A 113,283-nucleotide genomic window follows, 5' to 3' on the forward strand; every position below is an offset into this window, starting at 1 on the left:
CAACTCCTCGATGGCTGCCTTGCGGAGGCTCTGCTGACGTGATCCCGCAGATTGCCGGCGCAGGTACTCCTGTGCGCCTTCCTGGTTGAGCTGCCACGCGAGGAAGGCGGGCATGATCCGTTCGTGGTCGCTCACACGGATGACATACAGGTGGGGGCTGCAGACCGTGTCGGCGGGTGGGTTGCACAGCAGAACCGCGAGTGGATGGGCCCCGCGTGCGGCGAGCAGGACGTCGCCTTCCTGGACCCAGTCCGGCGCCTTGCGCGGGTGCAGCCGCGTACGCAGCAGATCGCACGGATCGTGCACGCCCGATGCGCTGAGGTTCTTCAACTGGATCACGCGGACCGGCCCATCGGGGAAGGCGGTGATTGCACCCCGGAACGGATGTCCCTGGCGGATGTTGGCGATGTCCGAGAGCTTCGCACTGCGTCGAGAGTTGTTCATGCAACGGACCATGCGCGGACGGAATTCGAACGTCAAATGAGCGTTTCTCACCATTCGGAATGGTGCAGCGGGAGCCCCGGAAAGTGATACCTGCACCGCAAACTTCGAGAGGCACAGCGTTTGATTCCACGCATATGGGTAGGCCGGATCAATCGCGAAAAACAGGTTGCGCAAATCATCGCGTCTTGGGTCGTCGCAACGGCCCACATTCATCGTGCTGACTACGCTTTCCTCCACGTCGGGAATATCAGGATTCCGTCTTCGCATAAGCAACGTGGTGGCGGCAGAAAGCGTTGAAATACAAGCGGATTCCCGCAGTCCACGCGCGTGGATTGACAATTCTGTCTGCAAATTGCCACATGGTCTTAACGAGCCCCTGCACACGATTGCCTCGACCGCGGCATACCGCTCGCGGCATCCGGAGACCCGTCATGGCCCAGCAGCGCAATCAGAGTTCCCAGAACCAGCGTGGTGAGCAGCAGGAGCGCGGACGCGACCAGCAGCAGCAACAGCAGCAGGAGCAGCAGCAGCGCAACCAGAATCAGCAGCAGGGCTGGAAGGACGAGGAAGAGTGACGGCTGGCTGTACTGCCGAACCATGAGGGCCCCGCTTCGGCGGGGCCTTTCTATTGCGCGTCAGCGAGTGCAGCGCCGGCCATCAGTTCATCCTCCACCGCGGAGAACCGCTGCAGGTCGAACGTATCCAGCCGCATCGCCTGCGCGGCCGTGGAGAACGCCAGCGTCGCCAGCACCCGCTCGGGATGCTGTGCCCACGGGGGTACATAACGTGGCGCTGCAATCAGCCCACTCTCCCGGTAGGGCGCCAAGGTCACCAGGTCACCCAGGTCCACCCGCCCACAGAACAGCAGCCGCAGCGTATCGCCCCGGTTCTCATGCAGGGCGCGCTTGATGAAGGCGGTCACCAGCAGCAGCCCTTCCAGGTAGGCGCCATCCTTGGTGAAGCACACCCGCCCGCGTACATCGCCGCCCCGGAAGATGCGGGCCGCACTGCGGTAGCTGTCCACCTCTGATTGCCCGGCAGCGAGGAACGCGCGGAACACCTCGATGAAGTCCGCGCCCTCCAGGGCTTCCTGCAACCGCACCACCCGCAATGCCAGCCGGCGCAGGCGGTTGATGTCCATCGCCCCGGTGATGATCTCCGAGAACGTGGCCAGCCCCTCCTGCGTGCGCGTGGTGCGGGGCGCACCCGCGCCCAGGCAGCGCAGCCACGGCTGGTGCTTGCCGTTGAGCAGGGTGGCCGAGTGGATGAAGGCCTCGTGCTCGACCAGCTGGTCCAGATCCAGCTGCGAGAACAACGCATCGGCGCGCAGGCGGATCACCTTGCTGCCGGCGGCGGCCTTGGAGGCCAGCTCGGTATCCAGCACTACTTTCACTTCGTCGTCGGTGAAGAACGGCTCGATGCGCTGGCGCAGCAGCAGGGAAAAGTCCGGCGCTGGAATGTCGTACTGGATGCGCGGCACGTACTGCGAGCCGATCAGCTGGTCGGTGATGGCCAGCATCTGCGCGGCCGACTGCGCGGTGGTGGTGGTCTGCGAGCGGTACTGGGTGCTGGGCTGGCCGTACAGCAGCGTGGAGCACGCGGTGAAGCGCGGGTTGCCGATGTTGGCCAGCATGCTGGCGGCCACGCGGTAGCTCCACGCGGTGCGGTACAGCCAGTCGCCCACGGGATGGCCCCGGTCCAGGTGCTGCAGGATGTCGTCCAGCGCCGCAATGGTGTCGGTGTGGTCAACCGGCTGGGTCGGCGGGGCCGGCATCTCCGGCGCTCCGGCGCGCCAGGAGGCGAGGAAGCGGGTTTCCATCTCGATCGGCCACGCCAGCCCGGACAGCACGCGGATCCTGTTGCCGAGCTTGGCCAGCCGCGCATCCGCTTCCAGTAAAGGCGCAAGCGCAGGGTCCGCCTGGGTTGGGTCGGGGCAGGAGGGGGACGTGACCTTTTCCACGGCGGTACCCTGGCTTGAGCACCCTCCCACTGTGTTGGGAGCGGGCTGCCCCGGCAACCGCGCTTCTACCTGCCGGAAGGCAGCAAATGTACTGGGCGCAGGTGAATGGGGCGATCAGGGGCTGGCGCGTGCGCGCGCAGGTGCCAGCCCTGCGCCGGGTCGTTCAGCGCGCCCATCGCCACGTCGCCCATCGTCACCACGATGCCCCGTGCGTTGGGTAGCACCTTTTCCTCCGGAAACCAGCGGCGGGTGGCATCCACCACGATCAGCAGGCCCTCGTCATCGCCCAGCGCAGCGAAGTGCGGCACGGGGGGGCTGAGGTAGCCCAGCCCGAATGCCGCTTCGGCGCGGGCACACAGCGCGGCCACGTCGGCCGTGGGCAGCCCGACCTCGCTCACGCAGGTCAGCTCGCTGCCGTGGAACGCCCCGACCCGCCCGGATGCAGGCAGCCGGCGCCGCCCGATCAGTTCCAGGATCAGCCCATCGGGGCCATCGAAGTAGATGGATTCCGACTCCCAGCGACCGCCGAAGGTGAAGTGCGCCTCGCCCTTGGCATTGCGCTGCAGCGGTGTGCGCGCCAGCAGCCAGGCGGTGGCGGCCTCGAAACGATCGGCCGGCACGTTGAAGGCCAGATGCACGCCGCCGATCGGGTCGCTGCCTGCCGGGCGCAGTTGCACGCCGGTCCAGCCGATCCGCACCACGTCGTCCTGCACCGGTAGCTGCAGCACTTCTGCGAAGTAGGCGCCCACCTGTGCAACGTCGGAAACGGGAAGCTGGAGCGTATGGATGCGCATGGAACCAGGCACCGAAAGGAGGAGGTGATGTCAAAAGGCTGACATCGCCGGCTGGGAGAATGGATCCTTGGCCCTTACAATGTGATGAGCTTCACGTTAACTACGTGCGTTTCATCACGCATGTCGTCACCGCCCGGGTCCGTGGGCGGGATGTGAACGCCATGGCATTGGCGCGCCGCTATGCTACGCCCCCCGGCGTAGTGTGATGCGCGCCACGACACGAATCAGGAGGATCCGTTGTCCCATCATCGTCCCATGACGCTGCTCGCCCTGTCGCTGAGCATCCTGCTGGCCGCGTGCAAGCCCGACGCCGCCCCGACCGCTCCGGCGGATGCCGCCGCACCCGTCGCCGCAGCACCTGCTGCCGCCCCGGCCGCCGCACCCGCCACTGCCGAGCCCACCGCAGCGGCCACTGCCGCCGATGCCTCCGCTACCTGCGAACTGGCCGACTTCGATGCGTTCCTGCCGGAGTTCGGCAGGAAGATCGCCCTGCAGGAGAAGTCGGTAGCCGACCCGCTGTTGAGCGAACGCTACGACACCGAAGGGCAGGGCGAGCCCACCCTGGTCAGCGAGAAGGTCCCGCTCAGCGAGGTCACCTGGCCGGTCATGCCCAATCCCTCGGGCCTGAAGGCCGTGGGCCGCGAGATGCAGGTAACCAAAGAGGCCGATGGCAGCATGAAGGTGCTGATCCGCACGCCCGATACCAGCAACCAGCAGTCGTACTACTTCGCCCAGCGCCCGTGCTGGCAGCTGGTGCGCATGGCCGATGAGTCGATCTGATCCAGGGAGCGGGTGATGTCCACACTGCGTTTCGTTCCGACTGCCGCACTGGTGCTGTTGATGGCCGCGTGCAATGCACCCACCGGGGAGGGCGGCACCGCCGCCACTCCGGAAACCGCCTCCGCGCCTGCGGTCGCAGCGGCGACTACCCCTTCACCCACACCGCAGGAAGAGAAAGGCATGCACAAGGAATGCCCAGGTGCCACGCTGCACCTGACCGCGTTGCCGACCAAGGACGGCGACACCACCCGCACCCGCCTGGAGATCGAGAAGGACGGCCAGCGCCGTACCATCGAGACCCCGGCAGAGCTGGGTGATTACACCGCTGTTGGCCTGGCCTGCGCTGAAGACAAGCAGGGCGCTTCGTATTTCGTGGTGCAGTACGGCGAACTGCCGTTCGGCTGCGCGTTCTGCGAATGGTTCACGCTGTACGACGCCGATGGCAGGCAGCTGACCCACAACACCCCGCCCCTGCGCGGCGAAGCCGATGCGCAGTCGCCCAACAACGACGAGTATTCGCAGCTGATCGCCAAGCTCGGCATCACTCACCCGGAGGTGGACTACATCGAAGACTGAGCAGTACATCGACAAGACGTCGATGCGCATTGCCCGGACACGATGTCCGGTAGGTACCGACCGCTGGTCGATACACCCCTTTAAGGAAAGCCCCTTTCTCATAGAATGGATAGCACAGACATGCCTGATGACATCTACACCAACATGGTGCAGCCGCCTGGCGCGGCATACCGCAGCAACCAGATTGAATCGTGGAGCCACTACCGCGAACCGATCGACGAAAGCCGCGCGCTGCACGGCCAATCGCGCCGCTGGGGCGATGCTTCCCCCGAAGTACAGTCGCGCGTAATCGACTCGCTGATCGAGTCCTCGCGCGAAGCCGGCCTGACCCCGCGCGAAACCGCGTATGTGCTGGCCATCGCCCGCGTCGAATCCGGCTTCAACCCGGATGCCGCCGCCGGCACCACCTCGGCCTCCGGCCTGGGCCAGTTCATCGACCGCACCGGCAAGCACTACGGCCTGAACAACGCCAACCGCTTCGACGTTGACGCGCAGTCCGACGCGCTGGTGGCGCACTTCGTCGACAACCGCAACCTGGCACGCGACCGTGGCCAGGGCGAAGACTACATCTACAAGTACCACCACGATGGCCCGACCAAGGACTACGGCGGCCTCGGCCTGTCGCAGCGCAAGGTCGCGCCGCACCTGGATGAGTACGAACAGTTCGTCAACCAGCGCCTGAGCCAGACCCAGGCGCAGGCACCGGCCCAGCAGCATGCCGTTGCGGGCGCCGCCGCTGCCGTGGCCGGCGCTGCTGCGGTGGGCGCCGCCGCCACCCAGGTGCGCTCCTACGAGCACACCATGCAGGTGATGCTGCCGCCGCAGAACGGGGTCAAGCCGCACATCACCGGCCACTTCGGTGAGCACCGTGGCGAGAAGAGCCATGGCGGCAGCGACTTCAACTACGTCGGTGGCCAGACCGGCCGCAACCTGCAGCACCCGACCATCCACGCGCCGATCGCCGGCACCGTGACCTCGGTAGGCGGCAAGTACGGCACGGTGATGATCCAGGACGCGCAGGGCAACTCGCACCAGATCCTGCACATGCAGGACACCAAGGTGAAGGTCGGGCAGCACGTGGAGCCGGGCGATCCGATCGGCACCATGGGCGGCCGCGGCCCGCAGGGCGCCAACCAGTACGCCCAGCACGTGCACTACCAGATGAAGGATCCGGCCGGGAAGCTGATCAACCCGGAGACCTACTGGAACAAGGGCATCCAGCAGGAAGCAGGCAAGCACGGGCATGCGCACGACCATGACCACGCGCCGGCCGGCACCCTGCGCAAGGGCGACCGCAGCGATGAAGTGACCAAGCTGCAGGAAGAGCTGAACCGCCTGGGCGTGCGCGATGCCAACGGCAACCGCCTGTCCGAAGACGGCAAGTTCGGCGACAACACCCGCGAAGCGGTGCAGGCCTTCCAGAAGCAGCAGGGCCTGAAGGACGACGGCATCGTGGGCCGGGAGACCTTCGGCAAGCTGGCCGCCAGCCAGGCGCAGGGCGCGGAAACCCGCACCGCCACCGGCCCGCAGCTGGGCGAGAAGGGCCACGCGGACACGCCGCTGCACAACGCGATCCGTGGCCAGCTGCCGGCCGCCATCTCCAACGAAGCCGCGGCCAACGTCACCCTGCAGGCCAAGCAGGCCGGCATTGATTCGCCGGAGAAGCTGCAGAGCGTGACCGTGCAGGATGGCAAGGCGTTCGTGATGGGCACCACTCCGGGCTACCGCACCGCGGTGGACCTGAGCGAGGCGCCGTCGCTGGAGCACACCAACGCCCAGCTGCAGAGCAACAACGCCAGCCAGCAGCAACAGGTGCAGGAAGAGCAGCAGAAGGTGGCGATGGGCCGCTGAGCCCGCCGTCGATCTGCGCAACAGCGTGTGTGGTATGGAGGCCAGCCGGGGCAACCCGGCTGGCCTTTTCTTTGCCGGGGCGCCCCTGGCTTAAACTACCCTGCGGCTGCATCGCAGCGTTTCTGGCAGTGAACGAGGTTGATCAAGATGGAGATGGGACGCCGCCAGCCGGCTATTGAACTGGTGGCCATCGATATGGATGGCACGCTGCTGGACCCGGCGCACAAGCTCACCCCGCGCGTGAAGCAGGCCATTGCCCGCGCACGGGCGCAGGGCGTGCGGATCGTGTTGACCAGCGGACGCCCGGTGTCCGGCCTTGCCCCGTTCCTGGAGGAACTGGCCATCAATGGCGCGGACGACTACTGCATCGCCTGCAATGGCGGGCTGGTCACCCGCGTTGCCACCGGCGAGGTGGTGGTGGAATACCCGCTCAGCTTCGCTGATTTCCTGTTCTGCGAGCAGGTGGCGCGCGAGCTGGGCGTGCACTTCCAAGCGCTGGATGGCGAACGGCTGTACACGCCCAACCGCGACATCAGCATCTACACCGTGGCCGATTCGCACCTGTCACGCGTGCCGTTGTCCTATCGCAGCGTGGAAGAAATGGACCCGGCGATGTCCTTCATCAAACTGATGATGGTCGACGAACCGCAGATCCTGGACGCTGTCATCCCGCGCCTGCCAGCGGCGCTGACCGAACGCTTCGCCGTGCTCAAGAGCGCGGCGTTCTTCCTCGAAGTGTTCGACCACCGCGCTGGCAAGGGCCCAAGCCTGCAGAAGCTGGCCGAACACCTGGGCATCGACCGCATGCAGGTGATGGCCATCGGCGACCAGGAAAACGACCTGACCATGCTTCAGTACGCCGGCACCAGCGTGGCGATGGGCAACGCGGTGGACATCGTCAAGGCCACCGCCCTGCATCAGACCGCCACCAATTCCGAAGACGGTGTGGCCCTGGCCATCGAGCGTTTCGTGCTAGGGGATCAAGCGCCGCGCGCACCATTACCCTGCTGCGCAACATAAGCCTCCCACAGCGCGGCCAGGTCTTCGCCGGTGTGCGCCTTCCACAACGCCGGCGTATAGGTGCCCTTGCGCAGCGCCGCATCCAGCGCCTTCACCAACCCCGGGTGCCCGGCTTCGCTCCACTTCAGGAACGCACCGGTAACGCGGTAGCCGGTGTCCACCTTGTGCTCCGGCTTGACCTGCGAAGGCAGCGCCCAGCCGCCGGCGGCGTTGTCCACGCCGTAATGGTCGCGGGCATAGTCGGCGATGCCCTCTACCAACCAGGAAGGCGCCTGTTCGCTGGCATAGCCCGGGTAGCCCTGCACGATGTGCATGGCCTCATGGGTTACCAAGTCGGTGTCGTTGGGATGTTTCTCCAACCAGCGCGGGTTGATGGTGATGGTGGCCGACTTCTCCTTCTCCCCTACATACGCAACCCCGTCGTACGACGGGTCCATGACGATACGCACGCTGGACGGCGCAGCGGGATGGTAATCGCGGCGTTCGCGCGGATACGTGGCGAAGAAGGTGGCGATGATGCGGTCGCGCACGGCAGCAACCGTTGATCCGCTCTGGTCCTGGTAGGTCAGGGTGACGCCATCGCGCGTCTGCTGGATATCCGCAGCGTGTGCGGCGGGAAACGCGAGGGTTGCAGCAACGACAGGGACGATCAGGCAACGGCGCAGACGCATACGCGGCACTCCAGGACGTGATGGGCAACCGCGCTGATCCTGCAACACGGCCACGGCCGCACGCAAGTGCCATTTCGTTCGATCTAAGCGCTTGGAAATGGTTTCATTTCAAATTGTTGACAATTCATTTAGATCGATCTAGAAAAGCTGCACCCCACGCCCCACGGAAGCCCCTGCACCCCCAACTCTCCTGCGCCGATGCGGTGCCGGGAGACCTTGTACTGGAGATCTGCAAGATGAAGCGCACGTTGCTGTCGTTGCTGGTGTCATCCGTACTGCTCCACCCCCTGGCCGCACAGGCCCAGGCGTCCCCCTCCGACGAAGAAGGCGCCACGCCGGCCACCCGTCAGCTGGATACGGTGAACGTGACCGGCTCGCTGATTCCCCGCGCGCAGATCGAAGGGCCTTCGCCGGTGACCACCATCACGGCCGAGGAAATCGAGGCACAGGGCTTCACCACGGTGTTCGATGCGCTGCGCTCGCTGCCGATGGCCAACGGCTCGGTGCAGGACTCGCAGGGCACCGGCTTCTACACCCCGGGCGCAAAGACCGTCAGCCTGTTCGGACTGGACCCGAGCTACACGCTTACCCTGCTCAACGGGCGGCCGCTCAACAGCTATCCGCTTGCCTACAACGGCAACACCAGCATCGTGGACATCGCCAACATTCCGCTGGGCATGGTGGAACGCATCGATGTGCTCACCGGTGGGCAGTCATCGGTTTACGGCTCGTCGGCCGTGGCGGGCGTGATCAACATCGTGCTGAAGGACAAGGTGGAAGGCACCCACTTCCGCTACCGTGCTGGCGGCTACAGCGATGGCGGCGGCTCCAGCCAGCGCTTCATCTTCAGCAGCGGCCATTCCTTCGGCAACCTGGACCTCAGCTACGGGCTGGAATACACCAAGCAGAAGCCCATCTTCGCCTCCGACCGCAGCTACATCGACAGCGTCAACGACAGCCCGACCGGGCCGCAGGACCCCTCGCGCACCTTCCTGCGCATGCAGATGTCCCCCAACGGCTACATCGACCCCGGCCAGGCCACCTGCGCTCCGCTGTCCTACCTGTTCGGTGGCAGCACCACCTACGCGCATCGCAACGCGGCCGGCACCGGCTACTACTGCGGCAGCCCCGACAACGTCGGCACCGCAACGCTCTACAACAAGAGCGAGGACGTCAACGCCACCACCTTCCTGCGCTACCACCTCAGCGAAACCACCGAGCTGTACTCGGACATCCTCTTCAGCTTCGGCCGGCCCACCTATTCCGGCGGCAGCCCGTTCTGGAACAAGACCTTCTACAACCAGACCACCGGCAACTACGAGCAGTGGCAGCGCATCTACGCGCCCGAAGAAGTCGGCATGGACGCGAAAGACCAGCGCGTCTATACCCGCTCGTGGAACATCACCGCCGGTGCACGCGGCGGGCTGGGCGACACCGGCTTCGACTACGACGTGTATGTGAACCGCTCCAGCACCGACGTCACCCGCAAGTCCACCGATTTCCTGGCCAGGGGCGGTATTGACGATTACTACCTTGGCCCGCAGCTGGGCACGGTCAACGGCTACGAAGCCTATGCGCCGAACCTGGACGTGCTGTACCAGCCCCTCACGCGCGCACAGTACGACCAGTTCAGCGGCACCAACCGCGCCGCGTCTTCGGCGTCGCGTACCGGTGTGACCGCGCTGGTGACCAATACGTCGTTGTTCGGCCTGCCGGCCGGCGACGTCGGCTTTGCGATGATCCTGCAGGGCACCCGCGAGAAGTTCTTCAACCAGTCGGCCGATCCCAATGCCGCCGTGCTGTTCCGTGGCCAGACCGCAGGGACCTCGGCCGAAGGCCAGCGTGACCTGTATGCGGTGGGCGCAGAACTGCAGGTGCCGATCTTCGACACGCTCAGCGCCAACCTGTCGGGACGCTACGACAAGTACTCCCTGCAGGGCGGCGGTGGCAACGGCAAGGCGACCTGGAAGCTCGGCCTGGAATATCGCCCGATCGATTCCCTGCTGCTGCGCGGCAGCTATGCCACCGCCTTCCGCTCGCCGGACATGTTCTACCTGTATTCGCGCGAGAGCAGCGGCTACACCACCAACGTGGACACCTTCCTGTGCCGCAGCGCAGGCTACACCTCCGAAAACTTCGACGAGTGCCCGCAGGCATCGCTGTCGGTGCTGTCCTCCAGCACCGGCAACCGCGACCTCAAGGACATCACGGCGGAAACCTTCACCTACGGCGTGGTCTGGTCGGCGCTGGACAATGCCCTGAACCTGTCGCTGGACTACAACTCGGTGAAGATCGAGAACGAAGTGTCCATCCTGGGCACCGACAGCATCCTCGCCACCGAGGCCAACTGCCGCCTGGGGACGTCCGAGAATGGCGATGTGGCATTCGACATCAACTCGCCAACCTGTCGCCAGGTCCTGGCCCAGGTACAGCGCCTGCCGGCCACCGACCCGCTCAATCCCAACGGCGTATCCAAGGTCTTCTCCTATCCGATCAACCTGGCCAAGCAGCGCCAGACCGGCATCCAGGCATCGGGCGACTACCGCTGGAGCGCCGGGCGCGCAGGTGATTTCGGGGTGACCGCAGGCTACTACCGGCCGCTGAAGCACGAACTGCAGCAGCAGGAAGGCGACCCGGTCTACGACATGCTCTGCTGTGGTTATTCCAATGAGCTGCAGTACCGCGCAACGCTGGGCGTGAACTGGAACATCGGCGCCTTCAGCACCAACGTGTACGGCGTGCGCAACGCGCGGACCTGGAATGCCACCGGCGAGGAACGCAACATCGGCCCGTGGACGACCTGGAACGCCACGCTCAACTACCGCATCAACAAGCTGGCCAGCGTGCTGCTGACCGCCAACAACCTCACCAACGAGCGGCCGCCGGTGGACGGCACCAACGGCAACTGGCCGTACTACGACCAGGGCGTCTACAACGCCTTCGGCCGTTCGATGTTCGTCGAGCTGTCGCTGGACTTCCAGTAAGCAGGACCGGATCCAACCCTGCCGCCAGGGCATCGCGACGGCACACGCCCCGCGCGCCTCGGCGGTAGGGTTGGTTCCCAAACAACCGCCGACAACGGCGCAACCCCCGGTAACGCATGGCCAGCAACGGAGCAGAAGCCTCCACCACCTGAACGCCACCACCATTCCAAAGGCTGCTTTGAAAGTACTTGCATGGCCCGGGCGGGACGCGCCCTACACCCTGCTCTGATGCGGCAGTAGCAGCGTTGATCGGGTGGAGCAGTACGTGTCGGCAATTGCAGGAAGTTGGACAGCCCACAGGGAGGTGTGCGGCAACGAGTTGAGTACCACGGCACGGCGCCTGGCCCATTCCCTGGCGCACCGTGGCCGGCATTCGGAGGTAGTGGAGCGACCCGGCGCTGGCCTTGCACTGGCCACCGTATCGGCGCTCGATGAAGCACGCTGCCTGGCCTCCAGCCCGGATGGCCGATACCTCGTGGCCACCGGCGGATCCGGCGTGGCAGCAGGTCCCACCTCTCTGTCGCAGTGCATTGCCAACCTGCTTGCGTCGGTGGGCGTCGTTGATGCCCTGCGCCGCGTGCAGGAGCCGGTGAGCGTGGCCATCTGGGACGAGCGCGCTCGAACGCTGACCCTGGCCCGGGATCGCATGGGCCAATCCGATCTTTACTTCATGCGCACCCGCTTCGGGCTGGCCTTCTCCTCCGAGCTGAAGACGCTCCGGCAGGAAAGCGACGGGTGCCTGGAGGTTGCTCCGCGCGCGGTCGCCCAGCTGTTCCGCCATGGATACATCCCGGCACCGCTGACGGCCTATCGTGGCATCTACAAACTGCCCGCCGGCGCCCTCCGGGTGTTCCACCTCCCCGACGTGCCCGAACACGATGCAGCCTGCGATGCGGCAGGCTCATTCGAACCTTACTGGGCCCTCCGTCAGGAAGCAGAAGCGCAGATCGCCTCGCGCGGGCGGCCAACGCTGAGCGGTTCGGTGGACAGGGTGGTCGCCAGCCTGGCACGTGCCGTCTGCGCGTCACGCGCCGGCGCTACGGCAACCTTGCTGTCCGGTGGCGTCGATTCGAGTCTGATTGCAGCGTTGCTGCAGCGGCGCAGTGCACACGCCGTGGAGACGATTTCCGTCGGCTTCGATGTGTCGGGCCATGACGAATCGGAGTGGGCCGCCGACGTGGCCAGGTTGCTCGGCACCCGACACACACGCCTGCTCATGGACGACGCGAATGCGATCCGCCTGGTCGAGATGATGCCCCGCGTCTTCTGCGAGCCCTATGCCGACTCGTCCGCCATTCCAACACTGCTTGCGGCGGAGGCGGCCGGCGCATCGTGCAGCACGATCCTCACTGGCGATGGCGGCGATGAGCTCTTCTTTGGCCACGGGTCGTACGTGAAGGCGCTGCGGAACCATGGGCTGGTCCGGCATCTGCCCCGGCCACTACGCAGCGCGTGCAGGGCCTATGCCTCGCGTGCGCCGGAACGAGCACGGCTGGGCGGCATTGCGGCGCTGGTCGCGGAAGCCACGTCGGGATCGCTTGCCGAAACCTATCTGGCGCGTGTCTCGCGCTGGCGCGATCCGTCGCGTGCGCTGAAGACGGCAACTGAACCGGCGCATCCGTTCCTGGACACTACCCTGCATCCCGCCGGCCACCCGGGTGAGCTGCTGCTCTACCTGGATCAGACCAACGAGCTGAGCGAGGGGCTGATGACCAAGTCGGACCGTGCGTTCGGCGCATTCGGTATACAGGCGAGAAGCCCCTTCCTCGACCATGAGGTGCTGTGCGCGGCATGGGGCACTCCGTTCGAGCACAAGCTGCACCGTGGCGAGACCAAGGCCGTGCTGAAGCGCGCGCTTGAGCGCTTCCTTCCCGAGCACCACACCCGGCGCCCGAAGAAGGGCTTTGGTGCCCCGGTGGCACGGTGGCTCAACGGGCCACTGCGGGACTGGGCCGAGGAACTGCTGGACCCGGTTGCCATGCGCAACCGCGGCATCCTCGATGAGCGGGTTGTGTCGGCACTATGGAAATCGTTCCTCGGCGGCAACCGGAAGTACCACACCCACCTCTGGCCGGTGCTGATGTTCCAGGCATGGGACCGGGAGTGGAACGGGAAAGACGGGCGATGACCGTGCAGGCACGCACCGCGAAGGCCGTGAAGCGACCATGGCGGCCAAGGTGGTGCGTGGCAGCACTGTACCGTCGGCTCCGCAGGCGCTTCCGAAAGGTGCCGGGCCTCAACGAAGGGTTCGTCATCAAGGATTGAGGTCGATGGCGAATCAGCCCGCTCCGCCCCGGTCGACCTGCCGGTATCCGATGGCCTCGGCCAGATGGGCGGTGGTGATCTTTTCGCAACTGGCCAGGTCCGCCACCGTGCGGGCCACGCGCAGGATGCGGTGCATCGAGCGGGCCGAGAGCTGCAGCTGTTCCACGGCCGCTTCCAGCAGGTGCTGGTCGTTGTCGTCCAGGCGGCAGTGCGCATCCAGCTCGGAAGGCAGGAGTTGTGCGTTGGCCTTGCCGCTGCGCTCGAGCTGGACGTTGCGCGCCATGACCACGCGGCTGCGTACCGTGGCGCTGTCTTCGCCGCACGGTGCATCGCTGCGCAGCTCACCCGGCTCCAGCCGTGGCACCACCACATGCAGGTCGATGCGGTCCAGCAGCGGCCCGGAAATGCGCCCGCGATAGCGCTGGATGGCATCGCCGCTGCAGCGGCAGCGACCGCTGCGGTCGCCGGCCCAGCCGCACGGGCAGGGGTTCATCGCCGCCACCAGCTGGAAGCGTGAGGGGAAGGCGTGGGTGCGTGCGGCGCGGGCCACCATGACCGTTCCCGATTCCAGCGGTTCGCGTAGTACTTCGAGGGTGTGCCGGCTCCACTCGGGAAGCTCATCCAGAAACAGCACGCCGTTGTGCGCCAGCGAGATCTCACCGGGCCGGGGATACGAGCCGCCGCCGACCAGCGACACGGCGCTGGCGGTGTGGTGGGGCGCGCGGTACGGGCGGTGACGCCAGCGGGCGGTGTCGATGCCAGCCCCACTGCACGAGGCGATGGTGGCCGTTTCCAGCGCTTCGGCTTCGCTGGCATCGGGCAGGATGCCCGGCAGGCGCGAAGCCAGCAGGGTCTTTCCGCAGCCTGGTGTGCCGAGCAACAGCAGGTGGTGCCCCCCAGCAGCGGCCACTTCCAGTGCGCGGCGCGCCTGCTGCTGGCCACGCACGTCGCGCAGGTCGGGCACCGCCAGCGGCACCACCGGCGCCGGCACGGCACGGGGCAGCGAGCGGCTTTCGAGCGAGGCGCACACCTCCAACAAGGTACGGGCTACGCGGACATCCGCATGCTGGGCGAGCGCGGCCTCGGCGCCGTTGGCGCTGGCGACAATCAGTGTCCGGCCCAGCTCCGCTGCCGCGATGGCCGCGGGCAATGCACCGTCAACGCCACGCAGCTCGCCGGTCAGGGCGAGCTCGCCCAGGAATTCGTAGTTGGCCAGCAGCTGTCGGTCGATCTGGTCGCTGGCCGCAAGAATGCCCAGCGCGATGGCGAGGTCGAAGCGGCCGCCTTCCTTGGGCAGGTCGGCCGGGGCCAGGTTGATCAGGATGCGCCGCTGCGGGTATTCGAACTGGGCACAGACCAGCGCGGCGCGCACCCGGTCGCGCGACTCGCGCACCGCCGCTTCGGGCAGGCCGACGATCTGGGTATGCGGCAAACCGCCGGAGAGGAGGACTTCGATCCGGACCGCGGGCGCGTGGACGCCGGCGCGGGCACGGCTGTGCACCAGCGCCAGGCTCATCGGGTTTCCTTCTTACGGCGCCGGGCGCTCGGCCGGCGGTTGGGCGGCGGCTTCCAGCGCGGCCACGGTCTTCTCCAGCGCTTCCAGCTTCTCGCGGGTGCGCAGCAGCACGGCACGCTGTACGTCGAATTCTTCGCGGGTCACCAGGTCCAGCTTGCCCAGGCCGGCCTGGAGCGCGCTCTTGAAGGTGGCCTGCAGTTCTTCGCGCGACTGGCGCAGCCCCGGTGGGACCATGTCGCTTAGGCGGCGCGCCAGATCATCGAGTTGGTTGAGGTCAATCATGGGGTCTCCGCGTGTGGGGAAATTCTCGGCGTGGCAGGCCGCAACCACCATCAGGCGGGCCAGGCTTCACGGGTAAGGATAATCCGCACCGCAGGGAGCGGTGCGAAGCGGGTGCATCGCGTTCACCGGGGGACAGGCGTTATCCTCTGCCGCGAAGACAGGAGCCAACAGATGAAGATGGTCATGGCGGTGCTCAAGCCGTTCAAACTGGATGACGTGCGCGAGGCGCTGGCCGAACGGGGTGTCACCGGGATCACGGTGACCGAGGTCAAGGGTTTCGGGCGCCAGAAGGGGCACACCGAGCTGTACCGGGGCGCCGAGTACGTGGTGGATTTCCTGCCGAAGGTGAAGATCGAGGTGGCAGTCACCGACGGCCAGGTAGACGAGGTGGTGGAAGCCATCGTCAAGGCCGCCGGCACCGGCAAGATCGGCGACGGCAAGGTGTTCGTCTACGACCTGGGCAGCGTGGTACGGATCCGCACCGGCGAACTGGACGCCGACGCGCTTTAACCCTTGAACCACCGGTAGAAACGCTTCCAGGCCACCCGCACGCTGGCCACCCAGCGCGGGTCGGCCACCTGGGCCGCTTCGGCGGCGCTGGGGCGGGTGCCGGTCAGGCGCTGGCGCATCTTCAGCAGGTTCTTGCGGTCGCTGCGGCGCAGCTGGCGCGATACCGGGTGCACCGGCAGCCAGCGCGGGCTGCGCCAGGCCGAGGTGAAATCCACCAGCACCGGCACGTTGCCGTTGACCATCACGTTGGTGCCGTGCAGGTCGTTATGGGTGATGCCGGCCGCGTGCAGGCGCTCGAGCGCGAACTGCAGCTGCTCGAATACTTCGATGCCCACCGACTGGGCCGCGCTCAGGGTCTGCCCGGGAATGAACTCCATGCCCAGTGCGAGGCCACCGATGGTGCCGAGCAGGGCCGGGGCGTGTTTCCAGCCGGCCAGGCGCTGCAGGATGCGGGCCTCGCGACGGACCAGCAGGCGCGCAATGGGCGACAGCGGGGTGCCGCGGTAGCGGGTGTAGTCCTTGACCACGGCCGGCTGCCCATTGAGGCAGGTGCGGTAGACATCGGGTTCAAGCAGGCGTTCGCCGCGCTTGAGCAGCTCGGCGGGGGCGGTGTCGTCGACACACGAAGCAACGATTGTATTCATGACGTTCTGGGGCGACCCGGCGGTCGGCGCAAAGCGTCAGGCGTACCGGTGCTGCTGAATGGGGGAGGGTGATGATTTCGTTAATTTTAGTACTCGCGAGTACACCAAACCACCCTTTGTCGGAAAAATGTCATAACCGGGGGTGGAACAGTTTGTCGCGTTCACGCGGCGCGCAGCGCCTGGTTCCATGGATAAACATTCAAAATCAATGCCTTGCATGTGTTTGCTCGCTGCCTGAGCCGATGCCTCGTTCCCACGGCCGTCCTGAGGCGCTTCGACAGGTGGGCATGAACGTCCCGTCCGACCGGCTTGACCGGGACAGGAAGGGTGCGGACCATAGCGGTGTTGAACACGGCCTGCGCGGCAGCACCGCACCTGACGGCACGTCTCCGTCGCGCCCGGCTCTCCCCCTCTTTTGGCCCGTATGGGCGTCCGGCAGCGGCCGGTGGATGCTTGATGATCAAGATTATTGTGGTGGCCCTGTTCGTGGCATGCGTGCTGTACGTGCACTACCGCGGCAAGGTACGCGCGCGCTGGTCGCGCCAGCTGCTCGACCATTCCAGCTTCATGGCCCCGATCAACGTGGTCATGTACTTTTTCTCGAAGGTGCCGACCACGCCGTTCCTGGATCCGGGCCAGTCGTTCCCGCAGCTGCAGCCGCTGCGCGACAACTGGCAGATGATCCGCGACGAGGCGCTGGCGCTGCGCGATGCGGAAAAGATCGCCGCGTCGAGCAGTTACAACGATGCGGGGTTCAATTCGTTCTTCCGCCGCGGCTGGAAGCGCTTCTACCTGAAGTGGTACGGCCCGTCGCACCCGTCGGCGAAGCAGCTGTGCCCGAAGACCACGGCGTTGCTGGAGTCAATCCCGGACGTGCGCGCGGCGATGTTCGCCCAACTGCCGCCGGGCAGCGAGCTGCGCCCGCACCGCGACCCGTTCGCCGGTTCGCTGCGCCTGCACCTGGGCCTGGCCACGCCGAACGATGACCGCTGCTACATCGAGGTGGACGGCATCCGCAAGAGCTGGCGCGATGGCGAGTGGATGATGTTCGACGAAACCTACATCCACCACGCGCACAACGAGACCGATGCGGACCGGGTGATCCTGTTCTGCGACATCGCCCGTCCGCTGCGCTTCGGCCTGCCGGGCCTGTTCAACCGCGCGGTGGCGTCGACGCTGCTGGCCGGCGGCGCCTCGCCGAACTTCCCCGGCGACCCGACCGGCGGAGTCAACAAGGCCTTCGGTGGCCTGTACAAGGTGCGGCTGAAGGCCAAGGCGCTGCGCGCGCAGAGCGCGTTCGCCTACCACGCGATCAAGTGGGGGTTGGTGCTGCTGGTGATCGCGGGGATCTGGGCCCTTTGAGGCCTGTATCGACCAACGGTCGATACCTACCGGAATGAAAAACCCGCGCTGGCGACAGCGCGGGTTTTTTCTTTTCCTGCGGTCCGATCAGCCCTTCAGTGCAGCCTGCACGAATGGCGGGGTGACCAGCACGCCGGTGTGCAGCGCGGCGGTGTAGTACAGGGTGTCGAAGCTCTTCGAGGCCGAATCGGACTGGCGGAAGTCGAAGCTGCTCTGGCCCTTGCGCGCCAGGGTCACGCTCCACCAGCCGGTGGGGTAGCACGGCTGCGGGAACGGCAGGGTCTTGAACGACTGGAAGCCGGCCTTGCCCATCTCGGTGCGCATTTCGTTGATCAGGTCCAGCTGCATCAGCGGCGATTCGGACTGCTGAACCAGGATGCCGTCTTCCTTCAGCGCCTTGAAGCAGCTCTCGTAGAAGGCCTTGTTGAACAGGCCCTCACCCGGGCCGACCGGGTCGGTGGAATCGACGATCACCACGTCCACGCTGCCAGCCGGGCAGTTGGCCATGTAGGCCACGCCGTCGTCGAACATCAGTTCGGCGCGCGGGTCGTCGTTGGAATCGCACAGTTCCGGGAAGTGCTTCTCGGCCATGCGGGTGACCTGCTCGTCGATGTCGCACTGGGTCACGCTCTCCACGCCCGGGTGCTTGAGCACCTCGCGCAGGGTGCCGCAGTCGCCGCCGCCGATGATCACCACGCGCTTGGGGGCGGCGTGGGTGAACAGCACCGGGTGGCTGATCATCTCGTGATAGAAGAAGTTGTCCTTGCTGGTCAACATGATGGCGCCATCGATGGTCATCAGGTTGCCCCAGTCGGTGGTGGCGAAGATCTCGATCTTCTGGAACGGCGACTGCACTTCATCCAGCTTGCCCTTCAGGCGGTAGCCGATGGCCGAGCCGGTGCGCTCGAAATGCTCGATGTACCAGTTGTTGTTGTCAGTCATGGGATAACGGTCCTGTTCGGAGGGGGGTGGAGCCGGGCAGGCCCGTTCAGGTTTCAACCTGGGCACGGGCGCGGGCGCGCATGATAACGGAGCTGTCGCCATATAGGCGTTATCATGCACCCCCTTTTTTACCAACCAGGCCGACTGCAATGACCGATTGGTCCCTCGACCAAGCCCGCAAGACCTACTCGATTCCGCATTGGGCGGATGGCTACTTCGACGTGGATCAGGCAGGACACATGGTGGTGAGACCGACTGGCCAGGACGGCCCGGTGGTGTCCCTGCCCAAGGTGGTGGACGCCGCGCGCGCGGCCGGGGCCAAGCTGCCGCTGCTGGTGCGCTTCCCGGACATCCTGGGCCAGCGCCTGGGCAAGCTGCAGGCGGCCTTCGGCCAGGCCCAGGCCGACTGGGACTACGCCGGCGGCTATACGGCGGTGTACCCGATCAAGGTCAACCAGCACCGTGGCGTGGCAGGCACCCTGGCCAGCCACCACGGTGAAGGCTTTGGCCTGGAAGCGGGCAGCAAGCCGGAGCTGATGGCGGTGCTGGCGCTGTCGCGTCCGGGCGGGTTGATCGTCTGCAACGGCTACAAGGACCGCGAGTACATCCGCCTGGCCCTGATCGGCCGCAAGCTGGGCCTGCAGACCTTCATCGTCATCGAAAAGCCCTCCGAGCTGAAGCTGGTTCTGGAGGAGGCCAAGGCCCTGGACGTGAAGCCGGGCCTGGGCGTGCGCATGCGCCTGGCCTCGCTGGGCGCGGGCAAGTGGCAGAACAGCGGCGGCGACAAGGCCAAGTTCGGCCTGTCCCCGCGCCAGCTGCTGGACCTGTGGAAGTCGCTGCGCGACACCGAGTACGCCGACTGCCTGAGCCTGCTGCACTTCCACATGGGCTCGCAGATTTCCAACGTGCGCGACATCGCCAACGGCATGCGCGAAGCCACCCGCTACTTCGTGGAGCTGTCGCGCCTGGGCGCGAAGATCACCCACGTGGACGTGGGCGGCGGGCTGGGCGTGGATTACGAAGGCACCCGTTCGCGCAGCTTCTGCTCGATCAACTACGGGCTGGATTCGTATGCCGGCAACATCGTGCAGCCGCTGGCCAATGCCTGCGAAGAGCACGGCCTGACTCCGCCGCGGATCGTCACCGAGTGCGGCCGCGCGATGACCGCGCACCACGCGGTGCTGATCGCCAACGTGTCTGAAGTCGAAGAAGCGCAGGAAGGCCGCGTGCCCGACCAGCACGACGACGAGCCGGCCGCGATCCGCCACCTGCGCGAAATCCATGACGACCTGGACCAGCGCCCGGCGGTGGAGCTGTTCCAGGAAGCGCAGCACTTCCATGCCGAAGGCCTGTCCAGCTATGCGCTGGGCCAGATCGACCTGCCGCAGCGGGCGCGCATCGATGACCTGTTCTACGCCATCGCCCATGCCGTGCGTGCACGCCTGAGCTATGACGAGAAGAGCCACCGCCCGGCACTGGATGAGTTGAACGAGCGGCTGGTGGACAAGTACTTCGTCAACTTCAGCGTGTTCGAGTCGATTCCCGATGCCTGGGCGATCGACCAGGTGTTCCCGATCGTACCGATCGAGCGCCTGGACGAGCAGCCGCAGCGCCGCGGCATCATTGCCGACATGACCTGCGATTCGGACGGCATGGTCAAGACCTATGTCGAGAACGAGAGCCTGGATACCTCGCTGCCGCTGCATGCGGTACGGCCGGGCGAAAGCTACCGTATCGGCTTCTTCATGGTCGGTGCCTACCAGGAAATCCTGGGCGACATCCACAACCTGTTCGGCGATACCGACGCGGTGGAAGTGCGGGCCGACGCCGATGGCTACGCGATCACCCAGCAGCGGCGCGGCGACACCACCGATGTGATGCTGGACTACGTGGGCTACAGCCTGGCCGACCTGCGCGCCAGCTATGCCGAGCGGGTGGCGGCGGCCAGACTGACGCCGGAACGCGCGCAGGAGCTGTCCGAGGCGCTGGAAGCGGGCCTGACCGGCTACACCTACCTGTCCGACGAGCCGCTGCTCTGATCGGCGCGCGCCGCGTGAAGGCGCATGGCGCGGCTGTTCGATGAGCAGCCGCGCTCTTTTCCATCTGTTCCTGCACGCGGCCGTGCCGGCCCTGCTGGCGTGGATGTTCTGGCGCAAGCGGTTCCTGTCGGCCTGGGCGCTGCTGCTGCTGGGCTGGATCATCGACCTGGACCACCTGCTGGCAGACCCGATCTATGCGCCGAACCGCTGCAGCATCGGTTTCCATCCGTTGCATACCGCCCCGGCCATCGCGGTGTATGCGGGACTGTGTGTACCGAAGAAGACGCGGCTGTTTGGAATCGGGTTGATCATCCACATCGTGCTGGATGCCATCGACTGCTGGTGGATGCACTCAGCCCGGTAGCGCTCAACCCGGTAGCGCCGACTGTTAGTCGGCTGCCGCGCGAAGCGCGGGATCCGGGCGTTGGTTGTCTGTCGCCAAAGGCAGCCGACTAACAGTCGGCGCTACCCGTCGGGCCGCCAACACGCTTGCAACGTCAACATCGCCCGTCGGGTCGTCAACCCGCTGGCAACGTCAACATCGCCTGCAACCCCGGCGCGCCATTGCGCAGCACCAGGCTGCCGCCGTAACTCTCGGCAATGTCCGCCACGATCGCCAGGCCCAGGCCGCTGCCGGGCGAGCGCTGGTCCAGTCGTACGCCACGGCCGAGCACGCGCTCCAGATCGGCGTCCGGCAGGCCACTGCCATCGTCGTTGACCTCGATGCGCAGGCGGTTTCCAGCGTGGGCCACCGTAACCTCCACCCGCTGCGCGGCCCACTTGCCTGCGTTGTCGAGCAGGTTGCCCAGCATCTCTTCCAGATCCTCGCGTGCACCGGCGAACACGCCGACCGCTTCCGCGTCGCAGGCGAACACCACTTCGCGCTCGGCATGCACACGCTGCATCAGCGAACAAAGCGCCGAGATGACCGGCGCCACCGGGGTGCGCTGCTGGTGATCGGCGGCGACACCCACGGCAAGATAGCGGTCGATGCTGGTCTGCATCCGTGCGGTCTCGCTGCGCAGCGTACTGCGCCAGTCTGCGCCGTCGCCCGCCGCCTCGGTGGTCAGCACCGTGAGGGGGGTCTTCAACGCATGCGCCAGGTCTTCAGCACTGCGCCGTGCACGCAGCACCATGCGGCCATGGTGGTCCAGCAGCGCGTTGAGCTCGCCCGCCAACGGCGCGACTTCCTTCACCAGTCCCTGCTGCGGAAACCGCACGTTCTCGCCATTACGCACCTGCTCGGCGATGCGCCCCAGTTCCGCGAGAGGGCGCAGCCCGTAATGCACCTGGGTGACCAGTACCGCGAACCACAGCGCGATCAGCACGATCAGCGCCAGCGCGGTGCGTTGGCGGAACGCCGTCACCTGCGCGTCGAGCTGGCTGCGGTCGGTGGCCACCACCACCTGCAACGGGGTGCCTGCGCGGGGCAGGGTGACCTGCTGGGCCAGCGCACGCAGCGGCTGCTGCAGCGGGCCGGTGATGTCGAACGCCTGGGCCGGCCCGGTGCGCAGCGTGGCCGGCACCGCGAGGGTCTCATCCCACAGCGAGCGCGATTGCCCAAGCGCGTGGCCCTGCGCGTCCTGCAACTGCCAGTACGCGCCGGAGAACACCCGCCGATAGTGTTCGTCGCCCAGCTCGCCGCGCACCTGCATGCCTCCCTGGGCATCGGTTTCCACCAGCGCAAGCACCGCGATCAGGTCCTTGCCCAGCTGCTGGTCCATCGCGGTACGCGCTGAACGCTCGTACATGGCACCCAGCCACCACGTGGCCAATGCCGAAACCAGCACCATGCCCAGGCCACCGGCCAGCAGCAGGCGGCTGCGCAGCGAGCGGGTGTTCATGGCTGCGCCGACAGCCGGAAGCCCTGGCCGCGATGGGTGTGGATGAGCGCGCTTCCGAGCTTGCGGCGGATCCGCCCGATCAGCACATCGAGCGTATTGGAATCGGGGTCGAAGCCGGCGTCGTACACGTGCTCACCCAGGCGCGAGCGGCTGATCACCACGTCCGGGTGGTGCATGAAGTAGCTCAGGATGCGGTGCTCCTGCGGGCTCAGTGGCAGCAGCACGCCGTCCAGTTCGAAACGACCGGCGTTGACGTCCAGGCGCAGCGGTCCGCATTGCAGGCGTGGGCTGGCATGGCCGGCACTGCGGCGGATCAACGCGCGCAGCCGCAGCAGCAGCTCTTCGGGCTGGAACGGTTTGGTCAGGAAGTCATCGGCGCCCGCGTCGAAGCCGGCCAGCTTGTCGTGCCAGCGCGTGCGCGCGGTCAGCACCAGCACCGGGAAATCACGGCCGGCCTCGCGCCAGCGCTCGATCACGCTCAGGCCGTCCAGGCCGGGCAGGCCAAGGTCGACGATCGCCGCGGCGATGTCCTCCACCTGGCCCTGGTACTCCGCATCGATGCCCTCGCTGCTGTGGACCACTACGTAGCCGGCATCCTCGAGCAGCAGCTGCAGCTGGCTGGCGAGCAGGGCATCGTCCTCGGCAAGCAGGAGTCGCATCAGTCCTCTTCCATCTTGAGCAGGCGGCCGCTGGTCGCATCATAGTCCAGCTCCATCACCACGCCATTGGCACCGAGGATCTCGATCTCGTACTTGCCGTCATCCAGCTCCACCTCCAGCAGCTGGCCGGGATAGCGGCGCAGGGCGTCCTGGACCACGGACTTCAGGGGCACGTAGCGACCCTGCTCGACCGCCTGGCGCACGGCCTGCTGCTGGCGCGCGCCGCCATCGAGGACCCGCATGGGGTCCTGCGCGGTGGCGGTCAACAGCAGGGGAAGCAGCAACGACAGGGCGGTCATGGCAAGCCGGTCAGGAAAAGGGCTGCGTACGGTATACGCGGGGCGCTTAAACGTTTCCTGACAGGCGGGCTCATGCTTCGCTTAAGTGCGCTTGCCAGACTGGCGGCGCCGGGATGGTCCGGTGCCTCTTTCAGGAACTCCCCCCATGAACAAGCTGATCCTTGCCGCCGCCCTGGCGACGGCCTTCACCACCGCCCCGGCCTTCGCTGCCGATCTGTCCGCTGCCGACGTGCAGGCCAAGCTGCGCGCTGCCGGTTACACCCAGGTGCACGAACTGGAGCGCGACGACGGCGTGTGGGAAGCCGATGTCACCCGTGCCGACGGCAGTGTCGACGATGTGATCATCGACCCGGCCACGGGCGAGATCTTCGACCCACGCGATGGCCGCGCCGTGCTCGATGCCGGGAAGATCCTCACCCTGGCCGGCAAGGCCGGGCTGACCCAGATCGAATCGGTGGAGCGTGACGGCGCCACGTGGACGCTGGAAGCACGCAACGCCCGCAACCAGCGCGTGGACGTGCGCATGAGCGGTCACGATGGCCGGGTGCTGAGCAGCCGCCGCGACGGCTGGTTCGACTGAGCCTCGCCTGCAAGACACAGAATGCAGACGGCCGGGTTTCCCCGGCCGTGGTGGCGCTGCATGGGCAGCCGGTTACCAGCCCACCGGACCGGGACCGGCGGCGTCCCAGTAGCCGCGGCCATACCCGTAACCGCCCCCATACGGCCCATAGAAGCCAGGGCCCTTGCCCTCGCTGATCTGGATGTTGAGGTTCATGTTGCGGGTCTTGCCGTCGTCGTTGGTGTAATTCTTGTTGAGGTTCAACTCGGCCGCGTTGTAGTGCGTGTTGCCAAAGCCCTTGGCGTAACCGATGCCGGTGGTGATGCTGCCGTTGACCCGCAGCTTGTCGTCGGCGACCTCGGCGATGCCGTTGCCCGCGCCATCGCGCGGAAGCGCGCGGCGGCCGCTCTTGTCGCCATAGAAGGTGCCGGGCGGGTCACCGCGCAGGGTGGGATCGTTGAGGTACTGCATGGGCTTCTGCGGCACCGACAGGTCCAGATCGGTCGCCGACTGCGGGCCGGTGGCACCGGCAGCGGACTGCGCCAGCGCGACACCGGGGGCCAACAGACACAGCAGCAGGGAAAGCGGGCGGATCATGGGAAGCTCCGGGGCAGGCAAGGCGGCCGACAGCGCTGACGCTAGCAGCCGTTGCTTGAATGATGCCTGTCGTGGCCCTGCATGCAAGGGGAACCATCGTGGAAACGGTGGGTCGCCGCATTCAATCCAGCCGTTCAAACCCGAACAGGGCCGCCAGCGGGTGCTTTCGGCGCTCGATCCGCGCCCGCAGCAGTCCCGCGCCGATCATCGAGTAGGTGATGCCGTTGCCGCCGTAGGCCATCGCGAACAGCACCCGGGGCCCCCATTGCGGGTGCGGGCCGAAGAACGGAAGCCCGTCTTCGGTTTCGGCAAACGTGCCGCCCCAGGAGAACGCCGGCTGCAGCGGCAGGTGCGGGAACAGCCTGGCCACCTGCTTGAGCAGGGTGCCGGTCTTGCCGGCCACCCGGCTGTCGCGCCGCGCCGGGATATCCACTGCGTCGTCCTCACCGCCGACCAGCAGCCGGTGGTCGCCGGTGCTGCGCATGTACAGGTAGGGACGCGCGGACTCCCACACCATGGTGTCCACCAGTGGCCCCAGTGCCGCCGCATCGATCGGGTCGGTGATGAAGGCGTAGCTGCTGCGGTTGCGGGCCACTTTCTGCTTCAGCCAGCGCTGGCCGGCATAGCCGGTGGCCAGCACCACGTGGCGCGCACGGATGCGCAGGCCCTCGGGTGTGGTAGCGGTCACCCCGCGCGCGGTGGGCTGCAGCGTGTGCAATACGGTGCGGTCGTGCACCGCGCAGCCGGCCTTGGCCAGCCGCATGAGCAGCCGGTAGGTGAGCTGGTAGGGGTCCACGCGCGCCGCCAGCGCGCTGAGGATCGCCCCCGGCGCGGCGATGCCATATTCGGCACGGACGGCGTCGGCATCCAGCCAGCGCACGTCGAAACCATGTTTGTGGCGCAGCGCGTACTCGTCCTGCAGGGGCGAACGGTGGCGGCGCTTGCTGGCGTAGTACAGGCTCTGCATGGGCTGGCAATCCACGCCGCGGAAACCGGCGGCCACCTCGCGCAGCGCCGGGATCGCCTCGGCGCAGGCGCGGTAGGCCAGCACCGCATCGCGCTCTCCGTACTGCCTGGCCAGGTCGACCAGGTGCGTATCGATTTCGTACTGCAGCAGTGCGGTACTGGCGGCGGTACTGCCCCAGCCGATGTCGCGCTGCTCGACCAGCACCACGTCATGGCCGTGCGCGCACAGCTCGTTGGCGATCAGCGCGCCGCTGATGCCGCCGCCCACCACCAGCACGTCGCAGCTCCGGTCCTCGCGCAGCGGTGGGAAGGCGTGCATCAGCCCGTTGCTGACCGCCCAGAAGGGATACCCGCTTTTGAGGTCCATTGGGGATCAGGCAGTCGGGTGGCCGGTCTGCGGGGTGTGGATCAGCGGGGTCAGGTCGAAGCCCTGCTGGCGCGCCTGCGCCAGGTAATGCTCCTGGGTGGTGGCATCCAGGTGCGGCTCGCGCGCCAGCAGCCACAGGTACTTGCGGTCCGGGCTGCCGACCAGCGCCACGCTGTAGTCCGGGGCGACCTGGATGATCCAGTAGTCGCCCTTGGTGAACGGAAGCCAGCGCAGCCCCTTTGGCAGGAAGGTGACCTGCAGCCGGGCAGGATCCTTGTCTACCGGGCAGGCCTCGCCGTGGGCTTCTTCGATCTCACCGTCCACGCGGCATTTGTTGACCACGGCGACGTGGCCATCGTCGATGAGGGTGTAGTTTGCCGTTACATCGGTACAGTCGACCGGCTCGTGGCTCATGGGCAGGCGGGCGATTTCGTACCAGGTGCCCAGGTAGCGCGGCAGCTTGAGGTCGGCAACGGTCTTCAGGTCGGGGTGGCTGGTCATGTGGGCATCGTCGAAGAGGTGGTGGCCAACATGCCCGGGCCGCCGCCATGGCGGAGTGAAGCCGCGACGCGCGCTGGAACGGTACGTTGTGGCGGCGTCATGCCGGGCGCGACGACGCGGCGCTATGCTGGCCCGGACCCGTTCAAAGGAGGTGCGGATGTACCAGGTGATCCTGCTCAAGAGCGACAGCGGCTTCGCCCGCGCACAGTGGGAAACGGTGGACGATGTGGTGGACCACGAGGGCGTGATGTACTCGCTGCGGGCCGGCCCGCGCCAACCGCTGCCGACCGATCATGCGTGGGACGAGATCGCGGTGTATGCGCCGGAGGAGATCAGCGAGGAGGAATTCCAGGACTGGTACGCGGCCCTGCAGCCGCAGGTCGAGGAGCTGCGCCTGAAGTACTGAGTTGCATACCCGGTGTGAACGAGGCCCGGTTTATAGTCCCCGGCATGTCCGCGTGAACCCTGGGTGCTGGTTTTGTCCTTCCGTCATCGTTTCCCCCTGCTGCGGCCGCTGGCCGGTCTGTTGTTGTTCACCTGGCTGTGCATGGCCCCCGGGGCCTGGGCGCAGGCGCCTGACGATCCGGCAGCCGAGGCCAAGACCCAGCTCAACCAGGCTGACAAAGAACTCAAGGCGATCCGTACCGCATTGCCGGATGCGGAGACCCGCGAGACGCTCACGCCGTTGTTCGAACGGGCCATGGCCGTGCAGCGCGATGCCGACGATGCGCAGGCCGCCCTGCAGCCGGAGCTGGACCAGCTCGATACCCGCCTGACCCAGTTGGGCACGGTGCCGGAAGGCACCGTGGAAGCGCGCGAAGTGGCCCAGCAGCGCAGGTCGCTGACCCAGCAGCGCGCCGATATTGCCGCTGCCGTTGCGCGGGCCAAGCTGCTCGCGGTGGATGCCAAGCAGCTGGGCGCGGATATCGAGAAAATGCGCGTCACCCAGCTCAGCGAGGACCTGGCCCGCAAGGTCAACTCACCGCTGTCGCCCTCGCTATGGCGCAAATTCGCCCGTGACGTGCCGGCCGACCTGCAGGAGCTGGGGCAGATTTACCGGCAGGCCGAAACCACGGCGCGCAAGGCGATCGCGCAGCATGGCTGGACCGCGCCGCTGACCGGCCTGGCAGTGGCGCTGCTGCTGTTCTTCCCGCTGCGCCTGTGGCTGCGTGCGGCCGGGCGCCGCTATGCGCAGTCCGAGCGGGCCCCGGACGGTCGCCTGCGCCGCTCCGGCCTGGCGGTGTGGCTGCTGGTGGTGGGCACGATGCTGCCGGGCCTGGCCTGCGTGGTGTTCTTCGGCGCGCTGGATGCCATCGGAGCGATTCCACCGCGGCTGGAAAAAGTGGTGTTCAGCATCCAGGTGGCCACCTATATCGCGGCTTTCATCACCGCGCTGAGTGCGGCGCTGCTGGTGCCCAAGCGCCCGTCGTGGCGCCTGCTCAACCTGGATGACGCCGCCGCGTGGCGCCTGCGCAAGTACGCGTGGGGCGCCGCCGCGCTGACCTGGATCAGCATCGTGCTGATGGCGCTCAACCGCGCCGCGCGCACCAGTGCAATCACCACGGTGGCGGTGGACGGGCTGATCGCCATCACCTACATGGCGCTCATCATCGCCATCCTGGTCTCGCTGGCGCGCCTGCACCGGCGCCAGACCGACGAGGCGGAGGCAAAACTCGAAGCACAGGCGCAATCGGACGGCAAGGCCAAGGGCCCGCCGCGTCGCAGCGGCTGGATCGTGGTCGCACGGCTGGCCGGGCACATCGTGGTGGCCGCTGCGGTGGTCGCCACGCTGCTGGGCTACCTCAACCTGGCGCTGTTCGTGGCCCAGCAGCTGGTCTGGGGCGCGGTGGTGCTGCTGGCGGCGTCGCTGCTGATGAAGTTCGCCGACGATCTGGCCACGTGGCTGCTGTGCCCGACCAGCAGCGTCGGCCGCACCGTGCTGCTGACCACCGGGCTGAACGAATCGCGGGTGGTGCAGGCCGGTGTGCTGCTCTCGGCCGGGCTGCGCATCTGCGTGATCCTGCTTGCGGTGATGGCACTGACGGCGCCGTTGGGCAATCTCAGCGCGCTGTATGGCGGACTGGATACCTTGTCCAAGGGCATCAGCCTGGGCGACAACCTGGTGCTCAAGCCCAGCAGCGTGCTGTACGCGGTGCTGGCCTTCCTGCTGGTGTGGGCGGTGATGCAGGCGTTCCAGCGCTGGCTCACCGACACCTACCTGCCCAAGACCGAGCTGGATGCGGGCGCGCGCAATTCGATCAGCACCGTGACCCGCTACCTGGGCATCATCGCAGCGGTGCTGTGGAGCCTGACCGCGCTCGGCATCGGCTTCGAAAAACTGGCGCTGGTCGTGAGCGCCCTGTCGGTGGGTATTGGTTTCGGCCTGCAGGCGATCACCCAGAACTTCGTCTCCGGGCTGATCCTGCTGGCCGAGCGACCGGTGAAGATTGGTGACTGGGTAAAGCTCGGTGACCAGGAAGGCGACATCAAGCGCATCAACGTGCGTTCCACCGAGATCCAGGTAGGCGACAAATCCACGCTGATCGTGCCCAACTCCGAACTGATCACCAAGACCATCCGCAACATGACGATGGGCAATGCGCAGGGGCGCATCCAGATCCAGTTCACCGTGCCGCTCAGTACCGATGTGGCGATGGTGCGGCAGACCCTGCTGGATGCATACACCGACCATGTGGGCGTACTGGCCGACCCGGCGCCGTCGGTGTTCATCGATTCCATCGCCAACGGCCAGGTGGCGATCAACAGCTTCGCCTATACCTCCGGCCCGCGCGCGGTGTATGGCGTACGCAGCGATCTGTACTTCACGATGCTGCAGAAGTTTGCCGCCGCCGGTATCGCGCTGTCGTCGCCGACCGACATCCACCTGGTGCGCGATCCGGCCCCGCCCCAGGCACCGTGATGCCACGCCGCGGCCCGCCTCATGGACGGGCCGCGGGCACGCCCAGGGGGCCCTGATCGGGCAGCAGGACGACAGGAGGCTGCAGCGGTGCCAGCTCGTCCCCGCTGTCTTCGTCGGACGCTTTGGGTCCCTGTTTGATCGGTTTGAGCGCCTTGCCGGGTGAGACATGCGGCGTACGCGGACTGCCGCCGACCTTGATCAGCATGCCGGCGGCACCGCCGCCCTCGCCCAGCCGCTCCTGCAGCGCCGGGCCGTACAGGGTGAGCGTGGCCGGGTCGACCAGATGCAGGGTGCGGCTGCCGCTGGCCACCGGCGGCGGGGACACCATGGCGCCGGGAATGCCGTCCACCGTGCGTACCTTGATCTCGTACAGCGGCGATGCCAGTGAGCTGCCTTCCTTGGCAATGGCCATGCCTTCGCGCATGGCCCAGCGCACGCCCACGGCGCGTGCCGGGGGGCGGTTGGGGTCCAGGAACGACCACAGGAAGCGCAGGTTGCCGCGCGCAGTGCGTTGCACGACGCTGACGCCTACCCGCACCAGTGCCACGCTGCCCGCGGCAGGATTGAGTGCATCCAGCGTGCCCCGGCCCAGCACCCGCGACAGCTCGGCGAAGCGCGGCATCGTCATCTTCAGGCCGGGCCGCATCAGTACCTTGGCCACGCCGCCGATCACCGGTCCGACCACGATGATCGATTCCAGGTACAGCCCGAAGGCGGCCATCGCGAACTCGTTGCGGTCCTTCGAGGAGATACGGCGCACGTTTTCGACGAACGGCACGACGAAGTCCACTGTCTTCAGCCACAGCGGCGCGTCTTCCAGGTGGTCCTCGAAACTGGTGGGTGCCCAGCCTTCGCGACGGAAGGCAGCAGCGTCCAGCCAGAAAAACCCCTCCTGCACCGGGTGGACCAGGGCATGGAACGGCGAGCGCGGCGCGGTGCCGCCGCCCGGCGGCGGCGCCAGCAGCGGCTCGACGATCACGTCCGAGGAGCGCCCCGCTTCCGGTGCCCTGTCCGAGGCGTAGGCCTCCCAGTCCACCGGCAACGGGGTGCCACGGCGCACCTGCACCGTGGCGACGTTGCCGCTGCGCAGCCGCACCTTGCGGTTCTGCAGCGCACCGCCGAGCGGCAGCGCGCCTTCCAGCTGCAGGGGAAGGATCCGGTTCTGCAGCGGGAACAGCTGGAAGTGGCGCGGCTGCCCCGCCAGCGTCAGCGTGTACACCACGCCGAAACGGCCCCGGTAGGGATCGGTGTCGTTGCGGGTTTCCTGCCCCGCCTCCAGCTCCGGTTCGTGGGTGCGCAGGGTGAACACCTGCACATCTCCGCGCAGGAGGGCCGCGCGTTCTTCCTCGGGGCGCTGGTACAACGCCTCCTCGATCAGCACCCCGTAGCCGCGTCGGGCCTTGCGGAAGTAAGCATCGAAGCGCTTCTGGTAACGCGCGTTGATATCAGCCAGCCGGGCCAGGCCCGGTTTCATCCGCGCGTAAGCGGTCTGCAGCGCCGCTTCGTAGCGGGGGTTGCCCTGGGCCTGGTTGAGCGGGGAGTCGGGAACGAAGGTGCGGCACGGCCGCCACGCCGCGGCCCCGCCGCGCAGCACACCGGCCGCGACGATTTCATGGAACGGGAAGCTGCGTCCGAAATGGTTGTCGTCATTGCACAAGCGGAATTCCGTGGAGTTCCACGGCTGGTCGGCGAGCACCCCAGGGAAGCGTGGGAATACCCGGCGGATTTCGGCTTCCACCAGCGGCATGCGGTAGGGCAGCGGCGCCAGTACATCGCCTATGGCCTGTTCGATGTCGCTCACACGCTTATCGAACGCACGCAGCGCGGCCTCAATGCGTGCGCTCGGCGACAGCGGCGAGGAAAGCGCGGCGTGCTGTTCCAGTTGCCGGTAAACATACCAGTCCAGCGTCGGCAGGCGGCGTGCGTCGAGGGTCAGCTGCCTGACCAGGTCGGGTGTCGCCCCGTCCCCGGCAAGCTCGGCCGAGAGGGTGATCAGCTCACTGAACCGCATCTGCTGCGAGAGGCCGCGCCGCAGGCGCTCGGCCAGGTGCACGCCACTGACGAAGTTGATCGAGGCGATGGTGTTTCCATACACCAGGTTGGCGGGCACGTCGTCGGCCAGCAGCTCCGGCGCGTGGTCCTGCAGGGCCAGCGTGCATGCCATGTCCAGAAGCGAGGCAGGAATGCGGCCCATGCTCCGCAGGTAGTCGTGGAAATCGAGCCGTATCTGGGCAAAGGTGCGCCCCCAGTTGGGATACTTGTGCAGGCGGTAGCCCAGCAGCACGCGCGCATCGCGATCCGACGGCGGGCCCAGGTCGAGCACGATCGCCACCCGCGTCAGGCTGGCCAGCAGCGTCGGCGAGGTCGGTGCCCCATCGCTTCCCGTGTACCAGCCCAGGTCCCGCAGCAACGCCGCCTGCAGCGCGAGCGCACGCGGGGTGCGGGCCATGGCGGCCACGTAGTGGCTGGCGCGGTGCACCTGGTCCAGGGCCATCTCGCCCTGCTGCAGCAGGGGCCGGGCCAGGTACTCCAGCAGCGTCTGTTCGCCAGGCGCGCGCTGGGCGAGGAACCCGGTGGTGGTTTGCCTTACCTGGTCCAGGTCGGCTGCGTCCAACGTGTCCGCCGCGTGCAGCAGGTCGGCGCGCATGCCCAGCCTCAGTTCGCCGAGCAGGCGTTCCACGCATCGCGCAGGGCCATCTAGGTGGCCGGCCTCGCGCGGCCCACAGCCACCATGTACGGCAAGTACGTCAGAGGCGTTGGCCCGGCCGTCGGAACGGACCACGCCGCCCAGCTGGCCGGCCACCTCGCGCAGTGCGCCCCAGGGTGCGAGGGGCAGCGCGTCCAGTAACCGGGTCTGGTTGAACAGGTGCAGCGTACCTGCCGCGTCCTGCACCCGCAGCGATCCGTCCGCATCCACCGACATCCACCGTGGCGGGAGGTGCTCGCGCGGGAGCAGTTCGAGCATCACCGGGTCCGCGATGAGGCGCGCGAATGCCGGCAGGGCCGCCTGCAGCGTGGTTGCCGTGGCGGTGCCCAGCGCGGGGCGATGGACGACCGTGGCCGCATCGGCGCGCCGCGCAAGCAAGCGGCCCAGGTCCTGGAGTTCGTTGCTGGCCTGTCGCCACGGCGGCAGCGGGCCGGCGCGGCGCTGCCAGCTCGCGTGGACACGGGCGATGGCCTCCAGCAGCTGCGCCTGGGTGCACGCTACCGGGGCTGGGCACGGCATATGGGCAGGGGCGGGAAGCGCGCCATGGAACTGCAGCGCGTTGATCAGGGGCACGGCAGTGCCGGGAGAGAAGCGCCCCAGGCGATCTGTGATCCGGTACAAGGCGTCGAGCTGGTCCAGCAGCAGCCCGGGTAGCGGGTCGGTCAGGCCGTCGGCGATCACCACGCTGCGACCCGAGCCGCGCACGCGTGCGGTGATGCCGTCGGCGCCCACGCGCAGGGAATGGAAGGTCGCATTGGCCTGTCGCATCGCCAGCCACACCCCGGGTTGCTCGAACACCTGCTGCAGCCGCCGCTGCCCGGCCTGCCATGCGGCATGCAGTGGCGACCCGTCGGCGGGTACGAGGCCCTGGTGCGCGAGCGCGTCGTCCCATGTCGCCGGTGCGCTGTCGAAGCGCTCCCACAACCGATCCAGCAGGCGCTGGTGATCCTGCTGTGGCGGGGAGTCGCTGCGGTCGTCCCACTCGACCTCCAGCCGCGCGCCTGCGGGGATGCCTGGACGCGCGGGTGCGAGCTGCCGGTCGAGCGCAGCCAGGCAGTCGTCGAACTGCGCATCGTCCATCGGCACCGCAGGCAGCGGCGCGGCGTAGTAGGCCAGCATTTCCGGCACCCGAAGCCGACCGTCCGAGCGCACCGGCGCGTGCAGCAGCGTAGCGATGCCGCGCAGCATCGTGTCGAGCGGGGCCAGCACTGCCGGTGGCTGGCCGGCCTCGAACAACGTCGCCATGCGCGTGCCCGGGAGGGCACGGGCGCGCACCGGACCGTGCGCGGGATACTCCAGCTGGGTGGGATCCACATGGTGATGCCAGCACAACGCGACCACCTCCGGGTGCTGCGACAGCTGCAGAAGCAGGCTGCGTGCCAGCGCGGCGTTGTGGCCCAGGTGTGAGCGGGGATCCGGTCGCCAGCTGGACCATGTGGGTTCCATGCCGCGGATCGGGATCGCCTTCAGCGCGTGGACCTGCTGCTTCAACCGCAACAGCGTGCTGGTTTCGTTGGTCACGCGGATGTGTCCGTCCGGCTGTTGCTGCAGGCGGTGCTCAAGGCGCTGGATGAGCGGATCGAGCAGGGCGGGCGCGTACTCGGCTTCGTGCATGTCCTGGTCGAGATAGAAGCCCAGTGCACAGGCCAGGCGCGCGCTGACGGCGTTGTCGAAGCAGCCGCCCGCCTCGCGCACGGTGCGCTGCAGGTCGTTCAACATCGTATTGGTGGGAGGGGACCAGAGGATGCGCTCTGGCGCATCCGGCTGCGCATGCAGCACGACCCGCATGCCGGAGGTGGCACGCGTTCCGCTCAGGCTGCCATTGGCGACCACGAGCGAAGAGGGGGGCGTGCGTTCGTCGTACAGGATCTGCAGGAAATCGTCCTGCCGGTAAAGCCACATCAACTGCTGGCGGACCGCGCGCACGGCCAACGCAAACGGCGAGCCCTCGACGGGTGCGAACGCGTGCTCCGGGAGGCTCGCGGTCCCTGCCGCCGAAGCGGTATCGCGCAGCGTCCATAGCGCCTCCAGCAGCATTGCCTGATCCTGCAGGCCTGCATCGTCGCGTGGCCCGGTGTTGGACCCCCTCGACGCGGGGCGGGAGTGCGCAACCGCGCTTGGCGTCGTGTCCGCCGTCGCGACGGCAGGCGACGGATTCCGCGACCATGCCACCAGGCCGCCCCCCAGCGCCGCCGCCGCCAGCGTACCGAGGACGGCCACCGTGCGTCGCTGCGGGTGCGCAGCGGCGAGGGCAGGAAGCACCGCCGCCGCAGCGACCGCAACCGGCAGTGGGGGTGCCAGCAGGCGCGTGGTGTCCGCCCCCGACGCGGCAGTGCGCACGGGCTGTATCGCCCGCGCCGGTGGCGCCAGCGCCGTGGCGTCAGCCGCGGGCGTACAGAGACGACGTGCGCCGGTGCCGAGCAGGTCGAGCTGTTCAAGCACGGCTGGCAGCGCGGCAATCCGTTGCCCGATGCGCGTGGCGGGCCGGTCGCAGAGGCGCTGCTGGAACCACAGTGCCCATGCGGTAGCGAGCAGCGCCAGGCGCAGGGGCGAGGCGGGCAACTGCAGCTGAGCGTGGAGGGACGCGTGCGCGGTACCGGCCTGCTGCAGCAGTGCCTCCAGCCAGGTGGGAAACGCCGCGATCAACGGCTCCACCCAGGCACCGCCGCGCAACGTCGGCAGCGGAAGCTGGCTGAGCCAGCACAGCCAGGGCAGCGCGGTGCCCTCCTGGAGGAGGCGGGGCAGCGCACTGGCCTGCTGGGTCCAGGCCAGCAGCTGGGCGCCCTGCGGCCCGAGTGCCAGGTTGGCGATGCCGTGCAGGGCGATGCCCGCAGCACGCCGGCACTGCAGGCGGCCCAGGCCGCTGAGGATGGCAGCGACCACCTGCGTGCACTCCCGGTGCCACGCATCGGGCGCAGGCGCGGGTGCCGCTTGCCAACCGGCCATGGCCTGCAACAGCGCAGGTTGGCGCGCTGCCACGGGTGTATCCCGTACGGCCTGCGCAAGGTGCGCAGCAAGCTCATCCGGTGTTGCGTCGACCAGCAGGGCCAGCAGGCGGGCTTCCAGCAGGGCGAGCTCCGACGGCAGCAGTGGGCATCGGCGCAGGAGCCGCGTCAACGTGTGCGGCAGCGCGGCATCCGGTCGGCAGCGATCCGTCGCAGGGTGCGATGTCGTGTTGTACAGCTGGACGGGAACGCAGCGGTGCTGCGTTGCGTCCGGTGCGCCGGCGGCAGCGAAGGACGCGGTCGCCAGGCGACCTGCGGCCTGCAATGGCAGCAGAATGAGGGCCTCCCCGGATCGACATCGGCCGGCGCACGATTGTGCCGACCTGACTGGACCCGGGGTGTGCGTGGCATCGCAGAATCAGGCAGCCGCGAGGTCCGCGCTGCCGCGATCAGCCGCGGTTGCCGCGACGTGACGGGATCAGCGCGAAGTTGTCCACGGCCAGCTTCTCCGCATGGTTCAACCACGCGCGGATTTCCAGATCATCCACTTCATGGTCCAGGCCGAACGGAACGCTGATACGCCCTTCCGCATCGGGCTGCACCCACTGCTGGGCCACCACCACCTTGCGCTTGGACGACACCGCTTCGATCCAGAAGCCACGATCAGGCGACTGTTTGGCGACGAACTGCAGCATGTACTGGCCGGCACGGGTACGACGGCCCTTCTGCGTGATCATGTGTGCCTGGCGGATGCTCGGGCGTGGACCGTTGAACGGGTCCAGCGGCGCATCGACGGCGAAGCCCTCGCGCAGCTGGTCGTCGCGGTAGAGCTTGATGCCCTTGTCGCGATTGACCAGCATCGCGCACCAGTCACCATCGGCCGAGCCGTCTTCGAACGCAGTACAGCGGTCCACGTAGGCCAGCGTATTGTCCGGATCGGCCAGGTCGAACTGCTTGGACGTATTTTCCAGATAGACCGATTTCAGGTCCCATTGCTTGTCGTATTCGAGCAGCACCGGCGGCTGCACATGCTGCAGGCCGATCACCACCTGGTTCTCTTCGTCGATACGCAGCTGGCGGGTCTTGTCGCCCAGCCACAGCGAGCGCGAGAAGGCCAGGTAGCGCGGGAAGTCCCTGCCGTCATCGCGGAACACCGCCGCGCTGGCGCTGGCGGGGCGCTCGGGCTGCAGCAGCGAGCGGCCAAACCCGATTTCGCCAATCTCCGGCTCGATCAGGCTGAGCAGCGTGGCGCCCGAATCCAGCGTGGAGCCGTGCTGCGCGTCCAGCTGGCGCGGGGCGATATCCTTGCCCAGGAACAGCAGCATGTTTTCGCGTTTCTGCTTGGCCAGGATGTGGCTCAGGTCGTTGGGCATGGCCAGGTGGTCGGACGCGATCACGATCAAGGTGTCGTCGCCATACGGGCTGGCCTGGATGCGGTCGACCAGCTTGGAAATCAGCCCATCGGTGCACTTGAGCGCATTGAGCAGGCCGATATCACCGTAGTCGCTGGTGTAGCGGGTTCGCTTGCACGCCACCGGCAGATGCCCGGCAGGGTGGTGGGTATCCATCGTCAGCGTGGTCAGCATGAACGGCTGGCCAGCCTTGGACAGCTGCATGAAGCGGTCATATGCCTTGTCCAGCAGCACATCGTCATGCACGCCCCAGGTGGAAAAGTGCGACCGGGCGATCTTCTGCTGCTTGAACCAGGCGAGGTCGTCCACCGCGTCGAAACCGTGCGTGGCCAGGAACTGGCCCTTGCCGGCGAACAGGCCATTGGCACCGCCCAGGTAGTGGTTGGTGTAGCCCTGCTGCTTGAGGTAATCACCCAGGCACACCGCTTCGGGGAGGAAGCTGCCCATGCGGTCCATGCTGTTCTCATCGCCCTGCGCGGTGGTCAGCGGTACGCCGCACATCGACGACACCAGCCCGGCGATGGTCCAGCCGCCACCTTCGGCCGAGACCAGTCCGCGCACATCCAGCGCCTGCCCGGCAAGGCGGTTGAGGTTGGGCATCAGGCCGGGGAAGGTGGCTTCATCCAGATAGGTGCGTTCCAGGCTTTCGCCGTAGATCCACACGATGTTGCGTGGCTTGCGCAGCGGCTGCTGCGGCACGCGGTATTCGGGCGCCACCATGCTGTAGTCCACCGGCCGCATCTGCTGGTACAGCCGCTGGCCATCGCGGTACAGCGGGCTAACGCCGATCGCCAGCACCCACACCGCGAGGAAACCGGCGAACACGCCCCGACCGTGCGCGGTGTGGTGCCATCGCTTGATGCGTGGAGTGAGAAGGGGCAGCAGTGACAGCAGCGCCAGCGCGATGAAGCCAGCGATGTAGCCCTTGAAGTCCGAAACGCCGGCGCCTTCCATGTCCGCGCCGAGGTGGTACAGGGTGGCCGCATTCAGGCCATCGCCGGAGAGTTTGTTGATCAACCACCACGCACTGAGCGTCAACAGCAGCAGCGACATCAGGCTTGCCTTCCACCATGCCCAGCGACCTGAAGCGAGCAGCAACCAGGTGAGCAGCAACAGCGACAGCAGCAGGATCCAGAGCATGGGCATCATCGGCAGCGGAGACAGGTGCGATCGGCTGCCCAAACACACCCACATGACAGGCCGATGACCCGATCATGCCTGCACGAACCTGACTGAAATGTTTGTTGGAAACACGCTGTTCGCGCTTACACCGCATTGCATTGGAAAGGGTAAAACGCATGTGAAGACGGCACGCTTTCGCGTGCCGTCTTCATCACCTGGCATGGGCGCGCTGGCGTCTACCGATGCCCGCGTTCTTCCCTTGAACGTGCGCGCCGATCAAACAGCAATGCACTGAGGATGATGCCCAGGCCAAGGAATACACCGATCAGCATCAACGTGAATGCGATGGCCGGATACCCGAACAGGTGCCACCCGGTATCGACCTTCATCATCATCGCTGCAGCAAGAATCAAGGCAGCAGTGACAATGCCTGCCGACACCCGGTTGGCGATCTTCTGCAGGTTTTCCATCAGCCGGGATTCTTCCAGCCCGGTGACTTTCATCTGCAGGCGGTTCTCGGCCAGCAACGCCAGGATGTCCGACATCTTGCGCGGACCCTCGCGCAGCAGCTGCTGCACTTCCATCGCTTCACTGGCCAGGTTGGCCGCCGACAGCGACTTCTTCAGGCGCGCGCGCATGACGTGTTGCAGCTGGCGCTCGACGATGCGACGCGTATCCAGGTCCGGCGACAGCAGCCGGCACACCGTCTCCAGGTTCAGCAGCGCCTTGCCCAGCAGGCTCAGCTCCGGCGGCGTGCGCAGCCCGCTGGCGGTGGCGATGCGTACCAGATCCAGCACCACGCGCCCTTCCGAGAACGTGCCGCTGGCGGCATAGCGCGCGATGACCTGGCCGGTTTCGCGCAGGTAGCGCTCTTCGTCGAAGGCTTCCAGTCGCGTGCTGATGCCGATGATCTCGTCGGCCACTTCTTCGCCGCGCCCGTCCACGGCGGCGAACAGCAGTTTCAACAGCCGCTCGCGCAGGCGCGGCGGCATGTGCGCCACCATGCCCAGGTCGAAGATTGCCAACCGGCCTTCGGGTGTGACCCGCAGGTTGCCCGGATGTGGATCGGCATGGATCTCACCATGCACGAAGATCTGGTCGATATAGCCACGGATCAGCGCCGCCGCCAGCGGTTCCATCGGCTCTTCGGTGCGGCGCACGTCGGGAATCATGTCCACGCGCACGCCCTGCGCCAGCTCCATGGTCAGCACGCGGTGGCTGCAGTAGTCCCAGATCGGCTGCGGCACCCACAGCGGCTTGAACGGACGCAGGTGCTGGCCGAAGCGCTGCAGGTTCTCGGCTTCGGCCTGGTAGTCCAGTTCCTGCATGAGCGTCTTGGCGAACTCGTTCAGCCAGTCGCGCAGGCGTACCCGGCGTCCCACCTGGGTGAGGTGGTCGGCGGCCAATGCGAAGCTGCGCAGTACCTCCAGGTCCGAGCGCAGCTGCGCTGCCACTTCCGGCTTCTGTACCTTTACCGCCACTTCGCGGCCGTCATGCAGCTGCGCACGGTGTACCTGCGCGATGGACGCGCAGCCCAGCGGCACCGGGTCGAAGCTGGAAAACAGCTTGGACACCGGCGCGCCCAGTTCCTGTTCGATGATGGTGTAGATGCGCTCGACCGGGATCGGCGCGACCTTCTCCTGCATCCGCTCCAGCGCGGTGGCGAATTCCACCGGCACCATGTCCGGGCGGGTGGAGAGCATCTGGCCGAGCTTGACGAAGGTTGGGCCGAGCGATTCCAGGTCGGTGACGAACTGCTCGGGGTTGCCCTCCGGCGGCAGGTCGTGGACCGCACGCGAATCCAGGTTCATCCCGGAAAACACCCCGGAATGGCGGTAGCGCAGCAGCAGGCGCAGGATCTGGCTGCGGCGGTTCATGCCTTTGACCAGCGACGGCGAGCCGGGAACAACGGGCGTGGTATTCAAGCAGGGCTCCGGGGCAGGACAGATCGGCAGTGTCGCCGCAGGGCGGTGGTGGGGCGGTGAATCCGGCTGATCTTCCACGAACGTGCCCGGATCGGTCAGAATCGGCGCCACCCTCTGATTTCTGGATTGCCATGGCCGGTGCCAGCCTGTTTGCGTTGCTCGACGATATTGCCGCCCTGCTGGACGACGTTTCGATATTGACCAAGGTGGCGGCCAAGAAGACCGCCGGCGTGCTGGGCGACGACCTGGCGCTGAACGCGCAGCAGGTGACCGGGGTCAATGCGAACCGGGAGCTGCCGGTGGTGTGGGCGGTGGCCAAGGGCTCGCTGGTGAACAAGGCGATCCTGGTGCCGGCGGCGCTGGCGATCAGCGCACTGGAAGCCTGGCTCAAGGGCAAGGGCTATCCGATTCCGATCGTGGTGCCGCTGATGATGATCGGCGGCGCGTTCCTCTGCTACGAAGGCGTGGAGAAGCTGGCGCACCGTTTCCTGCATTCGCAGGAGGAAGACGAGCAGCAGAAGGCGGCGCGGCTCAAGGCGCTGGCCGACGAGAAGGTCGACATGGTCGCGTGGGAGAAGGACAAGGTGAAGGGGGCGATCCGCACCGACTTCATCCTGTCGGCCGAGATCATCGTGTTGTCGCTGGGCGTGGTATCGGCCGCGCCGTTCCTCAACCAGGTCACCGCGCTGGTGGTGATTGCCTTGGGCATGACGGTGTTCGTCTACGGGCTGGTGGCCGGCATCGTGAAGCTGGACGACGTAGGCCTGTACCTGTCGAAGAAGGGCGGGGCGCTGGCCGCGTTCGGACGGGGGCTGGTGGCGTCCGCGCCGTGGCTGATGAAGTTCCTGTCGGTGGCCGGCACCCTGGCCATGTTCCTGGTCGGCGGTGGCATCCTGGTGCACAACGTGCCGGCGGTGCATCACTTCGTGCTGGGCATCGCCGGCAAGGTCGCGCCGTGGGGCTGGCTGGTGGAGGCGGGCGCGAACCTGGTAGTGGGTGTGGTGGCCGGTGCGATCGTGCTGGCGGCGGTGACCGGGTTCCAGAAGATGCGTGGGAAGACGCCGGCGCATTGACCACGCAACACAATGACGACCCAACGGTACCATCGGTCCACGGTCCACGGTCACCGGTCACCATCGAGTTGCGTGGTGGTATTCACCCAGCCTGGACGCGGTTCTTGCCTACGCGTTTGGCCGCATACAGCGCCGCATCCGCGCGCTTCAACAGGGCCTCGCCGGTTTCGCCGGGCTGCCACTGGCTCAGGCCCGCGCTGAAGTGCACCAGCACCCGGTGCCCGTCGAGCTCCACCGGCCGCTGCGCCAGCGAGCGCTGCAGGCGCAGCACGGTGGACATGCTGTCCGCGCCCGGGGTTTCCGGCATCAGCAGCACGAACTCGTCACCACCGATACGCGCAATGGTGTCGGTACTGCGCAGCAGCAGCTGGCAGACCGTGACCAGGTGGCGCAGGATCGCGTCGCCACCGGGATGCCCGTAGCTGCTGTTGGTCTGGTGGAAATCGTCCAGGTCCAGCAGCGCCAGCGCCAGCGGATGTGAGTGCCGCTCCGCCCTGGCCAGCTCACGTTCCAGCAGCTCGTCAAAGCCGCGCCGGTTGAGCGCGCCGGTCAGCGGATCGGTGCGCACCAGCCCGGACACATCGCGCAGTTCCTGTTCGAGTTCGGCAATGCGTGCCTCGGCCTGCTCGACCTCGCGGCGCGCGTTGCCCAGATGGTCGCGCGCCTGCAAGGCCTGCTCCTGCACACGCCCGGTGTCCTGCAGCACGTCCTGCAGGAGCTGGTTGAGATCGGCGATGCTGCGCGCCTCCTTCAGCGCGAGCGCATAGCTGCTGATCCGGTCGTGGTACTCGCCGGTGCTGACCGCCATGCCGTCCAGGCGTTCGATGAAGCCGCCCATCAGGCTCTTCATGGCCGCCTTGGATTCGACGATGCCCTGCTTGAGCAGGCCCTGCTTGTAGATCACCTCGCGCAGGTTGGCGCGCGCCTGCTCGACCGAGTCGCGGTCCAGTGGCCCGCTGATCAGCGCGCGCACCGCATGCACCTGGCCGTGCAGCCAGCTGCTGTCGTCGAGCAGCTCGCCGATGTTGTCCAGCAGCAGGTCGAACAGGCTCAGCAGCAGTTCCTGCTGCTCCTGCCAGCCATCACTGCGCACCCCGATCTGGTGGGTCAGTTCGCGCAGCCGCAGCTCCAGCGGCTGCAGTGGCTGGCCGGGATGCCATTGGCGCAGGTCGGCGGCCAGCTGCACCGGCTCGTCCTTCAGTTCGGGCATGTTCTGCAGCAGGCTGGCCACGGTCACGCCCAGGGTCAGGCGCAGCAGCTCGCGCAGGCGCAGGCTGTCGGGCTGGCCGTCGGGGCTGTCCTGTTCGATGGTGCGGATGTACTTGTCGATCAGCTGGCGCATGGCGCGGCCATAGCTGACCCAGTCGGCACTGCGCTGCGCCGACTGCAGGCGCAGGCCCATGTCACCCAGCTCGCCGGGCAGGGTGGACATGCCGTGGGCGAACGCGGCCAGCAGTGGTTCGGGCTGGTCGGCCCCGGCGAACAGGCGCTGCAGCATCGCGCTGCTGCCGCCCTTGAGCGCGGGGGCGTCCGCTGCCGCGCCGGCCGCGCTGTCTTTCGCCTGCCGGCGCAACAGCAGCCGACCCACGGCGGTGCCGGGGCTGGGGCTGGGAAGAGCGTCCTGCGGGTCCTTCATGCGGCGGGTCCTGGTGGGTCACCGGCTGCGGGCGCCGGACGGGGGGAGACGTTGGAACAGTATCGGCGGCGGTGTCGCGGGCTTGAACCCGGCGCTGTGCCACGATGGTAGGGAATCGGACGGCAGGAGTATGCGATGAAGGTGATGCTGGTGGGCGCGACCGGGCTGGTCGGCGGGCAGGTGCTGCAACACCTCCTGGACGACGCGCGTTGCGACGCGGTGGTGGCGCCGACACGGCGTGCGCTGGGAACGTCCAACCCCGCGCTGCTCAATCCGGTGGTGGACTTCGAGCAGCTGCCGCTGGAGGCGGACTGGTGGGCGGTGGACGCGGTGATCTGCGCCCTGGGCAGCACGATCCGGCAGGCCGGCAGCCGCGAGGTGTTTGCGCGGATCGACCATGACTACCCGCTCCAGGTGGCGACGCAGGCGCGGGCACGTGGCGCGCACGCGTTCGTGCTGAACTCGGCGAAAGGTGCCGACGCTGGGTCGCGGATCTTCTACAACCAGGTGAAGGGAAGGCTGGAGCAGGACCTGCGCGGTCTCGGCTACCCGTCGCTGACCCTGGTGCGACCGGGGCTGATCGGCGGTGAGCGCAGCGAACGCCGCACCGGCGAGCACCTGGCCAGCCTGGTACTGGGCGCGCTGGGGCCGGTGCTGCCCCGCGCGTGGCGGATCAATCCCGCCGAGCGCATCGCCGCTGCGATGGTCGAAGCGGCACTGCAACCACAGCCTGGCGTCCATGTGATCGGATCCGCCCAACTGGCGTGATCCGCCATGCTTGAAAACGATGACGGCCACCCTGGGGTGGCCGTCATCGCATCAGACACATCCGGGCGGATGGATCAGTTCGCCAGGGCCAGGTCGTCCAGCATCGCGCGCAGGAAGCGCGCCGCTTCGCCGCCGGTGGCAGCGCGGTGGTCGAACGTGACCGACAGCGGGATCACCTTGTGCGCTTCCACGCCGCCCATCACCGGGGTCATCTGGTGGCGGGCGCGCCCGGCACCGACGATGGCCACGCACGGCGGCACCACGACCGGGGTCGCGTAGCGGCCGGCGAACATGCCGAAGTTGGACAGCGAGATGGTGTAACCGCTCAGCTCGGAGGCCGCGATCGAACGTGCTTCCACCTGCTCGCGCAGGCGGTTCACGCCTTCGCGGATGCCACGCGCATCCAGCACGTCGGCATTGCGCAGGGCGGGCACGAACAGGCCATCGTCGGTGTCCACCGCGATGCCCACGTCCACGTGCGCGTGCAGGGTGCGGGTCAGCGCATCGCCATCGAACCAGGCATTGAGCGCCGGCACCTTCTGGCAGCCCACCACGATGGCGCGCACCAGGCGGACGGTGACGTCGTTGCCCGGTACCCAGGCGTGGATGTCGGCATCGTCGTTCAGCGTGGTCGGCACGACCTTGCTGTGCGCGTCGGCCATCACCCGCGCCATGTTGCGGCGCACGCCCTTCAGCGGTTCCGGCTGGCCCTTGGCCACCACGCCCGGCGGCTGGGTACGCATCGGCTTGCCCGCAGCCGACAACGGGGCGCGGGCATCGGCAGCGCGGGAGACCGGTGCGGCAGCGGCCACCGGGGCAGCGGCTGCAACAGGTGCAGCGGCCGCTGCCGCCGGCGCGGCGCCGACCTTGGCGCTGCCATCGGCGGCGGCCTGCTTGACGTCGGCCATGGTCACCGCGCCATCGGCACCGGTGGCGCGCACGCGGCCCAGGTCCACGCCCAGCTTGCGCGCGGTGGCACGCACGGCCGGCACGGCCTTGACCCCGCCGACCGCCACCGCCTGTTCGGCGTGCACGGCATTGGAGCTCTGCATCGCGCCGACCACGGTGCCGGCGTCATCGCGCTCGGCGCCGGGCTTGGCGATCTCGCCACCGTCATCGGAGGCCACCACCTTGTCCGGCTGGGCCGGGGCGGGCTGGCCGGTGCTCGGCGTGGCCGCCGGGGCAGCGTGGCCATGGCTGTGGCCGGTGTCCTGGCCATCGGCGCGCTGCGGCAGGTTCGGGTCCAGTTCGAACTGGGCCAGCACGCTGCCGGTGGGAATGATGTCGCCGGCGCCGCCGGCCAGCTTCAGTACCTTGCCGGAGAACGGCGAGGGCACTTCCACCACCGCCTTCGCGGTCTCCATCGAGACCAGCGGCTCGTCCAGCGTGATCACGTCGCCTTCCTTGACGAACCACTCGACGATCGTCGCGTCGGGCAGGCCTTCGCCGAGGTCGGGCAGGTGGAAATTCTTGTTCTCACTCATGTGCAGTTCTCTTCCAGCAGTTCGAGATCGCGGGCCGGCAGCCAGCCCGTCGCGCCGTTCGCGCGTTCGGACCACCACCAGCCGCCGTGTTCATGATGCAGCTTGACCATTTCACCGCTGTCCACGTCCAGTTCGCGGGCGTCGTAGTCGCGCAGGGCCTCTGCGCGGCCATCGTCCAGCAGCTGCAACCACGCCACCGGTGCCCAGCCTGCACGCCCGTCATCGGTGCGTACCCAGGCAAACGCCGGCCATTCCTCGTCACGAACACCCAGTTCGACGATCTGGCCGGTGCGGAACCGGAGCGGGTTGGGGTACTGGCTGCGGTACGGGCCCAGAAGTCTGGCCCGCATGTCAGCCCGCCGCCACCGCGCGTTTGGCCGCGCTCACGATCCGGTCCACGCTGGGCAGGTACTTCATTTCCAGGCGGAACAGCGGAATGTGGGTGTCGTAGCCGGTGACACGTTCGACCGGTGCCAGCAGGTCGTACAGCGATTCCTCGGCCAGGCGCGCGGCGATCTCGGCGCCGAAGCCCGCGGTCTTGGGGGCCTCCTGCACGATCACGCAGCGGCCGGTCTTGGCCACCGATTCGGCGATGGTGGCGAAGTCGAGCGGGCGCAGCGTGGCCACGTCGATCACTTCGGCACTGATGCCTTCGCCGGCCAGCTTGTCGGCCGCTTCCAGCGCTTCCTTCACCTGCGCGCCCCAGGTCACCAGGGTCACGTCGGTGCCGTCGCGCAGCACGAAGCAGACGTCCAGCGGCAGCGCTTCACCATCGTTGACCACCACTTCCTTGTACTGGCGGTAGATGCGCTTGGGTTCCATGTAGATCACCGGATCCGGTTCGCGGATCGCGGCCAGCAGCAGGCCATAGGCGCGCTGCGGCGAGGACGGCAGCACCACGCGCAGGCCCGGCACGTTGGTGAAGATCGCCTCGTTGGCTTCGCTGTGGTGTTCCGGCGCGCGGATGCCGCCGCCCCACGGCACGCGCAGCACCATCGGGCAGTGCAGGCGGCCACGGGTGCGGTAACGCAGGCGCGCGGCGTGGCAGATGATGTGGTCCACCATCGGGTACATGAAGCCATCGAACTGGGCTTCGGCCACCGGCTTCATGCCCTGCGCGGCCAGGCCGATGGTCAGGCCGGCGATGGTGGTTTCATCCAGCGGGGTGTCCAGGATGCGGTCGGCGCCGAAGCGCTGCTGCAGGCCGGCGGTGGCGCGGAACACGCCGCCGTTGACGCCGACGTCCTCACCCAGCACCAGCACCGATTTGTCGTGTTCCAGCTCCCACGCCAGCGCCTGGGTGATGGCTTCGATGAGGGTGATGGGCGTGGTGGTCATGCTCTCTTCTCCGCGCGCGATGGCAGCGCTGTCGGCGGCGTTGGTCTGCGCGCCGGGCGCGCCGTTCTTGATCTCATCCATGGCGCTGCTCCAAAGCAATCGCCTGTGCGCGCTGGGCCAGCAGGTCCTGCGGCGGATCGGCATACAGGAAGTCGAACATCGCCTCGACCGGCTGCACCGGGGTGTTGAGGTACAGGTTCACCTCTTCATCCACGCGCTTGCCGCATTCCACGGTCCAGGCCTGTTCCTCTTCCTCGCTCCACACGCCGGCACCGATCAGGTACTTGCGCAGGCGCAGCATCGGCTCGCGCTGCCAGGCATCCTTGACCTCGGCATCGTCGCGGTAGCGGCGCGCGTCATCGGCGGTGGTGTGGTCGGACAGGCGGTAGGTCATCAGTTCCAGCACGGTGCCGCCGTCGCCGGCCAGCGCGCGCTCGCGCGCCTGCAGCATGGCGGCCATCACCGCGATCAGGTCGTTGCCGTCCACCTGCAGGCAGTGCAGGCCACCGGCCAGGCCCTTCTGCGCCAGCGTTTCGGCACCGGTCTGGGCCGAACGCGGAACCGAGATGGCCCAGCCGTTGTTGACGATGCACAGGATCAACGGGAGCTTGTAGGCACCGGCCGAGTTCAGTGCGGCATAGAAGTCGGTCTTGGAGCTGCCACCGTCACCGCAGACCGCCACGGCGATCTGCTTTTCCTGGTTGAGCTTGAACTTCAGCGCTGCGCCGGCGGCGTGCAGGCACTGGGTGGAAATCGGCACGCAGAACGGGAAGTCCTTGGCCGCGTTGCCGCCGTAGTCGTTGCCACGCTCGTCGCCGCCCCAGTACATCAGGACGTCGCGCGGGCGCACGCCGCGCATGAACATCGCGCCGTACTCACGGTAGGACGGGGCAAACACGTCGTCCTTCTGCATGGAAGCGCCGATGCCGACATGTGCGGCTTCGTGGCCCAGGCAGGCGGCGTAGGTACCCAGCTTGCCGGTGCGCTGCAACGCGATCGACTTGCCGTCGAACACGCGCACGAACAGCATCTGCTTGAACATCGGCAGCAGCGCGCGCGGGTCGCGCAGGGCTTCGGGCAGGTCATCGCGGACGAGCGTGCCGTCCGTGTCCAGGTACTGCAGGTATTCGATCTTGAACTCAGCGGCAACCGTCATTGCGTACTGCACCTTCGACAGGAAGTTACAAATGATATGAATTGCCATGTTAAGGAAGGCGTACGAAAAAGCCGTCCTGCGGCGCAGCAACTGTCCCGGGGGACATCCGCCCGGTATACCCCATCAGGGGCCCGGAAGGCCAATGGCTTCAACGTATTCAGTTGTATCAACGGGGCATGAGCGGACCGTGCCGGAGGGGGGTCGGGGGCAGGGGCCCACCGGCCTGCCGCGCAGAATCGGGTCCCCGCCCGCCCACCACACGCCTGCGCATGGCGGACACCCCCCGCAGGTGCAGGCGGTGCGCTACCCTTTTGGCCCCCTCCAGCGGCCCCCGCCATGTCTGTCGACAAGAACCAACGCGACCTTGAAGCCGGTATCCACACCGACCTGGAGGGGCGCCTGACCTACGGCGGCTACCTGCGGCTGGACCAGCTGCTCTCGGCGCAGCAGCCGCTGTCCAATCCGCCCCACCACGACGAGATGCTCTTCATCATCCAGCACCAGACCTCGGAGCTGTGGCTGAAGCTGCTGGGGCATGAGCTGCGTGCGGCGATCGGTTTCCTGCAGCGCGACCAGGTCTGGCAGTGCCAGAAGGTGCTGGCGCGCAGCAAGCTGGTGCTGCGCCAGCTGACCGAACAGTGGTCGGTGCTGGAAACGCTGACCCCGTCGGAATACATGGGGTTCCGCGACGTGCTCGGCCCGTCGTCGGGCTTCCAGTCGCTGCAGTACCGCTACATCGAGTTCCTGCTGGGCAACAAGAACGCGCAGATGCTGCAGGTGTTCTCGCACGACCCGGAAGGCCAGGCGCAGCTGCAGCAGGTGCTGGACGCGCCCAGCCTGTACGAGGAATTCCTGCGCTACCTGGCCCGCTTCGGCCACGCCATTCCGGCCGGCTACCTGGATCGCGACTGGCGGCAGCCGCACGTGGCCGACGATGCGCTGCATCCGGTGTTCGAGCGGATCTACCAGAACACCGACCGCTACTGGCGCGAGTACGCGCTGTGCGAGGACCTGGTGGACCTGGAAACCGCCTTCCAGCTCTGGCGCTTCCGCCACATGCGGACCGTGATGCGGGTGATCGGCTTCAAGCGCGGCACCGGCGGTTCCAGCGGGGTGGGGTTCCTGCGCCAGGCGTTGGAGCTGACGTTCTTCCCGGAACTGTTCCAGGTGCGCACCACGATCCGCAACGACGATCCGATGCCGCCGGACGCCTGAGCCGGCGGGCCGGTTCCCGGGCCTATTCATGTATTCCCGTGGCATCCACCGTACGGTGCGGGAAGCCCCGCCGTTGCTGCGCTGGCGGCTGCGCGGCGGTAGTTGCAGATGCAAGTTCAGCGACCATGCGGCCAGCTGCACACATCGGTGTGTATTTGACGTGAACGCCGTTGTTCTGGGATTCTCCCGCGTTGTTTCGCACATCGGACGTGCATGTCTTCCACCGAACCCAGGAATCCCGCATGAGCGTAGACGCCGCCGCGAAATCCGTTCCCGAACCGGCGTTGCCGGAGTTCAAGACCACGTTGGGCCACCCGCGCCCGCTGTGGATGCTGTTCATGACCGAGTTCTGGGAGCGCTTCGCGTTCTACGGGATCCGCTGGGCGCTGGTGCTGTACATCGTGGCCCAGTTCTTCGACGGCGACGCGGCCGGCCAGGCTGCGGCCAGCCGCACCTACGGTGCCTACCTGGCCCTGGTGTATGCCGCGGCCATCTTCGGGGGCTACGTCGCCGACCGCGTGCTGGGGTACCAGCGCTCGATCCTGACCGGCGCGGTGATCATGGCCGCCGGCCTGTTCATGGTGGCCATGCCCAACAAGGAAGTGTTCGAGTTCGGCCTGGCCACGATCATCATCGGCAACGGCCTGTTCAAGCCGAACATCTCCACCATGGTCGGCAAGCTGTACGGCCTGAAGGATGAGCGCCGCGATTCGGGCTTCACCATCTTCTACATGGGCATCAACGTCGGCGCGATGATCGCCCCGGTGCTTACCCAGTTCCTTGCCGAGAAGGTCTTCGGTACCGAAGCGATGCCGTCCTACAAGATGGTGTTCATCGCCTCGGGCATCGGCATGCTGCTCAGCCTGGTGTGGTTCTACGTCGGCCGCGCCGGCCTGAAGGGGATCGGTGCGCCGCCGGCCGGTGCCGAAGGCATGGGCCGCGTGGTGATGGTGTTCATCGGTTCGCTGGTCGCCATTCCGGTCGCCTACTTCCTGCTGTCCACCGGCGCCACCGCGCTGGCCTGGATCCTCGGGGTGCTGTTCGTGGCGCTGGCGGTGCTGCTGCTGGTGGAAGGCATCCGCGAGGGCAAGGTGCAGCGCGACCGCGTGATCGCGATGCTGATCATCTTCGCCTTCAACGTCATGTTCTGGATGTTCTTCGAACAGGCCGGCAGCTCCTTCACCTTCCTGGCCGACAACATCGTCAACCGCAACCTGGGTGGCTGGACCTTCCCGACGGCGTGGTTCCAGTCGGTCAACTCGGTGGCGATCATCACCCTGGCCCCGATCGTGGCCTGGACCTGGATCAAGCTGGGCCGTGCCAATCCGTCCATTCCGCGCAAGTTCGGCCTGGGCCTGCTGTTCAACGGCGCGGCCTTCGCGCTGCTGATGCTGGCACTGTCGTCGATGGTCGTGGACGGCAAGATCCCGTTCTGGACGTTGTTCATGGTCTACGTCATCCAGTCGGTCGGTGAGCTGTGCCTGTCGCCGATCGGCCTGTCGATGGTGACCAAGCTGGCACCGGTGCGCCTGGTCGGCTTCGGCATGGGCGGCTGGTTCCTGTCCACCGGCATCGGCAACAACCTGTCGGGCATCTTTGCCGGCGCGGTGAGCGGCGAAGGCGGCATGACCGTCGATTCCGCGCTGAAGGGCTACACCTTCGGCTTCTGGGCGTTGATTGGTTCGGGCGCGGTGCTGTTCCTGATCGCCCCGCTGATCAACAAGCTGATGCACGGCGTCAAGTGAGGCCCGCCATGCGCATGAACACGTGGTGGTCCCCGGTGATCGTGGCCGGCCTGCTGGCCGCCTGCTCGCCGTCGGCACCCACCGCCGCGCCTGCGCAGCCGGTGGACACCACCGAACAGAAAGCACCGGTGGCCGATCCCAGCCAGCCGGTGGCCTCGGGCAACACCCCGGCCGCGGCGGATGTCGCCGCGGTTGCCGGGCTCAACGCGCAGTTCGATCCGGCCCGCGACCCGGTCGCCGACCTGGCCACGGCCAAGGTCGAGGCCCAGCGTGGCGGCAAGCGGATCGTGCTGGACGTGGGTGGGGAGTGGTGCTCGTGGTGCCACCTGCTGGATGCGTTCATCGAGGGTGATGCGGAGATCCGCAGCTTCCGCGATGCCAACTACGTCTGGATGAAGGTCAACTACAGCGAAGACAACGAGAACGCCGCGTTCCTGTCGCAGTTCCCGCAGATCAAGGGCTACCCGCACCTGTTCGTGCTGGATGCGCAGGGCACGCTGCTGCATTCGCAGTTCACCGGCGAGCTGGAAGCCGACAAGGGCCAGCCGAAGGGCTACAACCGCGAACGCTTCTTCGCCTTCATGAAGGAATGGGCGCCGCCGAAGGCGCCCTGAAAAAACGCACCCTGCAGACCACGCCGGTAGAGCGGACTGTCAGTCCGCTGCGCTTGGCGCAACGGATGAATCAACGCCAGCGGACCACGGGTCCGCTCTACAGTTGCCCGGTCTCCTGCCGCTATTTCCAAGGACCTCATGGATCGAAGCGCATGCAGCCTGGAACTTCCGATAGCACCTTGGACGCACCGACCGGCGTAAGCCTGCCGCCAGCGGAGGTGCTGCTGGACGACGCGTCGGCCCATGCTGGCGAAACCGACATCCCGGACGTTGCCGCCACCCTGTACCGCCTGCCGCAGGTGTCGGTTCCCGACAACGTGCTTCTCAAGGCGGCAGTGCAGAAGCTGGTCGAACAGAAGACCCAACTCGACCAACTGGCCCGCAACCCGGCGCTGCTGGGCCTGCTGCCCAGCGAATGGCAGGGCACCGGCACGCGCGGGGTGGACCTGCAGGGCTTCGTGCTCTCGGTGCTGCCCTACCTGCACAACGCCACCAAGGCCGAAACCGCGCCCGCGCGGCTGCCGCTCAAGCACGTGCTGGGCGACAGCGGGCGCTGGAGCCAGGCCGATGTGGCCGAACCGAAATCGCTGGCATTCTTCCTGGCCAGCGACGACCGCGCCACGGCAGGCGTGAAGGACCCGGCGGAGGCCTATCTGGTCGCGCCGCTGGGCCTGGCCTGGGCGCACGAGGGCCGCGCCCGGCCCGGCTTCCTGCGGGATATGGGCTACACCAGCATGGCGGCGCGGGTACACGTGCTGCCGTACCCGGAGCCGGGCCAGTTGGCCCTGTACAGCGTGGTGGCCAATGGCATCGCCCAGGTCTGGTGCGTGCTGGACCGGCGCAAGCTGCGGCCGCTGCTGGCGCCGTGGTTGAGCGTGCCGCTGCTGACCGCCTATGGGGTCGCTGCGCCGGTGGCGTGGCCGACGTCGTATCCGTCGGTCGACGAGGTGGCGCGCGCGTTGGCCACCGCCCGCACCGGCAAGGGTCCGGTCGAAGTGGACCTGCCCAAGGTGGTCGCCAAGATCGCCGAAGATGCCTCGGGCGAAACCTGGATGCCGGTCAGCCTGCTCCAGGTCGGGACCTGGGCGCCGCGCTGGCGCTATTTCCTGGCCACCTTCATCGCGCTGCCAGCCGCGCTGCTGGTGATCGCCGCGCTGGCCCTTCCGGGCGCGCTGGAAGCCGCTGCGGTGGCGGCATCGCTGGGCCTGGCCGCCGGCGCCATCGGCGCGTTGGCCGCCCCCTGGGTACACGCCAGGCGCAAGCACCTCAGCTGACGGCGTGACGACCAACGGTCGTCACCTACCGAACGGCATGACCGCCGTCGGCAAGCCCTCGGCAGGTACCGACCGTTGGTCGGTACGCGCATCCGTCAGCCCTCATCCATCCGCTGCAGGCCTTCGCCGGCCAAGCGCAGGATCAGCTTCTCCAGCATCTGCTCCTCGTCCTCGCTCAGCACCGACATCAGCTTGCGGGTGATCTCGATCACCAGTGGGGCGATGGTCTCGTAGACCTCGAACCCGGCCGCCGACAGCGCCAGCACCGAACGACGGCGGTCATCACCGTGGGTTTCACGCTTGATGAAGCCGCGTTCAAGCAGTCTGGCCACGGCCCGGCTGACCGCCACCTTGTCCATCGCGGTGCGGTCGGAGACCTCGCTCGCCGATGAGCCCGGGTACAGCGCCAGGATGGTGATCACCCGCCATTCGGGAATCGCCAGGCCGTAACGGTCCCCATACAGCTTGGCGATGTTGCCGCTGACCCGATTGGACAAAACGCTCAACCGGTACGGCAGGAACTGCTCCAGGTCGAGCAGGGCGTGCGTGGCACGGATGGTCTGGCTGCTGGGATCGGGTGGGCTCATGCTGCGGTGCACCTTGATGGTGGTTTCATGTGAAACTATAACCTTCTTTCCGGACTCCGCATTCTCGCGGGTCTGCCTTCCGCCCGCACCTGGTTTTTTTCCGGGGGTGGGCCGCTTTGGAGCCACGTCATGAGCAGCCAGCCCGCAACCGCGTCGCACGCCCCCAACCCGGGCATGCAGGTCACCACCTTCGAGAACCCGATGGGCATCGACGGGTTCGAATTCGTTGAATTCGCCGCGCCGGCCGGTCGTGGCGCCGAGCTCCACGAATACTTCCGCAAGATGGGCTTCACTGCCGTGCTGCGCCACAAGCAGCGCGCCATCACCGTGTACCGCCAGGGCGGGGTGAACTTCCTGGTCAACGAAGAGCCCGATTCGTTCGCCTCGGACTTCGCCGAGAAGCACGGCCCGTGCGCCTGTGGCTTCGCCATCCGCTTCCAGAAGCCGGGCGATGAGGTGTTCCAGATGGCGCTCGGCAACGGTGCCGAAGCGATCGACTTCAAGCCGGACACCAAGGCGGTGCCGGCCCCGGTCATCAAGGGCATCGGCGACTGCATGCTGTACCTGGTGGACCGTTATGGCGCCGCCGGCAGCATGTTCGATACCGACTACGCACCGATCGACGGCGTGGACCAGAATCCGGTCGGTTTCGGCCTGACCTTCATCGACCACCTGACCCACAACCTGTACTTCGGCAACATGCAGCAGTGGTCGGACTACTACGAGCGCCTGTTCAACTTCCGCGAGATCCGCTACTTCGACATCAAGGGCCTCAAGACCGGCCTGGTGTCCAAGGCGATGACCGCACCGGATGGCATCGTGCGCATTCCGCTCAATGAATCGTCCGACCCGAAGAGCCAGATCAACGAATACCTGGACGCCTACAAGGGCGAGGGCATCCAGCACATCGCCTGCTTCACCGAAAACATCTACGACACCGTCGAGGCGATGCGTGCGCAGGGCGTGGCGTTCCTGGATACGCCGGAAACGTATTTCGAGGTCATCGACATGCGCGTGCCCGGCCATGGTGAAGACGTGGCGCGGCTGGCGAAGAACAAGATCCTGATCGATGCGGATCCGGAGACCAAGCAGCGCAAACTGCTGCAGATCTTCACCACCAACTGCATCGGCCCGATCTTCTTCGAGATCATCCAGCGCAAGGGCAATGAAGGGTTTGGCGAAGGCAACTTCACCGCGCTGTTCGAAAGCATCGAGCGCGACCAGATCAAGCGCGGCGTGCTGTAATCCACGAAAACGGACCTCCGACCATGCCCACCTCCCTCGAATCGCGCGGCTACCAGACCGGTTTCGGCAACGAGTTCGCCAGTGAAGCGGTTCCCGGCGCGCTGCCGGTGGGCCGCAACTCGCCGCAGCGGGTGGCGCATGGCCTGTACGCCGAACAGCTGTCGGGCACGGCGTTCACCGCGCCGCGCGGCAGCAACCGGCGCAGCTGGGTGTACCGGATCCGCCCGGCGGTCACGCATGGGGAATTCCAGCCCTATGCGCAGCCGCGCCTGCACGGCGATTTCGCGCAGGGGGCGGTGTCGCCCAACCAGCTGCGCTGGGATCCGCTGCCGCTGCCCACCGCGCCGACCGACTTCGTCGACGGCCTGTACACCATGGGCGGCAATGGTTCGCCCGACGCGCATGGCGGCGTCGGCATCCACCTGTATGCCGCCACTGCGGACATGCAGGGGCGCTACTTCTACGACGCCGATGGTGAACTGCTGATCGTGCCGGAACTGGGACGCCTGCGATTGCTGACCGAGCTGGGCGTGATCGAGATCGAACCGCAGCAGATCGCGGTGATCCCGCGCGGGGTGCGCTTCCGCGTGGAACTGCCGGATGGGCAGGCGCGCGGTTACGTCTGCGAAAACTTCGGTGCGCTGCTGAAGCTGCCGGACCTCGGCCCGATCGGGTCGAACGGACTGGCCAACCCGCGCGATTTCGAAACGCCGCACGCGGCGTACGAAGACGTCGAGGGCGCCTTCGAGTTGATCGCCAAGTTCCAGGGCCAGCTGTGGCGTGCGGACATCGATCACTCACCGCTGGACGTGGTGGCCTGGCACGGCAACTACGCGCCTTACCGCTACGACCTGCGCCGCTTCAACACCATCGGCTCGATCAGCCACGACCACCCGGACCCGTCGATCTTCCTGGTGCTGCATTCGCCCAGCGACACCCCGGGCACCAGCAACATGGATTTCGCGATCTTCCCGCCGCGCTGGCTGGTGGCCCAGGACACCTTCCGGCCGCCGTGGTTCCATCGCAACATCGCCAGCGAGTTCATGGGGCTGATCCACGGCGCCTACGACGCGAAGGCCGAAGGTTTCGTGCCCGGTGGCGCCTCCCTGCATAACAGCATGAGCGGCCACGGCCCGGATGCTGCCACGTTCGAGAAAGCGTCCGCTGCCGATCTGAGCCGGCCCGACGTGATCAAGGACACCATGGCCTTCATGTTCGAAACGCGTGGCGTGATTCGCCCCACCGCGCAGGCGATGGACGCGGCGCACCGCCAGCGTGGCTATCAGCACTGCTGGCAGGACCTGAAGAAGAACTTCCAGGCGTAATCACGGCCGCGACGGCGGCGATCAGCCGGCGACCGCGCCGGCCTGCTCCAGCTGTGCCAGATGTGTCTCCGGCAGCACCTCGAACAGGCGCTGGCGTACGCGCTCGCAATAGCCTGCGGAGGTCAGCCCGGGCAGCGCGTCGAGGGCACTGCCCAGCGCGGCCACCACCTGCTCGTCGCTGCGCGCCTGCTGCAGGGTGTGCAACAACGCGGCGGCCTGTGGGTGCCGTTGCAGCTCGAGAATCCCCAGCAGGTAGATGCGCGCGGCCACCAGCGAGCGGCGGCGCTCGGTGGCGGGCGCAGCACTGGCCGGGGCCGGGCCCGCAGCGGTCGGTGCAACCGGCACCGGCACCGGCGCCGGCATGGGCTCGGGCGGCGCGGAGGACATCAGGTAGCCTGCCTGGATCAGCTGGATCACCATGGCCGATGCTTCCGGGCCGATCATCGCGGTGAGCTGGGACAGGTCGCGCTGGCCATCGCACAGGATCAGCAGGCGCCGCTGGCGCATGTCCAGGGGCGCGCGGTGGGCCTGCAGGGCGTCACGGGCGAGGTCGGTCTTGCGCGGTTGCATGGGCGTGGGTCGAAGCGGTGCAGGCCAAGCCTGAACGCCGCAGGTGTAACTGTGATGACAAGCACGATATGCATGCACCGGCTGCACGCGCTCCACGCTAGCCTGCGAGCCACTGACAGGAGGGCGTGCATATGAAGCAGCTGGCAAGCGTGTTGGCACTCGGTATCGCAATCGCATTGGCGGGCTGCGACCGCCATCCAGAGCCCCCGTCGGCCGACGCCGACGCAGCGGTGGTGGAGCCGGCCGCAGACGCGACGGCACCAGCGGCACCCGCCACCACGGCCAGTAAACCCGCCGCAGATGCTGCGGCGCAGGGTCCTGCGCGCCTGGATGGGTATGGCCCGTTGACCCTGGGGGCAAGCCTGGACGAGGTTCGCACCGCCTGGAAGGAGCCCCTGCAGGGCGACGTTCCCGATGACTATTGCCACGCGCTGCGCCCGCAGGGCAGCCAGGCCGATGACGTGATCCTGATGATCGAGGGCAAGCGGCTGGTGCGTTACGACGTGCGCAACGACCGCATCGTGGCGCCGGGCGGTGGCAAGGTCGGCATGTCGCTGGGCCAGCTGCAGACGCTGTACCCCGATCGCGGCGACCTGACCCCGCACAAGTACGATGAGAAGGGCCACAACCTGCGCGTTCGCCCGGCCGCCGAGGGCGGAGCGATCGTCAACTTCGAGATCAACGGCGATGGCAACGTCACCGCCTGGCGGGTCGGCAAGACCCCGCAGGTGGATTACGTGGAAGGCTGCTCCTGAGCCACGGCACGGGGCCGGGTTGTACGCCGCGCCATGACTGGCCCTAGAATCGGGCCACGCCACCTGGGGATCCACTGATGATCGCTGCCACTGCCTGGTTCCTGTTGGGCCTGCTGCTGCTTGCACTCGGGGGCGACTCCATCGTCAAGGCCGCCTCCGGGCTGGCCCAGCGCTTTGGTGCTTCTCCTTTCGTGGCGGGGTTGCTGCTGGTGACCTTCGGTACCTCCCTGCCCGAGCTGGTGGTCAACGCCCGGGCGTTCGTGGTCGGCGCCGAGGAGCTGGCGCTGGGCAACGCGGTCGGCAGCAACATCGTCAATGTGGGCCTGACCCTGGCGCTGGCGGCACTCGCCGCGCCGCTGCTGGCGCGGGCACGCCTGCTCTCGCCGTTGCTGGTGCTGCTGGCGGTAGCCAGCCTGGCGCTGATCGTATTCGGGTTGGACGGGGTGATCGCGCGCTGGGAAGGCGGCTTGCTGCTGCTGGGCTTCGTTGGGCTGCTGGCCTTCGTGCTGCGGTACGGTCGGCGCGAATCCGAGCCGGTACGCGAAGCGATTGCCGGCTATGCGATGACCCGCACCGGCCTGTTCCTCAATGTGCTGCGGGTGGTGTTCGCCGCCGTGTGCCTCTACTACGGCGCGCGCTGGGTCGTGGGTGCCGCGCCGGTGATGGGCGCCAGCCTGGGCTGGTCGCCGCTGCTGGTGGGCCTGTTGCCGGTGGCCATCGGTACCGCGCTGCCGGAAGTCGCTGCCGCGATCATCGCCGCGCGCCGTGGCCAGGGTGACATGGTGCTGGGCCACGTGATCGGCTCCAGCCTGTTCAACCTGCTGGTCGTGGTCGGCGGCATGGCCGCGCTGCGCCCGCTGGCGCTGCCCGAATCGTTCGTGAAGCTGGAGTTGCCGGCCGCGATCGCCTTCGTGCTGGTGCTGTACCCGATGCTCAAGGGCGACCTGACCATCAGCCGGCGCGAGGGCGGGATCCTGCTGGTGGCGTTCGTGGCGTGGATCGCGCTGGAGCTTGCGCTGATCGGGTAAGGACACGCATGGCGTGCCCCTACGACTCCGGGGGCGCGCTAGGATCCGTGCGCGTGGCGACGCGTTCGTCGTCATCGCGCCCCTCTGTCACGTTGCGCGGCAACGGCGGCGGCAACTGCTCTTCCTTCGCGGTCTCGTGCCCGGGCAGGCTCGGCCGCTTTTCCATCATCAGCGACAGCGCCGCCTTGGCCATCATGTGCGCGCTGATCGGTGCGGTGATGAACAGGAACACGGTGATCAGCAGCTCGCGCGGCTGCGGGTCCTCACCCAGGAAGATGTGGTACAGCACCGAACCGGCCAGCACGCAGCCAACGCCCAAGGTGCTTGCCTTGGTCGGTGCATGCAGGCGCTTGAAGAACGTGGAAAGCTTCACCAGTCCCAGCGCGCCGACCAGGATGAAGAAGCAGCCAAACAGCAGCAGCAGCGACAGCGCGACCTGGATGAAGGTGATCATTCGACGATGTCCCGGCGCAGCACGAACTTGCTGAGCACCACGGTGCTGCCAAAGCCCAGCATCGCGATCACCAGCGCGGCTTCGAAATACACCGCCGAATTGAGGTACATGCCGAACAGCATCAGCTCGGCGATGGCCGTGACGGACAGCGTGTCCAATGCCAGGATGCGGTCGGGCACGGTCGGCCCGCGCAGCAGGCGCCAGGTGGCCAGCAGCATGGCCAGCCCGACCACGTGCATGCACACGGCCATGGTGGTCTGGATGAAGGTGAAACCGGTCATGGGAAAATCTCCATCAGCGGGGCTTCGTAACGGTGCTTGATCTGCCGGATCAGTTCGTCGGGATCGTCCAGGTGCAGCACATGCACCAGCAGGTAGCGGCGATCATCGGACAACGCGGCCGACACCGTACCCGGGGTCAGGGTGATCATGCTGGTGAGCGCGGCGATGCCGTGGATGTTGGCGATATCCAGCGGCAGCCAGATGAAGCCCGGGTGGATGCGGCGCTCCGGGCCCAGTACCTGCAGCGCCACGCGGATGTTGGAGACCAGGATGTCCCACAGCGTCACGCAGATCAGCTTGGGCAGTGGTCGCAGCGAGCCGATGCGCGCGAACTCGCGGTCCAGCCGCGCGGCGAACAGCGGCACCACCACGCCCAGCAGCATGCCGAGCAGGATCTGGCCCAGGGTGAAGCTGTCGGACATCAGCACCCAGAAGCCGGTGACCATCACGCTCAGCGAGGTCGAGGGGAACAGGCGGCGAAGGAACGGGCGGCGGCTCATGGCTGGCGGATCTCCGGCGTGGTCGCACGCAGTCCGCCCACGTAATCCTGCGGCGTGAGCAGCTGGGCGGCCATGGCGTCGGTGTACTGCATCAACGGGTTGGCGAACACGCTCATGCCGATGCCGTAGCAGAGCAGCAGCGCGGCGGCGAACAGCTCCACGGTGCGGGTGGGCGCCTTGCGCGGCGGGGGTACGCCCTCCTCCAGCACCGGCACCCGCCAGAACAGGCGGATGCCGCCGCGGGTGATGCCCACGATCACCATCAGGCTGCTGCCCAGCACCGCCGCCCACACCACGCCGGTGTACGCCGGCGGCATGCCGGCCAGCAGCGCCGCCTTGGCCAGGAAGCCGGACAGCGGCGGCAGGCCGGCCACCGACACCGCGGCGATCAGGAACAGCACCGCCGGGGTTTCCTTGCCGGGCATCGGCGCGATGATTTCCTTGCGGTCACTGGCGCCACCGCGGCGGCGGCGGATCAGGTCGGCGATGAGGAACAACGCGGCGGCCACGAAGGTACTGTGCGGCAGGTAATACAGGCCCGCCGACAGTACCTGCGGGGTGCGGATCGAGAAGGCGATGAACAGCGTGGCCGCCGATACCACCACCAGATAGGAGATCAGCACGCGCAGGCGCGCGGCGGCAAGCACGCCCAGTCCACCCAGGATCAGCGTGGCCACGCCGGCCCAGAACAGCCACTGGGAGCCATAGCCGGCCATGGCACCTGCGTCTTCGCCGAACCACAGCGAGCTCACCCGCAGCATCGCGTACAGGCCGACCTTGGTCATGATGGCAAACAGCGCCGCCACCGCTGCCGGTGCGCGTGCGTAGGCTTCAGGCAGCCACAGGTACAGTGGCATCAGTGCGGCCTTGCTGCAGAACACCAGCAGCAGCAGGCCGAGGGTGGCCTTCACCAGGGTCAGGTGGGTGGGCGGCACCTCGGCGATGCGCTGGGATAGTTCGGCCATGTTGAGCGAGCCCAGGGAGGCGTACAGCAGCCCCAGTGCGATCAGGAACAGGGTGGACGCGGTGACGTTGAACACCACGTAGTGCAGGCCGATGCGCATGCGCAGCCCGCGTCCGCCACTGAGCAGCAGGCCGTAGGAGGCGATCAGCATCACCTCGAAGAACACGAACAGGTTGAAGATGTCGCCGGTGAGGAAGGCACCGTTGAGGCCCACCAGCTGGAACTGGAACAGCGCATGGAAGTGCGGTGCGCGCCGGTCCCAGCTCGAGCAGGCGTGCAGCAGGCACGGGATGGCCAGCAGCAGCGTGGTCAGCAGCATCCAGCTGGACAGACGGTCGGCCACCAGCGCGATGCCCAGCCGCGAGGGCCAGTCGCCCAGCAGGTACACCGCGATGGTCCCATCGGCGGTCTGCGCGAACAGCAGGGCCACCGACGCCGCCAGCGCAGCCAGCGTGGTCCAGGCTACCGTGCGCTGCACCTTGGGGCCGTAGCGGCGGTGTTCGACGAACAGCGAACAGGCCGCACCGAACAGTGGAATCAGGATGGGCAGGATCACCGCATGGTTCACGGGCCACCCTCCCGGCCGGGCGCGGTATCGGCCAGCTCTGCAGCCTCATCCTCGTGCGCGTCGACGTGATCGCTGTGGTTGTCGCTGCGGCTGCGCATGGCCAGCACGATGCTCACGGCAGTCATCGCAAAGGCGATGACGATCGCGGTCAGCACCAGTGCCTGCGGCAGCGGATCGGTGTAGTTGCCCAGCGTGCTGTCCACGCCTTCCTTCAGCACCGGCGCCTTCCCGGTCACCAGGCGGCCGCCGGAGAAAATCAGCAGGTTGGTGGCATAGGACAGGAAGGTCATGCCGAGGATGACATCGAAGCTGCGCGCGCGCAGCAGCAGGTAGATGCCGATCGCAGCCAGTACGCCGATCGCGCTTGCCAGGGCCAGTTCCATCAGTGGGTCTCCCCGGTACGTGCCGAACGGTTGTTGGGATCGATCTCGCCCTTGCGCGAGTTGCGGGTGCGCGACGGTTTCACCGTGCCCATCATCGACAGGATCAGCATCGCCCCGCCGAACACCACCAGGTACACGCCGGTATCGAAGCCGACCGCGCTGGCCAACGGCACCGTGCCGATCAGCGGCAGCTCCAGGTCCAGGTGCCCGCTGGTCAGGAACGGCACCCCGAACAGCATCGAGGCACAGCCGCTGACGATGGCGATGAGCAGGCCCGCGCCGATGCAACGGATGTAATCGAAGCCGAAGCGCGATTCCACCGAGGTGGTGCCCTGGATGACGTACTGGATCAGCAGCGGCACCGCCAGCACCAAGCCGGCGATGAAACCGCCGCCGGGCGCGTTGTGGCCGCGCAGGAACAGGAAGATCGATACCGTCAGCGTCAGCGGGAACATCACCTGGGCCAGGTCGGCCGGTACCGGCAGCTTGATCGGCGGGCCCGGCATGATCTGCTCCGGCGCCATCCGCGAACGCCGCAGCATGGCGTGCACCACCAGTGCGGCGATGCCGAACACGGTGATCTCACCGAAAGTATCGAAGCCACGGAAGTCCACCAGGATCACGTTGACCACGTTCTCGCCGTACGCTTCGGGCAGCGCACGCGCCAGCAGTTCGCCGGCCATGGTGTTGGGCGGCAGGGTCATCGCGCTGTAGGCCATGGCGGCCAGGCCGCCGCCACCGATCACCGCTATCAGTGCATCGCGGCGCTTGCGCCAGCGCGACTTCTCCGGCGGCGACTGCGCCGGCAGGTAGTTCATGCCCAGCAGCATCAGCACCAGCGTCACCATCTCCACCAGCAGCTGGGTCAACGCCAGGTCCGGCGCGGACAGGAACACGAAGGTCAGCGATACCATCAGGCCCACGCCACCGGCGACCAGCACTGCCAGCAGGCGCTGCCGATAGACGAACAGCGCGCCCAGCGCGCAGGCCATCATCACCGCCCACAGCGCCCAGCCCAGCAACGGAATGGGCTGCGGCGAAGGCCAGTTGGGCGACACCGGATTGGCCACGAACGGGGCGGCGGCCACGATGATCGCCACCACCACCAGCGCCATCAGCATGCGCTGCAGGCTGCCGTTGGCCAGGCCCTGGGTGAGCCGGTGGGCGAAGCCGAACACCAGGTCCAGCTGCTTGTGGAACAGGTTGCGCCCGATGGCATGGCTGACCACCGCATGCAGGTTGATCAGCCGGCGCAGGCCGAAGTACAGGGCGATGCCGCCCAGCACACCGGCGATGCTCATCATCAGCGGCATGTTGAAGCCGTGCCAGACCGACAGGCTGTAGGCCGGCATGGCCGGGCCCAGGATCGAGGAGGCTGCCGCGTGCAGGATCGGGGCCACGGTGATCGCCGGGGCTACACCCACCGCCACGCACAGCACCACCAGGACCTCCACCGGCACCTTCATGAAGCGCGGCGGCTCGTGCGGCACCCGGTCCAGGTCATGCGGGCCTTTGCCGAAGAAGGTGTCATGCACGAAGCGCAGGCTGTAGGCCACGCCCAGCACGCCGGCCAGCAGCGCGGCGATCGACACGGCGATGCGCATGGGTTCCGGTCCCTGCGCGGTGATGGCCTCGGCGAACAGCATTTCCTTGGACAGGAAGCCGTTGAGCAGCGGAATGCCGGCCATGGCCAGCGAGGCGATGATAGCCAGCGCGCTGGTGAACGGCATCAACCGGCGCAGGCCACCGAGCTTGCGCATGTCGCGCGTGCCGGTTTCATGGTCGATGATGCCGGCGGCCATGAACAGCGAGGCCTTGAAGGTGGCGTGGTTGAGGATGTGGAACACGCCGGCCACCACCGCCATCGGCGTGGACAGGCCGAAAAGCAGGGTGATCAGGCCCAGGTGCGAGATCGTCGAATAGGCCAGCAGCCCTTTCAGGTCGTGCTGGAAGATCGCGTTCCAGGCGCCGATCAGCAGGGTCAGCGCGCCAATCCCGCTGACCGTATAGAAGAACAGGTCGGTACCGGCCAGCGCCGGGTGCAGCCGGGCCAGCAGGAACACGCCGGCCTTCACCATGGTGGCCGAATGCAGGTAGGCCGACACCGGGGTCGGCGCGGCCATGGCATGTGGCAGCCAGAAGTGGAACGGGAACTGCGCGCTCTTGGTGAAGATGCCCGCCAGCACCAGGAACAGGGCCCACGGGTACAGCGGGCTGGCACGGATCACATCGCCGGCGGCCAGCACCGCATCCAGTTCAAAACTGCCGACGATGCGGCCGATCAGCAGTACGCCACCGAGCAGGGCCAGGCCGCCGCCGCCGGTGACCACCAGCGCCATCCGCGCGCCCTCGCGGGCATCCTGGCGGTGCGACCAGAAGCCGATCAGCAGGAACGAGCTGATGCTGGTCATTTCCCAGAACACCATCAGCAACAACAGGTTGCCGGACAGCACCATGCCCAGCATGGCGCCCATGAACAGCAGCAGGTAGCAGTAGAAGCGGTGCGCGTTGTCCTTGGCGCTCAGGTAGTAGTGCGCGTACATCACCACCAGCGCACCGATGGCCAGCACCATGCCGGCGAACATCCAGGCCAGCCCATCCAGCCGCACCGAGAAGGCCAGCCCGATCTGCGGCAGCCAGTCCCCGAAACTGCGCACCACCCCGCCATCAAGGATCGCGGGGGTCATCGTCGCGAGCAGCGCCAGCCCGCCCACGGGGGCGGCCGCGGCCAGCCAGGCGGCCGTGGCACGGGAACTGTGGCGGAACACAATGACCGCCACCGCCAGCAGGAAGGGCAGGGCGAGCAGCAGGAGAAGGCTGGGATTCATGCAGGGAATGCGGGATTCACGAGCAGGCCTTTCAGTCTAACAGGCGGGGATTTGTCGCCGATATACCCGATTACGCCACCAACTGCAGGCAACGTGCGTGATTCATCTTTTTGCTGTCGGCAGGGTGGTCCATTCGGGGTTGTTCAGCGCCGTATGGAAACGTTGCCGGCACTTTGCGCCATGAGTGATCTCGCTACCGTTCAGCCCAGCAACGACAGGGCCTCCGCCCGCGCGTCAGCCACCGCGCAGCTGAACGAACCACCCTCCCCGGATCGCGTCCACAGCCATGCTGGACCCGCTGCCGTGCAGCAGGAGTGAGCATCCATTTCGTTCAGGTTGGGCCGGTCAATACGCCAGGTCGAACTTCCGGTACGCCTTGGCCATCACCCAGGCCGGCCCGATCAGAAGATAGGTCAGGTCGGTCAGGAAGCTGGGCTTGCGCCCCTCGAACTTGTGGCCGATGAACTGCGCGACCCAGGCCACCACGAACACGCCCAGCCCCAGCCAGGCCAGGTTGGCCAGCCCGATCTCGGCTTCCAGCAGCCGGCAGGTGCAGCCGCATACAAAGAAGAAGGCGAGCATGCCCAGGCCCAACCGGCGCGACAGGCGGTTGTAGAAGCACCACGCGGTAAACATCGCCAGGCCGGCCCAGACCCCGTACTGGAACCAGGTGATCAGCGGCGGCAGGCACCAGAGCAGGGCAATGACCGACCACAGGATTGCCGGCACCGCCACCACATGGATGCGCTGGTTCAGCGTATTGCGGTGATCGTCTGAATAGCTGGCGAAATAGCGGTCGATGGGCCGCACAAGCTGGGTCGTCGTGGACATTGAGCCTCCGGAGTGACCACAGAATACTCCCGACAGCGGACGGGTAGGGCGGGGCGGGTAGAGCGGGGCGGGTAGAGCGGACTGTCAGTCCGCTGCTCCACCGCAGCCGACTAACAGTCGGCTCTACCACCCCAGCCGACTAACAGTCGGCTCTACCGCCCAAGCCGGACTCTAGCGGCGGCATCAATCCACCGAGATACCGGCCAGGCGCTGCAGCGCCTCGGCGTACTTGGCGCGCGTGCGTTCGATGATGTCCGCCGGGATGTTCGGGCCCGGGGCGGTCTTGCCCCAGTCCAGCGTCTCCAGGTAATCGCGGACGAACTGCTTGTCGTAGCTCGGCGGGCTGGTGCCCACTTCGTACTCGTCGGCCGGCCAGTAACGCGAGGAATCCGGCGTCAGCATCTCGTCCATGATGTACAGGCGGCCATCGGCATCGGTACCGAACTCGAACTTGGTGTCGGCCAGGATGATGCCGTGCTCGCGGGCGTAATCGGCGGCGAACTTGTAGATGCGCAGGGTGGCATCGCGCACGCGCTCGGCCAGGTCCGCGCCGACCGCCTTCACCATCGCATCGAAATCGATGTTCTCGTCATGGTCGCCCACGGCGGCCTTGGTCGAGGGGGTGAAGATCGGCTCAGGCAACTGCTCGGCCTGGCGCAGGCCATCGGGCAGTTCAATGCCGCTGACCTTGCCGGTGCGCTGGTAGTCCTTCCAGCCGCTGCCGATGAGGTAGCCGCGGGCGATGGCTTCCACCGGTACCGGCTTGAGCTTGCGGGTCACCACCGCCCGCTTGGCGTACAGCGCCGGGTCCACGCCGTCGGGCAGCACGCTGGCCACGTCGATGCCGGTGAGGTGGTTGGGCATCAGGTGCGCGGTCTTGGCGAACCAGAAGTTGGACACCTGGCAGAGCATTTCGCCCTTGCCGGGAATCGGATCGGGAAGCACCACGTCGAAGGCCGACAGACGGTCGGTCGCGACCATCAGCAGGTAGTCCCCCGGCGGCGTGCCGGCGGGCAGCCGTTCGCGCGGAATGTCGAAAACATCACGCACCTTGCCGCGATGGCGCAAGGGCAGGCCGGGGAGATCGGATTGCAACAACGTGGTCGGCACGGGCACTCCTGGGGCTTCGTCGAGACGGCTGTCCAGGGCACCCGGAGGGCCCGCAGGGACAGCGGGCGGCCTAGTGTAAAGCGGGTTGGGGCCGCTGTGACGTAAAATGAGGTTCCTTTGTTGCCCCGGCCGCCCCGACGACCATGCGCTGGTACGGAAAACTGCTTGGATTCATCGCCGGCGCCCTGCTTTTCAGGCCCAATCCGCTGTTTGGTGCCGTGGTTGGCCTGCTGATCGGCCATGCCTTCGATGCCGACTGGTTCCGGCTGAACAGGGAGAACCCGTACCGGGAGCTGGGGCTGACCTCCGAGGCCACCGATGCCGAGATCGACCTGGCCTACCGGCGGCTGATGTCCCAGTACCACCCCGACAAGGTCGTCGGCGCCGCCCCCGAGCTGCGCCAGCAGGCCGAGCGCAAGTCGCGCCAGCTCAACGCCGCCTACGACCGCATCAAGACCCTGCGCAGGCGCTGAGCGCGCGCGGCTCCCTCTCCACGTCCTGAAGGCCCCGGCCATGTCCAACTGCATCATCGCCCCCTCCATCCTGTCCGCCAACTTCGCCCGCCTCGGCGAAGAAGTGGACAACGTGCTCGCCGCTGGCGCCGACTGGGTGCATTTCGACGTGATGGACAACCATTACGTGCCGAACCTGACCATCGGCCCGATGGTCTGCCAAGCCCTGCGCAAGCACGGCGTGACTGCCCCCATCGACGTGCACCTGATGGTGGAGCCGGTTGACCGCATCATCCCGGACTTCGCCGAGGCCGGCGCGACCTACATCAGCTTCCACCCCGAGGCCAGCCGCCACGTGCACCGCACCATCCAGCTGATCCGCTCGCTGGGCTGCAAGCCGGGCCTGGTGCTCAACCCGGGCACCCCGGTGGACATCCTGGACTGGGTGCTGGACGACCTGGACCTGGTGCTGCTGATGTCGGTCAACCCCGGTTTCGGCGGCCAGGCCTTCATTCCCTCTGCGCTGGACAAGCTGCGCGTGGTCCGCCAGAAGATCGATGCCAGCGGTCGCGACGTGCGCCTGGAGATCGACGGCGGGGTGAAGGCCGACAACATCGGCGCGATTGCCGCGGCCGGCGCCGACGCCTTCGTGGCCGGCTCGGCGATCTTCAACGCACCGATCAGCTACAAGGACGTGATTGACCAGATGCGTCATAACGTAGCCAAGGCGCGGGGCTGAACATGGGTGCGCCGGCGCTGCAGATCCGCGAGGCCACCGCTGCCGATGCCGCGCTGATCCTGCGCTTCATCCGCGAGCTGGCGATCTACGAAAAGGCCGAATCGTCGGTGCAGACCGACGAGGCGGGCATCGTCGCCAGCCTGTTCGGCGAGGGCGCCAAGGCGCGCGCGCTGATCTGCGAAGCCGGTGGCGAGGCGATCGGCTACGCGGTGTATTTCTACAACTACTCCACCTGGCTGGGCCGCAACGGCGTTTACCTGGAAGACCTGTACGTGAGTCCGGCGCAGCGCGGCAGTGGCGCCGGCAAGGCCCTGTTGCAGCACATCGCACGCCTGGCCGTGGCCGAGGGCTGCGGCCGCTTCGAATGGTCGGTGCTGGACTGGAATGAGCCGGCCATCAAGTTCTATGAAGCCGCCGGTGCCAAGCCGCAGAGCGAGTGGACGGTGTACCGCCTCGAGGGCGAAGCCCTGAAGGCATTCGCCGGCGGAGATTGAACGCATACGCGGCGAAGGCCATCATCGGGGCTATCAATGTTCTAGCTGTAGCCGATAGGCACAAATGCCTTGTCACGCAGATGTTCCCGTAACAGAATCGATCCATCCAGCCCTCCAAGTACGCCCCCCTACTGATCGCGGGACGGCCGAAACGGGGGCTTTTTTCTGCGACTCGGCCACTTGACCGACTTCAATGCGTGGTCTGCCAGTCCGGGCGTACTTGATGATCTTCTGAAGGGGCGTCGTCGTTTTGCCGATCTTGCGGCTGAAGATGTCCATCCAGTGATAAGGCAGAAGGGGGTCGACATGCGAATAGGCATCGACATCTCTTCCCTCGCCCTGAAGCGGCAGGTTCGGCAGATCGTTCTGATGGCCGGTGACGCTGATTTCGTACCCGCGGCGAAGTTGGCGAGGCGCGAAGGCGTCGACTTCGTACTGGACCCCATGTGGTCCGCAATTCCGCAAGGCCTGGTCGAGCATATAGATGGGATGCGCTCGGTCTGCCCCCGGCCCCAAAAAAAAGACCGCACCCTTGCGAATGCGGCCTTTGGAATAGCGGGAGGCTGATCCTGCCTCCATCCATCGTCCCTGCTATGGACTTCCATTCTCCGGGCAATCAGTGACCGTTTGATGACGTTCACTGCCCCTGAGCCACCGGGCTGATAGCCTGCGCCTCCCCCCTCCCATGGAAGTGCGGTATGCGTGGTCCTCGCTGGCGTCTGATCCTCAATGGCAAGTCCACGGGCAACGTCGAGCTGCGCGAGGCGGTGCATGCGCTTCGCGAGCAGGGGGTGACGATCGAGGCCCGGGTCACCTGGGAAGACGGCGACGCCGAGCGTTACGTGGCCGAAGCCATCGAGCACGGCGTGGATACCATCATCGCCGCCGGTGGCGACGGCACCCTGAGCGAAGTGGCGGAAACCCTGGCCCACCGCGACGAGGCGGCGGACGCGCTGCCGACCCTGGGGCTGGTGCCGCTGGGTACCGCCAATGATTTCGCGACGGCCGCCGGCATTCCCGAGGAGCCGATCCAGGCGCTGCAGATGATCCTGGCCCAGCCGGCGTGCCCGCTGGACCTGTTGCGCATCGACGCCGACGGTGACCTGTGGTGGTGCGCCAACGTGGCCAGCGGCGGTTTCGGCACCGAAGTGACGGTGGAGACCGACGAGGGCCTGAAGAAGGTGCTCGGCGGGCTGGCCTATCTGGTGACGGGCATCTCCCGGCTGGGCCGGATCGAACCCATCCAGGCCCGACTGCGCACCCCGGACTTCAACTGGGAGGGCGGGTTCATCGCGCTGGGCATCGGCAACGGCCGCCAGGCCGGGGGAGGGCAGGTGCTGTGCCCCGAAGCGCTGGTCAATGACGGCCTGCTCGATCTCACCGTGATCCCGGAGCTGAGTGGCGAAGTCGCCTCGACGCTGGGCGCATTGATCCGTGGCGGCAAGCAGGGCGCGCTGGAGCAGGTGGCCGAGCGCACCCGCGCGCCGTGGGTGGAAATAGACGCCGACGAACCGATGACCCTCAACCTGGACGGCGAGCCGGTTCGCGCGCGCCGCTTCCGCGTCGACTGCGTGGCAGCACGCGTGCGCATGCACCTCCCGCTCGACAGCGCGCTGCTGCAGTAGGCGGTTGCCGCACCGCTCGCGGTAGAGCCGGGCGCTGCCCGGCTGCTCAGAGCAGCGGAATATCCTCTTCCCTGGTCGGGAAGCCAAACGCCTCCCGCTTCTTGCGAATGTGCTCAGGCATCGGCGGACGCGGGATGTTGCGCGCGATCAGCCATTGCTGACATTTCTTCTGCCACGGCAGAAGATCTGGCGTGGTGATTTCCCAATAGATGTCTTCCACCATCATCTGGCGCGCGGGACTGCTTGATCCCGACGCAGCGGGAGCAGAAAGGGTCGGGTCCGCGCCGTGCTCCAGCAGCCAGTACGCCGCGTCGAAACCACCGCGGGCGGTATACCAGCTCAACACCGTATCAGCCTTGCCCAGGTTGTTCTCGTTGACCTTCGCGCCCGCTTCCACCAACTGTTGGACGTTCTTCCATTGGTTGCCGTTGATGAACGCCTGGAACAGCAGCGATTCCCCGCCACTGCTCCGCGTGTTGGGGTCGCCGCCATGCTTCAGAAGCAGCTGCAGAAAGGCGGGATCCTCCAACCGGACGGCATATATCATGGCGTTGTTGAACTTGAAGGGTTTGCCGTCGATCTCCCGCACTTGTCGCGCATTCGGATCAGCTCCGTTGTCGAGCATCGCGCGCAATCCTTCCACGCTGCGGCTGCGAAGCGGCCATGCCAACAGTGGAATTCCGTCACGCTTGGCAAACTCGACGTCCGGGTCGACCCCCTTGTCCTTGATCAAGCGTCGCACTTCGTTGGCATCACCGCGTTCACTGGCGTTGGCCAAAGCCAGTGCGTTGCCTTCGAAGTACTGGGCCGCGCCCTGGGCCGACGAAGCGGCACATCCGCTGAGCGCGAAAACTGTGAACAAGACCGCAAAAATAACGGCGTTCGTTGTCATCGTGTGAAGACGCGTCGGCATGTGCTTCCTGGAATTAAGCCCGTGAAGGGTGACAGTAGCAAAGTGTTCTAGTATTCGATAACGCGGGCGTCTCAAGGGGATCGCGCGCGTTCACTGTGCAAGGGAGCATGCCATGAGTGGTCTCGACAACGAGGCGCGTACCCGCGCCATCCAGGAACAGAATCGTCTCGTCCAGCAGCTGCGCGACAGCGGCAATGACAATGAGGCAGACCGACTCCAGGAAACCTATCACGCGCGCGAGATGTCCGGTCTTGCTGCGGATGTCTATCTTTCGGCCAAGCACGATGGTGAACCGCCTGCGGGATGGACGCGTGCGAGTCTGGATCCCGCAGCGCTGCGCGCCGCCGGAATCGAGATGTCAGATGCCGAGATCCGTACCCGCCTGCAGCCGCCCGATTCCGGTTTCCGTGCGGAAATCTATGTGCCCGACAAAAGCATGTTCGGCGAGAACGCCAAACCGGTGCTGGTCTTTAAGGGCTCGACTGGTGAAATCGTCGACCCTGGCGCCCCCAACGGTCGGCGGGAGTCCGGTGGTGAGGACTTCCTCAACAATGGCCAACAGGGCATCGGCATGCGCAGCGATTACTACGATCGCGCAATGCAGTTAGGCGCGTTGCTGAATCAGAAGACGGGTGGCAACTTCGAGATCGCCGGTCACTCCTTGGGCGGCGGCATGGCATCCGCCGCTTCTGCCGTTACCGGCGTCCGCGCTACCACTTTCAATGCGGCCGGCCTGCACCCCGACACTGCTTCGCGCTACGCAAAGGACAATGGGCTGCCGACGTTCAACCCACAGCACACCGTGCATACCTACCAGACCAGCGGCGAGGTGTTGAACGATGTGCAGAATGGCCTGCAGCGCTTGAACGAGCATCAGCGTAACGGTTACGGCCTGCTGGCCAATGAAACCAGCAAGCTGTTGCAGGAGCCCTTGATGCAATCGCTGGTTACCGAAAAGATGCGCGACATGTTGCCACCCGGGGCACAGACCGCTGCGGCGCAATTCGTCGAGCAGCTCGGTTCCAAGCCCGGCAATGAAGCGTTGCGAAACGTGCCAATCGCTGCCGGCCATATGGAACTGGTGCTCGACGCCAAGACGCGCAATGCGCAGGGCGAGCTGGTCGACCGCGCCCGCACCGCCGCACCCAGCCAGGTAGCGGAGCTCGCCGGGCCGCTGTCCACCGTGTTGCATGCCGGTGCGCAGGGCATGCGTGCCGGTAGGGTGGCGGGTGAACAGGTCGAGCGCGCCGGTTCCGGTGTGGCGTATGCACTCGACAAGGCCGGCGATGGTCTTGAACAGGTTGCGCGCGTGCAGGGCATGGTGGTCGGCAAAGTCGTGGAAACCGGCTCTGCAACGTTGCGCGTCGGCGTGCAGGGTGGCACTACGGTGATCGCCAGCGGCCGCGAGCTGACGGGAATGGTCGAAGCTACGCGCGACCGCGTGCGCGGCCATCTGATGGCTGGCCCGCTATCGGCGTTGTCGGCAGGTGCGGATCTGATTGGCCTTGACGATGTTTCGAAGCGTCTGCAGGACAATGCAGATCATATTCGCACCACTCAGGAAGGGCGCGCGGTCGCGGCCGAACGCGAGGCGCGAGAAGATGCTGCCAGCGTGCGTGCAGCGGGCCGGCGCGTGGCGGACGGCATCGATCACCATGGCCAGTGGGTCGCTGGAACCCTGCGCAATGGCTATGCCACGGCCGGTGCCTACGTAGACCAAGGCTACGATTTCTCTGCGTACCACGTGAAGAACGTGACCGCGCAGGCACCGGCAGTCCTGGCTACCGTCGGCGGCGTCGGCACTGCCGCGGTGGCGGCTGCCGCTACCCATGTGCCTACCGCAAATCGGCCACAGAACCTGCTCAACCTGGCCGAGACTGCCGTGTTCGCCAATCGCATCATGCCTTCCTTCGGCGAGGCGGCAGCGCGCCACGGCATGGCCGATACCGTCATTCCCAGCCTGGACGCCGAGCTCATCAAACAGGAAGCGCAGGCCCGCGCGCTGCTGGAACAGCACGAACGCATCCAGCACCCGGCGGAGAAGCACGCCGCCGTCGCCCCCGGGCCCTCCACGCTGGTGGTCGGCATCAATGATCCCGGCCACAGGCAGTACCACATGTTCCAAGGTGCCCAGTCAGGCGTCCACGGCATCGATGCAGCCCACAACCGCGTGCCCGACCTGCAGAGCGACCAGCTGGCGGGTGCGTTGGCGGCGAAGGCAACGCAGGAAGGCCTTGAACGCATCGAGCGGGTCGTGCTCAGCGAGGACCGCACCCGCGTGTTCGCGGTCGATACGCAGGACCTCACCTCCGTGCACCGCCACCTGGCCCAGGTGGACGTGGTGGCCGGCCGCCAGCAGCCGCTCAGCGTGAGCACCGAGCAGGTGGCCGAGGTCAACCGCCAGCAGGAGCGCACCGCCGCTGCCCCGGCGCTGGTGGCCGACCTGGGCGCCGAGCAGCAGCGCGAGCAGGAGCAGCAGGCTGCGCGGCGGATGGGATGAGACGGGACGGGTGGGTGCTGGAACCGGCGGCGGCCGCTGGAACGGCGGGAACGCCGGGATTGGTTGGAACGGCGGGACCGGCGGGAACGCCTGAACGGCTGGAACGACTGGAACGACTGGAACGGCCGCAACGGCTGGACCGGCTGGACCGGCTGGAACGGCTGGACCGGCTGGACCGGCTGGAACTGCTGGAACTGCTGGAACGAGGGTAGCGCCGACTGTTAGTCGGCTGCTTGACCGGGCAGCCGACTAACAGTCGGCGCTACCTCCGCCACCTCCGCCTGAGGCTTTTGTCCATCCGGCCGCGCCACGGCCACGGGTTCCATCCGGTGCCGCCAATGCGGTACAGTCCCCGGGTGTCCATTCTGACGACCCCGCATACCCTTTCTTCCGCTCGCCGTTGGTGGCGATGGTGGCCTGTTGCCGTCGTCCGTCCCGCCACCGCCGTTTCCCGGAAGGAAAGTCGTCTTGATCACGCTCGAGCAGTTCCAGCAGCAGGCCGCTGAAGGCCACACCCGCATCCCCGTCGTCCGTGAAGTGCTGTCCGACCTGGATACGCCGCTTTCGGTCTATCTGAAGCTCGCCGACGGCCCGCATACCTACCTGTTCGAATCGGTCGAAGGCGGCGAGCGCTTCGGGCGCTATTCCATCATCGGCCTGCCGGCCCGCCGCGTGTACGCCTTCCACGGCCATACCCTGACCGTCAGCGAAGCTGGCCAGGTGGTGGAAACCCGTGAGGTGGCAGACCCGTTCACCGAAGTGGAGGCGCTGCGCAGCGCCCATTCGGTGCCCAAGCTGGCCGGCCTGCCGGGCTTCACCGGCGGCCTGGTGGGCTGGTTCGGGTTCGAATGCATCGGCTACATCGAACCGCGCCTGGCTCCGCCGCGCGGCCGCGACGAGCTCGGCACCCCGGACATCCTGCTGCTGCACTCCGAAGAACTGGCGGTGTTCGACAACCTCAAGGGCCGCCTGTACCTGATCGTGCACGCCGACCCCGGCCAGCCCGGTGCGTGGGACGAGGCGCAGGCGCGGCTGGACGGCCTGGTGGCCAAGCTGCGCGCCCCCGGCGCGGGCTACCCGGTGCCGATCACCCGCGACGTGCTGGACGAAAACGACTTCGTGTCCGGCTTCACCCGGGAAGGTTTCATCGCCGCGGTGGACAAGTCCAAGGAATACATCCGCGCCGGTGACATCTTCCAGGTGGTGCTCAGCCAGCGCCTGAGCGTGCCGTTCAAGGCGCGCCCGGTGGATGTATACCGTGCGCTGCGCGCGCTGAATCCGTCGCCGTACATGTATTTCCTCGACACCGGCGACGTGCAGGTGGTCGGCTCCTCGCCGGAAATCCTGGTGCGTCTGCAGGACGGGGAAGTGACCGTGCGCCCGATCGCCGGTACCCGCCCGCGCGGCGCCACGGTGGAAGAAGACAACGCGCTGGAAGCCGAACTGCTGGCCGATCCGAAGGAACGCGCCGAGCACCTGATGCTGATCGACCTGGGCCGCAACGACGCCGGCCGCGTTTCCAAGGCCGGCACGGTGGAAGTGGGCGAGCAGTTCGTGATCGAACGCTACAGCCACGTCATGCACATTGTCAGCGAAGTGACCGGGCAGCTGCAGCCGGGCCTGAGCTACGCCGATGTGCTGCGCGCCACGTTCCCGGCCGGCACGGTCAGCGGCGCGCCGAAGATCCGCGCGCTGGAAGTGATCCGCGAGCTGGAGCCGATCAAGCGGAATGTCTACGCCGGCAGCATCGGTTACATCGGCTGGCACGGCGATGCCGACACCGCCATTGCGATCCGCACCGCGGTGATCAAGGACGGCCGCCTGCACGTGCAGGCGGGCGCCGGCATCGTCTACGACTCGGACCCGGGCAAGGAATGGGACGAGACCATGAACAAAGGTCGCGCGCTGTTCCGCGCCGTCGCCCAGGCCGCCAAGGGCCTGTAAGTCACCCGGTTGCCGGCCAACGGCCGGCGCTACCGATTCCGTATTGCATCCTTGATTCCAGGAATTTGCCATGTTGTTGATGCTCGACAACTACGACAGCTTCACCTACAACCTCGTGCAGTACCTGCAGACGCTGGGTGCCGATGTAAAGGTGGTGCGCAACGACGCCCTGAGCGTTGACGAGATCGCCGCGCTCGCGCCCGAGCGCATCGTGATCTCACCCGGCCCGTGCACGCCCAACGAAGCGGGCGTGTCGCTGGAGCTGATCCGGCGGCTGGGTCCGACCACGCCGATCCTGGGCGTGTGCCTGGGCCACCAGGGCATCGGCCAGGTGTACGGCGGCGATGTCATCCGCGCCGGCACCATCATGCACGGCAAGACCTCGCCGATCCGGCATGAAGGCAAGGGCGTGTTCGCCGGCCTGCCGGACCGCTACCAGGCCACCCGCTACCACTCGCTGGTGGTGGACAAGACCACGCTGCCCGACTGCCTGGAAGTGACCGCCTGGACCGAGAACGAGGACGGCACCATGGAAGAGATCATGGGCCTGCGCCACCGCGAACACCCGGTGGAAGGCGTGCAGTTCCACCCCGAATCGATCCTCACCGAGCACGGCCACGCCCTGCTGAAGAATTTCCTGCAAAGGAACCCCGCATGACCTTCTCCCCCCAGGAAGCCCTGCAACGCACCATCGAACACCGCGAGATCTTCTTCGACGAGATGGTCGACCTGATGCGCCAGGTGATGCGCGGTGAGGTGTCGCCGGTAATGACCGCTGCGATCCTCACCGGCCTGCGGGTCAAGAAGGAAACCGTCGGCGAGATCGCGGGCGCGGCCACGGTGATGCGCGAGTTGGCGCTGGCCGTGCCGGTCGAAGACCGCACCCACCTGATCGATATCGTCGGTACCGGGGGCGACGGCTCGCATACCTTCAACATCTCCACCTGCGCGATGTTCGTGGTGGCGGCGGCGGGCGCGAAGGTCGCCAAGCATGGCAACCGCAGCGTGTCGTCCAAGTCCGGGAGTGCCGATGCGGTCGAAGCACTGGGCGCGATCATCGAGCTGCGTCCGGAGGAGGTGGCCCGCGCGATCAGTGAAACCGGCATCGGCTTCATGTTCGCCCCGATGCACCACCCCGCCATGAAGGTGGTGGCCCCGGTGCGGCGCGAAATGGGCGTGCGCACCATCTTTAACATCCTCGGCCCGCTGACCAACCCGGTGGGCGCCACCAACGTGCTGATGGGCGTGTTCCATCCCGACCTGGTCGGCATCCAGGCACGCGTGCTGCGCGAGCTGGGCGCCGAGCGCGCCATGGTGGTTTGGGGGCGCGACAACATGGACGAGATCTCGCTCGGCGCCGGTACCCTGGTCGGCGAGCTGCGCGACGGCAAGGTGCGCGAATACGAGATCCACCCCGAAGACTTCGGCATTGCCATGTCGGCCAGCCGCAACCTCAAGGTGAGCGGGCCGGAAGAATCGATCGCGATGCTGCGTGGGGTGCTCGACGACCAGCCCGGCCCGGCGCTGGACATCGTGGCGCTCAACGCCGGCGCGGCGCTGTACGTGGCCGGCGTGGCCAGCAGCATCGCCGACGGCCTGGCCCGTGCCCGCGCGGCCATCGCCGACGGCAGCGCACGCCAGCGCATGCAGGATTACGTGGATGCGACCCAGCGCATCCGACGCGCGGGCTGAGCCCGATTTCACGCTTTGCTGCAGGCTGGCCGATAATGGCCGGCCTGAAGGACCCTGAACGACATGAGCGACAAGAGCGACATCCTCGAGACCATCCTGGCCCGCAAGGCCGTTGAAGTGGCCGAGCGCCGTGCACGGGTTCCGCTGGAAGCGCTGCAGGCACGGCTCGCGGATGCGCCGCCGGTGCGCGGCTTCGCCGATGCACTGCGCGCCTCGATTGCCGCCGGCAACCCGGCGGTGATCGCCGAGGTGAAGAAGGCCAGCCCGTCCAAGGGCGTGATCCGCCCGGACTTCCACCCGGCCGATATTGCGGTGAGCTACGAGTTCGGGGGTGCCAGCTGCCTGTCGGTGCTGACCGACGTGGATTTCTTCCAGGGCGACGATGCCTACCTGCAGCAGGCCCGCGACGCCTGCACGCTGCCGGTGCTGCGCAAGGACTTCGTGATCGATGCGTACCAGGTCTACGAGGCCCGCGTGCTGGGTGCCGACTGCATCCTGCTGATCGTGGCCGCGCTGGAAGACCGCCAGCTGGCTGAGCTGTCCGACCTGGCCATGCAGCTGGGCATGGACGTGCTGGTGGAAGTGCACGACATCGATGAACTCGAACGCGCCATCCAGGTGCCGGTGCCGCTGATCGGCATCAACAACCGCAACCTGCGCACCTTCGAGGTGTCGCTGCAGACCACGCTGGACATGCGCCAGGCCGTGCCGCGCGACCGCCTGCTGGTGACCGAGAGCGGCATCCTGGGCGCTGACGACGTGAGCGTGATGCGCAACGCCGGCGTGCATGCGTTCCTGGTGGGCGAGGCCTTCATGCGGGTCGAAGAGCCCGGCGAGGGCCTGCGTCAGCTATTCTTCAGCGCATGACTGCGATCTACCCGACTCCGCGTGACGACGCGCCGCTGGTGGTCTTCGACTTCGACCACACCCTTTATGACGGCGATTCCGGCAGCCACCTGTTTGCCTCGCTGATCAAGCGCAACCCGCTGCGGCTGCTGGCCGCGCTGCTGGTGACGCCGGTAGCGGGGCCACTGGTGGCGATGTTGCCGACCCGGCGTACCGGTATTTCGGTCTATGTCTGGATCGCCACGTTCGGGTTGCACCGCGCGCGCGAGTTCAACCGCGTGATCGATGCCTACGTGATCAAGCACGAGGCGCAACTGCGCGCCAAGCTGCTGCCGGAGGCGCTGGCGGTATTCGCCGCGCACCGGGCGCAGGGCGACCGGGTAGTGGTGGCGACCGGCGCGCCGCCGGAGCTGGCCCGCGCCATCCTGGCGTTTGTCGCCCATCAGGGCGTGCCGGTGATCGGCAGTGAAGTGGGGCCGCGCTTCGGTGCGGTTGGTGCCACGCGCCATTGCCACAACGAAGAGAAGATGCGCATGCTGCGCGAGCGCGGCTATGGCGACATCGATGTGGCCTATTCGGACAGCACCGCGGACCTGCCGTTGCTGCTGGCAGCCAAGGAGCCGGTGGTGGTGAACCCGAAGGTGTCCAAGGTCGCGTATTTCCGGCAGGTGCTCAAGCCCGGTACGCGGATCCTCAACTGGGGTTGCGTGGATCGCGGCGGCGACCGCTGAGGCGTATCGACCAACGGTCGATACCTACCGTTGGCGCGCCACACGCCGGTAGCGCCCTACCGTTGGTAGGGCGGCGGCGCACAGCGCCGCGCTTTACCCCGCCAGCCAGCCGCGCACCGCGCCGCTGATCTGGAACAGGCTGATCGACAGCACCAGCACGCCCACGGCCACCAGCACCCAGCGTTCCTTGACCCGCTTCACCAGCACCGCGGCCAGCGGGGCGGCCATCATGCCGCCGATCAGCAGGCCGGCCACGATGTTCAGGTACTGCAGGCCCATCGAGAGCAGGAAGGTGATCGATACCGCCAGGGTCACCACGAACTCGGCCGCGTTGACCGTGCCGATGGTGGTCCGGGCCTGGCCGCCCCGGGCGAGCAGGGTGGAGGTGGCCACCGGACCCCAGCCGCCGCCGCCGCTGGCGTCCAGCAGCCCGGCGACGAAGCCCAGCACCGGCACCCGCTTCACTTCCTGGCGCGGCACCAGCTTTCCGGCTGCGCGCAGCAGGATGAAGACCGCCAGGATCAGCAGGTAGCCGTAGATGAAGGGACGGATCGCATCACCGGGCAGCTGGGTCAGCACATAGGCGCCCAGCACGCCGCCGACCGCGCCCGGCAGGGCCAGGCGCAGGAACAACCGCTTGTCCACGTTGCCGGCCACGAGGTGCGAAACACCCGAGGCGCCTGTCGTGAACACCTCTGCGGTGTGCACGCTTGCGCTGACCGCCGCCGGCGGCAGGCCCATGCTGAGCATGACCGACGATGAGACGAGCCCGAAGGCCATGCCGAGCGCGCCGTCCACCAGCTGCGCGCCAAGCCCGATCAGGATGAACCAGTAGAATTCGCTGCCAGGTGCCATGCCGTCAGCCTAGCGGCAGCGCGTGAAATGCGCTGTCATGCCGACGTTGGCGCCGGCCGGTGGCCGGCATCCGGCGTCATCGGGTGCCGTACAGGACGACCGTCTTGCCCCGCGCATGCAGCAGCCCATCGCTCTGCAGCTTCTTCAGCACGCGGCCGGCCATTTCACGCGAGCAGCCGACCAGGCGGGCCAGCTCCTGGCGCGACACGCGCAGCTGGGTGCCCTGCGGGTGGCTCATGGCCTCCGGTTCGCGGGACAGGTCATGCAGGGTGCGCACGATGCGGTCGGTAACATCCAGGAACGCCAGGCGGCTGGCCTTGCGGCTGGTGTCGAGCAGGCGCTTGGAGACCTGCTGGCCCAGTGCGTACAGCAGCCGGGGCGCGTCGGTGGACAGCGGGCCAAGGAACAGCTGGTGCAGCCGCTCGTAGCTGATCTCGGCCAGCTCGCAGGGGGTCCGGGTGCGCAGGATCACCTCGCGGCGGTCGGTTTCCACGAACAGGCCCATCTCGCCGACGAACTCCCCGGAGCCGAAGTAGCCCAGGACCAGTTCGCGGTCGTCTTCTTCTTCAGCAATTATGGAAACGGAGCCGCTGATCACGTAATACAGGGTGCCGGCGGGGTCACCGGGGCGGAAAACGTCCGTGCGGGCCGGGTAGCGGCGTCGGTGGCTGTGGGCCAGAAAGCGGTCAATGGTGGCGATGTCCAGGGCCAATGGACTTGTGGCAAGGCGCACAGATGACACGTTGAGGCGCTCCCTTTGCTCATGAACAATTCACGGCTATGTGCCGCGAGCTTAACGATCAGGGTTGTGAAGGGCAAACCCCAACACAGCAACTTGTTTCAATGCAAGTTTCGTCCCCGATCACTTTGCCCCATAATTGATCCTTTCCCACCACACACAGGATCGACCGCCGTGGTCAAGCCGTTGCCTCGCCTGAGGTTGCAGGGTTTCAACAACCTCACCAAGGCGCTGAGCTTCAACATCTATGACGTGTGTTACGCCCGCACCGAAGAGGAGCGTCAGCGTTACATTGAATACATCGATGAAGAGTACAACGCCGATAGGCTGACTCAAATCTTGACCGATGTCGCCGAGATCATCGGCGCCAACATCCTCAATGTCGCGCGCCAGGATTACGATCCGCAGGGCGCGTCGGTGACGATCCTGATCTCCGAAGAGCCGGTGATCGACAAGAAGCTGGCGGGCAAGGAGTTGATCTCCGATGCCGTGGTAGCGCACATGGACAAGAGCCACATCACCGTCCATACCTACCCCGAAACCCACCCGCAGGAAGGCATCGCGACGTTCCGCGCGGACATCGATGTGGCTACCTGTGGCGTGATTTCGCCGCTGAAGGCGCTGAACTACCTGATCGAGAGCCTGGAATCGGACATCGTGATCATGGACTACCGTGTCCGTGGCTTCACCCGTGACGTGAAGGGCAAGAAGCACTACATCGATCACAAGATCAACTCGATCCAGAACTTCCTGGCCAAGAACATCAAGTCGCGTTACGAGATGTTCGACGTCAACGTCTATCAGGAAAACATCTTCCACACGAAGATGCACCTGAAGGACTTCGACCTGGACCAGTACCTGTTCGAGGAAAAGGCCAAGAACATCTCGTTCAAGGAACGCATGAAGATTGAAGCGCTGCTCAAGCGCGAGATCGAAGAGCTGTTCCATGGCCGCAACCTGTCCGAGTAACACAAAGCGACACCCGCCCGGGCCTTGGCCCGGGTGGTGCTGCACAAGGCGGGACGCCCCGCCCTGTGGAACATCTGTTTTGCGCAGAAGTAATGTTCCACGGCAAGCTACCGACGACGGTCCGGTGTGAAGACACCGGGCCGTTTTGTTTTTGTTTAGGAGGCACCCATGCCCTGGATCTACCTGCTGCTGGCCGGCATCTTTGAAATCGGCTTTGCGATCGGAATGAAATATTCGGACGGCTTCAGCAAGCCGCTGCCCACGCTCGCCACGGTCGGCGCGGCACTGGTCAGCCTGTATCTGATGAGCCAGGCGATGAAATCCATCCCGGTGGGCACCGCCTACGCGATCTGGACCGGTATCGGCGCGCTGGGCGTGGCCACGCTGGGCATCTTCCTGTTCGGCGACAGCGCTTCGGCGCCGCGCCTGGCCTGCATCGGGCTGATCGTGGCCGGGGTGATCGGCCTCAAACTCGTTTCGGGCTGACCTTAAAGCCGGTAGGCGATGGTCTTCATGACCTTGGAGGCCAGCGCCATCACGCCCGGAATTGGCGGCGGAAGCTTCCGCGCGCCGGCATGCTCGGCGTGGTCGGCGTGGCGGGCCTCGTCGATCTTCATCACCTTGAGGATCTCGCGGCTGCGCTGGTCGGTCGGGGGCAGGGTGTCCAGGTGCTCGTCCAGGTGGGCTTCCACCTGGCGCTCGGTTTCCACCACGAAGCCCAGGTTCCAGCCATCCCCGCGCAGCCCGGCCAGGGTGCCGATGGTATAGCTGCCGGCGTACCAGATCGGGTTGAACAGGCTGGGCCGGCTGTCCAGCTCGCGCAGGCGCTGGGCGCACCAGGCCAGGTGGTCGGTCTCTTCCTGGGCCGCCTCGAGCAGGTGGGCACGGGTTTCCGGCTCACGGGCCACCGCGGCCTGGCCGAAGTACAGGCCCTGCGCGCAGACCTCGCCGACATGGTTGATCCGCATCAGGCCGGCGGCATGGCGGCGGGCCGGGGCGGGCATCGGTGCGTCCGGGGTCGCCTCGGCCGGGTACGGGCGGCTGGCCGGCGGGTTGCCGAACACCGTGTCCAGGGCGCGCTGGGCCTCGGTCAGCAGGTGGTCGAGCGGGGTGATCTGGCGGAGCGCGGTCATGCGGTTGGGCATCGCGGCGGGGGATCATCGATTCTCGCCCCCCGGCGCCGGTCTGCCAAGCCATGCCGCCGGTCGATTTGCATGTGGGCCAAATGGCCAGTACAATCCCGCCTCTTCACAACGCGTGGCAGAGTTCCGGCCGCTCCATGGCCGCAATGAGCCCGACCTACCTGAGTTCTTTCATGAGCACTTTCACTGCAAAGTCCGAGACCGTCCAGCGCGACTGGTATCTCGTCGACGCCTCCGGCAAGACGCTGGGCCGTCTGTCCACCGAGCTGGCCCGCCGTCTGCGCGGCAAGCACAAGCCGGTCTACACCCCTCACGTTGATACCGGTGATTACCTGGTTGTCATCAATGCAGAAAAGATTGCCGTCACCGGCAACAAGCTGCAGGACAAGCTGTACCACCGCTTCACTGGCTACATCGGCAACCTGAAGACCGAAACTCTGGCCCAGGCGCTGGAGCGCCACCCGGAGCGCGTCATCGAAACCGCCGTCAAGGGCATGCTGCCGAAGGGCCCGCTGGGCCGCGCCATGTACCGCAAGCTCAAGGTGTACTCGGGTTCCGAGCACCCGCACGCCGCTCAGCAGCCCCAGGTTCTGGATATCTAATCATGGCTATCACTCAAAACTACGGCACCGGCCGCCGCAAGTCCTCCACCGCCCGCGTGTTCCTGCGCAAGGGCGCCGGCAACATCACCGTCAACGGCCGTCCGCTGGACGAGTTCTTTGGCCGTGAAACCGCACGCATGATCGTGCGTCAGCCGCTGGAACTGACCAAGAACACCGAATCGTTCGACATCATGGTCACCGCCGCTGGCGGCGGCACCACCGGCCAGGCCGGTGCGATCCGCCTGGGCATCGCCCGCGCGCTGGTCGAGTACGACGAAACCCTGAAGTCCGAGCTGCGCAAGGCTGGCTTCATGACCCGTGACGCCCGTGAAGTCGAGCGTAAGAAGGTCGGCCTGCACAAGGCACGTCGCGCCACCCAGTTCTCCAAGCGCTGATCCATCGCGCCTGGCGTGGGATCCTTCGGGATCCCGCTGGGAGGAAAGCAAAAGCCCGGCTTCGGCCGGGCTTTTGTCGTTTCAGCGGGGCAGGTCACGGTTACACCGCCCCCGGCTCACCCTTGGCCTTGCTGCGCGGCCAGTACCCACCGCCGCGCTTGGGTGCCGGCGCGCGCTTGCGCGGGCGGTCATGGCCCGCCGCGTGCCCCGGCATCCAGGCCTCCTGGGCGGACTTTGGCATCGACTCCACGCCGGTGCCGGCCACGCCCCGGGCCAACGGCGCCAGGTGACGCAGCGCCCGCGCATAGACCCCGCGCTTGAACATCACCACGTGTTCGACCGGGTACCAGAAATCCACCCAGCGCCACTGGTCGAACTCGGGGCTGTCGGTATGGTCCAGCTTCACGTGCGATTCGTCGCCTGACAGGCGCAGCAGGAACCAGACCTGCTTCTGTCCGATGCAGACCTGCTTCTCGTTGCGACGGATGGCACGGGCGGGCAGGCGATAGCGCAGCCAGCCCGGTGTCGCACCCAGCACTTCGACGTGCTCTGGCAACAGCCCGGTTTCTTCATGCAACTCGCGATACATGGCTTCGACAGGCGTCTCGTCGGTGTTCATGCCACCCTGCGGGAACTGCCAGCCATCCCGGCGCACACGTCGTGCCCAGAACACCTGCCCGTCCTGCCGCATCAGCACGATGCCGACGTTCGGTCGATAGCCGTCCGGATCGATCACGATGCGGACTCCTAGAAAAATCTACTGGTCAGGACTGTGACACGCCCGCTGCCCACTCACAAGCGCGGTGAAAAGGTGTTGACAGATTCCGTTTACATGTCCAGAATTGCCGGCTCACTAAGGCTATGTAGCTCAGCCGGTTAGAGCACAGCACTCATAATGCTGGGGTCGGTGGTTCGAGTCCACCCATAGCCACCAAGTCCGCTTGGTTTTCCAGTGAGAAAGTGCAACAATTGCACGCACGTTTTGCCCCGTCGCCAAGCGGTAAGGCACCTGACTCTGACTCAGGCATTCGGTGGTTCGAATCCATCCGGGGCAGCCAAATACGAAAGAGACCGATCGAAAGATCGGTCTTTTTTTTTGCTCCACGCCGGGCCGGCTGAACGGGCACGCTGAACCGTATCGAGAATGATTCAGTTACGAAATTGACAACCATTCTCGTTTCGATTGGAATACGCACAGGCCGATCCGGGCCTGCCTGCCGAGTCCGCACGTGTACGTCTGCATCTGTAACGGGGTAACCGACCACCAGATCCGCGAAGCCGCCCAGAGCGGTGTCGCCAGCGTGTCCGAGCTGACCATGCGCACCGGCTGCGGCGCTACCTGCGGTTCCTGCCTGGACATGGCGGCCGACCTGCTGGCCAAGGCCCGCAACACCCACGAGCTGCCGTTGCATGTCCTGGGGTTGGCGCAGGTCGCGTAAACCGATCGATCATGATTCGCGTTCCCTCATCGTCTGCGGGGACGCGTTACAGTGCCGGCGTTTTCACGCTGCAGGAGCACGCTCATGAAAGGCGACACGAAGGTCATCGAATTCCTCAACAAGGTCCTCTATAACGAGCTGACCGCGATCAACCAGTACTTCCTGCATGCCAAGATGCTGAAGAACTGGGGTCTGAAGGAACTGGCCGACCACGAATACAAGGAATCGATCGAGGAGATGAAGCACGCTGACGTGCTCTCCGACCGCATCCTGTTCCTTGAAGGCCTGCCGAACTTCCAGGCGCTGGGCAAGCTGCGCATCGGCGAAAACCCCACCGAGATCCTGCAGTGCGACCTGGCGCTGGAGCGCGAAGGCACCGTCACCCTGCGCGAGGCGGTGGCTTATGCCGATTCGGTCGGCGACTACGTCAGCCGCCAGCTGTTCGTGAAGATCCTCGACAACGAGGAAGAGCATATCGACTGGCTGGAAACCCAATTGGAACTGATCGAGCGCATCGGCGAGCCGAATTACCTGCTCACCAAACTGGAAGACTGATTCAGCGCGCGGCCGTGGCGCCGATGCCGGCCTGGTAGCCGGCCAGCGCCAGCCGTGCACGCGCGTATTCGGCAATCAGCAGCGCCACGGCCACGGCCGGGCGCTCCAGCGTGCCGGCGCGGGCGTCGTGTTCAATCCGACGTGCCGCCACCGACAACGCCATCGCCCCCACGTTCGCACTGGCCGACTTCAGGCTGTGCGCCAGCGCGCGCAGCGTTTCCAGGTCGGCGGCCACCGACGCGTCCTGCAGCTGCCGGATCAAGGGCGGGGTGTCTTCCAGGAACACGGCGATGATGGTGGCGGTCTCCGCACCAATCACCTCCTGCAGCTCATCCAGCACACCGGTGTCGAGCACCCCGGGCGAGACGTCGTCATTGCCGTTGTCTGCGACCAGCGGCGGCAGCGGCGGCGGCAATGGGGTGGGTGTATTGCGCGCGTCGGCGGCGTTGTCTTCCATCGTGAGCTGCCAGCGCAGCAGGCACGCCTGCAACGACTCGCGGTTGACCGGCTTGGACAGGTAATCGTCCATGCCCGCCTGCAGGCAGCGCTCGCGGTCGCCGGCCATCGCGTTGGCGGTCATCGCCACGATCGGCAGCCGGTTGCGGCCTTCCGCCGCTTCCTGCTCACGCCAGCGCCGGGTGGCGCTGTAGCCATCCAGGACCGGCATCTGGCAATCCATCAGCACCAGGTCGAAGGCGCGGGTCTGCAGCTGCTGCAGGCCCTGTTCGCCATCGGTGGCGGTGGTGACGGTGCAGCCCAGCACCTGCAGCAGGCGCTGGGCGACCAGCAGGTTGACGCTGTTGTCTTCCACCAGCAGCAGGCGCAGGCCCAGCTGCGGCGCGTCCACCGGACCGCTGTAGGGCTCCACGCTGGCCAGCAGGGGGGCCGGGCGCGCACTGGCCACTGCCGGGCGCAGCACCGCATGCAGGTCCACGTCACCGGCCTCGCGCGGCAACACGCGGGTGTTCTCGCGCAGCAGCGCGGCCAGCGGCTCGTCGCCCTGCAGCCAGAGCAGGCGCGGGGTGGGCGTGCGGGCATCGTGCAGCACCGCGCGGTGCAGGGCGGTGGCGCCGTGGCGTAGTGCATGGGTGTCGGCGATCACCCAGGCAAGGTCCGGCTCGATCCCCGGGCGTACCGGCGCGCGCAGGCTGTCCAGCGCGGCCGACGCGCTGTCCACGGTGTGCAGGCGGATGTCGTGGTGCTGCAGCACGCGCTGCAGGCGCTGCACCAGCAGCGGGTCTTCGCTGACCAGCAGGGCGCGCGTGGTGAGCGGCGCGGCCGGCAGGTCGCCGACGACCTTCAGCAGCGGAATCTCGAACCAGAACGTGGCGCCGTGGCGCGGGGTCGAACTCACCCCGATGTTGCCGTGCATGAGGTCGATGATGCGCTTGCAGATGGCCAGGCCCAGGCCGGTGCCGCCGTAGATGCGCGTGGTGGAGGCATCGGCCTGGCTGAAGGACTGGAACAGGCGCGCCTGCAGGGTGCCGTCGATGCCGATGCCGGTGTCGATGACTTCGAAGCGCAGCTGGTGCTGGCTGCTGGTCTCGCCCTGGCGGGTCACGCGCAGGCGGATCTGGCCGCGCTCGGTGAACTTGATGGCGTTCACCATCAGGTTGCCCAGCACCTGGCGCAGCCGCACCGGGTCGCCGCGCACCGACAGGCGCACGGCGGGGTCCAGTTCCAGCGACACCGCCAGGCCCTTGGCTTCAGCGCTGCGCTGCATGAGCTGGACGATGCCTTCCAGCAGCTCGCGCAGGTTGAACGTGGTGATCTCCAGGTCCAGGCCTTTCGCCTCCAGCCGGGAGTAATCCAGGATGTCATCGACGATGCGCAGCAGCTGCTGCGAACTGACCGTGGCGGTCTGCAGCATCTGCCGCTGGTCGGTGCCCAGCTGGCCGCGCGCGATCAGGTCCAGCATCGGCAGGATGCCGTTGAGCGGCGTGCGGATCTCGTGGCTCATGGTGGCCAGGAACTCGCCCTTGGCCAGCGCGGCGGCCTCGGCCGCCTGCTTGGCCTGCAGCAGCTCCTGTTCCAGCATGTCCTGCTGCTGCATGGCGCGCTGCAGGTGGTCGCGCTCAACGGCCAGCGCCTCGTGGCGGCGCTGCCCCAGGGCCAGCTGCGCCTGCAGCTCGCGCCAGCGGCTCACGCCGACCAGCGCGGCGATCAGCGCCACTGCGGCGGTGGCAGCGGCAATGACCGGCCATGGGCCGTTGGCGCCGGCGGCGGCCATGCCGCTGGCGGTAGCGGCAAGGGCGGCCGCGATCGCCGCCAGCCACAGTGCGAAGGGAACCCGTCCTTGGGCCGTCATGGTCAGAGCACCGCGGTGTGGAAGTCGAAGTTCAGCTCGCTCCCGGCCGACTGCACCATGTTGCCCTGGATGAAATCGACCCCGCCCATCCACATCGCCGCTGCGGCCTGCGGGTCTTCGATCTGCTGGCCGATGATCTGTGCCCCGGCACGGTGCGCGGCATCGATCGCGCCACGCAGTTCATCGCGGGTCTGCTGGTTGGCATGGCTGCTGGAGAAACGGGCGGCCATGCGCACGAATGCCAGCGGCAGCTGGCCAAGCAGGGCATTGGCTTCACCGCTGGGCTCGAACTGGCTCAGGCAGAAGCGCACCCCGGCCGCGCTCATGCGCGAGCAGAACTGCTGCAGGGTGACGGTGTGGATCAGTGCGTCGGGCAGGCGCACGTCAATGACCAGCGCGCTGCCGGGCAGCCCACGCTGCTGCAGCGTTTCCAGCAACCAGTCGGCGAAAGCATCGCGGGCCAGGGTGCGCAGCGACTGCGACACGAACAGGCTCAGCGGCTGGGTGGCGTGCCGGTACAGATCGAGCAGGCCCAGCGCATGGTCCAGCACCTGCTGGTCGAGGTCGGCGATGCGCCCGGCCGCTTCCGCAGCGGGGATCACCTGGCCCGCGTTGAGTACGCTGCCATCGGCCTGGCGCAGGCGCAGCAGCACCTGGTACTGGGCGGTATTGCCACCGGCCACCGCCACGATCGGCTGGTAGGCTGGTTCGAGCTGGCCTTCGAGCATGGCCAGGTGTTCCTGCGCGGCGACGTCCTCGCGGCGCACGTGCGCGGCCACGCCGGAGGGCAGCAGCCGCGCCTGCAGCGTGGTGCGCTCCACCGCTTCCAGCGCCGTGCCGGCATCGCCAAAGCCACCGGAGAGCTGGGCATGCCCGACCACGCCGCGCAGGTGCACCGATTCCTCATCGCGGATCACGAACGAGCGCGCGGACAGTTCATCGCGCAGCTGGTGCGCCATCGCGTCCAGTGATTCTTCGTCCAGGCCACGCGCCACGACCAGGAAGCTGTTGTCGTTCAGGCGCGCCAGCAGGTGCGGGTGCGCGTTGTCGGCCAGCCGCTGCGCGGCCTGCACCATCAGCCGTTCGAACGCGGCATAGCCGTAGCGTTCGCGCAGCCCCAGTGCGCTGGCCACCTCGATGAAGAACAGGCCGCCATGCTCGCCGTGCGCCAGCGCCGCGCCGAGCTGATGCATCACGTGGTGGCGGGTCGGCAGGCCGGTCTCGGGGTTGTTCATGGCCGGCGCGCCCTGCGCACCCGGCTGCAGCGCCGCCTGCGCGCGGGCGCGGCGGATGCGGTTGGAGACGGCGGCAATCAGGTGGCGCGGTCGGATCGGCTTGCTGAGGAAATCGTCGGCGCCGCTGTCGAGCACTTCGAACTGGCGCTCCGGGTCCGGGTCGCCGCTGAGGAATACGATCGGCAGCAGCTGCTGGCCGGGCTGCTGGCGGATCAGCGCGGTCAGGCGCATGCCATCCAGGCCGGGCAGGTGCAGGTCCATCAGGATCAGGTCCGGGCGCTGTTCGTTGATCACCTGCTGCACGCCTTCGGCGTCGCTGTGCACGATCGCTTCCATGCCGGCGCCATGCAGCACGCTCTGTGCGAACAGGGCCTGCGAGCGGTCGTCTTCGACGATCAGCACACGGTAGGGCGCCTCGCTGCCCAGCGGCGGCGTAGTGGCATCGTCCTGCTGCCACTGCGATGGCGGCAGCACCGGCGGGGTGGACACGGCAGCGGCGGCGGCAGCGTTGAGCGGCACCACGTTGCTGGGCGCGGGCGCCACGGCGGGCGCGTCGGCGCTGGCCCAGCGCTGCCAATGATCGGCGGGCGGGGTTTCGGCGCGGGTGGCGCGGGTGGATGCAACAGCGTTGTCTTGGACGGCCATCAGTACTCCCAGTCTGCGGCGCGATTATGCGGCATCGCGGTCGGCCAGTGCCCCGGGCTTGCCCGCCGGTTGGCGCAGCAGCCAGCGCATGCCCTTCCACAGGGTGCGCCAGACCAGCCAGACCACCAGCGCGCCCACCAGGCTGCAGGCCACCACGACGATCAATGCCAGCCACGGGTGCGCCAGCGCCAACGCCAGGCCGCCCACCACTACCGTGTCTTCCGCGGCCGAGGCGACCCAGTTGCTGGCCGGTTCGGGCGAGGTATTGAGCAGGGCGCGGGTACCCGATTTCAGGCCATGGCTGGCCAGGGCCACGCCGGCACCTGCGGCCAGCGCCGTGGTGCTGAGTTCGCCCGTGGGCGAGAGCGTGGCTGCAGCCAGGAAGGCACCCGCCGGTACCCGGGCCAGGGTCTGGACCAGGTCCCAGGCCGAGTCCACCCCGGGGATCTTGTCGGCGAAGAATTCGGTGATGGCCAGCGCGGCCGAGGTGCCCAGCACCCACCACGACTCGGTCGCCTGCAGCGCCGGCGGCAGCTCGACCCAGCCCAGCATGCCGGCCAGGCCCACCCCGAACACCGTGAGGTACACGCGGATGCCGGCCAGCCAGGCCAGCAGGATGCCGATCACGAACAGGTGGGCCTCGGTCATGGCAGGCGCTCCGGCGAAAGTGTGCACAGGCCCACACTATCGGGGATGACGTCCCTGAACGCTACTGCCCTGCAGGGGGTCAGGGGCGAAAAATGTGCCAACCCTGACTTACACTAAGCAGTCGCTCTTCCCGACAGGGACCGTGTCGGTATCGCCCAAGCGGCGGTGCCGCCGTATTCGCCATGAACAACCCGACACCTTCCCGCATCCAGATCCGCCGCCCCGGAACCCCGGTGGCGCCCGATCGCCGCCGGCTGCTGATCCTGGCCGGCATCTGGCTGGCCAGCCTGGTCCTGGCCGCGCTGCTGGGGCGCTGGACCGCCGGCCCCGGCGGTGACGCCGGCCGCCAGCTGGACGCCGCCCAAGCGCGTGCCGAAACACTGCAGAAGCAAGTGGTGGAACTGCAGCAGACCCAGGCCACCCTGCAGGCGTCGGACCGGATCAGCCGCGCGGCCAACAACGAGGTGCAGACCTCGCTGGGCGAGCGCGACGAGGAAATCGCCGGCCTGCGTGCCGACGTGGCCTTCTACGAACGCCTGGTCGGGTCTACCAGCCAGCGCAAGGGCCTGAACACCCATTCCATTGAATTTTCGCCGGAAACGGCGGGCACCTGGCAGTACGCCGTAGTGCTGACCCAGAACCTCAACCGTGGCGCGATCAGCCAGGGCCAGATGCGGTTTACGGTTGAAGGCGTCAAGGACGGCAAGTTGACCTCGGTCAGCTGGGACGAGCTGCACCAGCGCACCAAGGTGCCGGGCCAGGAGTATTCCTTCCGGTACTTCCAGCAGCTCACCGGCAGCGTCATGTTGCCCAAGGACTTCACCCCGCAACGTGTGCGGGTCACGCTGGGAAGCGGCGCAGGGGGCGCCACCCAGGTATTCGACTGGAAGCAGTCCGGAGCACCGGCTGCAGCAACGGCAAAAGAAGGGGAGTAAGCCCATGTTTGGCAGCAACAAATCCAACCGCGACGGGCATCTGGTCGTGGACGCGCTGATCGGCGCGCAGGTGGTGATCCGGGGAGACGTGGAATTCAGCGGTGGCCTGTATGTGGAAGGCACCATCCTGGGCAAGGTGATCGCCCAGGAAGGCGCGACCACGGCCACCCTCACGCTGGCCGAGCAGGGCAGCATCGAAGGCGAGATCCGCGCCCACGTGGTGGTGCTCAGTGGCCGCCTGGATGGCGACGTGCACGCCAGCGAGCGGGTCGAGCTGACCCCCAGCGCCCGGGTCACCGGCAATGTCCACTACCAGGTGGTGGAAATGAACGCAGGCGCCCAGCTGACCGGCCGTCTCATCCATGGTGGCGCCCAGATGGCGCTGCCGCCGCCGGCCGACGACAGTGCCGACCGCAAGGATGGCAAGGACGGCAACGCGCGCAGGAAGCTGGCCGACGCCATGGCCTGAACGGCCGGTGCTTGAAAGCGTGCCCATGCACCCCCATGCTGGGGGCATGAGCACGCTAGTTTCCCTGCCCGGCGCCCCCACCCCCGCCGCTGCGCCGAATTACCAGTCGCTGGACCGTCCCCTGAACTTCACCGAAGCCGCTGCGGCCAAGGTCAAGGAACTGATCCAGGACGAGGCCAGCGATGCATTGGCCCTGCGCGTCTACATCCAGGGCGGTGGCTGTTCCGGTTTCCAGTACGGCTTCGAGTTCGACGAGAACCGCGCCGAGGATGACCTGGCCGTGGACACCAACGGCGTCACCCTGCTGGTCGATCCGCTCAGCCTGCAGTACCTGATGGGCGCCGAAGTGGATTACACCGAAAGCCTGACCGGCGCGCAGTTCGTGATCCGCAATCCGAATGCGAAGACCACCTGCGGCTGCGGCAGCAGTTTCAGCATGTGATCGCCACCGCGGTGCCGCACGGCACCGCTTGCTGTTCCGGTTGAATCGCGGCAGGCTTCAGGGATGTCCAATGTCTCTTTGCCGCTTGCCGGTTTTGCTTTCACCACCGACCCCCTTGAACGCGCCGATACCCTGCGCGACGACGCCGATGCGTTGTTGCGGCTGTGGCCGCAGGCGCACGTGCTGGTGCTGGATCCCGATGGCCGCGCGCTGGCCGGTGACGACGGCCAGCCGCTGGCGGTGACCGGCGCCCAGGTCGGGGGCGGCCCCGGCACCGCCATCTTCCTCGGCCTGCGCGGCGAGCAGGCGTGGTTCTCGGTCGAATCGGCCGCCGTCGATATCGCGGCGCCCCAGCGCGTGGACCTGCGCGAATCGGCCACCACCTGGTCGGCCGCCGATGCCAGCGCCTTCTGTTATGCCCGCGGCATGTCGTACTGGCAGTCCCGCACCCGCTTCTGCGGCGTGTGCGGCGGCGCCGTGGCCTTCACCCGGGGGGGCTTCATCGGCCGCTGCGTCGCGTGCAGCACCGAACACTACCCGCGCGTGGACCCGGCGGTGATCGTGGCGGTGGAAAGCAACGGGCGCCTGCTGCTCGGCCGCCAGGCCAACTGGGCCCCGCGCCGTTACTCGGTGCTGGCCGGGTTCGTGGAGCCCGGCGAATCGCTGGAACAGACCGTGGTCCGCGAGGTCTTTGAGGAAAGCAAGGTACGGGTGCGCAGCTGTCGCTACCTCGGTACCCAGCCATGGCCGTTCCCGGGCGCGCTGATGCTCGGCTTCAGCGCCACGGCCGAAGACGACGTGCCCACCGTGGATGGCGAGCTGGAGGACGCGCGCTGGTTCACTGCCGAGGAAGTGGGCGCGGCGCTGGCCCGTGACATCGAGGACGATGGGGTGGGCATCCGCCTGTCGCCGCCGATCTCGATTTCACGCAGCCTGATCGAGCATTGGTACCGCAGCCAGGTGAGCTGACCCGGGCACCACGTTGCCGCTGCCTGAACACGGGGCGGCATACATTACCTGTGACCCGGGGAATTGCCGGGTCCCAAGGCATAGTAGCGCCCAGAAACCGAACGGAGGCCGCCATGTTCACCACCCTGGTCGCAGTACTGGTCGCCTTGGCCCTGGGCCATGTCGCGCCTGCCGCGGCCGTGGCGCTGCGTCGATTCGGCTGGTACCGGCGCTGGCTGCAGTGGTTGGACGCTCACGCGGCCGAAACCGGCTTCTGGCGTGGGCGCCACGGCTGGCTGGTGGCGGTGGTTCCGTTCGTGCTGGTGCTGGCCCTGCTGCAATGGGCGCTGCATGACCGCCTGTTCGGGTTGCCGTCGCTGCTGCTGGGCATCGCCACGCTGGTGATGTGCTGGGGTCCGCGCGACCTGGACCGCGACGTGGAAGCGGTGATCGACGCCGATGACGCGCACGCCCGGCATTCGGCCATCGGCCAACTGCAGTCCGCCGGCGGCAGCCTGCACGAGGACGTGCCCTCGCTGGTGGAAGCCACCGTGCTCAACGCACTGCGGCGCTGGTTCGCGGTGCTGTTCTGGTTCCTGCTGCTGGGCCCGGTAGGCGCGCTGGCGTACCGCCTGCTCGCGCTGCTGGCCGTGGGGCCGATGCGCTCGTTGGCCGACGTGGAGACGGTGGTGGGCGCACGCCAGGTGCTGTCGTGGCTGGAGTGGCCGGTGGCGCAGCTGATGTCACTGTCGATGGCGCTGGTGGGCAACTTCGACACGGCCTTCAAGGCCTGGCGCGAGGCGCACGGCAGCAGTTGGGCCGCGTCCACCGATTTTCTGGGCGCCGTGGCGCGCGCCAGTGTCAGTGCCGAACTGCGCGAAGACGCGCACGATTACAGCGATGCGGGCATGGTGCCGGTGTGGCGCCGCCTGCCGGAGCTGCGCGATGCGATGAGCCTGGTCTGGCGCATGCTGTTGTTGTGGATGGCAGCGCTTGCGTTGCTGGTCATCGCCGGTTGGGTGACCTAGGGCGCCAACAGCGCGAACGGCATCCATGGCAGGTTGCGCAGCACTGCATAGCCGACCAGCAGCACCAGCCAGAAGCTGGGATTGGCCAGCACCCGCATCAGCGGGTCCAGTGCGCGCATGCGCACGCCTGCGTTGTTGAACAGCATCAACAGCAGGAAGGGCAGCGAGATCACCAGCAGCGGATTCATCGCCATCGCGCCGGACCAGTCGAAGTGGACCAGCGAATACAGGCAGCGGGTGCTGCCACAGCCGGGACAGTACAACCCGGTCAACGCATACAGCGGGCAACCCGGCAGCGGACTGTTGCTGGCATACGGGCTGACATGACGCAGCACTGCGGTTGCGCCCACGGCCAGCCCGGCCGTGACGGCCAGCGGCGCCCAGCGCGACAGGGTGGAACGGGAAGGCAGGCTCATGACGGCAGAACGGCCCGAGCCGGGCACCCTGCGCGGGCGCCGGACCGGGCCGTCCAAGGGGCGATCAGTAGTTGCCGCCGCTCATTGCGCCGCCAACGCCCATCACCACCACCAGGATGATGTAGAGCACGATGGCCACGACGCCGATGATGGCCGACCACATGGCCCACTTCTTGGCGTTGTTCGACGATTCCTGCGCGCCGGCGATGTCACCCGAGGCCAGCTTGCCATTGACCTGGGCGGCATACACGATCGAGACGATGCCGGCCGGCAGGCAGCAGAACAGGGTGGTCAGGATGGCCCAGACCAGGTGGTTGGGGACTTGCGGGGCAGTGGCGTTCATCAGTGAAGCTCCATTTTCTTGGGTGGGTTGAACGAAGGTTGTTTCACAGGTCGGAAAGAGCGCCCAGCGCGGCCATGCCGCCAAACAGGCCAAACCACAACAGCAGCAGTACCGGCAGGGCCAGCGCCGATGCCAATGCCCATCCACCGGCCTTGCGCGATGCGTCGTAGGCACCGGCCAGGTCGCCGGCCGCGCGACGGCCATCGACCTGGGCCGCGTACACGATCGACACCACGCCCAACGGCAGGCAGCAGAACAACGTTGTCAGGATCGCCCAGACCAGATGGTTGGGGACGACAACGCCCGACGGGGTCGGTGGCGGCAGATGATTCAAGTACGACTCCATTCCATTGGTTGTCCCTTGGCATCTCCCAACGCCAAGCGACACCCCCTATGGGCGGTAATCTACCCGATGTTCCCGCCGATGTATGCGTTTACATGAGCGCCGCAATGGATTTCTTTGCGGAATACCCTGATCTGGTCGCTTTCAGCCTTGATCGCCGCGCAGTGTTCTGACCTGCGCTTCCAGCCCCTCGGCGGTGGCCGCTGCGCCGTCGACCGGCGGGCCGGCCATGACCTCGACGTGGGCGCGCAGGCGGCGCGGCACCCGCATGCGCCCCAGGCGCGTATCGCGCCGGCTCCACATGCTGGCCCACATGCCGCGCAGTGCCATCGGCACCACCGGCACCGGCCGGCGCTCGAGGATTTTCTCCACGCCGGATTTGAAGGCGGCCATTTCGCCATCGCGGGTCAGCGCACCTTCGGGGAAGATGCAGACCAGTTCGCCTTCGGCCAGCGCCTTGTCCACCTCATCGAACGCGGCCTGCATCAGCGCCGGGTCCTCGCGCGCGCCGGCAATCGGAATGGCCTTGGCGGTGCGGAAGATCCAGCGCATCACCGGGATGTTGAAGATCTTGTAATACATGACGAAGCGCACCGGGCGCGGGATCGTCGCCGAGAGGATCAGCGCGTCCATGTAGCTGACATGGTTGCAGACGATCAGCGCGGCGCCTTCATCCGGCACGTTGGCTTCAATGCCATGCAGGCGCAGGCGGTACAGGAAGCGCACCATCACCCAGCTGAGGAACCGCATCAGGAATTCGGGCACGATGGTGAAGATGTAGACCGCCACCACCGCATTGGCGATCGCCAGCGCCAGGAACAGCTGCGGGATCGTCCAGTGCAGGAATTTCTGCGTGGCCAGCGCAATCATCGCCGCGGCGACGATGAAGCCGGAATTCTGGATGTTGAGTGCGGCGAACACGCGCGACATTTCCGACTTGGGCGTGCGGCTCTGGATCAGCGCGAACAACGGCACCACGAAGAAGCCGGTGAACAGACCGATGCCCACCAGGTCGACGATGATGCGCACGCTGCCCGGTGCGGCCACGAAGGCGGCCACGCCCAGGCCCGCCGTGGTGGCGGTGCCGGCGCGCGCGAAGTACAGGTCCAGCATGAAGGCGGTCATGCCGAAGGCGCCCAACGGCACCAGGCCGATTTCCACGGTTCGGCCGGAGAGCTTTTCGCACAGCAGCGAGCCCACGCCGGTGCCGATCGAAAACAGCGCCAGCGCGAAGATGTACAGGGTCGGTTCGCCGCCCAGGTTGACCACCGCATAGGTGGGCAGCTGCGAGGTGAGCATGGTGCCGACGAACCAGAACCACGACACGCCGAGGATGGCATTGGCCACGGCCTTCTGTTTCTTGGCCAGGCGCAGCACCGCCAGCGATTCCGGGATGGGGTTCCAGTTGATCTTCAGGTCGGGCGCGCCGGCATCGACCCTGGGGATCATGCGCGCGGTGATGTTGCCGGCAATGGCCAGCGCGATCACTGCCGTTGCCGCCACGATCGGGCCGAAACTGCCGGCCAGGGTGAAGATGATGCCGCCGCTGATCATGCCGGTCAGGATCGACATGGAGGTGCCCATCTCGACCAGGCCGTTGCCGCCGGTGAGCTCTTCGGGCTTGAGCACCGAGGGCAGCACCGAGTACTTCACCGGGCCGAACAGCGTTGACTGCAGGCCGGTGCAGAACAGGGCGACGAGCAGGATCGGCATGCTCTGGGTGAGGAAGCCGACCGCGGCCAGGGTCATGATCCCGATCTCCATCGTGGTGGTGATCACGATCAGCCGCGATTTCTCCAGCTTCTCGGCGATCTGACCGGCCAGGGCGGAGAACAGGAAGTAGGGCAGGATGAAGATGGCCGGCGCCAGCGTGGTGTACAGCGACTGCTCGGCCTGGCTCACGCCGAGGTAGAACAGCAGGCCGATGATGGCCTGGCGGTATACGTTGTCGTTGAACGCCCCCAGCGACTGCACGATGAAGAAGGGCAGGAAGCGGCGCTGGCGGAGCAGGGCGAACTGACTGTGGCCGGACATGGAATCTCCTTGCGAACCGGCGCAGCCTATCACGCAGCCCCGGTCCCTATTTCGTTCGCTGCGGCGCGCAGCTTGGGCAGCAGGCGCAGCATCAGGCCGATCTGGGTGCGGATCAGCTGCAGCTTCGGCGGCATCTCATCATTGAGCTGCTCCAGCTGCTCGGCCAGGGCCCGGTCGCCCTCGTTGGCGGCCTCGTCCACCGGTTCGCGCCGTTCCAGCGCGCCGGCGATCTGCTGCATGGCCTGCTGCACGCGTTCGCCGCTGGAACGGGCCAAGGGGTCCTGCGCATAGCTGTCCAGCTGCGCGCGGTGGGCGCCGAGCGCGGACAGGTGGCCGAGCAGGGTGTTGGACAGCGCCAGGAAGCGGAAGCCGGCGTCCAGGTTGCCGCGCACGTGGCCCGGTTCGCGCAGCATGTTGGACAGCGCGGTGGACAGGGCGACGTCTGCGTTGTGCATGTCGCGGCGGGCGATGCGGTAGGCCAGGTCGTCCTGCATGCCGCTGCCGTACTGGCCCAGCACCGCCTGCAGGTAGCCGGCGCAGCGTTCAAGCACGCGCGCCATGACCAGGTCGAGGCGGCGGCCCTGCCAGTCGGGCAGGATCAGGAACGCGGCGGCGGCGGCGATCGCGCAGCCCAGCAGGGTATCGACCAGCCGCGGCCAGATCAGCAGGAAGCCATCGCCGATGAGGTTGAAGCAGGTCAGTGCCATCACGGTGATCGCGGCCGAGGCGACCAGGTAGCGGTCGCTGCGGGTAAAGAAGAACAGCAGCGCGGAAAGCAGGGCGATCAACAATTCGATGCGCAGGTCCTGGAACAGCTGCATCAGCGCCCAGGTGAGCACCAGCCCGATCAGGGTGCCGGCGATGCGCTGGGCCAGCCGCTGGCGGGTGGCGCCGAAGTTGGGGCGGCACACGAACACGATGGTGAGCAGCACCCAGGAGCCGTTCTGTGCATTGAACAGGCGGATGGCGGCAAAGCCCACGATCAGCGCCAGCGCCATGCGCAGGCCGTGGCGGAACAGCAGCGAGCCGGGAGTGAGCTGCTGGCGGATGCGCACCCCCATCTCGCGCAGGGTATGCGGGTTGGTGTCGCGCAGGCGGGTATCGACGTTGTCCAGGGTGGATTCGGACTTGGCCGCTTCGGACAGGCGGCGTTCGATGCTCTGCAGGTTGTGGCCAAGCAGTTCCAGCGAGGAGAGCAGGCGCTGCCACTGGGGGTTGTGCTGGGCGCGCAGCCAGGCGAGGGAATCGGTGAGGTCGGCGGTGGCCTGGCGGGTCCGGTCGCCGTACTGGAACGGCCGGCGCATGCGGATGGCGGTGCCCAGGTTGGCACACGCTTCGCCCTGCAGGGCGAGCAGGCGCTGGCAGCGGTAGAGCACGTCGCTGTGGAAGAAGGCGTCGGTGAGCGCGCCATAGGGGTAGTGCGAGGAACTGGCGCGTTCGTGGAAGTCCTGGGCCATGTAGTACAGGCGCAGGTACAGGCCGGATTGCACGCCCGGGCGGCCGGAGCGGCCAAACCGGGCCAGGATGGCGGTCTTGGCGATGTTGAGCGCTTCGACGACGCGGCGGTTCTGTTCGGCCAGGGCCAGCTGGCGCTTCTGCACGTCGGCATCGCGCACCGGTTCGAACAGGTCGGCCTTGAGCTGAAGGTAGCGGCCGAGTTCAAGGTAGAGGCGGGCGAGGCGTTCGCGCACGGGGCGGTTGGCGAACAGGGCGGTCCACAGGATGGACAGCAGGCCGTACCAGAGGGCGCCGGCCAGCAGGTGGCTGACGGCGCTGATGGCCTGGGCGCGGTCGTCGGCGCCGTGCTGTTCGAGGCCGATCATGGTGTAGATGGCCAGGGTGACGGTGGCCTGGGCGATGGAGGCGTAGCGTTCGCCCAGCGCGCCGAGCAGGGTCAGGCTGAAGGTGGACAGGGCCAGGGCCGCAATGAACAGCCACGGCCAGGCGAACAGTTCGACCACGGCGGCGGCGGCCACCACGAAGCACAGCAGGGAGAGGGCGACGGATTTGGTGCGGCCCCACCAGTTGTCGTCGGTTTCGGCAATGGCGCTGGCGATGATGCCGAGGAATACGCCGGGCAGCGCAGGCAGCTGGTCCAGGTGCCAGCACACGCCCATGGCCATGGACAACGCAATGAACACCCGCAGCCCGTAGCTGGCCTTCTCATGCGCCCACAGGCGACTCAGGCGGGATTCTCGGGCGGACATGCGGACTCGTCGGGCGGTGGCGCCTCATTATTGCGTCATCGCGGTGAAGCCGACATAGCCGGTTGGCAGGTACCCACCCCCGCCGGCCTCACCGCTCGCAAAAAATGAAACGACAGGCTGTTACGCCCTTTGCTTACAGATCAAACCTGACGCTGACCGCGAACGTGCGCGGCAGGCCGATGCCGGCGTTGGACCAGTACTTCCTGTTGGTGAGGTTTTCGACGCTGGCGCGCCAGGTGACCGGGTGGCCGTTGGCCTGCATGCGGTAGCCGATGCCGGCGTTGACCAGGGTGTAGTCGGGCAGCTTGAGGGTATTGTCGGCGTCGTAGTACACGTCGCCGTAGTAGCGGGCCAGCGCGTACAGGCCCAGGCCTTCCACCTGCGGCACGCTGTAGTCGGCGTGCACCACGCCGTTCCAGCGCGCTGCGCCGGCGGTGCGGTTGCCTTCCTGGGTGCTGCTGTCGGGCGAGAGCTTGTCGTAGGTCGGGTCCAGCCAGGTCACGCCGCCGCCGAGGGTGAAGGCATCGGTCAGGCGGACGTCGCCGCTGACTTCCACGCCTTCGTACAGGGTGATGCCGTCCTGCACCAGCAGTTTGCCGCCGCTGGTCAGGCGGTCGATGTTGGCACCGCGCTCCAGTCGGAACGCAGCCGCGTTGGCGTTCCAGCGTGGGTACTCGATCTTGGCGCCGATCTCGAACTGCTTGCTGATGGTCGGATCGAGCACGTCGCCGGCGTTGATGTAGTCGCTGCCCACCCGGCTGCCCGCTTCCAGCGATTCGACGTAGCTGGTGTAGAGCGTGACTGCATCGGCCGGCTTGAACATCACCGCGTAGGTCGGGGTGACCGGGTAGGTGTGGTAGGCGCCCTTGGTCTCGAAGTCGTTGTAGCGCGCACCGGCCAGCACCGACCAGCCGTGGCCGAAATCCACCGTATCGCTGACGAACACCGCCTGCTGTACGGTTTCGCTGCCGCGGGTGAGCTCCTGCGAACCGACGGCGTCATGGCGCAGGGTGGGGCGCTGGTAGAGGTTGCCACGGCCGATGGTGTTCCATTCGTATGGGCGGTCCCAGCCCAGCCCGGTCTGGTGCGAGACGCCGGCGACGACCTGGTGCGACAGCGGGCCGGTCTGGAAGCGGCCCTGCACGATGGCCTGGGCCAGCTTCCACTCGCTCTTGCCGCCGAGCTCGTAGACGTTGACGTCGTAGTCGCCATTGACGTCGTCGATGTAGGCGAAGATCTTGTTCACGTCGTTCCACGACGAGGTGTAGCCATAGCTCAGGCTGGCCTTCCAGTCGTCGTTGATCTGCCAGTTCAGTGCAGTGGAGAGCAGGCTGGAGCGGGTGTCGTAGAAGGTGCCCGGAATGGCGTTGTTGACATCGCCGGCGATCGGGCGCGGCAGTTCGGTCAGGCCGATGAAGTAGTACTGCGGCGATTCCTCGCTGAGATCGCGCTCCTGGAACACGCCATCGAAGGTCCAGGTGAGCGCATCGCCCAGGCGTGCATCCAGCGACAGCGCACCGACCTTGCGGTTCACTTCGCCACCGTTGAAGGTTTCGCCCTTCTCCTGGTAGGCGTTGAAGCGGTAGCCGAACATGTCTTCGTTGCCGAAGCGGCCGCCGACATCGACCTGGCCGCTGACGATGCCCTGTTCCCGCCAGCCGAGCTGCGCGGAGAAGGTGGGGGCATCGGTGGGCTTCTTCGTGACGTAGTTGATGATGCCGCCGGGCTGGCCGAAGCCGTACATGAAGCCGCCCGGGCCCTTGAGCAGTTCCACCTGTTCCATCACTTCCAGCGGCCACTCGGTACCCCACGAGGACACCTGCAGGCCGTTGACGCGGTAGCTGTCGTAGCTGAGATCGATGCCGCGGTTGCGGATCGGCGAGCTCCAGCCACTGGCGTAGGCGCTGACCTGGGTGACCACCGACGGGTCGGTCAGGAACGCCTCGCCCAGCGAGACCACCTGGCGCTTCTCGATGTCCTCGCGGCCGATGACGGAGATCGCGAACGGGGTATCGCGTACCGGGCGGTCGCCCAGGGCGCCGGTTTCGGTGTGGGTGCGTTCGGCGGTGACTTTCACCGCGTCAAGCTCGGTGGCCGAGCGGGATTGGCCGTGGGCCGCGCAGGCCAGGGACAAAGACAGGGCGAGCAGGGCCGGGCGCAGGGCGTGGCGCGGAAGTACGGAAGCAGGCATCGAGTGGGGGTCCTCTGCGGACAGCAGCACACCGTCCGCGATCAGTTGAAAGCGGAAGAAGAGGGCGTGGCTGAGTCGGGGCACTGCCCGCGAAGGCGGAGTCAGCGCGGTGCGCGAGGCGCGGCAGGACCGTGGCTGATGCGAATTGTTCTCTTTTGAGTGGTCCGCGTCAAATGATTGCCAGGGACGCCGCCAAGAGCGTACCGACCAACGGTCGGTACCTACCGGGATTGCGAGCACCACGGATGCACGGAGGCCGCGGTAGCGCACGACCGTTGGTCGTGCGGCGCCGCGCAGCGGCGGGCGTTACGCGCGCGCTGCCCGCTTTACCAAGGCCTTCTCGCGCCGGCGTGCGCGCCAGCCGCGCCAGTGCTGCTGCAGGCACGAGAAGATCACATACAGCGCCGGGGTGCTCAGCAGGGTCAGGCTCTGCGAGAACAGCAACCCGCCGATCATCGCGATGCCCAGCGGGCGACGCAGCTCGGACCCTTCACCAAGGCCGATGGCCAGCGGCACCGCCGCCAGGATCGCCACCATGGTGGTCATCATGATCGGGCGGAAGCGCACGATGCTGGCCTCGCGCACCGCTTCCAGCGGGCTCTTGCCGTGCTCACGCTGGGCCACCACGGCGAAGTCGATCATCATGATCGCGTTCTTCTTGACGATGCCGATCAGCAGCACCAGCGCAATCATCGAGATCACCGACAGCTCGGTATTGGTCACGAACAGCGCCAGCAGCGCGCCCACGCCCGCCGCCGGCAGCGTGGACAGGATCGTCACCGGGTGCACCAGGCTTTCGTACAGCATGCCCAGCACCAGGTACACGGTGATGATGGCGGCCAGCACCAGGATCAGCATCGAATTGGGGTTGAGCTGCACGTTGAAGCCGCCGCCATCGCTGATGCGGATGTCGCCGGGCAGGCGCAGCCCGTCCACGGTGGCCTTGATGATTGCCTCGCCTTCGCCGGTGCTCACGCCCGGGGCCAGGTTGTAGCTCAGGTCCATCGTGGTGTACTGGTTCTGGTGGGTGATCTGCGGCGGGGCCAGCCCGGGGACCTGGCGCGCCACGGCGGTGATCGGGATCATCTCGCCGTTGCCGGCACGCACGTGGATCTCATCCAGCGCGCGCGGGGTGGCGGTCTGCTCCGGCAGCGCGTTGACCACCACGCTGTACTGGTTGATGTCCGAGTAGATCGTCGAAATCTGCCGCTGGCCGAACGCGCCGTACAGCGCGCCATCGATCGCGCCGACCGACACGCCCAGGCGCGCGGCCTTGGCCCGGTCGATCTCGATGTTCTGGCGCAGCCCGGCGGTGTCCACGTCGGTGCCGACGTCGCGCAGCATGGGGTTCTTCTTCAGTGCGGCCTGCACCTTGGGCAGCCATTCCTGCAGCTGGGCCAGGTCGTTGCCCTGCAGCGACACTCGGTACTGCGCGCCCTGGCTGTTGCCGCCGCCCCCGTCGCTGGGAAGATCCTGGATCGCGCGCAGGCGCAGCTCCAGGTCGGGGTAGCGGTCGGCCTTGGCGCTCAGCCGTGCCAGCGCCTGCGCGGTGGTTTCGCGGCGGCCTTCCTTGCGGGTCTTCAGCTCGATGTTGAACTGCGCGCTGGAACCCTGGCGGCCACTACCCAGGCGCACGCCCACGGTTTTCACCGCCGGGTCGGCCATCAGCATGTCGGTGATGCGGCGCTGGCGGTTGACCATGTCTTCGAAGGATACCGTCGCGCTGGAGTTGGCGCGGCCCCAGATCAGGCCGGTGTCCTGCGGCGGGAACGAGCCCTTCTTGACCGCGCCCGCCAGCATCACCGTGGCCACGATCAGCAGGATCGGGGTCAGCGACAGCAGCAGCGCGTGGCGCAGCGAGAAGTCCAGGCAGACGGTGTACACGCGCAGCATGCGGTCGTGGGTGGCATCCAGGAAGCGGCCGATCCGCGAGGGCTTGTCCGGCTCCGTGTGGGCGCTGAGGAAGCGGCTGCACAGCGCCGGGGTGAGCGTGAGCGAGACGATCATCGAGACCACGATGGCGGCCACCAGGGTCACGGTGAACTCGCGGAAGAACGCACCGACCATGCCGCTGGCAAACAGCAGCGGAATGAACACCGCCACCAGCGAGGCGGTGATGGAGACGATGGTGAAGCCGATCTCGCGGGCGCCGGTCAGGGCCGCCTGCATGCGCGGCATGCCTTCGTCGAGGTGGCGCATGATGTTTTCGATCACCACGATCGCGTCATCGACCACGAAGCCGATCGCGATCACCAGCGCCAGCAGGCTCAGGTTGTTCAGGGTGAAGCCGAACACGTACATCACCAGCGCCGCACCGGCCAGCGACAGCGGCACGGTGATCGCCGCGATCAGGGTCGGTGCCAGCCGGCGCAGGAACAGCGCCATGGTCAGGATCACCATCGCCAGGCTGATCAGCAGGGTGATCTGCACTTCGTGCAGCGACGAGCGGATGGTCGGGGTTCGGTCGAAGTACGGGGTGAGCGTGGTGCCCGGCTGCAGGTAGTCGCGCAGCATCGGGATCTGCGCCTTGACCCGGTCCACCGTCTCCACGATGTTGGCCCCGGCGCGGGTGAACACGTACATCACCACCGCCGGTTTGTGGTCGAACCACGCGGCCTGGTAGGCATCCTGCTGGCCGTCGTAGACGTTGGCCACGTCCTTCAGGCGGATCACCCGGCCATCATCCTGGGTCTTGATCACCAGGTTGGCGAAGTCGGCCGCGCGCGCCACTGAATCGTTGGCGATGATCGCCGTGGTGGTGTTGCCGTCGGTCAGGAAGCCGGTGGGCGAGGTCACGTTGGCGGCGCGCACCGCATTGCGCAGGTCATCCGGGGTGAGGTTGAGCGCATTGAGCAGGCGCAGGTTGACGTCCACCCGCACCGCCGGGGTGGAGGCGCCGGCGATGTCCACCGACGACACCCCGCTGATCTGGCGGATGCGCTGGGCCAGCAGCGAATCGGCCACGTTGTACAGCTCATCGGCCGATTGCGTCTGCGAGGTCAACGCAATGGCGATCACCGGATCGTCGTTCGGGTTGGCCTTCTGGAACATCGGCGAACCCAGCCCGGAGGGCAGGTCGGCCTGGGCCGAGTTGATCGCGGTCTGCACGTCCAGCGCGGCCGAATCGATGTCGACCCCGCTCTGGAAGATCATGAAGACCAGCGAGCTGCCTTCGGAGCTGGACGAGCGCATCTGGTCCACGCCGGGCAGCTGGCCCAGGTGGCGCTCCAGCGGCGCGGTGACCGTGGAGGCCATGGTGGTGGCGTCCGCGCCGGACTGGCTGGCGTGCACGAAGATCACCGGGATCTGGATGTTCGGCAGCGCCGACACCCCCAGCTTCAGGTAGCACATCAACCCGACCACGAACAGGCCGATGGCCAGCAGCGCGGTGCCGATCGGGCGGCGGATGAACGGGCCGGAGATGTTCACGCGCGGTCCTGTGCGGTGGCGTTGCGCAGCGCGCGCTGTTCACGGCGCTGGCGCAGCCATTCGGAGTAGCGCTCCATGTACAGGTAGATCACCGGCGTGGTGTACAGCGTGACCAGCTGCGAGATCAGCAGGCCGCCGACGATGGCGATGCCCAGCGGGCGGCGCAGCTCCGACCCGATGCCGGTGCCCAGCGCCAGCGGCAACGCGCCCAGCATGGCCGCGGCGGTGGTCATCATGATCGGGCGGAAGCGCAGCAGGCAGGCGCGGCGGATCGCTTCGTGCGCGTTGGCACCGGCGCGGCGCGCCTCGATGGCGAAGTCCACCATCATGATGCCGTTCTTCTTGACGATGCCGATCAGCAGCACGATGCCGACAATGCCATCCACCGACAGGCTCAGCCCACACACCATCAGCGCCAGCAGCGCGCCCACGCCGGCCGGCGGCAGGGTGGAGATGATCGTGATCGGGTGGATGTAGCTCTCGTACAGCACGCCCAGCACGATGTAGATCACCACCAGCGAGGCCAGCAGCAGCCACACCACGTCGGTCTGGCTGCCGGTGAACTCGGCGGCCTTGCCGATGAACTGCGCGTGCACCTGCGCCGGCATGTCCAGGCTGGCGCGGGTTTCCTCGATCGCCTTGACCGCATCGGACAGCGAATAGCCCGGGGCGATGTTGAACGAGACCGTCACCGCCGGCAGCTGCTGCTGGTGGCTGACCACCAGCGGGGTGCTGGTGACCTTGCCCTCGGCCAGCGCGGCCAGCGGAATGATGTTGCCCGCACCCACCGGAATACCGGTGTTCTGCGCGCCGATACCGGTGGCGCTGGAGGAGTTGGACGAGGTGACCTGGCCGAAGTTGGTGGCATTGCTGCCGGTCAGCGCGCCGGCGCCGTTGGAGGCCACCGCCAGCTGGTTCATCAGGGCGGTGCTGGTGCGGAACTCCGGCGCCACTTCCAGCACCACGCGGTACTGGTTGAGCTCGGTGAAGATGGTCGAGATCTGGCGCTGGCCGAAGGCGTCGTACAGCGTGTCGTCGATGGTCTGCATCGGCACGCCCAGCACGCTGGCCTTGTCGCGGTCGATGTTCAGCTCCAGCGCGCGGCCCTGGTTGGACAGGTTGTTGTCCACGTCGGCCAGTTCCGGACGCTGGCGCAGCGCCTCGGTCAGGCGGGTGGCCTGCAGCGCGACCTGCGCGCTGTCCACGTCCGACAGCGAGTACTGGTACTCGGTGGCGGCCACGCGGGTGTCCAGGGTCACGTCCTGGACCGGCTTGAGGTACAGCGCCACCCCGGGGATGCCGGCCACGGCTTTCTGCAGGCGCGGCAGGATGTCTTCCAGCCCGTCGCGGTCGCCGCGCTCCTTCAGCACGATCGACAACTGGCCCTGGTTGAGCGTGGGGTTCATGCTGCCGGCGCCGATGAAGGCGGCCACGCCGGTCACCGCCGGGTCCCTGCGCAGCGCTTCGGCCACCGCCTTGGTGCGCTGCTCCATCTGCGGGAACGCGATGTTCTGGTCGGCCTGGACCACGCCGGTGATCAGCCCGGTGTCCTGCTCGGGCAGCAGGCCCTTGGGAATGACGATGTACAGCACCACGGTCAACACCAGCGCGCCGGCGGCCACCGCCAGGGTCATGCGCTGGTGGTCCAGCACCCAGTCCAGGCTGCGTTCGTACAGGCCGACGGTGCGGCTCCACACGGTCTGCTTGCCGGCGGCATGCGCACGCTCGTGCGCATCCTCGCCTTCGGGCAGCGCGTCGGGCTTGAGCAGGTAGGCGCACATCATCGGGGTGAGGGTCAGCGAGATCAGCATCGACAGCACCACCGCGATGCTCAGCACCCACGCGAACTCGTGGAACAGGCGGCCGGTGACGCCGGGCATCAGCAGCAGCGGCAGGAACACCGCCACCAGCGACACGGTCAGCGACAGCACGGTGAAGCCGATCTGGCGCGCGCCGATCTCGGCCGCTTCCGGGCCGCTCTTGCCCTGTTCGATATAGCGCACGATGTTCTCGATCATCACGATCGCATCGTCGACCACGAAGCCGGTGGCCACCACCAGCGCCATCAGCGACAGGTTGTCCAGCGACATGCCGGCAAACGCCATCACCCCGAACGTGCCCGCCAGCGACAGTGGCACCGCCACCGAGGGAATGATCGTGGCCCACAGGCGGCGCAGGAACACGAAGATCACCGCCACCACCAGGCCGATGGTCAGGATCAGGGTGAACTGCACTTCATGCACGGAGGCGCGGATGGTCTCGGTACGGTCGGAGAACACTTCCAGGTGCACGTCGGCCGGCAGCACGTTCTGCAGCTGCGGCATCAATGCGCGGATGCGCTCCACCGTCTGCACGATGTTGGCACCGGGCTGGCGGCGGATCTCCAGCAGTACGGCCGGCTTGCCATCGGCCCAGGCGGCGAGCTGGTCGTTCTCCACGCCGTCGACCACCTCGGCCACGTCCGCCAGCCGCACCGGCGCGCCGTTCTTGTAGCTGATGATGGTCTCGCGGTACTCCGCCGCGCTGGTCAGCTGATCGTTGGTGCCGATGCTGTAGGACTGGGTCTTGCCGTTGAGCGAGCCCTTGGGCGCGTTGACGTTGGCCTGGGTCAGCGCGCTGCGCAGGTCTTCCAGGGTCAGGCCCATGTTGGACAGCTGCGCCGGGTTGACCTGGATGCGCACGGCCGGGCGCACGTTGCCGGCGATCGACACCAGGCCCACGCCCTGCACCTGCGACAGGCGCTGGGCCAGGATCGAGTCGGCGTAGTTGTTCACATCGCGCAGCGGGCGCGTGTCGGAGGTGAGCTTGAGGGTGATGATCGCCGCGTCGGCCGGGTTCACCCGGTTGTAGACCGGCTGGTACGGCAGCGATGACGGCAGGGTGGCCTGGCGGATCGCGGCCTGCACGTCCTGTGCGGCGATGTCGATATCGCGGTCCATCGAAAACTGCAGGATGATCGTGGACAGGCCGGCCGACGAATCGGAGGTCATCAGCTCCAGCCCGGAGATCTGCCCGAACTGGCGCTCCAGCGGCGTGGTCACCAGCGAGGCCATGGTGGTCGCATTGGCACCCGGGTACTGGGTGGTGACCACCAGGCTGGGCGCGTCGATTTCCGGCAGCGCCGACACCGGCAGCTGGCGGTAGCCGAGGATGCCGAGCAGCAGCAGGCCCGCCATCAGCAGCGAGGTGGCGATGGGGCGGCGGATGAAAATCGTCGAAAAGCCCACGGGCGGATCCTTGCTGTTACGTCAGACGGCGATGCGGGAGGCGAACGCCGGCCACCTGGCCAGCGTTGGGGACACGGCGTGCGCGGTCAGCGCGGGCCGCCGCCACGACGCCCACCGGGGCCCTGTTTCTGCGCGGCGGCCTTGAGTTCGGCCTCGGTCGGCGCGGCCGGCGTCTCGCCCGGCTTCAGCGCGGTGACCTTGCTGCCCGGCTTGAGCCGGAACTGGCCTTCGCTGACCACCCGCTCACCTCCCTTCAGGCCTTCGGTGATCTGGATGTTGCTGTCGCCCACTTCCACGCCGCTCTTCACGGTCTGCATGGCCACCGTGTTGTCCGGCTTGACGATATAGACGTACTCGCCATCGGGCCCGCGCATGACGGCCTGAGTGGGGATGACCACGCCGCCGGAAATGGTGCGCAGCTGCATGCGCACGTTGACGAACTGGCCCGGCCACAGGGTGTTGTCCTGGTTATCGAACAGGGCGCGCGCGCGGAAGGTGCCGCTGTCGCTGCTGATCTGGTTGTCCACCACGTCCAGCGTTCCGCCATCGGTGAGTACGTGCGAGTCGTTTCGGTCCAGCGCGGCGATGGACACCGGGCCGGCCTGCTGGGCCTGGCGCACGTCCGGCAGCTGGCGTTCGGGCAGGTTGAACACCACGTGGATCGGGTGGATCTGGGTCAGGGTGACCAGCGCGGTACCGGCGCTGACCACGTTGCCTGCATCCACCGCACGGATGCCGGCAATGCCGGAGATGGGCGCGGTCACGCGGGTGTACTGCAGCTGCACCTGGGCCGCGCGCATGCTGGCCTCATTGGCCGCCACCGCGCTTTCGTACTGGGCCACCTGGTTGCGCTGGGTGTCCAGGTCGGTCTTGGCGACGTACTGGCGGTATTCGGGCGAATTGGAGCGCTGGTAGTTCGAGCGCGCCGTGGCCAGCTGGGCCTGGTTCTGCTTCTTGGCCGCCGCCGCTTCGTCATAGCTGGCCTGCAGCGTGCGCGGATCGATCTGCGCCAGCAGGTCGCCCTGCTTCACTTCCTGGCCTTCCTTGAAGTTCAGGCTGATCAGCTGGCCGCCCACCTGCGGGCTTACGGTCACGGTGTTCATCGCGCTTACCGTGCCCAGCGCGCTGGCGTAGACCGGCACATCCTGGCGGGCCGCGTCGATCACCGTCACCGGCACCGGGCCGGTATCGCGTTCTCCGTCCTTGCCGGCCTCGGCCTGCGCCCCTGGCTTGGCATCCTTGCCCTTGCCACCGTTGAGCAGGTGCATGCCGACCAGCCCCACCACCAGCACTGCGATCACCAGCAGCACGATCTTCCAGAAACGCGACATTCAAAACTCCTGAGGCTGGCGAAGGGCGGGGCCCGGTTGGCAGTGGCAAAGCATACCCGCCACCCGTGTCCTTTAATGCATGACAAATGGGACGGGCGGTCAGACCCGCAAGCGCCGACAAGGTTCAACCGACGACGGTTGCTTTTCCGGACGACGTTCCCGGGCGCCGAAAGTTACAGCGAAAACCACCCCGATGCCCTACATTCAGGTTCAAGCCCCTGGAACCCCGTCGGAGACCCGAATGCCCCGTCTGTCGCTGCTGCTGTCCGCCCTGCTGCTCGCCTCGCCCGCGCTGGCCGCCACCGCCCCGGCAGAACGCCCGGAAGTCACCGCCGCCGCCGCTCGTCTGCAGGCCCAGGTAGTGCAGTGGCGCCGCGACTTCCACCAGCACCCGGAGCTGTCCAACCGCGAAGAGCGCACCTCGGCCAAGGTGGCCGAACAGCTGCGTGCGATGGGCCTGAAGCCCAGGACCGGCATTGCCCATCACGGCGTGGTGGCCATCATCAAGGGCGGCAAGCCCGGCCCGCGCATCGCCCTGCGCGCGGACATGGACGCGCTGCCGGTGACCGAACAGACCGGCCTGCCGTTTGCCTCCAAGGCCACCAGCACCTATCGCGGCGAACCGGTGGGCGTGATGCACGCCTGCGGGCATGACGCCCACACCGCCACCCTGCTTGGCGTGGCCGACGCGCTGGTGAAGATGCGCGAGAACCTGCCCGGCGAAGTGATGCTGATCTTCCAGCCTTCCGAAGAAGGCGCGCCGCCGCCGGAAGAGGGCGGTGCCGCGTTGATGCTCAAGGAAGGCCTGTTTGCCGACTTCAAGCCGGATGCCGTGTTCGGCCTGCACGTGTTCTCCAGCGTCCAGGCCGGGCAGATCGCCGTCCGCGGTGGCCCGCTGATGGCGGCCTCGGACCGCTTCGGGATCAAGGTGATCGGCCGCCAGACGCATGGTTCTGCGCCGTGGAACGGGGTCGACCCGATCGTGGCCACCGCCGACCTGGTGGGCACCGCGCAGACCATCGTCAGCCGTCGCTCCAACATCTCCAAGCAGCCGGCGGTGGTGTCCTTCGGCGCGATCAAGGGCGGCATCCGCTACAACATCATTCCCGACGAAGTGGAGATGGTGGGTACCATCCGCACCTTCGACGAAGGCATGCGCCAGCAGATCTTCGCCGACCTGCGCAACGTGGCCGAGCACACCGCCGCCGCGCATGGCGCCAAGGCGGAAACGGAAATCTTCGAAGCCGAGGGCAACCCGGCCACGGTCAACGACCCGGCCCTGACCGCGCGCATGCTGCCCAGCCTGCAGGCCGTGGTCGGCGAAGCCAACGTGTACGAGCCGCCGCTGCAGATGGGCGCCGAAGACTTCTCGCTGTATGCCCAGCAGGTGCCGGGCATGTTCTTCTTCGTCGGCTCCACCAGCGAAGGGATCGACCCGGCCAAGGCGCCGGCCAACCACTCCCCGAAGTTCCTGCTCGATGAGAAAGCACTGGATGTGGGCCTGCGGGCGTTGTTGCAGGTGAGCCTGGATTTCCTCAACAGCCCGACGCCGGGCTGAGGTCGCACGACCAACGGTCGTGCGCTACTGGCGCAGGTCGCGGACCGTCCGCGCCGGCTGCTCGATGCCGGCGCTGGCCCGCCACGGGTTGATGTCCAACCCGCCGCGGCGGGTGTAGCGCGCCTCCACTTCCAGCCACTCCGGCTGGCAGCGCAGGGTGAGCTCGTTGAAGATGCGCTCCACGCACTGTTCGTGGAATTCGGCATGCTCGCGGTAGCTCACCAGGTAGCGCAGCAGGCCTTCGCGGTCGATGCGCGGGCCGCGGTAGCGCACGCTCACGCTGGCCCAGTCCGGCTGGCCGGTGACCGGGCAGTTGGACTTGAGCAGTGCCGAACTGAGCGTCTCGGTCACCACCTGGCCGGCATTGGCCGACAGGTACTCCGGCGCCGGCGGGCCGTAGCGCTCGATCGCCACATCCAGCTCATCCAATGATTCGCCTTCGGCCGCTTCCACCAGCAGCGGCACCCCGAACACCACGTTCACTACCGCCCCGGCGCAGGCCGACAGGTCACCGGCAATGCGCTGGCGGGCCTGTTCGTCATCGTCAAAGCGCGTGCTGTTGAGCGAGTTGAGGTAGAGCTTGAATGACTTGGATTCGATCAGGTTCGGTGAGGTGCACGGCACGCTGACCGTCGCCACGGCGACGCGTGGCTTGCCGCGCCGGTCCAGCCAGCTCAGCTCATAGGCCTGCCAGCGGTCATGGCCAACGAACGGCAGGTTGGCCTCGTCCACGCCGATCTCCTCGCGCGCGGCGCGGCGCGGGATCGGGAAGAGCAGGGCGGGATCGTACTGGGAGGGGTAAGCAACCTCGCGACCGAGGCTGGAGTCCTGGGGGGTATTCATGGCGCCATTTTAGCGTGGCCGGCGCCCCCTCCAGCGCCCCGTTCAGAAATACGTCCAGCGTCTTCACGCCTGCGCCATGCCCCATTAACAAGGCCTGTGACACCGTGCGATCCAGGTCGTTCTATTCAAGACGGGAGCGTGTGGATGAGTACCGACAAGAAGGCCGATTTCTCCGGCGTCACCTCCAGCGTGGATACCACCGCGCAGAAGGTGGAAAAGGCAGATTTCTCCGGCGTGACCGCTTCGGTGGATACCACCGCCGAAAAGGTGGGGGGTAGCACCTACACCGTCAAGAGCGGTGACTCGCTGTCGAAGATTGCCAAGAACGAGCTGGGCGATGGCAACGCCTGGAAGAAGATTTTCGAGGCCAACCGTGACGTCCTGGATGACCCCGACAAGATCTTCCCGGGCCAGACGCTCAAACTGCCGCCTAAAGACTAAGCCCGCTCCGCCTGCTGTCCATTATTGATTCCCAGGGAGGAATTCCATGAAGAAGACGTCCATCAGTACCGCCGTACTTGCTGCCCTGCTGGCCACCGTTGCGCTGGCCGGCTGCAAGAAGAAGGAAGAAACGGTCGACAACAACGCGCAGCCGGCTGCCCCGGTAGCGACGACGCCGGTCGAGCCCGCCGCACCGCAGCCGATGACGGCCGCCGCGCCGGTCAACGTTTCCGGCGTAACTGTCGGCAAGACCGCTGCGGCCGACAAGACCGTCGCGGCGGCAGCACTGTTTGCTCCGAAAGACGTGATCATCATTTCGGTCCGCACCGCAGGCACGGCCACCAACGCCAACGTTGGCGCCAAGCTGACCTATCAGGACGGCCAGGTGGCGGGCGAACAGAGCCAGGTGTTGAACACCACTGGCGATGAGACCACCAACATCAGCTTCACGAATGCCAATGGCTGGCCGGCGGGCAAGTACCGCGCGGAGGTCACGGTAGATGGTAAGGCGGCCGGAACGCCGCAGGAGTTTGAGGTCAAGTAAGTCCCGCCGACTCTCTCCCGGCACGGGCTCACGATGGACGCAGCCGCGAGGCTGCGTCTTTTTTTGTTCCATACAGCGTTCCAATACCACCGCGTATGGCCCCGCTTTGCTCCCCGGGGCTGAAACCGCGACAATGCGGGGGTTACCCGGAGAGCACTGTCCCCCATGTCGAACACGCCCAAGATTCTGTACACGCTTACCGATGAAGCCCCGTTCCTGGCCACCCAGTCGCTGCTGCCGATCGTCGAGGCCTACACTGCCACCGCCGGCATCGCAGTGGAAACCCGTGACATCTCGCTGTCCGGCCGCATCCTGGCGCTGTTCCCGGATTTCCTGAAGGACGACCAGAAGGAAGCCGACCACCTGGCCGAACTGGGTCAGCTGGCGACCACCCCGGACGCCAACATCATCAAACTGCCCAACATCAGCGCCTCGGTGCCGCAGCTCAAGGCGGCCATCAAGGAGCTGCAGGACCAGGGCTATGCCCTGCCCAACTACCCGGACGTGCCCACTGACGACGTCTCGCGCGACATCAAGGCGCGCTACGACAAGGTCAAGGGCAGCGCGGTGAACCCGGTGCTGCGCGAAGGCAACTCTGACCGCCGCGCGCCGCTGTCGGTCAAGAATTACGCCCGCAAGCACCCGCACCGCATGGGCAAGTGGTCCAACGAATCGAAGTCGCACGTCTCGCACATGGACGGCGGCGATTTCTACGGCAGCGAAAAGTCGGCCACCCTGGCCGCCGCCGGCAACCTGAAGATCGAACTGCAGCAGGCCGACGGCACCACCGTCGTGCTGAAGGAAAAGACCGCCGTCAAGGCTGGTGAGATCGTCGATGCCGCGGTGATGAGCCGCAACGCGCTGGCCGCGTTCGTGCAGGCGCAGATCGCCGATGCCAAGGCCAAGGGCGTCCTGTTCTCGCTGCACCTGAAGGCCACCATGATGAAGGTGTCCGACCCGATCATGTTCGGCGTGGTCGTCGAAGAGTTCTACAAGGACGTGCTGGCCAAGCACGCCGACGTGCTCAAGCAGGCCGGCTTCGACCCCAACAACGGCATCGGCGACCTGTACGCGCGCCTGCCGCAGCTGCCTGAAGCCACCCAGGAAGCGATCAAGGCCGACCTGGCTGCCGAATACGGCAAGCGCCCGGGCCTGGCCATGGTCAATTCCGACAAGGGCATCACCAACCTGCACGTGCCCAGCGACGTCATCGTCGATGCCTCGATGCCGGCCATGATCCGCGACTCCGGTGGCATGTGGAATGCCGATGGCAAGCTGCAGGACACCAAGGCTGTCATTCCTGACCGCTGCTACGCCGGCGTATACCAGGCCGTGATCGACGACTGCATCGCCCACGGCGCGTTCGACCCGGCCACCATGGGCTCGGTGCCGAACGTCGGCCTGATGGCGCAGAAGGCCGAAGAATACGGCTCGCACGACAAGACCTTCCAGATTCCGGCCGACGGCACCGTGCGCGTCACCGACGATGCCGGCAACGTGGTGTTCGAACACGCCGTGCAGACCGGCGACATCTGGCGCATGTGCCAGACCAAGGACGCCCCGATCCAGGACTGGGTCAAGCTGGCCGTCAACCGCGCCCGCCTGAGCAGCACCCCGGCCGTATTCTGGCTGGATGCCTCGCGCGCGCACGATGCGCAGGTGATCGCCAAGGTCGAAACCTACCTCAAGGACCACGATACCAACGGCCTGGACATCCGCATCCTCGCTCCGGTGGAAGCGACCGCGTTCTCGCTGGACCGCATCCGCAAGGGTGAAGACACCATCTCGGTGACCGGCAACGTGCTGCGCGATTACCTCACCGACCTGTTCCCGATCATGGAACTGGGCACCAGCGCCAAGATGCTCTCCATCGTGCCGCTGATGGCCGGTG

101 protein-coding genes and 2 tRNA genes (2 of these 103 only partly in view) are annotated in these 113,283 nt (G+C 67.0%); 53 read left to right on the plus strand and 50 right to left on the minus strand.

Annotation, left to right across the window (positions count from 1 at the left end):
• Window positions 1–480 carry the 5' portion of a restriction endonuclease subunit S gene (locus ACQG3P_RS09525; RefSeq protein ID WP_426804901.1) on the minus strand. Its footprint begins 156 nt before the window's first position, so the window shows 480 of its 636 coding nt (coding positions 1–480); it begins with the start codon at window positions 478–480; the stop codon falls past the left edge of the window.
• 395 nt (window positions 481–875) lie between these two features.
• Here ACQG3P_RS09525 and ACQG3P_RS09530 point away from each other — a divergent pair, with 395 nt between their 5' ends.
• Window positions 876–1,019 (plus strand): hypothetical protein, encoded by a 144-nt coding sequence (locus ACQG3P_RS09530; RefSeq protein WP_167693310.1) that lies wholly within the window; start codon window positions 876–878, stop codon window positions 1,017–1,019.
• A gap of 50 nt (window positions 1,020–1,069) precedes the next feature.
• Here the strand turns inward: ACQG3P_RS09530 and ACQG3P_RS09535 are convergent, their stop codons facing one another.
• The gene (locus tag ACQG3P_RS09535; RefSeq protein ID WP_426804902.1) at window positions 1,070–2,404 is read right to left on the minus strand and encodes a flavohemoglobin expression-modulating QEGLA motif protein; all 1,335 of its coding nucleotides are present in this window, start codon (window positions 2,402–2,404) and stop codon (window positions 1,070–1,072) included.
• Between the two features lie 65 nt (window positions 2,405–2,469).
• Entirely contained in the window at window positions 2,470–3,198 is a 729-nt protein-coding gene (locus ACQG3P_RS09540; protein ID WP_426804903.1) for a VOC family protein, read from the minus strand.
• A 255-nt stretch (window positions 3,199–3,453) separates the two neighbouring features.
• On the opposite strand from ACQG3P_RS09540, the gene ACQG3P_RS09545 reads away from it, so the two are divergent.
• From ACQG3P_RS09545 to yidA, 4 genes are all read left to right on the plus strand, one after another.
• Window positions 3,454–3,978: a hypothetical protein gene (locus ACQG3P_RS09545; RefSeq protein ID WP_426804904.1), complete on the plus strand. Its 525-nt coding sequence runs from the start codon at window positions 3,454–3,456 to the stop codon at window positions 3,976–3,978.
• 15 nt (window positions 3,979–3,993) lie between these two features.
• Complete coding sequence (locus ACQG3P_RS09550) at window positions 3,994–4,554, plus strand: hypothetical protein (protein WP_426804905.1); 561 nt, start codon at window positions 3,994–3,996, stop codon at window positions 4,552–4,554.
• Window positions 4,555–4,674: 120 nt separating this feature from the next.
• Complete coding sequence (locus tag ACQG3P_RS09555) at window positions 4,675–6,405, plus strand: peptidoglycan-binding protein (protein WP_426804906.1); 1,731 nt, start codon at window positions 4,675–4,677, stop codon at window positions 6,403–6,405.
• A gap of 147 nt (window positions 6,406–6,552) precedes the next feature.
• Window positions 6,553–7,425: a sugar-phosphatase gene (gene yidA / locus ACQG3P_RS09560; RefSeq protein ID WP_426804907.1), complete on the plus strand. Its 873-nt coding sequence runs from the start codon at window positions 6,553–6,555 to the stop codon at window positions 7,423–7,425.
• Here yidA and ACQG3P_RS09565 read toward each other — a convergent pair.
• Entirely contained in the window at window positions 7,386–8,096 is a 711-nt protein-coding gene (locus ACQG3P_RS09565) for a basic secretory protein-like protein (RefSeq protein WP_426804908.1), read from the minus strand. The two genes, yidA and ACQG3P_RS09565, sit on opposite strands and share 40 nt — an antisense overlap.
• Before the next feature lie 236 nt (window positions 8,097–8,332).
• On the opposite strand from ACQG3P_RS09565, the gene ACQG3P_RS09570 reads away from it, so the two are divergent.
• Window positions 8,333–11,080 carry a TonB-dependent receptor plug domain-containing protein gene (locus tag ACQG3P_RS09570; protein ID WP_426804909.1) on the plus strand — a complete coding sequence of 916 codons (2,748 nt, stop codon included), beginning with the start codon at window positions 8,333–8,335 and terminating at the stop codon, window positions 11,078–11,080.
• 265 nt (window positions 11,081–11,345) lie between these two features.
• On the plus strand, window positions 11,346–13,208 hold the full coding sequence (locus ACQG3P_RS09575) for an asparagine synthetase B family protein (RefSeq protein WP_426804910.1): 1,863 nt from the start codon (window positions 11,346–11,348) through the stop codon (window positions 13,206–13,208).
• Between the two features lie 150 nt (window positions 13,209–13,358).
• On the opposite strand, the gene ACQG3P_RS09580 is transcribed toward ACQG3P_RS09575, so the two are convergent.
• Together ACQG3P_RS09580 and ubiK are read right to left on the minus strand one after the other, a co-directional pair.
• On the minus strand, window positions 13,359–14,861 hold the full coding sequence (locus ACQG3P_RS09580) for a YifB family Mg chelatase-like AAA ATPase (RefSeq protein ID WP_426804911.1): 1,503 nt from the start codon (window positions 14,859–14,861) through the stop codon (window positions 13,359–13,361).
• Between the two features lie 12 nt (window positions 14,862–14,873).
• Entirely contained in the window at window positions 14,874–15,143 is a 270-nt protein-coding gene (gene ubiK, locus ACQG3P_RS09585) for a ubiquinone biosynthesis accessory factor UbiK (protein ID WP_068854332.1), read from the minus strand.
• A 171-nt stretch (window positions 15,144–15,314) separates the two neighbouring features.
• Here ubiK and ACQG3P_RS09590 point away from each other — a divergent pair, with 171 nt between their 5' ends.
• Window positions 15,315–15,653, plus strand: coding sequence for a P-II family nitrogen regulator (locus ACQG3P_RS09590; RefSeq protein WP_068854331.1), 339 nt, complete (start codon window positions 15,315–15,317; stop codon window positions 15,651–15,653).
• On the opposite strand, the gene ACQG3P_RS09595 is transcribed toward ACQG3P_RS09590, so the two are convergent.
• Window positions 15,650–16,297 carry an RIO1 family regulatory kinase/ATPase gene (locus ACQG3P_RS09595; RefSeq protein WP_184125935.1) on the minus strand — a complete coding sequence of 216 codons (648 nt, stop codon included), beginning with the start codon at window positions 16,295–16,297 and terminating at the stop codon, window positions 15,650–15,652. The genes ACQG3P_RS09590 and ACQG3P_RS09595 overlap by 4 nt on opposite strands.
• 456 nt (window positions 16,298–16,753) lie before the next feature.
• Between ACQG3P_RS09595 and ACQG3P_RS09600 the strand changes: the two genes are divergently transcribed.
• Window positions 16,754–17,659 carry an aspartyl/asparaginyl beta-hydroxylase domain-containing protein gene (locus tag ACQG3P_RS09600; RefSeq protein ID WP_426804912.1) on the plus strand — a complete coding sequence of 302 codons (906 nt, stop codon included), beginning with the start codon at window positions 16,754–16,756 and terminating at the stop codon, window positions 17,657–17,659.
• Between the two features lie 87 nt (window positions 17,660–17,746).
• On the opposite strand, the gene speE is transcribed toward ACQG3P_RS09600, so the two are convergent.
• Window positions 17,747–18,601, minus strand: coding sequence for a polyamine aminopropyltransferase (gene speE, locus ACQG3P_RS09605; RefSeq protein WP_068854328.1), 855 nt, complete (start codon window positions 18,599–18,601; stop codon window positions 17,747–17,749).
• A 149-nt stretch (window positions 18,602–18,750) separates the two neighbouring features.
• Between speE and speA the strand changes: the two genes are divergently transcribed.
• On the plus strand, window positions 18,751–20,640 hold the full coding sequence (speA, locus tag ACQG3P_RS09610; RefSeq protein WP_307105746.1) for an arginine decarboxylase: 1,890 nt from the start codon (window positions 18,751–18,753) through the stop codon (window positions 20,638–20,640).
• Window positions 20,641–20,680: 40 nt separating this feature from the next.
• On the plus strand, window positions 20,681–21,004 hold the full coding sequence (locus tag ACQG3P_RS09615) for a DUF6122 family protein (RefSeq protein WP_093532734.1): 324 nt from the start codon (window positions 20,681–20,683) through the stop codon (window positions 21,002–21,004).
• Window positions 21,005–21,158: 154 nt separating this feature from the next.
• On the opposite strand, the gene ACQG3P_RS09620 is transcribed toward ACQG3P_RS09615, so the two are convergent.
• From ACQG3P_RS09620 to ACQG3P_RS09630, 3 genes are read right to left on the minus strand one after another with little or no spacing between them, the layout of a single operon-like run.
• Window positions 21,159–22,484 carry an ATP-binding protein gene (locus ACQG3P_RS09620; RefSeq protein WP_426804913.1) on the minus strand — a complete coding sequence of 442 codons (1,326 nt, stop codon included), beginning with the start codon at window positions 22,482–22,484 and terminating at the stop codon, window positions 21,159–21,161.
• Window positions 22,481–23,143: a response regulator transcription factor gene (locus tag ACQG3P_RS09625; protein WP_307105750.1), complete on the minus strand. Its 663-nt coding sequence runs from the start codon at window positions 23,141–23,143 to the stop codon at window positions 22,481–22,483. The genes ACQG3P_RS09620 and ACQG3P_RS09625 overlap by 4 nt, the downstream gene beginning before the upstream one ends.
• Complete coding sequence (locus tag ACQG3P_RS09630) at window positions 23,143–23,442, minus strand: PepSY domain-containing protein (RefSeq protein WP_093532736.1); 300 nt, start codon at window positions 23,440–23,442, stop codon at window positions 23,143–23,145. Before ACQG3P_RS09630 ends, ACQG3P_RS09625 begins: the two co-directional genes overlap by 1 nt.
• Before the next feature lie 145 nt (window positions 23,443–23,587).
• On the opposite strand from ACQG3P_RS09630, the gene ACQG3P_RS09635 reads away from it, so the two are divergent.
• Complete coding sequence (locus ACQG3P_RS09635) at window positions 23,588–24,022, plus strand: PepSY domain-containing protein (protein WP_426804914.1); 435 nt, start codon at window positions 23,588–23,590, stop codon at window positions 24,020–24,022.
• 72 nt (window positions 24,023–24,094) lie between these two features.
• On the opposite strand, the gene ACQG3P_RS09640 is transcribed toward ACQG3P_RS09635, so the two are convergent.
• From ACQG3P_RS09640 to ACQG3P_RS09650, 3 genes are all read right to left on the minus strand, one after another.
• Window positions 24,095–24,598, minus strand: coding sequence for a hypothetical protein (locus ACQG3P_RS09640; protein WP_093532738.1), 504 nt, complete (start codon window positions 24,596–24,598; stop codon window positions 24,095–24,097).
• Window positions 24,599–24,719: 121 nt separating this feature from the next.
• Complete coding sequence (locus ACQG3P_RS09645; RefSeq protein ID WP_426804915.1) at window positions 24,720–25,931, minus strand: NAD(P)/FAD-dependent oxidoreductase; 1,212 nt, start codon at window positions 25,929–25,931, stop codon at window positions 24,720–24,722.
• Between the two features lie 6 nt (window positions 25,932–25,937).
• A complete protein-coding gene (locus tag ACQG3P_RS09650; RefSeq protein ID WP_184125929.1) occupies window positions 25,938–26,432 on the minus strand; it encodes a lipocalin family protein in 495 nt (164 codons plus the stop codon).
• A gap of 157 nt (window positions 26,433–26,589) precedes the next feature.
• On the opposite strand from ACQG3P_RS09650, the gene ACQG3P_RS09655 reads away from it, so the two are divergent.
• Together ACQG3P_RS09655 and ACQG3P_RS09660 are read left to right on the plus strand one after the other, a co-directional pair.
• Complete coding sequence (locus ACQG3P_RS09655) at window positions 26,590–26,838, plus strand: hypothetical protein (RefSeq protein ID WP_426804916.1); 249 nt, start codon at window positions 26,590–26,592, stop codon at window positions 26,836–26,838.
• A gap of 141 nt (window positions 26,839–26,979) precedes the next feature.
• Window positions 26,980–29,352, plus strand: coding sequence for a DUF3772 domain-containing protein (locus ACQG3P_RS09660; protein WP_426804959.1), 2,373 nt, complete (start codon window positions 26,980–26,982; stop codon window positions 29,350–29,352).
• A 19-nt stretch (window positions 29,353–29,371) separates the two neighbouring features.
• On the opposite strand, the gene ACQG3P_RS09665 is transcribed toward ACQG3P_RS09660, so the two are convergent.
• The 3 genes from ACQG3P_RS09665 to ACQG3P_RS09675 form a co-directional block, all read right to left on the minus strand.
• Entirely contained in the window at window positions 29,372–35,176 is a 5,805-nt protein-coding gene (locus ACQG3P_RS09665; protein ID WP_426804917.1) for a hypothetical protein, read from the minus strand.
• Window positions 35,177–35,453: 277 nt separating this feature from the next.
• Window positions 35,454–37,556 carry a phosphoglycerol transferase I gene (locus ACQG3P_RS09670; RefSeq protein WP_426804918.1) on the minus strand — a complete coding sequence of 701 codons (2,103 nt, stop codon included), beginning with the start codon at window positions 37,554–37,556 and terminating at the stop codon, window positions 35,454–35,456.
• Window positions 37,557–37,774: 218 nt separating this feature from the next.
• Window positions 37,775–39,415, minus strand: a complete 1,641-nt coding sequence (locus tag ACQG3P_RS09675; RefSeq protein WP_184126079.1) for an ABC1 kinase family protein — start codon at window positions 39,413–39,415, stop codon at window positions 37,775–37,777.
• A gap of 179 nt (window positions 39,416–39,594) precedes the next feature.
• Here ACQG3P_RS09675 and ACQG3P_RS09680 point away from each other — a divergent pair, with 179 nt between their 5' ends.
• On the plus strand, window positions 39,595–40,536 hold the full coding sequence (locus tag ACQG3P_RS09680; RefSeq protein ID WP_426804919.1) for a DUF808 domain-containing protein: 942 nt from the start codon (window positions 39,595–39,597) through the stop codon (window positions 40,534–40,536).
• 82 nt (window positions 40,537–40,618) lie between these two features.
• Here ACQG3P_RS09680 and ACQG3P_RS09685 read toward each other — a convergent pair whose 3' ends face one another.
• The gene (locus ACQG3P_RS09685) at window positions 40,619–42,172 is read right to left on the minus strand and encodes a GGDEF domain-containing protein (RefSeq protein ID WP_068854316.1); all 1,554 of its coding nucleotides are present in this window, start codon (window positions 42,170–42,172) and stop codon (window positions 40,619–40,621) included.
• 135 nt (window positions 42,173–42,307) lie between these two features.
• Here ACQG3P_RS09685 and ACQG3P_RS09690 point away from each other — a divergent pair, with 135 nt between their 5' ends.
• Window positions 42,308–42,940, plus strand: coding sequence for an NAD-dependent dehydratase (locus ACQG3P_RS09690; RefSeq protein WP_426804920.1), 633 nt, complete (start codon window positions 42,308–42,310; stop codon window positions 42,938–42,940).
• Between the two features lie 74 nt (window positions 42,941–43,014).
• On the opposite strand, the gene ACQG3P_RS09695 is transcribed toward ACQG3P_RS09690, so the two are convergent.
• From ACQG3P_RS09695 to pdhA, 4 genes are read right to left on the minus strand one after another with little or no spacing between them, the layout of a single operon-like run.
• Window positions 43,015–44,424 carry a dihydrolipoamide acetyltransferase family protein gene (locus ACQG3P_RS09695; RefSeq protein ID WP_426804921.1) on the minus strand — a complete coding sequence of 470 codons (1,410 nt, stop codon included), beginning with the start codon at window positions 44,422–44,424 and terminating at the stop codon, window positions 43,015–43,017.
• A complete protein-coding gene (locus ACQG3P_RS09700) occupies window positions 44,421–44,774 on the minus strand; it encodes an SH3 domain-containing protein (RefSeq protein WP_068854313.1) in 354 nt (117 codons plus the stop codon). The genes ACQG3P_RS09695 and ACQG3P_RS09700 overlap by 4 nt, the downstream gene beginning before the upstream one ends.
• Before the next feature lies 1 nt (window position 44,775).
• Entirely contained in the window at window positions 44,776–45,843 is a 1,068-nt protein-coding gene (locus ACQG3P_RS09705; RefSeq protein WP_068854312.1) for an alpha-ketoacid dehydrogenase subunit beta, read from the minus strand.
• Window positions 45,836–46,918, minus strand: coding sequence for a pyruvate dehydrogenase (acetyl-transferring) E1 component subunit alpha (gene pdhA / locus ACQG3P_RS09710; protein WP_068854311.1), 1,083 nt, complete (start codon window positions 46,916–46,918; stop codon window positions 45,836–45,838). The genes ACQG3P_RS09705 and pdhA overlap by 8 nt, the downstream gene beginning before the upstream one ends.
• Before the next feature lie 336 nt (window positions 46,919–47,254).
• Between pdhA and ACQG3P_RS09715 the strand changes: the two genes are divergently transcribed.
• The 4 genes from ACQG3P_RS09715 to ACQG3P_RS09730 all read left to right on the plus strand — a co-directional run bounded on the left by ACQG3P_RS09715 (window position 47,255) and on the right by ACQG3P_RS09730 (window position 51,766).
• Window positions 47,255–48,133 (plus strand): tryptophan 2,3-dioxygenase, encoded by an 879-nt coding sequence (locus ACQG3P_RS09715; protein ID WP_217538317.1) that lies wholly within the window; start codon window positions 47,255–47,257, stop codon window positions 48,131–48,133.
• A gap of 242 nt (window positions 48,134–48,375) precedes the next feature.
• Window positions 48,376–49,878 carry a peptide MFS transporter gene (locus ACQG3P_RS09720; RefSeq protein WP_210131231.1) on the plus strand — a complete coding sequence of 501 codons (1,503 nt, stop codon included), beginning with the start codon at window positions 48,376–48,378 and terminating at the stop codon, window positions 49,876–49,878.
• 8 nt (window positions 49,879–49,886) lie between these two features.
• A complete protein-coding gene (locus tag ACQG3P_RS09725; protein WP_426804922.1) occupies window positions 49,887–50,492 on the plus strand; it encodes a thioredoxin family protein in 606 nt (201 codons plus the stop codon).
• Between the two features lie 179 nt (window positions 50,493–50,671).
• On the plus strand, window positions 50,672–51,766 hold the full coding sequence (locus tag ACQG3P_RS09730) for a hypothetical protein (protein ID WP_426804923.1): 1,095 nt from the start codon (window positions 50,672–50,674) through the stop codon (window positions 51,764–51,766).
• 95 nt (window positions 51,767–51,861) lie between these two features.
• Here ACQG3P_RS09730 and ACQG3P_RS09735 read toward each other — a convergent pair whose 3' ends face one another.
• Window positions 51,862–52,353, minus strand: coding sequence for a MarR family winged helix-turn-helix transcriptional regulator (locus ACQG3P_RS09735; RefSeq protein ID WP_068854306.1), 492 nt, complete (start codon window positions 52,351–52,353; stop codon window positions 51,862–51,864).
• Between the two features lie 129 nt (window positions 52,354–52,482).
• On the opposite strand from ACQG3P_RS09735, the gene hppD reads away from it, so the two are divergent.
• Window positions 52,483–53,598: a 4-hydroxyphenylpyruvate dioxygenase gene (hppD, locus tag ACQG3P_RS09740; protein WP_176472606.1), complete on the plus strand. Its 1,116-nt coding sequence runs from the start codon at window positions 52,483–52,485 to the stop codon at window positions 53,596–53,598.
• A 23-nt stretch (window positions 53,599–53,621) separates the two neighbouring features.
• Entirely contained in the window at window positions 53,622–54,923 is a 1,302-nt protein-coding gene (gene hmgA, locus ACQG3P_RS09745) for a homogentisate 1,2-dioxygenase (protein ID WP_426804924.1), read from the plus strand.
• A gap of 21 nt (window positions 54,924–54,944) precedes the next feature.
• Here hmgA and ACQG3P_RS09750 read toward each other — a convergent pair whose 3' ends face one another.
• Entirely contained in the window at window positions 54,945–55,493 is a 549-nt protein-coding gene (locus ACQG3P_RS09750; RefSeq protein WP_426804925.1) for a hypothetical protein, read from the minus strand.
• A gap of 131 nt (window positions 55,494–55,624) precedes the next feature.
• Here ACQG3P_RS09750 and ACQG3P_RS09755 point away from each other — a divergent pair, with 131 nt between their 5' ends.
• Entirely contained in the window at window positions 55,625–56,248 is a 624-nt protein-coding gene (locus ACQG3P_RS09755; protein ID WP_426804926.1) for a hypothetical protein, read from the plus strand.
• Window positions 56,249–56,325: 77 nt separating this feature from the next.
• Window positions 56,326–57,276 (plus strand): sodium:calcium antiporter, encoded by a 951-nt coding sequence (locus tag ACQG3P_RS09760; RefSeq protein WP_426804927.1) that lies wholly within the window; start codon window positions 56,326–56,328, stop codon window positions 57,274–57,276.
• A 19-nt stretch (window positions 57,277–57,295) separates the two neighbouring features.
• Here ACQG3P_RS09760 and ACQG3P_RS09765 read toward each other — a convergent pair whose 3' ends face one another.
• The 8 genes from ACQG3P_RS09765 to ACQG3P_RS09800 form a co-directional block, all read right to left on the minus strand.
• On the minus strand, window positions 57,296–57,730 hold the full coding sequence (locus ACQG3P_RS09765; protein WP_249833253.1) for a Na+/H+ antiporter subunit G: 435 nt from the start codon (window positions 57,728–57,730) through the stop codon (window positions 57,296–57,298).
• Entirely contained in the window at window positions 57,727–58,011 is a 285-nt protein-coding gene (locus ACQG3P_RS09770) for a K+/H+ antiporter subunit F (RefSeq protein ID WP_068854300.1), read from the minus strand. The genes ACQG3P_RS09765 and ACQG3P_RS09770 overlap by 4 nt, the downstream gene beginning before the upstream one ends.
• Window positions 58,008–58,511, minus strand: coding sequence for a Na+/H+ antiporter subunit E (locus ACQG3P_RS09775; RefSeq protein ID WP_426804928.1), 504 nt, complete (start codon window positions 58,509–58,511; stop codon window positions 58,008–58,010). Before ACQG3P_RS09775 ends, ACQG3P_RS09770 begins: the two co-directional genes overlap by 4 nt.
• Window positions 58,508–60,043 (minus strand): monovalent cation/H+ antiporter subunit D, encoded by a 1,536-nt coding sequence (locus tag ACQG3P_RS09780; protein WP_426804929.1) that lies wholly within the window; start codon window positions 60,041–60,043, stop codon window positions 58,508–58,510. Before ACQG3P_RS09780 ends, ACQG3P_RS09775 begins: the two co-directional genes overlap by 4 nt.
• Entirely contained in the window at window positions 60,040–60,426 is a 387-nt protein-coding gene (locus ACQG3P_RS09785; RefSeq protein WP_068854297.1) for a Na+/H+ antiporter subunit C, read from the minus strand. The genes ACQG3P_RS09780 and ACQG3P_RS09785 overlap by 4 nt, the downstream gene beginning before the upstream one ends.
• A complete protein-coding gene (locus ACQG3P_RS09790) occupies window positions 60,426–63,254 on the minus strand; it encodes a monovalent cation/H+ antiporter subunit A (protein ID WP_184125914.1) in 2,829 nt (942 codons plus the stop codon). Before ACQG3P_RS09790 ends, ACQG3P_RS09785 begins: the two co-directional genes overlap by 1 nt.
• Before the next feature lie 345 nt (window positions 63,255–63,599).
• A complete protein-coding gene (locus ACQG3P_RS09795; protein ID WP_095363152.1) occupies window positions 63,600–64,085 on the minus strand; it encodes a DUF962 domain-containing protein in 486 nt (161 codons plus the stop codon).
• Window positions 64,086–64,268: 183 nt separating this feature from the next.
• Window positions 64,269–65,195, minus strand: a complete 927-nt coding sequence (locus ACQG3P_RS09800) for a phosphoribosylaminoimidazolesuccinocarboxamide synthase (RefSeq protein ID WP_068854848.1) — start codon at window positions 65,193–65,195, stop codon at window positions 64,269–64,271.
• A gap of 143 nt (window positions 65,196–65,338) precedes the next feature.
• Between ACQG3P_RS09800 and ACQG3P_RS09805 the strand changes: the two genes are divergently transcribed.
• The 5 genes from ACQG3P_RS09805 (at window position 65,339) to yegS (ending at window position 68,505) form a co-directional block, all read left to right on the plus strand.
• The gene (locus tag ACQG3P_RS09805) at window positions 65,339–65,668 is read left to right on the plus strand and encodes a J domain-containing protein (protein ID WP_068854294.1); all 330 of its coding nucleotides are present in this window, start codon (window positions 65,339–65,341) and stop codon (window positions 65,666–65,668) included.
• 40 nt (window positions 65,669–65,708) lie between these two features.
• Window positions 65,709–66,386, plus strand: coding sequence for a ribulose-phosphate 3-epimerase (gene rpe, locus ACQG3P_RS09810; protein WP_068854293.1), 678 nt, complete (start codon window positions 65,709–65,711; stop codon window positions 66,384–66,386).
• A gap of 2 nt (window positions 66,387–66,388) precedes the next feature.
• Window positions 66,389–66,880: an N-acetyltransferase family protein gene (locus ACQG3P_RS09815; protein WP_426804930.1), complete on the plus strand. Its 492-nt coding sequence runs from the start codon at window positions 66,389–66,391 to the stop codon at window positions 66,878–66,880.
• 180 nt (window positions 66,881–67,060) lie between these two features.
• Complete coding sequence (locus tag ACQG3P_RS09820; RefSeq protein WP_426804931.1) at window positions 67,061–67,447, plus strand: NYN domain-containing protein; 387 nt, start codon at window positions 67,061–67,063, stop codon at window positions 67,445–67,447.
• Between the two features lie 131 nt (window positions 67,448–67,578).
• Complete coding sequence (gene yegS, locus ACQG3P_RS09825; RefSeq protein ID WP_426804932.1) at window positions 67,579–68,505, plus strand: lipid kinase YegS; 927 nt, start codon at window positions 67,579–67,581, stop codon at window positions 68,503–68,505.
• Window positions 68,506–68,551: 46 nt separating this feature from the next.
• Here yegS and ACQG3P_RS09830 read toward each other — a convergent pair whose 3' ends face one another.
• Complete coding sequence (locus tag ACQG3P_RS09830) at window positions 68,552–69,418, minus strand: ankyrin repeat domain-containing protein (RefSeq protein ID WP_426804933.1); 867 nt, start codon at window positions 69,416–69,418, stop codon at window positions 68,552–68,554.
• Between the two features lie 112 nt (window positions 69,419–69,530).
• On the opposite strand from ACQG3P_RS09830, the gene ACQG3P_RS09835 reads away from it, so the two are divergent.
• The 7 genes from ACQG3P_RS09835 (at window position 69,531) to ACQG3P_RS09865 (ending at window position 77,131) form a co-directional block, all read left to right on the plus strand.
• The gene (locus ACQG3P_RS09835) at window positions 69,531–71,918 is read left to right on the plus strand and encodes an XVIPCD domain-containing protein (RefSeq protein WP_426804934.1); all 2,388 of its coding nucleotides are present in this window, start codon (window positions 69,531–69,533) and stop codon (window positions 71,916–71,918) included.
• Window positions 71,915–72,130: a hypothetical protein gene (locus ACQG3P_RS09840; RefSeq protein WP_426804935.1), complete on the plus strand. Its 216-nt coding sequence runs from the start codon at window positions 71,915–71,917 to the stop codon at window positions 72,128–72,130. Before ACQG3P_RS09835 ends, ACQG3P_RS09840 begins: the two co-directional genes overlap by 4 nt.
• A 256-nt stretch (window positions 72,131–72,386) precedes the next feature.
• Window positions 72,387–73,862 (plus strand): anthranilate synthase component I, encoded by a 1,476-nt coding sequence (gene trpE / locus ACQG3P_RS09845; RefSeq protein ID WP_093534930.1) that lies wholly within the window; start codon window positions 72,387–72,389, stop codon window positions 73,860–73,862.
• A gap of 70 nt (window positions 73,863–73,932) precedes the next feature.
• Window positions 73,933–74,520: an anthranilate synthase component II gene (locus ACQG3P_RS09850; protein WP_426804936.1), complete on the plus strand. Its 588-nt coding sequence runs from the start codon at window positions 73,933–73,935 to the stop codon at window positions 74,518–74,520.
• The gene (trpD, locus tag ACQG3P_RS09855) at window positions 74,517–75,554 is read left to right on the plus strand and encodes an anthranilate phosphoribosyltransferase (RefSeq protein ID WP_068854286.1); all 1,038 of its coding nucleotides are present in this window, start codon (window positions 74,517–74,519) and stop codon (window positions 75,552–75,554) included. Before ACQG3P_RS09850 ends, trpD begins: the two co-directional genes overlap by 4 nt.
• A 63-nt stretch (window positions 75,555–75,617) precedes the next feature.
• Entirely contained in the window at window positions 75,618–76,421 is an 804-nt protein-coding gene (trpC, locus tag ACQG3P_RS09860) for an indole-3-glycerol phosphate synthase TrpC (RefSeq protein ID WP_426804937.1), read from the plus strand.
• Window positions 76,418–77,131, plus strand: a complete 714-nt coding sequence (locus tag ACQG3P_RS09865) for a haloacid dehalogenase-like hydrolase (RefSeq protein WP_068854284.1) — start codon at window positions 76,418–76,420, stop codon at window positions 77,129–77,131. Before trpC ends, ACQG3P_RS09865 begins: the two co-directional genes overlap by 4 nt.
• Before the next feature lie 93 nt (window positions 77,132–77,224).
• Here the strand turns inward: ACQG3P_RS09865 and ACQG3P_RS09870 are convergent, their stop codons facing one another.
• Window positions 77,225–77,986: a sulfite exporter TauE/SafE family protein gene (locus tag ACQG3P_RS09870; protein WP_093534922.1), complete on the minus strand. Its 762-nt coding sequence runs from the start codon at window positions 77,984–77,986 to the stop codon at window positions 77,225–77,227.
• 76 nt (window positions 77,987–78,062) lie between these two features.
• Complete coding sequence (gene crp, locus ACQG3P_RS09875; protein ID WP_068854282.1) at window positions 78,063–78,728, minus strand: cAMP-activated global transcriptional regulator CRP; 666 nt, start codon at window positions 78,726–78,728, stop codon at window positions 78,063–78,065.
• Between the two features lie 171 nt (window positions 78,729–78,899).
• On the opposite strand from crp, the gene speD reads away from it, so the two are divergent.
• Together speD and ACQG3P_RS09885 are read left to right on the plus strand one after the other, a co-directional pair.
• Window positions 78,900–79,694, plus strand: coding sequence for an adenosylmethionine decarboxylase (gene speD, locus ACQG3P_RS09880; protein WP_017354544.1), 795 nt, complete (start codon window positions 78,900–78,902; stop codon window positions 79,692–79,694).
• 168 nt (window positions 79,695–79,862) lie between these two features.
• The gene (locus tag ACQG3P_RS09885) at window positions 79,863–80,180 is read left to right on the plus strand and encodes a DMT family transporter (RefSeq protein WP_068854281.1); all 318 of its coding nucleotides are present in this window, start codon (window positions 79,863–79,865) and stop codon (window positions 80,178–80,180) included.
• Between the two features lie 2 nt (window positions 80,181–80,182).
• Here the strand turns inward: ACQG3P_RS09885 and coq7 are convergent, their stop codons facing one another.
• Complete coding sequence (gene coq7 / locus ACQG3P_RS09890; protein ID WP_093534963.1) at window positions 80,183–80,827, minus strand: 2-polyprenyl-3-methyl-6-methoxy-1,4-benzoquinone monooxygenase; 645 nt, start codon at window positions 80,825–80,827, stop codon at window positions 80,183–80,185.
• 182 nt (window positions 80,828–81,009) lie between these two features.
• Between coq7 and rplM the strand changes: the two genes are divergently transcribed.
• Both rplM and rpsI read left to right on the plus strand, forming a co-directional pair.
• Complete coding sequence (gene rplM, locus ACQG3P_RS09895) at window positions 81,010–81,438, plus strand: 50S ribosomal protein L13 (protein WP_017354548.1); 429 nt, start codon at window positions 81,010–81,012, stop codon at window positions 81,436–81,438.
• Between the two features lie 2 nt (window positions 81,439–81,440).
• Complete coding sequence (gene rpsI, locus ACQG3P_RS09900) at window positions 81,441–81,833, plus strand: 30S ribosomal protein S9 (RefSeq protein ID WP_017354549.1); 393 nt, start codon at window positions 81,441–81,443, stop codon at window positions 81,831–81,833.
• Window positions 81,834–81,933: 100 nt separating this feature from the next.
• Here rpsI and ACQG3P_RS09905 read toward each other — a convergent pair whose 3' ends face one another.
• A complete protein-coding gene (locus tag ACQG3P_RS09905) occupies window positions 81,934–82,569 on the minus strand; it encodes an RNA pyrophosphohydrolase (protein ID WP_068854280.1) in 636 nt (211 codons plus the stop codon).
• A 121-nt stretch (window positions 82,570–82,690) separates the two neighbouring features.
• On the opposite strand from ACQG3P_RS09905, the gene ACQG3P_RS09910 reads away from it, so the two are divergent.
• The 4 genes from ACQG3P_RS09910 (at window position 82,691) to bfr (ending at window position 83,827) form a co-directional block, all read left to right on the plus strand.
• Window positions 82,691–82,767, plus strand: a tRNA-Met gene (locus tag ACQG3P_RS09910).
• 49 nt (window positions 82,768–82,816) lie between these two features.
• Window positions 82,817–82,891, plus strand: a tRNA-Gln gene (locus tag ACQG3P_RS09915).
• Between the two features lie 171 nt (window positions 82,892–83,062).
• Complete coding sequence (locus ACQG3P_RS09920) at window positions 83,063–83,272, plus strand: (2Fe-2S)-binding protein (RefSeq protein WP_426804938.1); 210 nt, start codon at window positions 83,063–83,065, stop codon at window positions 83,270–83,272.
• 84 nt (window positions 83,273–83,356) lie between these two features.
• Complete coding sequence (gene bfr / locus ACQG3P_RS09925) at window positions 83,357–83,827, plus strand: bacterioferritin (RefSeq protein ID WP_068854278.1); 471 nt, start codon at window positions 83,357–83,359, stop codon at window positions 83,825–83,827.
• A 1-nt stretch (window position 83,828) separates the two neighbouring features.
• Here the strand turns inward: bfr and ACQG3P_RS09930 are convergent, their stop codons facing one another.
• Genes ACQG3P_RS09930 through ACQG3P_RS09940 form a run of 3 tightly spaced genes read right to left on the minus strand, consistent with a single transcriptional unit; the run spans window position 83,829 to window position 88,663 of the window.
• On the minus strand, window positions 83,829–86,099 hold the full coding sequence (locus tag ACQG3P_RS09930; RefSeq protein WP_426804960.1) for an ATP-binding protein: 2,271 nt from the start codon (window positions 86,097–86,099) through the stop codon (window positions 83,829–83,831).
• 38 nt (window positions 86,100–86,137) lie between these two features.
• Window positions 86,138–88,015 (minus strand): EAL domain-containing protein, encoded by a 1,878-nt coding sequence (locus ACQG3P_RS09935; RefSeq protein ID WP_217537779.1) that lies wholly within the window; start codon window positions 88,013–88,015, stop codon window positions 86,138–86,140.
• Window positions 88,016–88,039: 24 nt separating this feature from the next.
• A complete protein-coding gene (locus ACQG3P_RS09940) occupies window positions 88,040–88,663 on the minus strand; it encodes a DUF4126 domain-containing protein (RefSeq protein ID WP_068854276.1) in 624 nt (207 codons plus the stop codon).
• Between the two features lie 182 nt (window positions 88,664–88,845).
• Between ACQG3P_RS09940 and ACQG3P_RS09945 the strand changes: the two genes are divergently transcribed.
• The 5 genes from ACQG3P_RS09945 to ampE all read left to right on the plus strand — a co-directional run bounded on the left by ACQG3P_RS09945 (window position 88,846) and on the right by ampE (window position 92,485).
• Window positions 88,846–89,598 carry a DUF6776 family protein gene (locus ACQG3P_RS09945; protein WP_068854275.1) on the plus strand — a complete coding sequence of 251 codons (753 nt, stop codon included), beginning with the start codon at window positions 88,846–88,848 and terminating at the stop codon, window positions 89,596–89,598.
• A gap of 4 nt (window positions 89,599–89,602) precedes the next feature.
• Window positions 89,603–90,067 (plus strand): bactofilin family protein, encoded by a 465-nt coding sequence (locus ACQG3P_RS09950; protein ID WP_068854274.1) that lies wholly within the window; start codon window positions 89,603–89,605, stop codon window positions 90,065–90,067.
• Window positions 90,068–90,113: 46 nt separating this feature from the next.
• Window positions 90,114–90,509, plus strand: coding sequence for an iron-sulfur cluster insertion protein ErpA (gene erpA, locus ACQG3P_RS09955; RefSeq protein ID WP_068854273.1), 396 nt, complete (start codon window positions 90,114–90,116; stop codon window positions 90,507–90,509).
• A gap of 63 nt (window positions 90,510–90,572) precedes the next feature.
• Window positions 90,573–91,478: an NAD(+) diphosphatase gene (nudC, locus tag ACQG3P_RS09960; protein ID WP_426804939.1), complete on the plus strand. Its 906-nt coding sequence runs from the start codon at window positions 90,573–90,575 to the stop codon at window positions 91,476–91,478.
• A gap of 113 nt (window positions 91,479–91,591) precedes the next feature.
• Window positions 91,592–92,485, plus strand: a complete 894-nt coding sequence (ampE, locus tag ACQG3P_RS09965) for a regulatory signaling modulator protein AmpE (RefSeq protein ID WP_426804940.1) — start codon at window positions 91,592–91,594, stop codon at window positions 92,483–92,485.
• On the opposite strand, the gene ACQG3P_RS09970 is transcribed toward ampE, so the two are convergent.
• From ACQG3P_RS09970 to ACQG3P_RS10010, 9 genes are all read right to left on the minus strand, one after another.
• Window positions 92,482–92,901: a DUF2752 domain-containing protein gene (locus ACQG3P_RS09970; RefSeq protein ID WP_426804941.1), complete on the minus strand. Its 420-nt coding sequence runs from the start codon at window positions 92,899–92,901 to the stop codon at window positions 92,482–92,484. The two genes, ampE and ACQG3P_RS09970, sit on opposite strands and share 4 nt — an antisense overlap.
• 64 nt (window positions 92,902–92,965) lie before the next feature.
• A complete protein-coding gene (locus tag ACQG3P_RS09975; RefSeq protein WP_068854269.1) occupies window positions 92,966–93,244 on the minus strand; it encodes a CD225/dispanin family protein in 279 nt (92 codons plus the stop codon).
• Window positions 93,245–93,287: 43 nt separating this feature from the next.
• Complete coding sequence (locus ACQG3P_RS09980; RefSeq protein ID WP_414715859.1) at window positions 93,288–93,578, minus strand: CD225/dispanin family protein; 291 nt, start codon at window positions 93,576–93,578, stop codon at window positions 93,288–93,290.
• A 153-nt stretch (window positions 93,579–93,731) separates the two neighbouring features.
• Entirely contained in the window at window positions 93,732–95,621 is a 1,890-nt protein-coding gene (locus ACQG3P_RS09985; RefSeq protein ID WP_095363137.1) for an MFS transporter, read from the minus strand.
• A gap of 29 nt (window positions 95,622–95,650) precedes the next feature.
• On the minus strand, window positions 95,651–97,828 hold the full coding sequence (gene yccS, locus ACQG3P_RS09990) for a YccS family putative transporter (RefSeq protein WP_426804942.1): 2,178 nt from the start codon (window positions 97,826–97,828) through the stop codon (window positions 95,651–95,653).
• A 133-nt stretch (window positions 97,829–97,961) separates the two neighbouring features.
• Window positions 97,962–100,019, minus strand: coding sequence for a TonB-dependent siderophore receptor (locus tag ACQG3P_RS09995; RefSeq protein ID WP_426804943.1), 2,058 nt, complete (start codon window positions 100,017–100,019; stop codon window positions 97,962–97,964).
• 306 nt (window positions 100,020–100,325) lie between these two features.
• On the minus strand, window positions 100,326–103,448 hold the full coding sequence (locus ACQG3P_RS10000) for an efflux RND transporter permease subunit (RefSeq protein WP_426804944.1): 3,123 nt from the start codon (window positions 103,446–103,448) through the stop codon (window positions 100,326–100,328).
• The gene (locus tag ACQG3P_RS10005) at window positions 103,445–106,675 is read right to left on the minus strand and encodes an efflux RND transporter permease subunit (protein WP_426804945.1); all 3,231 of its coding nucleotides are present in this window, start codon (window positions 106,673–106,675) and stop codon (window positions 103,445–103,447) included. The genes ACQG3P_RS10000 and ACQG3P_RS10005 overlap by 4 nt, the downstream gene beginning before the upstream one ends.
• A gap of 86 nt (window positions 106,676–106,761) precedes the next feature.
• The gene (locus ACQG3P_RS10010; protein ID WP_426804946.1) at window positions 106,762–108,006 is read right to left on the minus strand and encodes an efflux RND transporter periplasmic adaptor subunit; all 1,245 of its coding nucleotides are present in this window, start codon (window positions 108,004–108,006) and stop codon (window positions 106,762–106,764) included.
• 241 nt (window positions 108,007–108,247) lie between these two features.
• Between ACQG3P_RS10010 and ACQG3P_RS10015 the strand changes: the two genes are divergently transcribed.
• Window positions 108,248–109,564 (plus strand): M20 family metallopeptidase, encoded by a 1,317-nt coding sequence (locus ACQG3P_RS10015; RefSeq protein ID WP_068854262.1) that lies wholly within the window; start codon window positions 108,248–108,250, stop codon window positions 109,562–109,564.
• 24 nt (window positions 109,565–109,588) lie between these two features.
• On the opposite strand, the gene queF is transcribed toward ACQG3P_RS10015, so the two are convergent.
• The gene (gene queF, locus ACQG3P_RS10020) at window positions 109,589–110,407 is read right to left on the minus strand and encodes an NADPH-dependent 7-cyano-7-deazaguanine reductase QueF (protein ID WP_093534892.1); all 819 of its coding nucleotides are present in this window, start codon (window positions 110,405–110,407) and stop codon (window positions 109,589–109,591) included.
• Between the two features lie 144 nt (window positions 110,408–110,551).
• Here queF and ACQG3P_RS10025 point away from each other — a divergent pair, with 144 nt between their 5' ends.
• The 3 genes from ACQG3P_RS10025 to ACQG3P_RS10035 all read left to right on the plus strand — a co-directional run.
• On the plus strand, window positions 110,552–110,848 hold the full coding sequence (locus tag ACQG3P_RS10025; protein ID WP_068854260.1) for a LysM peptidoglycan-binding domain-containing protein: 297 nt from the start codon (window positions 110,552–110,554) through the stop codon (window positions 110,846–110,848).
• Window positions 110,849–110,894: 46 nt separating this feature from the next.
• Complete coding sequence (locus ACQG3P_RS10030) at window positions 110,895–111,392, plus strand: hypothetical protein (RefSeq protein ID WP_068854259.1); 498 nt, start codon at window positions 110,895–110,897, stop codon at window positions 111,390–111,392.
• Window positions 111,393–111,557: 165 nt separating this feature from the next.
• A protein-coding gene (locus ACQG3P_RS10035) for an NADP-dependent isocitrate dehydrogenase (protein ID WP_068854258.1) crosses the window boundary here: on the plus strand, window positions 111,558–113,283 show its 5' portion. Its footprint extends 500 nt past the window's final position; only the first 1,726 of its 2,226 coding nucleotides appear in the window; its start codon is at window positions 111,558–111,560; the stop codon falls past the right edge of the window.

This window comes from Stenotrophomonas sp. SrG, assembly GCF_050031795.1.
GTDB lineage: Bacteria > Pseudomonadota > Gammaproteobacteria > Xanthomonadales > Xanthomonadaceae > Stenotrophomonas > Stenotrophomonas rhizophila_A.

What these genes read in the sequence shown, in the direction of transcription:
- ACQG3P_RS09530 (WP_167693310.1), top strand. Translation starts at nt 876, where the DNA reads ATGGCCCAGCAGCGCAATCAGAGTTCCCAGAACCAGCGTGGTGAGCAG.
- ACQG3P_RS09540 (WP_426804903.1), bottom strand. Translation starts at nt 3,198, where the DNA reads ATGCGCATCCATACGCTCCAGCTTCCCGTTTCCGACGTTGCACAGGTG.
- ACQG3P_RS09545 (WP_426804904.1), top strand. Translation starts at nt 3,454, where the DNA reads ATGACGCTGCTCGCCCTGTCGCTGAGCATCCTGCTGGCCGCGTGCAAG.
- ACQG3P_RS09550 (WP_426804905.1), top strand. Translation starts at nt 3,994, where the DNA reads ATGTCCACACTGCGTTTCGTTCCGACTGCCGCACTGGTGCTGTTGATG.
- ACQG3P_RS09555 (WP_426804906.1), top strand. Translation starts at nt 4,675, where the DNA reads ATGCCTGATGACATCTACACCAACATGGTGCAGCCGCCTGGCGCGGCA.
- yidA (WP_426804907.1), top strand. Translation starts at nt 6,553, where the DNA reads ATGGAGATGGGACGCCGCCAGCCGGCTATTGAACTGGTGGCCATCGAT.
- ACQG3P_RS09565 (WP_426804908.1), bottom strand. Translation starts at nt 8,096, where the DNA reads ATGCGTCTGCGCCGTTGCCTGATCGTCCCTGTCGTTGCTGCAACCCTC.
- ACQG3P_RS09570 (WP_426804909.1), top strand. Translation starts at nt 8,333, where the DNA reads ATGAAGCGCACGTTGCTGTCGTTGCTGGTGTCATCCGTACTGCTCCAC.
- ACQG3P_RS09580 (WP_426804911.1), bottom strand. Translation starts at nt 14,861, where the DNA reads ATGAGCCTGGCGCTGGTGCACAGCCGTGCCCGCGCCGGCGTCCACGCG.
- ubiK (WP_068854332.1), bottom strand. Translation starts at nt 15,143, where the DNA reads ATGATTGACCTCAACCAACTCGATGATCTGGCGCGCCGCCTAAGCGAC.
- ACQG3P_RS09590 (WP_068854331.1), top strand. Translation starts at nt 15,315, where the DNA reads ATGAAGATGGTCATGGCGGTGCTCAAGCCGTTCAAACTGGATGACGTG.
- ACQG3P_RS09595 (WP_184125935.1), bottom strand. Translation starts at nt 16,297, where the DNA reads ATGAATACAATCGTTGCTTCGTGTGTCGACGACACCGCCCCCGCCGAG.
- ACQG3P_RS09600 (WP_426804912.1), top strand. Translation starts at nt 16,754, where the DNA reads ATGATCAAGATTATTGTGGTGGCCCTGTTCGTGGCATGCGTGCTGTAC.
- speE (WP_068854328.1), bottom strand. Translation starts at nt 18,601, where the DNA reads ATGACTGACAACAACAACTGGTACATCGAGCATTTCGAGCGCACCGGC.
- speA (WP_307105746.1), top strand. Translation starts at nt 18,751, where the DNA reads ATGACCGATTGGTCCCTCGACCAAGCCCGCAAGACCTACTCGATTCCG.
- ACQG3P_RS09615 (WP_093532734.1), top strand. Translation starts at nt 20,681, where the DNA reads ATGAGCAGCCGCGCTCTTTTCCATCTGTTCCTGCACGCGGCCGTGCCG.
- ACQG3P_RS09620 (WP_426804913.1), bottom strand. Translation starts at nt 22,484, where the DNA reads ATGAACACCCGCTCGCTGCGCAGCCGCCTGCTGCTGGCCGGTGGCCTG.
- ACQG3P_RS09625 (WP_307105750.1), bottom strand. Translation starts at nt 23,143, where the DNA reads ATGCGACTCCTGCTTGCCGAGGACGATGCCCTGCTCGCCAGCCAGCTG.
- ACQG3P_RS09630 (WP_093532736.1), bottom strand. Translation starts at nt 23,442, where the DNA reads ATGACCGCCCTGTCGTTGCTGCTTCCCCTGCTGTTGACCGCCACCGCG.
- ACQG3P_RS09635 (WP_426804914.1), top strand. Translation starts at nt 23,588, where the DNA reads ATGAACAAGCTGATCCTTGCCGCCGCCCTGGCGACGGCCTTCACCACC.
- ACQG3P_RS09640 (WP_093532738.1), bottom strand. Translation starts at nt 24,598, where the DNA reads ATGATCCGCCCGCTTTCCCTGCTGCTGTGTCTGTTGGCCCCCGGTGTC.
- ACQG3P_RS09645 (WP_426804915.1), bottom strand. Translation starts at nt 25,931, where the DNA reads ATGGACCTCAAAAGCGGGTATCCCTTCTGGGCGGTCAGCAACGGGCTG.
- ACQG3P_RS09650 (WP_184125929.1), bottom strand. Translation starts at nt 26,432, where the DNA reads ATGACCAGCCACCCCGACCTGAAGACCGTTGCCGACCTCAAGCTGCCG.
- ACQG3P_RS09655 (WP_426804916.1), top strand. Translation starts at nt 26,590, where the DNA reads ATGTACCAGGTGATCCTGCTCAAGAGCGACAGCGGCTTCGCCCGCGCA.
- ACQG3P_RS09660 (WP_426804959.1), top strand. Translation starts at nt 26,980, where the DNA reads ATGGCCCCCGGGGCCTGGGCGCAGGCGCCTGACGATCCGGCAGCCGAG.
- ACQG3P_RS09670 (WP_426804918.1), bottom strand. Translation starts at nt 37,556, where the DNA reads ATGCTCTGGATCCTGCTGCTGTCGCTGTTGCTGCTCACCTGGTTGCTG.
- ACQG3P_RS09675 (WP_184126079.1), bottom strand. Translation starts at nt 39,415, where the DNA reads ATGAACCGCCGCAGCCAGATCCTGCGCCTGCTGCTGCGCTACCGCCAT.
- ACQG3P_RS09680 (WP_426804919.1), top strand. Translation starts at nt 39,595, where the DNA reads ATGGCCGGTGCCAGCCTGTTTGCGTTGCTCGACGATATTGCCGCCCTG.
- ACQG3P_RS09685 (WP_068854316.1), bottom strand. Translation starts at nt 42,172, where the DNA reads ATGAAGGACCCGCAGGACGCTCTTCCCAGCCCCAGCCCCGGCACCGCC.
- ACQG3P_RS09690 (WP_426804920.1), top strand. Translation starts at nt 42,308, where the DNA reads ATGAAGGTGATGCTGGTGGGCGCGACCGGGCTGGTCGGCGGGCAGGTG.
- ACQG3P_RS09695 (WP_426804921.1), bottom strand. Translation starts at nt 44,424, where the DNA reads ATGAGTGAGAACAAGAATTTCCACCTGCCCGACCTCGGCGAAGGCCTG.
- ACQG3P_RS09700 (WP_068854313.1), bottom strand. Translation starts at nt 44,774, where the DNA reads ATGCGGGCCAGACTTCTGGGCCCGTACCGCAGCCAGTACCCCAACCCG.
- ACQG3P_RS09705 (WP_068854312.1), bottom strand. Translation starts at nt 45,843, where the DNA reads ATGGATGAGATCAAGAACGGCGCGCCCGGCGCGCAGACCAACGCCGCC.
- pdhA (WP_068854311.1), bottom strand. Translation starts at nt 46,918, where the DNA reads ATGACGGTTGCCGCTGAGTTCAAGATCGAATACCTGCAGTACCTGGAC.
- ACQG3P_RS09715 (WP_217538317.1), top strand. Translation starts at nt 47,255, where the DNA reads ATGTCTGTCGACAAGAACCAACGCGACCTTGAAGCCGGTATCCACACC.
- ACQG3P_RS09720 (WP_210131231.1), top strand. Translation starts at nt 48,376, where the DNA reads ATGAGCGTAGACGCCGCCGCGAAATCCGTTCCCGAACCGGCGTTGCCG.
- ACQG3P_RS09725 (WP_426804922.1), top strand. Translation starts at nt 49,887, where the DNA reads ATGCGCATGAACACGTGGTGGTCCCCGGTGATCGTGGCCGGCCTGCTG.
- ACQG3P_RS09735 (WP_068854306.1), bottom strand. Translation starts at nt 52,353, where the DNA reads ATGAGCCCACCCGATCCCAGCAGCCAGACCATCCGTGCCACGCACGCC.
- hppD (WP_176472606.1), top strand. Translation starts at nt 52,483, where the DNA reads ATGAGCAGCCAGCCCGCAACCGCGTCGCACGCCCCCAACCCGGGCATG.
- hmgA (WP_426804924.1), top strand. Translation starts at nt 53,622, where the DNA reads ATGCCCACCTCCCTCGAATCGCGCGGCTACCAGACCGGTTTCGGCAAC.
- ACQG3P_RS09750 (WP_426804925.1), bottom strand. Translation starts at nt 55,493, where the DNA reads ATGCAACCGCGCAAGACCGACCTCGCCCGTGACGCCCTGCAGGCCCAC.
- ACQG3P_RS09755 (WP_426804926.1), top strand. Translation starts at nt 55,625, where the DNA reads ATGAAGCAGCTGGCAAGCGTGTTGGCACTCGGTATCGCAATCGCATTG.
- ACQG3P_RS09760 (WP_426804927.1), top strand. Translation starts at nt 56,326, where the DNA reads ATGATCGCTGCCACTGCCTGGTTCCTGTTGGGCCTGCTGCTGCTTGCA.
- ACQG3P_RS09765 (WP_249833253.1), bottom strand. Translation starts at nt 57,730, where the DNA reads ATGATCACCTTCATCCAGGTCGCGCTGTCGCTGCTGCTGCTGTTTGGC.
- ACQG3P_RS09770 (WP_068854300.1), bottom strand. Translation starts at nt 58,011, where the DNA reads ATGACCGGTTTCACCTTCATCCAGACCACCATGGCCGTGTGCATGCAC.
- ACQG3P_RS09775 (WP_426804928.1), bottom strand. Translation starts at nt 58,511, where the DNA reads ATGAGCCGCCGCCCGTTCCTTCGCCGCCTGTTCCCCTCGACCTCGCTG.
- ACQG3P_RS09785 (WP_068854297.1), bottom strand. Translation starts at nt 60,426, where the DNA reads ATGGAACTGGCCCTGGCAAGCGCGATCGGCGTACTGGCTGCGATCGGC.
- ACQG3P_RS09790 (WP_184125914.1), bottom strand. Translation starts at nt 63,254, where the DNA reads ATGAATCCCAGCCTTCTCCTGCTGCTCGCCCTGCCCTTCCTGCTGGCG.
- ACQG3P_RS09795 (WP_095363152.1), bottom strand. Translation starts at nt 64,085, where the DNA reads ATGTCCACGACGACCCAGCTTGTGCGGCCCATCGACCGCTATTTCGCC.
- ACQG3P_RS09805 (WP_068854294.1), top strand. Translation starts at nt 65,339, where the DNA reads ATGCGCTGGTACGGAAAACTGCTTGGATTCATCGCCGGCGCCCTGCTT.
- rpe (WP_068854293.1), top strand. Translation starts at nt 65,709, where the DNA reads ATGTCCAACTGCATCATCGCCCCCTCCATCCTGTCCGCCAACTTCGCC.
- ACQG3P_RS09815 (WP_426804930.1), top strand. Translation starts at nt 66,389, where the DNA reads ATGGGTGCGCCGGCGCTGCAGATCCGCGAGGCCACCGCTGCCGATGCC.
- yegS (WP_426804932.1), top strand. Translation starts at nt 67,579, where the DNA reads ATGCGTGGTCCTCGCTGGCGTCTGATCCTCAATGGCAAGTCCACGGGC.
- ACQG3P_RS09830 (WP_426804933.1), bottom strand. Translation starts at nt 69,418, where the DNA reads ATGCCGACGCGTCTTCACACGATGACAACGAACGCCGTTATTTTTGCG.
- ACQG3P_RS09835 (WP_426804934.1), top strand. Translation starts at nt 69,531, where the DNA reads ATGAGTGGTCTCGACAACGAGGCGCGTACCCGCGCCATCCAGGAACAG.
- ACQG3P_RS09840 (WP_426804935.1), top strand. Translation starts at nt 71,915, where the DNA reads ATGAGACGGGACGGGTGGGTGCTGGAACCGGCGGCGGCCGCTGGAACG.
- ACQG3P_RS09850 (WP_426804936.1), top strand. Translation starts at nt 73,933, where the DNA reads ATGTTGTTGATGCTCGACAACTACGACAGCTTCACCTACAACCTCGTG.
- trpD (WP_068854286.1), top strand. Translation starts at nt 74,517, where the DNA reads ATGACCTTCTCCCCCCAGGAAGCCCTGCAACGCACCATCGAACACCGC.
- trpC (WP_426804937.1), top strand. Translation starts at nt 75,618, where the DNA reads ATGAGCGACAAGAGCGACATCCTCGAGACCATCCTGGCCCGCAAGGCC.
- ACQG3P_RS09865 (WP_068854284.1), top strand. Translation starts at nt 76,418, where the DNA reads ATGACTGCGATCTACCCGACTCCGCGTGACGACGCGCCGCTGGTGGTC.
- ACQG3P_RS09870 (WP_093534922.1), bottom strand. Translation starts at nt 77,986, where the DNA reads ATGGCACCTGGCAGCGAATTCTACTGGTTCATCCTGATCGGGCTTGGC.
- ACQG3P_RS09885 (WP_068854281.1), top strand. Translation starts at nt 79,863, where the DNA reads ATGCCCTGGATCTACCTGCTGCTGGCCGGCATCTTTGAAATCGGCTTT.
- coq7 (WP_093534963.1), bottom strand. Translation starts at nt 80,827, where the DNA reads ATGACCGCGCTCCGCCAGATCACCCCGCTCGACCACCTGCTGACCGAG.
- rplM (WP_017354548.1), top strand. Translation starts at nt 81,010, where the DNA reads ATGAGCACTTTCACTGCAAAGTCCGAGACCGTCCAGCGCGACTGGTAT.
- rpsI (WP_017354549.1), top strand. Translation starts at nt 81,441, where the DNA reads ATGGCTATCACTCAAAACTACGGCACCGGCCGCCGCAAGTCCTCCACC.
- bfr (WP_068854278.1), top strand. Translation starts at nt 83,357, where the DNA reads ATGAAAGGCGACACGAAGGTCATCGAATTCCTCAACAAGGTCCTCTAT.
- ACQG3P_RS09935 (WP_217537779.1), bottom strand. Translation starts at nt 88,015, where the DNA reads ATGGCCGTCCAAGACAACGCTGTTGCATCCACCCGCGCCACCCGCGCC.
- ACQG3P_RS09940 (WP_068854276.1), bottom strand. Translation starts at nt 88,663, where the DNA reads ATGACCGAGGCCCACCTGTTCGTGATCGGCATCCTGCTGGCCTGGCTG.
- ACQG3P_RS09945 (WP_068854275.1), top strand. Translation starts at nt 88,846, where the DNA reads ATGAACAACCCGACACCTTCCCGCATCCAGATCCGCCGCCCCGGAACC.
- ACQG3P_RS09950 (WP_068854274.1), top strand. Translation starts at nt 89,603, where the DNA reads ATGTTTGGCAGCAACAAATCCAACCGCGACGGGCATCTGGTCGTGGAC.
- erpA (WP_068854273.1), top strand. Translation starts at nt 90,114, where the DNA reads ATGAGCACGCTAGTTTCCCTGCCCGGCGCCCCCACCCCCGCCGCTGCG.
- nudC (WP_426804939.1), top strand. Translation starts at nt 90,573, where the DNA reads ATGTCCAATGTCTCTTTGCCGCTTGCCGGTTTTGCTTTCACCACCGAC.
- ampE (WP_426804940.1), top strand. Translation starts at nt 91,592, where the DNA reads ATGTTCACCACCCTGGTCGCAGTACTGGTCGCCTTGGCCCTGGGCCAT.
- ACQG3P_RS09970 (WP_426804941.1), bottom strand. Translation starts at nt 92,901, where the DNA reads ATGAGCCTGCCTTCCCGTTCCACCCTGTCGCGCTGGGCGCCGCTGGCC.
- ACQG3P_RS09975 (WP_068854269.1), bottom strand. Translation starts at nt 93,244, where the DNA reads ATGAACGCCACTGCCCCGCAAGTCCCCAACCACCTGGTCTGGGCCATC.
- ACQG3P_RS09985 (WP_095363137.1), bottom strand. Translation starts at nt 95,621, where the DNA reads ATGTCCGGCCACAGTCAGTTCGCCCTGCTCCGCCAGCGCCGCTTCCTG.
- yccS (WP_426804942.1), bottom strand. Translation starts at nt 97,828, where the DNA reads ATGTCCGCCCGAGAATCCCGCCTGAGTCGCCTGTGGGCGCATGAGAAG.
- ACQG3P_RS09995 (WP_426804943.1), bottom strand. Translation starts at nt 100,019, where the DNA reads ATGCCTGCTTCCGTACTTCCGCGCCACGCCCTGCGCCCGGCCCTGCTC.
- ACQG3P_RS10010 (WP_426804946.1), bottom strand. Translation starts at nt 108,006, where the DNA reads ATGTCGCGTTTCTGGAAGATCGTGCTGCTGGTGATCGCAGTGCTGGTG.
- ACQG3P_RS10015 (WP_068854262.1), top strand. Translation starts at nt 108,248, where the DNA reads ATGCCCCGTCTGTCGCTGCTGCTGTCCGCCCTGCTGCTCGCCTCGCCC.
- queF (WP_093534892.1), bottom strand. Translation starts at nt 110,407, where the DNA reads ATGAATACCCCCCAGGACTCCAGCCTCGGTCGCGAGGTTGCTTACCCC.
- ACQG3P_RS10025 (WP_068854260.1), top strand. Translation starts at nt 110,552, where the DNA reads ATGAGTACCGACAAGAAGGCCGATTTCTCCGGCGTCACCTCCAGCGTG.
- ACQG3P_RS10030 (WP_068854259.1), top strand. Translation starts at nt 110,895, where the DNA reads ATGAAGAAGACGTCCATCAGTACCGCCGTACTTGCTGCCCTGCTGGCC.